Source organism: Cupriavidus sp. GW823-FHT07B10 (assembly GCF_058794355.1).
Window position 1 is genome coordinate 722,208 of sequence record NZ_JBXAGS010000001.1, and the last position, 113,796, is coordinate 836,003.

Here is a 113,796-nt window from a genome sequence, read left to right on the forward strand (position 1 = left end):
TCGAAGAGGCCAGGCCGATCATCAGCAGGATGCTGGCGATGATCTCGCGGCCATGGCGGCGCAGCAGCGGCCATTGCGCGGCGTGCTCGCCGTGGCGCACGGGCGCGGCGGTTTCTTCCAGCCGGCGGCGGATCACCAGGCCGACCGGGATCACCAGGATGCCGATCAGGAAGGCGAGGCGCCAGCCCCAGGCTTCCAGCTCGGCCGGCGCCAGCACGTTGCTCAGCACCAGGCCGGTGATCGCGCCCAGCAGCGCCGCCAGGCCCTGGCTGAACGGCTGCCATGCGGTATAGAAGCCGCGCGTGCGGTCATCGGCGTATTCCAGCAGCAGCGCGGTCGATGCGCCCATCTCGCCGCCGATGGCAAAGCCCTGCACCAGCCGCGCCACCACCACCAGCACCGGCGCGAGGATGCCGATCTGCGCGTACGGCGGCGTCACCACGAAGATCAGCGAGCTCAGCCCCATCAGCCACAAGGTCAGCGCCACCGCCGGCTTGCGCCCGGCGCGGTCGGCATACATGCCGATCAGCAGGCCGCCCAGCGGGCGCATCAGGAAGCCGACGCCAAAGGTGGCGAACGACATCAGCAGTTGCCCGGTAGGGTTGTCGACCGGAAAGTAGAGCCGGCCGATCAGCGTGGCAAAGAAGCTGTAGACGACGAAATCATAGAACTCCAGGCCATTGCCGATGGTAATGGCGGCAATGGCGCGCGTGCGTGACAGTTGCGCCTGGGGCGCAGCGACCGCCACGCCGGCGGTGGTGTCGATGGACATGGGTGTCTCCGTAAAACGATAAGGCGCCGGCCGGGGCGCACGCGGCGGCCCGGCGGCAGAACGGCTCTTGCTGGCCGCGGGATCAGTCGCGCGATGCGTGGTTCAGCATCGGCAGGTCCAGGCCCTGCTCGCGCGCGCAGTCGACGGCGATCTCGTAGCCGGCGTCGGCATGGCGCATCACGCCGGTGGCGGGGTCGTTGTGCAGCACGCGGGCGATGCGGGCGGCGGCTTCATCGGTGCCGTCGCACACGATCACTACGCCGGAATGCTGCGAGAAGCCCATGCCCACGCCGCCGCCATGGTGCAGCGAAACCCAGGTGGCGCCGCTGGCGGTGTTGAGCAGCGCGTTCAGCAGCGGCCAGTCGGACACGGCGTCGGAGCCGTCCTGCATGGCCTCGGTCTCGCGGTTGGGGCTGGCGACCGAGCCCGAATCCAGGTGGTCGCGCCCGATCACGACCGGCGCCGACAGCTCGCCGCTGCGCACCATCTCGTTGAAGGCCAGGCCCAGCTTGGCGCGCAGGCCCAGGCCCACCCAGCAGATCCGCGCCGGCAGGCCCTGGAAGCTGATGCGCTCGCGCGCCATGTCGAGCCAGCGGTGCAGGTGCTCGTCATCGGGGATCAGTTCCTTGACCTTGGCGTCGGTCTTGTAGATGTCCTGCGGGTCGCCCGACAGCGCGGCCCAGCGGAACGGGCCGATGCCGCGGCAGAACAGCGGGCGGATGTACGCGGGCACGAAGCCGGGGAAGTCGAAGGCATTGGCCACGCCTTCTTCCTTGGCCATCTGGCGGATATTGTTGCCGTAGTCGAAGGTCGGCACGCCCATCTGCTGGAACGCCAGCATGGCGCGCACATGCGCGGCCATCGACGCCTTGGCGGCCTTTACCACCGCCGCCGGCTCGCGCTGCGCGCGCTCGCGGTATTCGTCCCAGCTCCAGCCGGCCGGCAGGTAGCCGTTGAGCGGGTCATGCGCGCTGGTCTGGTCGGTGACCATGTCCGGGCGCACGCCGCGGCGCACCAGCTCGGGCAGCGCCTCGGCGGCGTTGGCGCACAGCGCGATCGAGATCGCCTTGCCCTGCGACGTGTAGCGGTCGATGCGGGCCAGTGCGTCGTCAAGGTCGGTGGCCTGCTCGTCGACATAGCGGGTCTTCAGGCGGAAGTCGATGCGGCTCTGCTGGCATTCGATATTGAGCGAACAAGCGCCGGCCAGCGTGGCGGCCAGCGGCTGCGCGCCGCCCATGCCGCCCAGGCCGGCGGTCAGCACCCAGCGGCCCTTCAGGTTGCCGCCGAAATGCTGGCGGCCGGCTTCGACGAAGGTCTCATAGGTGCCCTGCACGATGCCCTGGCTGCCGATATATATCCAGCTGCCGGCGGTCATCTGGCCATACATGGCCAGGCCCTTTGCATCGAGTTCGTTGAAGTGTTCCCAGTTGGCCCAGTGCGGCACCAGGTTGGAGTTGGCGATCAGCACGCGCGGCGCGTCGCGATGGGTGCGGAACACGCCCACGGGCTTGCCCGACTGCACCAGCAGGGTCTGGTCGTCTTCCAGGCGGGTCAGCGCTTCCACGATGCGGTCATAGCATTCCCAGTTGCGGGCGGCGCGGCCGATGCCGCCATAGACCACCAGTTCCTTCGGGTTCTCCGCCACCTCGGGGTCGAGGTTGTTCATCAGCATGCGCAGCGGGGCTTCCGTGAGCCAGCTCCTGGCCGTCAGCGTGGTGCCGCGGGGGGCGCGGATTTCGGTGTCGCGGAAACGCGTGGGGTTGGTGGTGGTCTTGGTCACGGGAACTCCTTCGGTCGTGCAGTCGGGAACGCTTTTTCTGGGCGATGCATAGGCATGTATAGTCCTGTATATACAGGCATGTATGAATCGGTGTAATCCCGTAGGACGAATGAGCCTCAATATGGTGTTTTAGTCACAATGGAAGCGGAGCACCGGGGGGCGGACATCTGGCCTGGTGACTGGCGCCGGATCCATCACGACCCCGGCGGCCTGGGAGGCCTGCGCGTCGCGCTGCCGGCATCCGGCCAGGAACACGTCCAGCGGCACCGGTCGCCCGATCACATACCCCTGCGCATAGTCCACCCCGATCGCGCGCAGCGCATCGAGGGTGCGCTCATCCTCCACCCACTCCGCCACCGTGCGCACCCCCAGCCGGTGCCCGATGTCGTTGATCGAGCTGACGATCTCGCGGTCGACCGCGTTGTCGGCCAGTTGCCGGATGAAGCTGCCGTCGATCTTCAGGAAGTCCACCGGGAACTGCTTCAGGTAGGCAAACGACGACAGGCCCGAGCCGAAGTCGTCCAGCGACACGGTGCAGCCGGCGCGCCGCATCTCCGTCACCAGCCGGTTGGCCGCGGCCATATTGTTGATCAGCGCGGTTTCCGTGATCTCCAGCCGGATGCGGCTGGCGGGCAGCGCACTGGCCTCCAGCTCTGCATGCAGGAAGGGCAGCAGGAAGGGCTCGCCGAGCGAGTTGGCGGACAGGTTGATCGATACCGACAGCCCGGGCACGGCGCCCAGGCGTTCGCCGTAGCCGCGCAGCACGTTGCGGATGACCCAGCGGTCGACGTGGCCCATCAGGTCGTAGCGCTCGGCGGCGGGAATGAAGGCACCGGGCATGATCAGATCGCCGTGCTCGTCGACCATGCGCACCAGGATCTCGATATGGCAGTGTTCGGCGCCGTCTTCGTTCTCCTCCGGCTGCAGTGCGCGGATCTCCTGCGCGAACAGGCGGAAGCGGTTCGCTTCCAGCGCCGAATGGATGCCGGCGGCGACTTCCAGCTCGCGGTGGTGGCGGCGCGCGTCGCTCTCGTCGCGGCGGTAGACCGAGACGCGGCTGCGGCCGGCGGCCTTGGCGGCGTAGCAGGCCACGTCGGCGCGGCTCATCAGTTCGCTGACCGGGGGCACGTCCAGGTCGATCGCGGCGATGCCGATGCTGGCGCCCATGTCGTACACGCGTCCTTCCCACGGGAAGCGGCGGCCGCGGATGGCGTCGATCACGCCCTGGCAGACCTGTTCGGCCTGGTCGACGGTGCAGTCCTTGAGCAGCAGCGCGAACTCGTCGCCGCCCAGGCGCGCCAGCACGTCGTCGGGACGCACGTGGTTGCGGATCATGTAGCCCAGTTCGCGCAGCAGCACGTCGCCGGCGCCGTGGCCGGCGGTGTCGTTGACGATCTTGAAGCGGTCCAGGTCGATGAAGCACAGCGCGGCGCGGTGGCCGTGCAGCCGCGCCGCGTCGCAGGCTTCGCGCAGGCGCTTCTCGAACCAGGTGCGGTTGGGCAGGCCAGTGAGCGCATCGTGCATGGCCGAACGCGCCAGCTCGCGCTGCAGCGCGCGCGCGGTGGTGATGTCCTGGAACACCAGCACCGCGCCCAGCACCTCGCCGCGCGCGGTCAGCACGGGAGCGGCCGAGTCCTGCACGTCGTGGCGCTCGCCGGTCAGGCTCTGCAGCACGGCGCCGTCCTGCAGGTAAGCCGGCGCGAGCGTGCGCAGGCAGGCTTCGACCGGGCTGGGGATGGGGTCGCCGGTGGCTTCGTCGACGATGCGGAAGACCTGCTCCAGCGGCAGGCCGGTGGCGCTGGCCATGGTCCAGCCGGTCAGCTGTTCGGCGATCGGGTTCATGAAGGTCACGTGCATGGCCGCATCGGTGCAGATCACCGCATCGCCGATCGAGCGCAGCGTGATGTGCAGGCGTTCCTTCTCTTCGAACAGCGCCTCGGTCAGGCGCCGCTGCTCGGTGATGTCCCAGTTGGTGCCGACCAGGGCCTGCGCGGTGCCATCGTCGGTGCGCGTGACCATGGCCATCGCGCGCACGTGGCGCACGTCGCCGCCGGGGCGTGCGATGCGGTATTCGGTATCGAACGGCGCCTCGCCACGGATGGCTTGGCGCATCTCGCCGCTGACGCGGCTGACGTCGTCCGGATGCAGCATCGCGATCCATTGCTCCACCACTGGCGTGCCGCCCGCGGGGTCGGTGCCGTGCAGCGCATGCATGCGCGCATCCCAGGTGACGCCGGCGCTGGTGAAGTCCCACTCCCAGATGCCCACGCCGCCGGCTTCAGCCGCCAGCTGGATGCGGCGTGACAGCCGTTCCAGCTCTTGCTGCGCCAGCTTGCGCGCGTGGATGTCTTCCACCTGGGTGATGAAGTGCTGCGGCTCGCCGGTCTGTTCGTCGCGCACCAGCGACACCGCCAGCAGAACCCAGCGGTAATGGCCGTCCTTATGGCGGTAGCGCTTTTCCAGGCGGTAGGACTCGATCTTGCCGGACAGCAGGTTGTCGACCTGGCGCAGGTCGCCGGTCAGGTCGTCGGGGTGGGTCAGCTGCTGGTAGCTCAGCTCGTGCAGCTCGGCCGCGCTGTAGCCCAGCAGCTCGGTCATGGCGCGGTTCACCGTCTGGCAGCGGCCGTCCATGCCGACCAGCGCCATGCCGATGGCTGAATGCTCCATGGCCTGGCGAAAGCGCTTGTCGCTGCTGCGCAGGCTGGCGCGGCCGTGCCGGTTCTGCTCGGTCAGGTAGGCGATGCAGACCGGGAACACCATGATCACCGCCGCCGACAGCGGCACTGCTTCATGGCGGTGCGCGAGCAGCATCAGCGCCTGCAGGCAGAGTGTGGCCACCAGCGTCAGCAGCGCGGTCGCAAACGGATTGCCGGCCAGCGCCACCAGCACCAGCGGCAGCGACATCGCGGCAAACGGGTCATGGCTCTGCCACTGCGCAAAGGCGCCGATGGCCAGGCACAGCGCCAGCGCGCCCGCCTGCGGCGCCAGCACCGGCCGCGCGACGGCGGCGCGCACGCGCACCTCCGTCATCGACAACATCATCGGCAGCAACAGCGCCATGCCGAGCGCGTCGGCCTGCCACCACGTCCACCAGACCGAGGCGAAGCTGGTGCCATGGGTCGCGGCGATGGCCATGGCGCCGGCGGTGGCCCCCAGTGCCGGCGCCAGGATGCCGCCCACCGCCAGCATCACCGCGAAGGCGGCCAGCGGACCGTGGCGCCCCAGGGCGGCATGCCGGTCCAGCAGGCGCAACAGCCCGAGCGCGAACAGCATCTCGGCCAGGTTGGCGCCGGTCAGCATCAGCGCGGTGGCGACGCTGTCGCCGGCCGCATGGTTGGCCAGCACGCTGGCGCCCAGCATGCCGGCCAGCAGCCACGGTCCCTCCGCGCGCGGCCGGTGCAGCAGCAGGCCCAGCCCGAAGGCGTTGGGCAGCCACACCGCCGCCACGGTACCGGGCAGCCGCGCCAGCCACAGCGCAGCCGCCGCCAGCACGAAATAGCCGGCGCCGGCCAGCAGCAAGGGCAGCCAGCGGCGCTGCGGGGCAGGATGGTCGTTGGCGGCCTGGTGGCTCGGCGGGGCCGTGTGGGGCGTCATGGACGAGAACGATGCAAAAAGGCGGTGCGTCTGGGTGGGAGGAGGCGGCTTGCCCGGCGCGCCCGGGCGGCACGGCCCCGGATGCGGGGACGGAATGCCGCCCAGCGTAGGGGCAATGTAGCGAGGATAAGGACGCGGCCATTGGCAGGACAGGGGGCAGGTTGGGGGCTATCTTGGCACTGGTGCTGGGGGCGATTTTTTGGTAGAGACCGTCAGGCCTGCGGGTAAGCCAGTTCATAACCTCACGGGTAATCGCGCCACGGCCCCGCCGCGCCCATCATGCAGCCATGGCCTGACCTGAGGCCGCTATACGGATTCCCAACCAAGACCAGGAGTACGCCATGTCTGCCGCCATCCAAGCCCAAGCCACTGCCGATCCCGCCGCCCTTGCCGACCGCTACCTCGCCGCCTGGAACGAGACCGACGCCGCGCGCCGGCGCGAGCTGATCGCGCTGGCGTGGACGGAATCGGCAAGCTATGTCGATCCGCTGATGCGCGGCGACGGCCATGCCGGCATTGACGCGATGATCGCCGCGGTGCAGACGAAATTCCCCGGGTTCCGCTTTACCCGCGTGAGCCCGGTGGATGCCCACGGCGAACACCTGCGCTTTACGTGGGAACTGGGCCCGGCGGGAGAGCCGGCGCTGGTGGTCGGCACCGACTTCGCCACGATTTCCGCCGATGGCCGGCTGGCGCGCATGACCGGCTTCATCGACCGGGCCCCGGCCGGGCTGGCCTGACCGAGGCGCGCGCCGCCGCTATGTGGCCTGCCCCACCGACAGCCCCCCGCCCACTGGCGGCAAGCTGCTGCATCCAGTGCGGCAGACAGGGGAAGGCAAATGGCGCGATTTCTGCGGGTGGCGGCATGGGGGCTGGCCGGCACGGCTGTCGCCGTGGCCGTGGGGGCCTATGCCGCGGTATGGGTCGGCGAGCGCAAGGCGTCGCGCATTGTCGAGGTCAAGGTTTCACCCATCGCCATCCGTGAAGATGCCGCCGGCATCGCGCTCGGCAAGTACTTGTTTGAATCGCGCGGCTGCATGGAATGCCACGGTGCCGGCGGCGGCGGCAAGCAGGTGATCGACGACCCCGGCGGCCTGCGCGTGCGCGCGCCGGACCTGACGCGCGCCAATCCGGACATTGCCGCCTACCAGCCGGTTGACTGGGTACGGAGCATCCGCCATGGCGTGGCGCCCTCGCACCGGCCGCTGCTGATCATGCCCAGCGAGGACTACAACCGCCTGAGCGACGAGGACCTGGGCGCGCTGGTGGGCTACCTGCGCAGCCTGCCGCCGGCGATGGGGGCGCCTGCGGAAATCCGCATGCCATGGCTGGTGCGGGCGCTGTACGGCGTGGGCATCGTGCAGGACGCGGCCGCCAAGATCGACCACAGCTTGCCGGTGCAGCCTGCAATGGTGCCGGCGCCCACGGCCAGGTACGGCGGCTACGTCGCCAATGCGTGCCTGGGATGTCACGGGCCGGACTTCCGCGGCGGCAAGATCCCGGGCGCGCCGCCCGACTGGCCGCCCGCGGCGGACCTGCGCCCCGTGCCGGGCGGCGCCATGTCGCGCTACGGCCAGGCTTCGGCCTTTATCGCGATGATGCGCAGCGGCAAGCGCCCAGATGGCACCGAAGTAAGCCGCGTGATGCCGTTCGATTCGTTCGGACGCATGAACGATACCGACCTGACCGCGCTCTATCTGTTCCTGGCCGGCATGCCGCAGCGCTGAGCGCGCGCGTCAGCGCCGCGCCAGCCGCCGGCCGGCGGCGATGCCGGGCAGCTCCACCCAGCGGTGCAGCAGTAGCGCCAGCGCCAGCGCCAGGCCGGCATCGATGGCAAAGCGCAGCAGTTGCAGCGCGGTCTGGCCGGGCGCCAGTTCGGGCATCAGGCGCTTGACGCCCTCGATCACGGTGGGGTGCGTCAGGTACAGCGCATACGACAGTTCGCCCAGCCAGACCAGTACGCGCGGCACGCGCAGCACGCCGGCGTGCTCGGCCGCCACGGCGCCGGCCAGCAGCGCCGCCGCGGGCAGCCCGCGTCCGGCCAGGCTGAAGTCGGGCCCGACCAGCGGCAGCGACAGCGCGAACGCCGCGCAACCGGTTGCCAGCATGCCCACCGCGATGGCCGGCGTCAGCAGGTGGCGCCAGCGCCCGTAGGCCCACGCCAGTCCGCAGCCCAGCAGGAATTCCAGCACCAGCGGATTGCTGGCCATGGCCAGCCACGGCGTGGCGAACGGGTAGCCCTGCGCCGGATCTGCCGCCAGCGCGCCGAAGCGCCACCACGGCAGCACCAGCGTGGTCAACGCGAAGCCCCCCAGCACCACCAGCAGCGCGCGCCGCCCGGCCAGCAGCAGGCCGAGCGCGAAGGCGGCATAGAACGCCAGCTCATAGTTGAGCGACCAGCCCACGTACAGCGCCGGGTAGCCATAGTACGGCGCGTGGCCGGTGGCAGTCGGCAGGAAGGCCAGCGACGCCGCGAACACCGCCGGCGTGACCGGATTGAGCAGCAGCGCATGGATGGCCGACATGGTCCAGTACGGCGGCGCCAGCCGGCAGCAGCGCCGGATCATGAAGCTGAGCGGGCGCTCAGGCTGGGGCCGCGCCAGCACCGCGACCCAGGCGATGATGAAGCCGCTGATGACAAAGAAGACGTCCACGCCGGCATGGCCGCGCTTGATCACGTTGTCGGTCAGCCAGTTGAGCGCCGGCGCATCGGCGCCGCCCAGCGCCAGGCCGGAGTGGTAGACCACCACGAACGCGGCAGCCAGCCCGCGCAGGGCCTGGATGCTGTCGAGCCGCGCCACTGACGGGGACTGGGCCGCCGGCACGCGCGTGGCAGCGGTGGCGTGCGGGACCGGTGCCGTGGAGGCGCCGGAATAAGTGTGTTCTGGAACAGTCGATGGCACTGTTGCGGCGGCAGAAATCGGAAAGCGAAGGGATTCATGAGGGACAGCCGCCACATGCCCAAAGTTCGTGCAAAACGGCTTCGGGGGCAGGGTAGTGCGCATGGTGTCCGGCAAGGTGACCGAAATTGCACTATCCTCATTTGTCCTTTGCGCCAGGCTGCGGCGCATGGGCAGTGCCCGCGCGCCGCACGATTGCGCCCGGCGGGGGCACTGGAAAGAACCAGCGGGCAACGTACCCAAGGAGTGTCCCCCCATGACCACCCTCAATATCAACGTCAACGGCAAGACCCGTGAAGTCGACGTGGACCCGTCCACGCCGCTGCTGTGGGCGCTGCGTGACAACCTTGAAATGACCGGCACCAAGTTCGGCTGCGGCATGGCCGCATGCGGTGCCTGCACCGTGCACGTCAACGGCCAGGCTACGCGCAGCTGCGTGACGCCGGTATCCGCGGCTGCCGGAGCGCGCATCACCACCATCGAAGGCATCGGCACTGACAAGGTCGGGCGCGCCGTGATGGACGCCTGGCTCAAGCATGACGTGGCGCAATGCGGCTACTGCCAGAACGGCCAGGTGATGAGCGCCATCGGCCTGCTGCGCACCAAGCCGCGGCCTACCGACGCCGACATCGACCAGGCCATGGCCGGCAACCTGTGCCGCTGCGGCACGTACCAGCGCATCCGCGCGGCGATCAAAGACGCCGCCCGTGCGCTGGCCTGAGCGGGAGGAATGATAATGCGAATCCGAGGCATCGAGGCACTGGCCGGCGGCCAGGGCGGCAATGATGGCGAAGCGCGTCAGCACACCGGTATCGCCACGCTGGACCGCCGCAGTTTCCTGAAGCTGACCGGCCTGGCCGGCGGCGGGCTGGCACTGGGCGTGGCGCCGCTGGCGCAGGCGCAGGACGCGGCCAGGCCCAGGACCACAGCGCCGGCGCCGCAGGCGTTCCTGATCATCGCGCCGGACAACACCGTGACCGTGGCCGTGAACCGGCTCGAGTTCGGCCAGGGCGTGCACACCGCGCTGCCGATGGCGCTGGCCGAAGAGCTGGACGCCGACTGGCGCAACGTGCGCGCCACGCTGGCACCGGCGGGCGACCCGTACAAGGACCCCGCCTTCGGCATGCAGATGACCGGCGGCTCCACCGCGCTGAACCACTCGTTCGAGCAATATCGTGAACTGGGCGCGCGCGCCCGCGCGATGCTGGTGGCGGCGGCCGCGCAGCAGTGGAAGGTCGATCCGGCCAGCTGCAAGGTGGAGCAGGGCGTCATCACGTCCGGCAGCCATCGTGCCACCTTCGGCGAGCTGGCGCCCGCGGCGATGGAGCTGCCCGTGCCGCAGCGGGTCACTCTGAAAGACCCCTCGCAGTTCCGCATCGTCGGCAAGCCCACGCCGCGGCTGGATGCGCGCGGCAAGATGGACGCGACCACGCCGTTCGGCATCGACACGCACCTGAAGGGCATGGTGGTGGCCGTGGTGGCGCGCCCGCCGCGCTTTGGCGGCAAGGTCAAGAGCTTCAGCGCCGACAAGGCGCGCGCGGTGCAGGGCGTGCGCGGCGTGCTGCAGGTGCCGGTCGACCGCGGCGGCAGCGGCGTGGCGGTGATTGCCAGCGGCTACTGGCCGGCCAAGATGGGCCGCGACGCGCTCGACATCCAGTGGGAAGACGCGGGCTCGAAGGTGTCGTCGCAGGCGCTCTTCGATGAGTACGCAAAGCTGGCCGGCCAGCCCGGCACGGTGGCGCGCGCCGGGAGCGGGGATATCGGCTCGGCCATCAACGGTGCCGCGCGCAAGATCGAGGCCGACTTCCGCTTCCCGTACCTGGCACACGCGCCGATGGAGCCGCTGAACTGCACGCTGCAGCCGGAAGTGGCCGGCGGCAAGGTGCAGTCGGTCAAGGTCTGGGTGGGCTCGCAGTTCCAGACCGTCGACCAGGCCGCGGTGGCGCGCACGCTGGGGCTGACGCCGGACAAGGTGGTGCTCAACACCATGATGGCCGGCGGCGGCTTCGGCCGGCGCGCGGTGCCGACCTCGGACTACATCGTCGAGGCGGCCAACGTGCTCAAGGCCTGGGTAGCCGCCGGCCACACCGAGCCGCTCAAGGTGGTGTGGAGCCGCGAGGACGATATCCGCGGCGGCTACTACCGACCGCTGCACCTGCACCGCGCCCGCATCGGGCTGGATGCGCAGGGCAAGGTGGTGGGCTGGCAGCACACCATCGTCGGTCAGTCGATCCTGAAGGGCACGCCGTTCGAGCCCTTCATGGTCAAGAACGGCGTCGACGCCACCATGACCGAAGGCATCGTCGAGAACGACTATGACCTGCCGCTGCAGATGTCGGTGCACCATCCGCAGGTGGACGTGCCGGTGCTGTGGTGGCGCTCGGTGGGCAATACGCATACCGCCTTCGTCAAGGAAACGCTGGCCGATGAAATGGCCGCGGCCGCGAAGCAGGACCCCGTGGCATTCCGCCTGGCCCGGCTCGACGAGAAGAAGCACGCGCGCCACCGCGCCGCGCTGCAGCTGGCGGTGGACAAGTCCGGCTATGGCAAGCGCAAGCTGTCCAAGGGCCATGCCTGGGGCGTGGCCGTGCACGAGTCGTTCAACACCGTGGTGGCCTACGTGGTCGACGTCTCGGTGGTGAAGGGCGAGCCGCGCGTGCACCGCGTCACCGCCGGCGTGCATGCCAACCGCGTGGTCAATCCGATGTCCGCCGAGGCCCAGATCCAGGGTGCCTGCATCTTTGGGCTGGCCATGACCAAGCCGGGGTTTGCCATCGAGATCGAGAACGGCGCCGTGAAGAACAGCAACTTCCCGGACTATCCGCCGCCGCGCATCACCGATGCGCCGGTGGTGGACGTGTTCTTCGTGCCCTCGCAGGAGAACCCCACCGGCCTGGGCGAGCCGGGCGTGCCGCCGATCGCGCCGGCAGTGGCGAACGCGCTGTTCACGCTGACGGGCAAGCGCCAGCGGCAATTGCCGTTTGTGATGGCTTGATGGTCTGACCGCAGCCGGCCGCCGAAGGGGAGGTGCAGCCGCATCGCGCATCCCCCGAATGCGGCTGGCACGCGCTATTTGTTGTAATCGCACCAGTCTTTGCCGGGCCGTGGCTCCACCCTATTGCGTTTGCGCGGCGAGCCGCGTAGAACGGGAAAAACTGCGCGCAAGGAACGGCGCGGAAAAAAATACGCCAGCACCGCCCTGCCGCCGTGTTTCGCGGACCGGGGGCGTGCCCGGAGACCGAGGTGTGATCATGGAGACCCAGGAAAGTACGCTGACCCTTGCGCTGATGACCGAGCCCGCGCGGATCCGGATCTGCCGGGCGCTGCTGGAGGCCGGCGAGGCGGGCCTGCCGGCCACCGACCTGGCGCAGGTCGCACGGCTGAGCCTGGCGCGCGCCGGCCACGTGTTCCTGGAACTGGTGCAGGCCGATGTGCTGGCGCTGTCGATCCAGGAGCGCCGCGTTTGCTACGTGCTCAAGGCGCGCCGCGCCGTGACCGAGGCACTGGGCTATATCGACGCCAGCGGACTGGCCGACTGATCCTTGCGGCGTGGCCGGGCTACTTCCGGACTTCCTTCAGTGCCCGCTCACGCGCGGCCTCCCGGTCCTGCGTGAGCCGGTAGGCCGCGTAGTACTTGTAGATATTGCGCACATAGGTGGTGGTTTCGATGCCGATCTTCTCCGCCACCACGATCTCGACATTGTTGAACCACTTGTCGGGATCCAGCCCGCGCGCCGCAGCCTCCTTGCGCATCTTGGCGATATTGCCGGGCCCGGCGTTGTAACTGGCAAAGGCGAACAGTGGCCGGTTGGATTCCGAGAAATGCGCGTCGGGGAAGTACTTCGTCATCAGCCGGTCCATGTACTTGGCGCCGGCGTGGATGTTGGACTCGACCATCTGGATATTGCCCACGTTCAGTTCCTTGCCGGTGGCGGGCATGATCTGCATGATGCCGACGGCGCCCACGCGGCTGCGCGCCTGCTGGTTGAGCTGTGACTCCTGGAAGCCCTGTGCCGCCAGCATCAGCGGGTCGAAGCCATAGTCCTTGCCATACTTCTCGAAGAAGGCAACGGTCTGCTGGAAGCGCTTGTATTCGGCGTCCTCGGTGTTGTTCTTGATCTGCTTGACCCGGCGCATGGATTGCTTGATCAGGTATTCCGCCATGCCCTGCTTCTTGACGTAATTGACATAGAAATCGTCAATGACCTGCCGCAACTGCGGGCTGTCCTTGCGGAAGGCCCAGCCGACATAGCCGCCTTCACGCACCGCCAGGTCCTGGCGCACCTTGATGTCAGGCAGGATCTGCGCCCACATTGCGGCCTTCCAGTCGTCGACCACGACGATCTCCAGCAGGCCCGCGTTCAGCATCTCGAGCACGTCCTCGTCTTCAAGGGCATCGGGCAGCAGCACCAGCTTCATCGGCGCCTTGCCGGACTGGCGCAGGCGGTTGTTCAGTGCAGTCAGGCTGTCGTAGTAGCTGCTCGCGCGGCGCACGTGGACGGTCTTGCCCGCCAGGTCGTCCAGGCTCTTCAGCGCCGGCGACTTGGGGCCGGTCACGATCAGCTCGCGCACTGGCTTGCGGTCGCGCGGCGCGGCAAAGTCGACCATCTTCAGCCGGGCCTCGGTCTCGGTCAGGTTGCCGGCGGCGATATCGCCCAGGCCCGCCGCCAGGTCGGGCAGCAGCCGGTCGCGCGTGGTGGGGATGATGATGATGGTGAGCGGGCGCTTGCCCAGTCGACTGGCGTAGGTCTTGTTCAGGTAGCGCTCGAATTCCCGCACCAGTTCTGCGGTAATTCCGCGCTCGTGGCCTTTGTCGCTGAAGTAGAGGGTGCGGCTGTAAGGCACCAGCACGCGGATGACGCGACTGGTGACCATCACATCGAAGTCGCCCATGCGCGGCTTGTTGGCCAGGTTGAGGCCGCGCGGCCTGGCGACATCTGCCTTGCCGGTTGCGGCTTTCGCCGCGGGGGCCGCAACGGGCGCGGACGCCGGCGCCGGCTTCTGCTGCGCGGCAAACGTGCTGCACAGGCTGAGTGCGCCCACCAGGCCGGACAGGAGAAGGCCTGCGAACCAGTGGCGTGGGTGGGCAGCGGACATGGCGCAGATGGCAAGCCGGGCAGAAAGGCGCACGACTCGCTCGTATCGAGTCTAGGCGCGATCCTGCCTCTTGCAAGCCGCCAGGGTCCGGATGCTGCCGAAGGGCAAACGGGAGGGGTATGTCTGGCACGAAGAAGGTGGCCGGCTGATCCCGGCCACCCGTCTCGCAAAGGCTGGCGCTATTGCTTTGGTGCGGCCATTTCCTGCTTGGCCGTTGCATCGGCTGCCTTGTTCTCTACTTTGCGCTCCTGCTTGGCAGCGCCGACTTCTTCCTTGTACTCACCCTTGGCCGCCTTCTTCTTGGCCTTGTACTCGGCGGCGGCCTTCTGGCGCGCCTCGCGGCGTTCCACCAGCGGGTCCTTCGGCGGCTCGATCTGGGTCATGCCGGGCGGCACGCCCTGGCCGCCTGCCGGCGTGGCAGAGGTTGCCGGCATCGCCGGGGTCGCGGGCATGCCCTGGGCAGCAGGGGTTGCCGGCGTGGCCGGGGTAGCGGGGGTGGCGGTTGTCTGGGCAATGGCCGCAGCGCAGCTGAGGCCAGCCAGGCCTGCGGCAATCACGCTGGCGATTCGGGTAAGGCGAGCAGGCTGTTTCGTATCCATGGAATACCTCCAGAGTCGCTGTCGGAGGCGCCGGCAACGGAAGCGCTCGGCGCGGCGTACGCCGTACATCCGGCCAAGACGGGCGCGCGGCGACAAGCCCAGTCTAGGTAGCGGCACCACGTTGCGCTGTCAGGCACACGCCCGAATGGGTGCCGGGATTATTCCTACAGGCGGGTCGTTGCCGGCCGGGAGCCCATGCCGCGCAAGGCATCAACCGCTCCTCGGGAAAACCCGCATCACACCCGCGTCTTGAAATGCCCCTACCCCGTCCCTATAATTAGCACTCGTCAGGGGTGAGTGCTAACAGCCTCCTGCGACACCTGAACATTTCTGACGGCCGTCGCCTCGGTAGCCGGCCGATTTGTGATCAAAAACTCACTTTGTATCTAGGAGTCCGTATGAATCTGCGTCCTTTGCACGACCGCGTGATCGTGAAGCGTCTGGACAACGAAACCAAGACCGCGTCCGGTATCGTGATTCCCGACAACGCTGCCGAGAAGCCCGATCAAGGCGAAGTGCTGGCAATCGGTCCTGGCAAGAAGGATGACAAGGGCAACAACATCGCCCTCGACGTCAAGGTCGGTGACCGCGTGCTGTTCGGCAAGTACGCCGGCCAGGCCGTGAAGGTGGAAGGCCAGGAACTGCTGGTCATGCGCGAAGAAGACATCATGGCCGTGGTGAACAAGTAATTCACCAACTGACCGCCACCCCGTACAGATTTCAGGAGATTCAAGAATGGCAGCTAAAGACGTAGTGTTCGGCGACGCCGCACGTGCCAAGATGGTCGAAGGCGTGAACATCCTCGCCAACGCAGTCAAGGTGACCCTGGGCCCGAAGGGCCGCAACGTGGTGCTGGAGCGCAGCTTCGGCGGCCCGACCGTGACCAAGGACGGCGTGTCCGTGGCCAAGGAAATCGAGCTGAAGGACAAGCTGCAGAACATGGGCGCCCAGATGGTCAAGGAAGTGGCTTCCAAGACCAGCGACAACGCCGGTGACGGTACCACCACCGCAACCGTGCTGGCCCAGTCGATCGTGCGCGAAGGCATGAAGTTCGTCGCCGCCGGCATGAACCCGATGGACCTGAAGCGCGGCATCGACAAGGCTGTTGCCGCCGCCGTGGAAGAGCTGAAGAAGGTCAGCAAGCCCACCACTACCAGCAAGGAAATCGCCCAGGTTGGCGCGATCTCGGCCAACAGCGACACCTCCATCGGTGAGCGCATCGCCGAAGCCATGGACAAGGTCGGCAAGGAAGGCGTGATCACGGTTGAAGACGGCAAGTCGCTGGCCGACGAGCTGGAAGTCGTGGAAGGCATGCAGTTCGACCGCGGCTATCTGTCGCCGTACTTCATCAACAACCCGGAAAAGCAGGTTGTCCAGCTGGACAACCCGTTCGTGCTGCTGTTCGACAAGAAGATCAGCAACATCCGCGACCTGCTGCCGGTGCTGGAGCAAGTGGCCAAGGCCGGCCGCCCGCTGCTGATCGTCGCTGAAGACGTCGAGGGCGAAGCCCTGGCGACCCTGGTGGTCAACAACATCCGTGGCATCCTGAAGACCGCCGCCGTCAAGGCCCCGGGCTTCGGCGACCGCCGCAAGGCCATGCTGGAAGACATCGCCATCCTGACCGGCGGCACCGTCATCGCTGAAGAAATCGGCCTGACGCTGGAAAAGGCTGGCCTGAACGACCTGGGCCAGGCCAAGCGCATCGAGATCGGCAAGGAAAACACCATCATCATCGACGGCGCCGGCGACGCAGCTGCGATCGAAGGCCGCGTCAAGCAAATCCGCGCCCAGATCGAAGAAGCGACCTCGGACTACGACCGTGAGAAGCTGCAAGAGCGCGTGGCCAAGCTGGCCGGCGGTGTTGCCGTGATCAAGGTTGGCGCTGCCACCGAAGTCGAAATGAAGGAAAAGAAGGCCCGCGTGGAAGACGCCCTGCACGCCACCCGCGCTGCGGTGGAAGAAGGCATCGTCCCCGGCGGTGGTGTGGCCCTGCTGCGTGCCCGCGCTGCGATCTCGGCACTGACCGGCGAAAACGCCGACCAGAACGCCGGTATCAAGATCGTGCTGCGCGCCATGGAAGAGCCGCTGCGCCAGATCGTGCTGAACGCCGGTGAAGAAGCTTCGGTGGTCGTTGCCAAGGTTATCGAAGGCAAGGGCAACTACGGCTACAACGCCGCTTCGGGCGAGTACGGCGACCTGGTGGAAATGGGCGTGCTGGACCCGACCAAGGTCACCCGCACCGCACTGCAGAACGCCGCTTCGGTGGCTTCGCTGATGCTGACCACCGACTGCGCAGTTGCCGAATCGCCGAAGGAAGAATCGGCTCCGGCAATGCCGGGCGGCATGGGCGGCATGGGCGGCATGGAAGGCATGATGTAATTCATCGCCGACCGACTGCCCTCACGGGCAGGCTGTCTTGGAAAACCCCCGCGGGTGCGAGCCCGCGGGGGTTTTTTCGTTCCGGGCAGCGCGACGCTCGCGCCTTGCCATGCACGAGTGCAGAAAACTCTCACCCTGATCTAAGGCTTGCCCTATTTGTGGAGCGGAAGGCGCCGGCTACATTTCTAATCGCCGCCTATTGAACCCGCGGGCAAATCCCGGATCAACCCACCTCCTAGCATGGCTGCCATAGAAAACGAAATCACTACATCGCCACGACGCTGGCTGGTTCATGCCACCGCGCGCATCAGGCGCGTGCCTTCGGTGCTTGCCTGCGCGGCACTCATGTGCCTGGCATACGCCCAGGCGCATGCTGCCTGCATGGGAACCACCGTGACCTCGCCGTTCCTGCCGGCCACGGTGAGCATCAGCAAGACCACCGGCATCGGCCAGGTGATCTCCAGCGCCACCATTACCGTAACGGTGACGTGCGACGACACCGGACTGCGGCATCCATCTACCAATGGCTGGGCCCTGAACTACACGCCGCAGACGCCACTGGTGGCGACTTCGATCTCGCAGCAGACCTTTGCCACCGCCATGCCGGGACTGGGCTATCGCATGTACATGCCCGACGGCAACCTGATTGCACCGACCAGCTACGGCACCAACGGCGGCGACAACTTCGGCGCCAACTGCATGGGGGCGGCTTCGGGCGGGGTGCCTTGCACGATGCCGCTGGGCACCTCGACCCAGACCTTCCGGTTCCGGCTGGACCTGGTGCGGACCAGCACGGTGCTGACCAGCGGCACGTTCAGTGACAGCCTGATGCGCTTCGGCTACCAGGACAGCTGGACGGGGGGCTCGGGACCGGGGCCGTGGACGGCCCAGTTCGGCGAGCAAATGACTTCGCCAGTGACCTTCCGCTTCATTCCGCCAAGCTGCAACCTCAGCGCCGGCACGGCGAACCAGGTCATTACCTTGCCCAAGATCAGCGCCTCGTCCCTGCCCACCATCGGCTCGACCGCGGGCGCGACGAGATTCGGGCTCACTCTCGAGAATTGCGTCACCCAGTCGATCGTCACGATGAACATCAGCGGCGATGCCACCGCCGTGGGCAGCGTCCTGCGGAACAACGGCTCGGCGCAAGGCGTTGGCCTGCAGATGCTGAATGGCGGCCCGGCGGGCACCCCGCTGCCGCTCAACGCCGATGTCGGCATGGGCAATGTCGGCGCGGCAATGACCATGGCCATTCCGTTGGGGGTGAGGTACTACCGGGTAGGCCCGGTCACGCCAGGCACGGTCGACAGCGTGGCAACGGTCAATTTCAACTACAACTGAAGGGGAAGCCGCTCGCGAGAGCCCTTGCTTTGGTGCCGGACTCACGGAGAGCGTCATCCGCCTGTTGGCCGCATGACGCTCAATTGGTGGCCGAGGTATGAGTCAAATCTGTAACACACCTCTGTGCAGCAGGCAGCCTTTTCCACGCGCTTGTAGAGCCGAGCAGGCATAGCAAGCAGGCTTCTGAGCCCGGTAAGTGACCTTGATCGCACCATTGAGGCGAGGCATGCCGATTTGCATCGGCATTGGGCCGGAAGCCGGACTCGCTGGTCAGGGGCTGCAATATCCTGGCGAGTCGTCCAGCGTGCCCTCTCCAGGCTGTGTCCCTACCTACTGATTCCGCCATTGGGCCGATACCAATTGCCGTTGGCATGACCAAGAATGCATGTACGAAGCCAGGTATCGGGATGTTCCCGGTGTAGTCAGCCGGACGCCTAAGTGTGTCGCTCGCAGCCGTGGACCTCGGCAATGACAGCAGACCTGTGAGGCTATTCCCGTTATCCGCCCAAGCTGGGTGCTCATGTCTCTTATCCAAGGGCGATGCATATGTCCACGTATAGCAAAAAGAAGGCAAAAGGGGTCATTCTTCCGATCGTGGGCCTGACCCTGGCCGTGTTGCTAGGCATGGCCGGTCTGGTCATCGACCTTGGGGGCATGTTTGTCGCGAAGACCGAGCTACAGTCGGCCGTCGATAGCTGCGCGCTGGCCGCGGCGCAGGAACTCGATGGCGCTGCGGACGCCCTGACACGGGCTACGAGCGCTGGGCTGACAGCTGGGAACGCCAACAAAGTCAGGTACCAGAAGGGCTCGGCGGCCCTCGTCGACACTGACGTCACCTTCAGCGATACGCTCAACGGATCCTACAGCTCGACCTTCACGCCTGTTGCCAACGCGCGCTACGTGAAATGCGATCATCTTACGAGCGGGATTTCGGCCTACCTGATCCAGATGGTCGGAGGCCCCTCCAGCAATGCTGTTGCTGCCGTCGGTGTTGCCACCCGCACTCATGCCCAGAGCACCTGTCCCATCCCTGTTGGCTTGCTTCCCAAAGCGGGGGCTATCGCCCCTGACTATGGATTTGCGATTGGTGAATGGGTAACTGTGCTTTACGACGGCACCAGGACGGCCGCTCCCGGGGAAATGGGCTGGTACAACCTCGATGGATCCACTAACGCCAACGAGACAAAACAAGAGATGGCCGTCGGGTACTGCAACTCCAAGGTCGAAGATACGCTCCGGACCCCTGGGGCGAAGGTCGCCGTGGATGACCAGTGGAACAGCCGCTTTGGCATCTACAAGAACAACGGCGACATGTCGCTCATGCGGCCGGACTTTACGGGATATGCCTACACCACCACGAACTGGCCGAATGGCAAGCAGGCATATTCCGGTTCATCAGGTGGTACTGACCCGACTGCGACCAATTTCAAGACCAAGCGGCTGACGTTCGCAAGCTACGCGGATACGGGCACGGATGTCCAGGCCGGCGACACGATCACCAACCTGAACATGAAAGGCGGCTACAAGGATCTGGCTGTGCCAGGCGCCAATGGCGATCATGCAAAGCTGGGGATGAGTCGCCGCCTTGTGATCGTGCCAGTCATATCGACGGCTTCGAAAGTTGTGGACTTCGCCTGCATGCTCATGCTGCAGCCGATCAGCGGACCTACTGAAACGGTTCAGTTCGAATACCTGGGTAATGCGGCGACGGTCAGTAGCCCGTGCACGACCAACGGCCTGGCCGGTGGCAATTTCGGCCCCATGATCCCGGCGCTTGTCCAGTAGGGGAAATCAATGAAGAAGCGACAAAAAGGTGTGGCGCTCGTCGAGCTCGCCATCACAATTTCCTTACTACTGGCGATCTGCTTCGCCGTCACTGAGTTCGGCCGGGCAATCTACACGTACAACACATTGGCCAAATCAGTCCGTGATGCGGCCCGCTACCTGAGTACGCAGGCGGCGGGCAACGCGGCTGCGCACGCTATGGCGAAGCAACTGGTCGTGTATGGTACGCCGGTGGCTACCGACGGTCAGCCGACCCTGGCGCCTGGCCTGAAAACCAGCATGGTAAGCGTCTGCGACGCCGCGGATCCGGCATGCGCTTCCAATATGGGCCAGGGCGCCAGTCCTGCAATCAATACTGTGACGGTCCGGATTTCCGGCTATACGTTCACGCCTATCCTGGACCTGCTCGGATTTACGCGGTTTTATACCGGCGGCAGCGATTCACTTACGTCGATTTCCTTCAGCGATATCTCAGCTACGATGAGGCAGGCTTATGAATAGGCGTCAGCGAGGTGCGACAGCGGTGGAATTCGCCATTGCGGCAGTGCTCTTCTTTGGGTTACTGCTTGGCATATTGGAGTTCGGACGGGTGCTGTATACGTGGAATGCCGTCGCAGAAGCCACCCGGTGGGGAGCGAGGCAAGCGGTTGTCTGTGGCAGAGGATCGCCATCAGTGCTCAACCGAATGCAGGAAATTCTGCCAAGTCTCAAATCTGCCAATGTCTCTGTCAACTGGTACGACGCAAACGGACTGAGCGCCAGTTGCGACAGCGCATCCTGCACGGGAGTCGCTGTCAGCGTGACGGGATTGGCCGTTTCCCCGGTCTCTCCGGCGGCCTGGGTCGGATTCTCCAGCCTGGCTGTACCCGGATTCCTGACTTACCTTCCCAGGGAGATCATGGGACAGGACGCGGGTAGTAGCGCTGTCTGCGACAGCTGAAAATCCTGGTCCAGAAAGCCCCCGCCGGTGTCCGCGGGGGTTCTTTCTTTTGTGGCCCGGCGGCTGGTCGGAATTCGACCGTGGCCTACCACAGCACCTGTGCTGCGGCTCCGTCAGCCAGCCATAAGAGGATGGCACCGCTTCAGACCTCGACCATGCAGCACCAGTCGAAACACTTGTTTTCCAGCTCGCCGGTGCGGCGGCTGACGTAGCCGCGCGGGTTGCAGACCACGCGCGAATCGTCGATGCAGTAGTCGAAGCTGGTGTGGGTATGGCCGTGGATCCACAGGTCCGCCTGCGCCACCAGGTCGGGCCGGCGCGACAGGAAGCCGCCGGAGACCAGGTCGTGCGAGTAGCGCGGGTCCAGGCTGCCGAGGTCAGGACCGTGGTGAGTGACCACCACGGTCCTGCCATCGTAGGGTTGTGCCAGTTGCGCCGCCAGCCAGTCCGATGCTGCCTGGTGGCGTGCCAGTGCGTCCTGTGGCATGAAATGGCGCGGACGGCCGTCGTCGCCGTGGAGTTCGATCAGCCGGTGGTCCAGCATCACCGCCGCACAAGCCTGCATCGCGTCTTCGCGCCGGTCCGTGCCGAACAGCGTGTAATCCGTCCACCAGGTGGTGCCGATGATGCGTACGCGTCCATGTGCGCCGTTGAATTCGGCCACAGCGCCATTGAGCACTTGTATGCCTGGGTGCTCTTCGGTGGCTTCCGCCATCAGGCGATCCACCGTCTCGAAGTTGCTTTCGTAGTATTCGTGGTTTCCCGGCACGTAGACCACCGGCTGGCTGAAGGTGCGCGCAGCCCAGTCGATGCCGTCGCGCCCGTTGGCGATGTCGCCGGCCAGCACCACGATGTCGGCATCGCAGGCGGGCACGGACTGCGGCATGTTGTGCTCGATGTGGAGGTCGCTCAGGATGCGTAGCTTCATCGGGACTCCGGAGGCGCTTGGGGCTCGCTGCATGGGCCGCTACGGCGGCAGGCGGTTGCCTGCATTCTTAATAAGCCAGCCCGTCAGGTCAAGTCCCGCGGATCCCACCGAAAAGCAAAAAAGCCCGGAACCAGGTCCGGGCAAGTGACTGTCTAGCCGGCATTGCACCGGGAGACAGCCGGGGGAAACGATCGCGGTTTCCCGGAAGTATTACCCTCCCTGTCCGGCCATGGTCGGCAGTAGGACGCGATAGATCTGGATAAAGGCTGGCCCGAGCAGCACCAGCAACAGCGACGGGAAGATGGTGAAGATCAGCGGGAACAACAGCTTGAGCGCGATCTTGGCGGCTTGCTCCTCGGCCAGCATGCGGCGTTTGGTGCGCAGCATGTCGGACAGCACGCGCAGGGACTCGCCCAGGCTGGTGCCGAACCGGTCCGCCTGGATCAGCATGGAGGCAAACTTGTCGACGTCTTCTACTCCGGTGCGCAGCGACAGGTTCGACAGTGTCTTTTCCTTGGAGAAACCTGAGCGCAGCTCCAGCAGCATCAGCTGGAGCTCATCGGCCAGCACCGGGCAGCGCAGCGCCAACTCGTCGGCCACGCGCATCAGCGCGGCATCAAGCCCGAGGCCGGCTTCCACGCAGACTGTCAGCAGGTCGATCACGTCCGGGAACTCTTCGAACACCGTGCGCTGGCGTTGCGACAGCTTGCGCGCCAGCACGACATTCGGCAGGTAGTAGCCGATGGCGCCCAGCACCGCGAGCAGCGAGAACATCATGTACTGGTCCTGGAACCCCGGACGCCCGCCTACTGCCACCAGCCCGATCATCGGCAGCGTGATGGCCAGCACCGTCTTGGCGCCAAAGTACAGCGGCGCGGCGCCGGCGTTGCGCCATCCGGCGTTCATGAAGCGCACGCGCAGCTGCGAGTTTTCCCAGCCTTCCTTGGGTAGCGACAGCCGCGATACGGGCTGCGACCATTGCACGAGCTTCTCGACCAGCGCCTGCTGCCTGCCCCGGTCCGCGCCGGGTTGCCCCGCCTGGCCGGCGAGCTGCTCCGCCCGGCCGCGCATGCGGTTCGGCGAGAACACATAGAGCACGCCGAACACCGTGCCGAACGCCGCCACAAAAATCAGCGCCAGCACGACAAACTGGCCTGCCTGAAACCCCTGGATAATGCCTTGCATGATGGACTCCCGTCAGGATAGCTGTCCGGCCCTGCATGTTGAGACCCTGCGTTTCTTCCGTCCCGGCTTTGGGGCCTCATACGTGGATGCGGATGATCTTGCGCATCCACAGCACGCCAAAGGCCATCGACATCAGCGCGCCGCCGACCATCTTCAAGCCAATCGGGTCTTTCCACAGCACCTCCATGAAGCCCGGATTGACCACCATGACCATCCCCGCGGTGCAGAAAGGCAGCAGGCCCAGCACCCACGCGGACATCTTGCCTTCCGCCGACAGCACGCGGATCTTGTCGTACAGCTTCAGGCGCTCGCGTACCATGGTGCCGATGGTGTCGAGGATCTCCGCCAGGTTGCCGCCGCTTTCGCGCTGGATCAGCACCGCGATCACGAAGTAGCGCAGGTCGCCCACCGGCACGCGGATGGCGAGGTTGGTCATGGCCTCGTCCAGCGCCACGCCGTAGTTGATCTCCTCGAAGGTGGTGCGGAACTCCGGCCCGATCGGCGCCTTCATCTCCTGTCCGACCATGCCGAGCGCGCCGCTGAACGAGTGGCCGGCGCGCAGCGCACGGCTGATCATATCGACGGCATCCGGCAGTTGCGCCTCCATCTGCTTGAGCCGCTTGCCGCGCAGGCGCACCACATGCAGCACCGGCAGGAGGGCGGCCAGCGCCGCGCCGCCCAGCATCAGCGGCACAGGCACCGGCACCAGCGGGATCAGCGCGACCGTGCACAGCCCTACCATCGCGCAGTAACCCAGCAGCTGCCCTACCGACCAGCTGCTGCCGGACTGTTCCAGCCAGCGGTCCAGCGCGCCGATGCGGGGCACGCTCATCAACCAGCGCTGCATGCGTGGCGATCCGGACAGCAGCCGCTTCTTCAGGATCGATAGCTGCTCAGCGCTGACCTGTCCACCCGCGGACAGCGCCCGGAGCCGTGCCTCGATGCGCCTTGCCGCCGGGCCGTGCGTGCTGTTCCACCACAGGTAGATGCCCTCGACACAGAGCACCACGGCCACGAACAGCAGGATGCCGAAGGCATAGAAGATCATGCTCATGTGTGTCTCCCCGGTGGTGTTCGTTGTGTTTGTCCGTTGCAGGCTCAGACTTCGTAGCGCTTTGCCGGGTCGTAGGTCTCATCGGGCAGTCCCACGCCAAACACCCGCAGCCGCTCGGCAAACTTCGGGTACACCCCCGTGGCGCGGAAATGGCCGCGGACCGTGCCGTCCTTGTCCACGCCGGTGCGCTGGAACGTGAAGATCTCCTGCATGTTGATGATGTCGCCCTCCATGCCGGTGATCTCCTGGATGCTGACGATCTTGCGGCGCCCATCGTTCATGCGCGCCGCCTGCACGATCACCGTGATGGCCGAGGCGATCTGCTGCCGCATGGCCTTGGCCGGCATGGTCAGGCCGGCCATGCTGACCATGTTCTCCAGGCGCGTCAGCGCATCGCGCGGCGTGTTGGCGTGGATGGTGGTGAGCGAGCCCTCGTGGCCGGTGTTCATCGCGTTGAGCATGTCCAGCGCCTCGCCGCCGCGCACTTCGCCCAGGATGATGCGGTCCGGGCGCATCCGCAGGGCATTTCGCACCAGCGCGCGCTGCGTGATCTCGCCCTTGCCTTCGATATTGGGCGGGCGCGTTTCCAGCCGCAGTACATGGGGCTGGCGCAGCTGCAGTTCGGCCGCGTCCTCGATGGTGACCACGCGTTCGTCCTCGGGGATAAAGCCCGACAGGATGTTCAGCAGCGTGGTCTTGCCGCTGCCGGTGCCGCCCGACACCAGCACGTTGACCTTGGCCTGCGACAGCGCCTGCAGCAGCTGCGCCATCGGCGGCGTCAGACTGCGCAGATCGACCAGGTCGGACACCTGCAGCGGATTCACGGAGAAGCGCCGGATCGACAGCAGCGGCCCGTCGATTGCAGAGGGCGGGATAATGGCATTGACGCGCGAGCCGTCCGGCAGGCGCGCGTCCACCATCGGGCTGGTCTCGTCGATGCGGCGGCCCACGCGCGACACGATCTTCTCGATCACCTTCATCAGGTGCGCGTCGTCGTAGAACAGCACGTCGGTCAGTTCCAGCTTGCCGCGTCGTTCCACATAAGTCTGGCGCGCGGTGTTGACCAGGATGTCCGACACCGTGGGATCCTTCAGCAGCGGCTCCAGAGGGCCGAAGCCAAACATCTCGTCATAGATCTCCACCGTCAGCTGGCGGCGCTCGCTGTCGTTGAGCAGCACCTTCTGCTCGTCGATGATCAGGTTGACCAGCGTGGCGATCTCCTGCCTTACCTGCTCCTGCGGATAGCGCGCCAGCCGCTCAAGCTCTACCCGGTCCAGCACGGTTTCATGCACATCGCGCTTGAGGGTGTGATAGCCCGATGACGTCGGCCTCGCGGATGCTGAAAACTGGATCGCGGCGTGGCCGTTGGCGATGAGTGCGGGGCCGGCACCAGCCAGCTGTTCGCGGATTGACATGTTGGGCTCCTTCAAGTCGGAATCTGTTGACCGGACCAGGCCGGCTGCAATCAGGTACTCTTCGCGCGCAGCATCAGCCGGCGCAGCGGTGATACGGGTTCAGGCCGGCTACGGCGCTCGGGTTCCGGCGTGGCCAACAGCTGCGTGGACAAGGACTGCAGCGCGCGTGCAATGGCGCTACGCCGGCTCAGCTTGGCAACAGGCTCCCCATGGCTCACGGCTTCTTCCACTGCCGAGGGGTCGTCGGGCAGGGAAATCGCCGCCTTCATGCCGAAGATTTCCTCCATCGTTGCGCGCGGTACCTCGTTCTTGCGGCCGGTGCGGTTCAGCACCAGCTGAATCTTGTCCGCCGGGTAGTGCAGCGCGCGCAAGATGTCGACCAGGCGGCGGCCGGGACGCCCGAAGGCGACCGTGGGCTCGGCCACCACGCAGATGCGGTCGCTTTGGTCCAGCACGCTGATCGACAAGGGGTCGATACTCTGGCCGATGTCGAAGACGACGAAGTCGTAGTTGGGCTGCATCACGGAGAGGATCCACTCCAGCTTGTCCTTCTGGATCTGCGTGGCCTTGACGGGATCCGTGGCTCCGGCGAGCAGGTCGAAGCCCTTCTCCACGTGGACCAGGCAGGCATCAAGGAAGGAGGCGTCCATCCGGTCTATCTGACCGCAGATGTCGGGCAGCGTAGAGGGCGGGGTCTTGTCGCTGACGATATGGGTGAGGTCGCCGAAGTGCCGGTTCAGATCCACCACCAGCACTCGCTTACCCTGGTGCCTGACCAGCGCGTCGGCCAGGTTGGCAGCCACGAAGCTGGTGCCTGCGCCACCCTTGCAGGAGATCACGGAAATCACCTGCGCGGTCTCGTGCACGCGCGGCACGTGGGTCGCTTCCACGCGCTTGAGCGCCTCAGCCAGCTGGCCCTTGTCCAGCGGCCACGACAACACGTCGCGGATGCCGGCGCGCATGGCCTTGATCAGCACGTCGGAGCCCGGCGCCTGCGTGATCAGGATGCATGGCAGATCGGGATGCTGCTGGCGCAGGGTTTCGATGGCCTGCATCTGGGTAGGTCCGATGGCGGGCAGCTCCAGGATCAGCAGATCGGCCATGCGCAGACGGTTGGCATGGAACGGGAAGCGAGCCAGGCCCTCCTGCAGCAACATGGCCTGGAAGTTCCCGACCACGACGCTGAGCCGGTTGATCTCTGCCAGGCGGTCGGCGTCTTCGGATGTGATCAGGATCTTCAGCATGGTGTCATCTCCAGTTTTCAGTCATCTCCGAACCTCACTCCATGAGCACTGAGCTCAGCGTGAGCCGCCGCCGCCCATGCCCACGCCGCCATAGCCGCCGGCGCCGAAGTCGATCGTCATGGCGGGCGTGCCGCCTTGCTGGCCCTTTGACAGCGAACGGTCGAAGTTCCTCATCGCCGCCACGGCCGTCTTGCCGTCCGTTCCGGTGACGGTGGGCAGCCCGGCGGGCGCGTCAGGATTGATGATCTGCATCTGCGTGACGGTGGCCAGTGCCACACCGCGCTGGCCGTCCCACACGGGCGTCGAGGTCATGCAGGCCGACAGCCCCAGGCAGGCCAGGCTGCCCAGCGTCAGGACGGCGGCGCCGCGCGAAAGCTTCAGTGTCTTGCTCATGGTCGTTCTCCGATTCTGCTGGTGGCGCGGCGGATCAGTTGCCGCCCGAGGCGGTGCGGCCGGCCGTGGCCGCGGCCCTGGCCTGGGCCAGGCGGGCGGCGGTGGCTTCGATGCGGGCGATGCGCGCTGTGGTGTCCTCGGCCGGCGGCGCGGCCGCCGTGTTGCGGGCGGGCGCCGGGGCTGGCAGGACAGGGCGCGTATTGGTAGCGGCAGCTGGTTCCCGGGCGGCCGGCACGGGCTCATCCAGCGGCTTGCCATTCGGCACGGCCGAGACCGAGGTGCCGGGCGCGCCTTCGCTGCGCGGTGCCGTGGGCGGGGCGACAGGTGCCGCAGCCGGTGCGGCGGGCTGCGACGGTGCCGGCGCGGGTTGTGGCGGACGCTTGCCGCTGCCCTCCATATTGCCCATGAAGTACAGCGACAGCGGGTTGGGTGTGGAGAAGCTGTCGGTCGGCAGCGGGTAGTTGCTGGTCTGCATCGGCTTGACCAGCCGCGGCGTGATGATGAACACCAGTTCGGTCAGGTCCTGCTGGTACTGCGTGCTGCGGAACAGCGTACCCAGCACCGGTACCTCGCCGGCACCCGGCACCGCCTTGAGCGAGCCGCGCGCGCTGTCCGTCAGCAGGCCGCCGATGGCAAAGCTCTCGCCATCGCGCATCTGCACGGTGGTGGAGGCGCGCCGCGTGGTGATCACCGGCAGCACGGTCTGGCCGGTCAGGCTGCTGCCGCGCACGGTGGCGCCGGTGGGCGACAGCTCCGACACTTCGGGCGACACCTTCAGGTGGATGCGGCCGTTGGCCAGCACGGTAGGCGTGAACTTCAGCCCCACGCCAAATTCTTCTTCCTGCAGCGTGATGGTCGCGTTGCCGCCGATCGCATTGCTCTGCGCCACCGGGATGTAGATCTTGCCGCCGGCGAGGAAGCTGGCCTCCTGGCCGCTGATCGTGACCAGGTTGGGCTCGGCCAGGATCTTGACCAGGCTGTCGTTCTTCTGCGCATCGAGGGCGATGTCGAATGGCCGGTTGTTGGCCTTGCTGGCGAAGATCGCAGTCGAGGCACCGGTCAGCAGCGACGTCACCAGCCCGCCGCTCCAGGAGCCAAAGCCGCCCTGCAGGTTCACCGTCGAGCCGAGCTGGTTCAGCAGTGTCTTGGAAACCTCAGCCACCTTGACTTCCAGCATCACTTGCTGCGGGCTGTCGACCGACAGCATATTGAGCACGCCGCCTTTTTTGTTGCCGTTCCCGTTTCCGTTCCCGTTCTTGCTGCCGTCGCCCTGCGCAGCGTTGGCATACGCCTGAGCGATGTCCATGGCCTGCTGCGCGGACTGCGCATTGGTGACGCTTCCGGTCAGCACCAGGTTGTCGGCGGCCGTCATCACGCGGATGCCGGGTTCGTCCGGTAGCAGTTGCCCGAGCGAAGTCTGCAGCCCGCCGGCATCGGCATTGACCACCACGTTGATGATGCTGCAGGAGCCGCTGCGGCCCTGCACGATCATGTTGGTGGTGCCCACGCTGCGACCCAGGACATAGAGCGTCTGCGGCGACACCATGGTGGCCTGAACCACGTTGGGGTTCCCCAGCGTGCGGTTGCGCACCGGCTCCTGCAGCGTGATCAGCTGCGACTTACCGACCGGCACCATCACGCTGGACTCGCTGCGGATCGCACCGGTGCAATTGGGACCGCGCGCCTCCGCGGGCGGCACGGGCGGGGCCGACGTGGCCGGAGCGGCCGCTCCGTGCGTCATGCTGATGGTCATTTGCGCCGGGCCCTGGGGTGCCTTGGCGGCAGCGGGCGCGGTCGCCCTGGTCAGGTTGCCGGCCTCGATGGCGGCCTGTGCCGCAGCAGCCAGCGGCGTGCAGAGGATGGCGGCCAGCACCAGGATGCGGGTGCCGCCTGCAGCTTCGGATCGTTTCTGGTTCATTTTGAATCTCCCCCCGGAGAGGCTGTGTTGCAGCTCAGAATTCGTTGGATGCCGTGTGGAACGTGGTCAGAAGCACTCGATGCCGCCCTGCATGCCTGCCAGCACGCCGATGCAATTGCCGGAGCGGACTGGCGCGGCAACGGTGCGGGTCTTCACCACGGTGCGCGTCGCCGTCTGGGTGACAACCTTGACGGGAGCTTCCGGCGCTTTGCCGAGCAGCGTGCCCTTGGTGGCGCCGCCGGTGTTGATGTCGGCCACGTCCATCTGGTTGCGCAGCACCAGCGACAGGGTGCCCACGCTGCGCGCCACGTCCAGCTTCTCGGCCTGTTCGGGCGTGACTTCCAGCGTCACCGCGTTGACCACCTTGGGCTGGGTGTCGTCACGACTGACCTGTTGCGCCACCGCCAGCACCAGGATCTTCTCGAGCACGATCTTCGAGATGCTGCTGTTCTGCGTGGTCTTCGCTTCTTCGTTGGTATTGACGATCACGTCGACGTGGTTGCCCGGCAGCGCAAAGCCGGCCACACCTACCACATCGTTGACGCGGACGGTGATGGCACGCTTACCGTCATTGATCACCGCCGAGAGGCCGCCCTTGGTGCCGACCGGTGCCAGCTTGGCGTCCAGGACAGGCTCGCCGCGCTGCAGGCTGGTGCGCACCACGCGGCCCTCAAGCACCTTGAGGTCTTCAAACGCACCCGGCGGCACGCTGCCCGCCGGCCAGCTGACCAGCCGCAACTGGCTGCCGTTGAGCGGCTGCCCGAGATTGAGGTCGTTGGCGGCAACCACCACCTGCCTGACCGAACTGGATGACTGCTGGACCAGCCATCGCGACGCCGACACCACCGCCGCCACGCCGGCGATCAGGGCAATCAGCAGCATCAGGATTGCACGTGTGTTTTTCATGATGACTCTCCCCCTACAGTTGTCCGATGATTCGGTGGTGCGGTTCAGCTTGCGGCGCGGTGGTCGTCCGACCATCGATGGGCGGCGCCAGGTGGCGGCATGGCGTCGGCCGAGGTACGCAGTCCGTAGTAGCTCTGCCAGGCAGCCACCAGGCCGGCCTCTGTGACCTGCGCGGCTTGCCCGTGGTAGCGCACGCCCGAATCCACCAGGCGCAGCAGGTCGCGCGGAATGCAGGCCAGCAGCGGCGTATCGCTGGCGTAGTGCAGGCTGTCCACCAGGAAGTCGAACATCGCATCCGTGCTGGCCAGCCCGAAGTTGGCGGCGGTGCGCTGGTAGACCTCGCGGTAGTCGTCCACGGACAGGGGGCCCACATAGAGCTTGCTGCCAAGCCGGCGCAGGAAGGCGTCGTCCTCGAGCGCCGACGGTTCGAGGTTGGTCGAGAACACCGGCCAGACATCAAACGGCACCGAGAAACGCACGCCCGTCTGCAGCGTGAACATGTCGATGCCGCGGTCCAGCGGCACGATCCAACGGTTCAGCAGGTCGGTGACGCCGACCATCTGCCGGCCCAGGTCATCGACGATATAGATGCCGTTGTTGGCCTTCATGTGCGGGGGCGCCTGGTAGAAGCCGGAGGTGCGGTCATAGCGCAGGTCCAGCATGGACAGAGTCAGCTCGCCGCCCGACAGTACCACCGGGCGATGGCACAGGACCCAGCGGCGGTCCAGCGAGCGGCGCGCCAGCGAGGCTTGGCTGTCGTCGAACGGCACGTGGACCAGCGGATCGAACACCTGGATGATCTCGCCGGCCACGGTGATCGCGTGCGGCACCGGTACTGCGCCGGGCAGCAGCGTGCCAAGTCGTTGTGCCAGGTAGGTCTTGCCGCTGCCGGCCGGGCCATAGATCATCAGCGCGCGGCAGGTGTTCAGCGCCATGCCGATCGCGTCGAGCAGGTGGACCGGGATCACCAGGTCATGGAAGGCTGCGGTGACGTCCGCCTTGGTCACCGAAGCATGATTGACCGAGTGGCGCTTGATGGCATCGAGGTACGCATCCAGCGTGACCGGCGCCGTACCGACATAGCTGCAGCGCGCCGATGCTTCCGCCGCGCGGGTATAGCCGGCATCAGTGAGCCGGAAGCGCACATCCAGGTCGCTGGCGCCGCGGTGCGCGATTTCAAGCAGGCGCTCGCGCACGGCCACCGCGGCAACTTCATTGACCACCAGGGCCGGCAGCTTGAGCGTGTCGGTCAGTACCGCCAGCGTGACGGTGCGGTGCTGGTAGGCGGCCTTCATCAGCAGCCCGAGCAACTGCGCGATCTCCAGGCCGGTGTCGGCGATGGTGCGCGGCAGGACGTGCCATGGCGGCAGCGGCAGCGTGCCATGTTCGGCATGGGCACTTCTGCTGGTCGCGACGGGCTCGAGGAGCCGCGGTGCGTGACCTGTGTCGTGATGCTCGTTCATTGCCGTCCCCTGTTTTCTGGTCAGTGTGTTCTCATTCCTGAAGGCGCCTGTGGCTGGCCGGCGCGTTGTGTCGCTCGTGTCATGTGCCGGCAAAGAGCATGGTCAGCGTCCCGGCGGCAATCGCTACGCCGTAGGGTATGGAGCCGGCGGAAGCCCCGGCTTGAGGTTGCACCGGCCGGGAACCAGGCACCAGGGTGGCGATCAGCATGTGGCCCACGCGGGTGAGGGTCGCGCGTCCTTGTCCTGTGGCGAGCAGCAGTACCAGTGCCCAGACCCCACCAATCACGCAGGTTGCCAACGCGATTTTCAGCACCATGCTTACGCCAAGCCAGGCGCCCACGGCTGCCATCAACTTGACGTCGCCGGCCGCCATGCCGCGCATTAGATAGAAGGGCAGAAACAGCACCAGGCCCACCGTCCAGCCACAGAGCCACGCCAGCGACCCGGCAGCGAGGCCGTGAATGGCTGCCAGCACGGGCAGTGCGGTGATCCAGGCGCCGAAGGTGAGCCAGTTGGGAATGCGGCGCCGGTCCAGGTCGATGGCCGCGGCTGTGAGCACGATGCCGATCGTGGCGGGGCCGACGAGGGGGGCGAGGGCAGTGGCGGCTTGCATGGCGATATGGGCTGGTAGCTCGGGTGGTGTTCAGGGAGTTCGTTGGTCGCATGCGTCAAGGCATCCTGGCGGCGATCAACTGGTACGTCGATTTCAAGGTATCGCTGAGCGTGATGGCGGAGCCGATGATGGCCATCGCAATCAACATGCCGAGCAATGCGTATTCGATGGAGGAGACGCCATTGTCTTCGTGCAACAGGTCCCTAATGCGGGTGAGGAACTTCTGCATTTGGCGTCTCCGGTGATACATCGTGGGGTGTTGGGCGCAGTGCCGACTGCATGGCGGCCCGGCAGAGGCCCGCCATGCGCTTGCACCCGCTACTAGTTGGCGGCTGTCAGAGCCGTGCCAATCGCGGTAAACGTAGCGTCCAATTGCGTACCGACGATTTGGACCGACCCGATGATGACAACTGCAATGAGCGCGGCAATGAGGCCATATTCAATGGCGGTCACACCGTCTTCATCACGGATGAATTGCTTGAGCATGGTGGTCAGATTTTGCATGACTAACTCCTTTGGTTTTGGGAACAAGCACTGCAGGACTACGGAACTACGGAATTACGGATCAGGCAACACCGGCACCGGATATCAATGCCGGGAAACGCGGCAGCAGGGCGGTGCGCAGATCGCGCATGCGTGGAACGGCCAGCGGCCGGGTCCGCCGCGCGAACCCTGTGGGCTGCGCGCCTGCAACCGGCGTTCCGCAGAGGCGTGCATGCATCGCGCCGCATGTTGTGCATGCCCCATGCGGGCCATGCGGCGAAACGGTGCGCTGGGGCCAATGCGGGCAGTGCCAGCGTGGCAAGCGTTCCGGTGCGGCAGCGCGGGTTGGCGGACGGCAGGCATGGTGAAGCTCCCCGTATCGTTCTTAGTGCCGGCCAGTTGCGCCGGCATCGCGGCAATTCGATCCTGATGGCGTTGCTGCGTTGCCAGGACATAGGCAATCCACGGGCCAGCCCATGCGAAACCGTTCTGCCATAAGGCTTTCCGGAAAGCGGGGCGTGCCCGGATCCGGTCCTGTCGTCCCTGAAGCGGTGTTTTGGCCGCTCTTCGTTGCCGGCTGGAAACGCGCGCCGCACAAGGCAATGTGGATGGGGCGACCAATGGATGAGGGCGCGTTGCAACGCCGCGCGCACGGTTGGTCAGGACGAGGCTTTCCCTTCAGCCAAAAGCATGATGTGGCGCGAACGGATGCGTGCCGCGCATACCGCAGACGAAGGAGGCGATTGCAGCCTGCGGCGGCTGGTCTCAACATGTGGCCGTCTGATGGACGAGGGCGCTGCCTGTCGGGCCAGCGTTTCTGGAACGAAACGTCGATCGGTTCCCTTGACCCTCCGCCGGAGCCCGGAATGGCGGAGGGATTCGCTGCAATCCTTGTGTATTTGTGGCTCGTCGACCGGTGGAGCCGCGTGATTCAGAGCAGAAACATCGCAAATCGTGCCGATGATTCACGGCGGTCGTGCCTGTGCGGAAGATGCTCGCCGTCTTGCGTTCTGCTGGATGGCGCGATAACACTGAGCGAGGAGAGCATGAGTCCGTGCCGCGCCGCTGTGCCGGGCTTTCCCGCTGATGACAATTTTCGGCGCGTGGATCGAAGCCAGGCTTCTTGCTGTGCGTGCCGGGGAGGAAGCAGAGTATGTCTGACAATGAAGCCAGGCTGCTGTCCCTGGTGGTGCCGTGCTACAACGATGGGGCAGCGATGCCTGCATTCTTTGCGCGCGTGCTGCCGATTCTGGAGTTGCTTCCCGCCATGCAGTGCGAGATCGTTTGCGTCAACGACGGCAGCTCGGACGACACGCTGGCCAAGCTTGTCGATGCGGCGCGCTGCGACGCCAGGATACGGGTGCTGGACCTGACACGCAGCTTTGGCAGAGAAGCGGCGCTGACCGCCGGCATCGATGAGGCAATTGGTGACGCGGTGATTCCGATCGATGTCGGCCTTCAGGATCCGCCTGAGCTTATTCCGACGTTGGTTCGTCGGTGGCGCCAAGGCGCGGAGGTTGTACTTGCCCAATGCGAGGGGGGCGGAAACGGCTCGGTCTTGAAGCGACTGGGCCGGATCGCCCGCTACCGGTTGCAGGATTATGTATCGGCTCAGAAGAGCCCCAGGAGCGTCGGCGAATTTCTATTGCTGGACCGTGCCGTGGTCAATGCGCTGAAGCAGCTTCCGGAGCGGCACCGTTTCATGAAGGGTCTGCTTGCATGGGTCGGCTTCAACACGGTGACCGTGCAGTATGAACAGCCTTTCGGCAACGCGGGCCGGACTGGACGTCCAGACTGGGGGCCAAGGGTTCGAGCGCTCGAGGGTGTTGCCGGGTTCAGCGCAGTGCCGCTGCGCAGCTGGACATACCTGGGTATTTGCAGCGCCGTGCTTGCAGGCTGCTACGGCATATACATCGTTGCCAGCAACCTCATATCTGGCGTGGACATGCCGGGCTATGCGCCGGTGCTCACGCTGATGCTGTTCGTCGGCGGATTGCAGCTAATCGGCCTGGGGATAATGGGTGAATATGTTGCTCGCATCTACGATGAATCGAAGGGGCGCCCGATTTACCTGGTCAAGCGACGCTATCAGGCGCGTCGCCCACAAGAGCGCGCGGGGCGGGAGGCCAGAGTCATCTCCCTGGTCGCGAACAAGCAAGACTAAGTGATGCCATTCGGCCAGGGGTGGTGCGGCTTGCAGGCCCGTTCCAAGGGGCGTCGCCACTGACGCGGCCGTAACCGGCGGTCACATGGACGTGAACGCCGGCCTTACCATCTGTCCGTCTGATCGCGCGCACAGATGGCGCCAGACTGCCGGGCAGTGGCGGCGCGTGGATACGCCTGTCGTGGTGCTGCGTGAGCCCGAGAGTTTGCCGCAAGCTGACATGCCGCTGCTAACCCTGCACGCAGATCAACCCCAGGTCCCCCTTCTTCACCTGCAGCTTGTAATCCCGCATCAACCTGAACAGCGTCACCCGCGAAATCCCCAGCTCTGCCGCCACGTCAATCAGCCGTTCATGATGCCGCTGCAGCGCCTCGACGATCGCGGTCTGCTCGGCCGCTTCGCGGATGGCCGCGAGCGTGAGCGGGCGGTCGTCGGCGGGGGTGGCCAGCTCCAGGTCGTCGGGCTGGATCACGCCGTCTTCGCACATGGCGGCGGCGTGGCGGATGCGGTTGATCAGCTCGCGCACGTTGCCGGGCCAGTTGTGCTGCTGGATCGCGCGCAGCGCCATCGGCGAAAAGCCGCGGATGCGTGCCGGCGACTGCTTGCGCACGTTGTCCAGCACGTGTTCGGCGATCAGCAGGATGTCGCTGCCGCGTTCGCGCAGCGGTGGCTGGCGCACGCGCAGCACGCACAGCCGGTGGTAGAGGTCGCCGCGGAAGCGTTCGGCGGAGATCGCGGCTTCCAGGTCGACATGGGTGGCGGAGATGATGCGCACATCGACCTCCACCGATTCCGTGCCGCCCAGCCGCTCGATGCGGCCGGTTTCCAGGAAGCGCAGCAGGCTGGTCTGGCTTTCGATCGGCATGTCGCCGATTTCATCCAGGAACAGGGTGCCGCCCTGTGCCATCTCGATGCGGCCGGGCTTGCGCTTGGTCGCGCCGGTGAAGGCGCCGCGCTCATAGCCGAACAGCTCTGACATCAGCAGCGTGGGCGGGATCGCCGCGCAGTTGACCGCGACGAAGGGGCGCGAGGCCCGCTCCGAAGCGCGGTGGATGGCATGAGCGGCCAGTTCCTTGCCGGTGCCGGACTCGCCGGAGATCAGCACGGGTGTGTCCCAGCGCGACACCTTCTCGATACCGCGGAAGAGCGATTGCATGGCCGGGCAGCTGCCGATCATGCCGTCCGGGCGTGCGGTGCCGGGGCGGGCATGCTGCGCGCCCGGGCGCAGTTGCGCCATGCCGAGCGCGTGGCCGAGCGATTCCGCCAGGCGAGGGTGCTGGACCGGTGCGGTGTAATAGTCGACGAAGTACAGGCCCAGCAGCCGGCGCGCGGATTCGGTCAGGGACTCCTGGCCGGCGATGATGCCGATCCAGCCGATATGCGGCAGCGAGAGCCAGGGCTCGAACGATTCCAGGTCGGCATCGCTGAAGCCGCCTTGCAGGTCGAGCATCGCCGCAAGCGGCTGGTTGCCCGGGGGTAGCGCGTGGAGGTCTTGCAGGTTGGAGGCGAAGCTGATCTTCCAGCCACGCTGTGCGAGCAACCTGCAGAGCATGGCGTCGTGGTGCTGCGACAGGTACAGCAGCGGGCGGTTGGTGTACGCGCTCATAAATTTCCCCGGATCTTTTGCTTTTACAAAGCCGGTGGCCTGCTGTTGCGGGTCACTGGTTTCGTTGGCTCTAAGGCTTGCGCCTGCCGCAACATGTCAATGCCACGGCCTGGCGCTCTCCCAAAATTGCTGCCCGCGGCGCTGCGTTGCGCGGGCCGGTGGGCCCGTTTTCGCCGCCGCCGCGACCTCACCTCCCTGGCATCGGTCGCGGCGGCTGCCGCTTCGCATCGCCTGCATGGCAGGCTGTTGCTTCACCCCGTTTCTTGTCCGGATGCGCCGGCTCGGCCGATGCGTCCGCTTGTTGTCTGCGTGCCGCCCCGTTCAGCCGTGGCGTGCCGCATAGTCCAGGTACCACGGGCCGCTTTTCGTCCGCTTGCGGCCCGTGTTCCTGAACGACCTCCGCTAATCTTGTCGACGACCCCTGCACCTGGCCAGCCGATGCGGACCAGTTCCTGCCGCGTGGCCCACGCTTACAGCGCCAGTCCGAATCCCGCCCTGGGATGCGGGGTCGTCCTGAAACTGATCTTCGGCGAACGCGTGCCAGTGTGTTGCCGCTTCGGTTTCAGACGTCCCCCTGTTCCGGGCTTCTGTTCGCGCGGACATATGTGCGACGAACGTGCCAGATATGGCTAATCCTTTGATAACAAAAGGAAAAGGAAATTTTCGGCTGACCTTGGGCAATTGCTGGCGATCAATAACGTTCCGCTTCTGATACATCTGGCGGGATTTCTATATTGCAGCGCAGCATTCGGCGAGCGGGTAATTAGGCGCATGGATCACAGTGCGTGGCAAGCGAGTGTCGACAAACCTACTTTTCACCGGCAATGCCCATCCGAAGGAGGGAGAGCAAAATTTCAAACGGACAGGCGTCAGGGCTCGAATGCAGCACGCGAGTGAAGCTGCCAGGTAGTTTCATTTCCGTTACAACGTTTTGAACTCTGTACCTCGGTAGCCACCCCGGCGTGCCGCGGTTGTCTTCAGCCTTTTGGCGCCGCGCACGCGGTTGCGGGCGCGGTTGGGTGGACGGAATCGACGCGTTGACAAGCGTTTGCACGATGCGGCGCCGGGCGGGCCCGGCCGTATCTCATCTCTTTGGATGGGGCGGGTAGATTTTTCACGGACGCTGGCACGGTGTGCGATCTGGTTGCATTGGTGAAACTCGGACCGCTCTGGCAACGCCGCGGCACCGCGTACGGCAGGCCATCGCAGGGCTTGCGGCACCCGCCAAGCCCTTGATTTCACTGGTCTAGACGAAAATGATTCGTATTGCCAACATCTGCGCCTCAAACAATTTCATGCATGAAACCGCTTGGCGGGCGTGCTGCCGTCGGCGCCAGGGTGGACGTGGCCGGCTTCCTGCCGGACCTGTTCCTCCAGCCAGGCATGGAACTGCTGGATGGCCTTCTCGCGCGGATTGCCTTCGCGCCAGGTGACCCAGTAATGGAGGCTGGACGGGATGCGGGTGGGCCCGATCTGCACCAGTTCGCCGCTGGCCAGGTAATCGTGCGCCAGCTGGGCGCGCGCAGTGGCTACGCCGAGCCCGGCGACGGCCGATTGCAGCATCAGGCCGGCATCCTGGAAGATCGGGCCGCGTTCGGGCTCGTCGCCTGGCAGGCCGGCGGCTTCGAGCCAGTCGCGCCACGGGCGCAACGCAAAGCGCAGCATCGGCATGCGCGGCACGTCGGCCAGCGTGAAGCCGGGGTAGCGCGCCAGCAGCGCCGGGCTGGCCACCGCGATCACATGGTCCTCGATCAGGTTGTGGCATTCAAAACCGGGCAGGTCGATGCGCTGGTGCCAGATGCCGACATCGACGCTGTACGGGTCGGGCGGCGTGATCTCCGCATGCAGCCGCAGGTGCAGGTCCAGCGACGGCACCTGGGCGTGCAGGCTGGGCAGGCGCCGGATCAGCCAGGCATTGGCCAGGTCGGCCATCACGCTGACCTGCAGCCGTGTTACCGGCGGCGCGGCGCTGTTGCCGGCCTCGCGCAGCGCGCTTTCGATACTGTCGAGCGCGCCGCGCACCTGTTCCGCCAGCCGCGCGCCCACGCTGGTGGGGGTCATCTGGCTGCCGGTGCGCTGGAACAGCTTGGTGCCCAGGCTGGTCTCGAGCGCGCGGATATGGTGGCTGATGGCGCTGTGCGTCAGGGCCAGTTCCTCGGCCGCGCGCGAGAAGCTGCGGTGGCGCGTGGCGGCTTCGAGCGCACGCAGCGCTTGCAGCGGCGGCAGGTGGACGGGGCGTTGGGCGGGTTTGGCGGGGGATTTGGCCATGGCCGTCAAATTCTACTCACAATTGCCGCGGGTATCTTTCGTTGGCTTTGGTTTGCCGGAAGAACGACAATTCGGGCCATCATGACGACTACGACTTCAAACTTGTCTTCCGCGCCCTCGCAAGCGCGATTTGCCCCTGGTGCTGCTGCCGGCGCCCGCTGGCGCGTGCTGGCGGTATTCTCGCTGGGCTTCCTGGTGTCCTATCTGTTCCGCGGCGTCAACCTGGGCTTTGCGCCGAACCTGACGCGCGAGCTCGGGCTCAATGCCGGCGACCTGGGCCTGCTCACCAGCTTCTACTTCCTCGGCTTCGCCTGCGCCCAGTTGCCCGCGGGAATCCTGCTGGACCGCTACGGCCCGCGCCGCACCGAGGCCGTGATGCTGCTGGTGGCGGTGGCCGGTTCGATGGTGTTCGCGCTGGCGCCCGGCATGGGCGGGCTGGCCGCCGGCCGGCTGCTGATCGGGGTAGGCGTGTCGGTGTGCCTGGGCGCCACCATCCAGGCGCTGTCGATGTGGTTCCCGCTGTCGCGCATGCCCTTGCTCAACGGCGTGGTGATGGCCATCGGCGGCCTGGGCGCGGTGCTGGTCGGCGCGCCGCTGTCGTGGCTGCTGTCATTGACTGACTGGCGCACGGTCAGCATGGGGCTGACCTGCATATCGCTGGCGATGGCGGTGCTGCTGTGGTTCGGCGTGCCGGACAAGCCGCGCGCCGGCAAGGAAAGCCTGCGCGAACAGCTGCGCGGCACGCGCCAGATCCTGGCCAGCGAACGTTTCTGGCGCGTGGTGCCGCTGACACTGCTCAACCAGGGCGTGTTCATGGCGGTGCAGACGCTATGGGTGGGTGCGTTCCTGCGCGACGTGCCCGGCTTCGATCCAGCCAGCAGCGCACAACTGGTCTCGGTGATCGGCTTCGCGATGATGGCCGGCTGCGTCGGCGCGGGCTGGGCCGCGCGCCACCTGGAGCGTATCGGCGTAAGCCTGTATGCCTTTGCCGGCACTGGCATGACCGCCTTTATCGTGGTCCAGCTGCTGCTGATGGCGCAGGTCCCGCTGCCGCCGGTGCTGCTGTGGGTGGCTTATGGCGTGTTCGGCTCCAGCGGCATCCTGACCTATGCGGTGCTGGCGCGTAGTTTCCCGGATGCGCTGATCGGAAGGGCGACCACGGCACTGACGCTGACCGTGTTCCTGTCGACCTTTGCCTGCCAGGTGGGTGTGGGGCTGGTGTTGGATCTGTGGCCCGCCACGGCCGGACACTATCCTAAGGCTGCACACCTGACGGCGTGGGGCGGACTGGTGGCGCTGCAAATATCTGCGGCCGTGTGGTACCTGATGGGTGCGCGCCGCCCTCGCTGACGATGACTGACCCGACCTGAATCCCCTTCGCGTCGTCGCCCGCGGTTGGCGGCCTACCCCAATCCCAAGGAAGGGTTCGGCACGCTCAGTACACGCCTGGCAACGCGCGGAATCGCACTTTCTCGCGATACCGACAGTATTCGGGGTCGTCGGACAGCAGCTTTTCTTCGCGATTTATCCGCACAGCCTGCAGCGCGTACAACCCGGCATAGACAAGCAAGTTTTGCAGCCCAAAGTTTGTGAGCACGAAGCCGACGTCAGCGATGAGGTAGCCAAGGTAGATCGGATGTCGCACGAATCGGTAAGCCCCGCTCGACACGATTCCGCGATTGGCAGGCAGTATCCCGAACGAGAAACGGAGCGAGATCTTTGCATAGATTTGCCAGGTGATCCCTATGACCTGCAGGCCCGCGCCAAGTATTTCCGGTACCAGGCGCTCTCCTGGCGCCAGCTGAATTGCAAGGAAATAGTATGAAGCGCCTAACGAGCAGATGATTGTGACCGGATTCCAGTCTCGTCTCTTCGGAACCCGGACAAATAGAGACAGGCCAAGGGTCAGGCAATTTGCCAACACGAGCATCAGCAAGGTAATTCGCGTTGGGTCAGCGAGCCAGTGCCGAATAGCAGCGTACGCGAATCCTGCAAGCAGTGCGGCGGTGGCACTTCTGAGACTAGCCTCCAAGAGGAATTCTCGAAGGTCTGTTCTGGGCGCAGGGCTCCCCCGATCCTTGTCCGCTGGGCTTTCTGGCATGGCATCCCCTTGTTTCAGCGGAGTCTGGGCGCTCCGCCTCACTGGCTGTAATGCAGTTGTTCACCAAGCGTAGCCTGTGAGCGCCAGACGTCATATCGGGCAAAAGTATGTTTCGCCAATGAAAACAGCTCATTGCCTGCAGTGCTGAGCAAGCTGGTGGGCATGATTCCCCGGGGGGGACGGAGGGCCGAATCACGGGATCGCCGACCGAACCCTGGCAAAGCGGCCGAGCGCGGTCGAACGGCCAGACCCTAGAGAAAGACCGGACGGTCGTCCAGCTCGTTCGGGTTGTGCCCGCCGTCGGAGGGGAAGTGCGTGGCCAGCAGTGCATGGATGCTCGCCACCGTGGCCAGCACCGGCCGTACCGACAGGTCCTGTCTGAGTCCCAGCACCAGTTCGTCGCACAGCTCGCGCCAGGTGGCGGGCCCCACGCTGGCGTCGATGCCGCGGTCGGCGAGCAGCTCGACCGCATGGTCGGCCAGGTTGATATAGAGCAGCACGCCGGTATGGTCCGCGGTGTTCCAGACCTCGAGCGCGCCAAACAGGAAGCGGGCGCGCTCGCGCGGCGTGACGCCGGACCAGGCATCGCCCACCGGCAGGCTGGCTTCGATCACCACGCGGATCTCGCCGCGGTGGCTGGCTTCGCCGGCATGCACGGCTGCATGCAGCTGCTGCTGGGCTTCGGCTGGAAAGTGCTTGCGGGCTGCGCTGGCCGTGGTGGCGATATGGTGCAGGGCACGTCGGAGATTCGGCATTGTCTTCGTTCCTTGTGCTGTCACCAGTTGCCCGAGGCGCCGCCGCCGTCGAAGCCGCCGCCGCCCCCGCCACCAAAACCGCCGCCGCTGTCACCGCCCCCGCCAAATCCACCACCACCACCCCAGCCGCCGCGGCGGCCCCAGTCCTGCCCCATGGTGTAGCCGCCCAGTCCGCCGAGGCCGCCGGCGATCACGTCGCGCCCGCGCCGGGTGGTGACGATCTGCGGCCCGCGCCGGCGCAGGATGGCACTGAGGAAGAAGAACACGATGATCGCCAGCGGCAGCAGTGCCGGCAGCCACTCGGCCAGCGCGGACGATTGCTGCGCCTTGCGCTGCGGTGCCGCCAGGCCTTCCTTGTCGATGGTGGCCTGGATCGCCGAGATCCCCGCCGCCAGCCCGCCGTAGAAGTCGTTCTGGCGGAAGTGCGGGGCCATCACGTCCTGCAGGATGCGCTTGGACATGGCATCGGTCAGAGACCCTTGCACGCCGCGCCCGACCTCCAGCCGCATCTTGCGCAGCCCGGGCGGGTTGTCCTTGGCGATCAGCACGATCACGCCGTCGTCGATGCCCTTGCGCCCGGCGCGCCAGGCGTCGGCCACGCGGATGCTGTAGGCATCGATCGGCTCTGGATCGGTGGTGGGCACCATCAGCACGAAGATCTGGCTGCCGCGCTGCTGCTCGTATTCCGCCAGCACGTTCTCGAGCGCGCCGCGCTGCTGCGGCGTCAGCGTGCCGGTCAGATCAGTCACGCGCTGGGTCAGCGGCGGCACCGCGACGAAGCCGTCTGCCGCCAGCGCCGGGCCGGCCAGCAATGCCGCCAGCCAGAGCAGGGCGGCCGCCAGCCAGGCGTGCCGCCAGGGCGAGCGCGGGGTGTGGCCCATGGAGTGGCCCGCCTCAGAATTTGACTGCGGGCGGCGTGGAGATGGCTTTCTCGTTGTCCACCGTGAACGACGGTTTGACCGGGTACTTGAAGATCATCGCCGTCAGGTTGGTCGGGAAGCTGCGCGCCAGCACGTTGTACTGCTGCACCGCGGCGATATAGCGCTGGCGGGCCACGGTGATACGGTTCTCGGTGCCCTCGAGCTGCGATTGCAGGTCGCGGAACGAGGCGTCGGCCTTCAGTTGCGGGTAGTTCTCGGACACCGCCAGCAGGCGCGACAGCGCGCTGGACAGCTCGCCCTGGGCCTGCTGGAAGCGCTTGAAGGCTTCGGGGTCGTTCAGGGTCTCGGGCGAGACCTGGATGCTGGTGGCGGCGGCGCGCGCCTTGGTCACGGCCTCGAGGGTCTCACGCTCGTGCGTGGCGTAGCCCTTGACCGTGTTGACCAGGTTCGGGATCAGGTCGGCGCGGCGCTGGTACTGGTTGATGACTTCGCCCCAGGCTGCCTTGACCGCCTCGTCCTTGGCCTGGAAGTCGTTGTAGCCGCAGGCGGACAGCAGGCTGGCCATGACCGCCAGCAGCAGCCAGCGCAAGACCGGCATCGGCGAGCTGCCGGGCAAGGAGGGGGACGAAGAAGCGCGCATCGGAGACTCCGCGGGTTGGACGAAAACCCAAGTGTAGCGCACCGCCCTTGTCGCCAGAGGTGCAGGCGGCGCACTGGTGCGCCGCCTGCCTGGCAAGGCCTCAGCCCGCCGCGAACGCCTTGCGCGCGGCCTCGAGCGTGGCCGCCAGGATGGCGTCGTCATGCTGCGCCGAGACAAAGCCGGCCTCGAAGGCCGACGGCGCCAGGTAGACGCCGTGATCCAGCATGGCGTGGAAGAAGCGGTTGAAGCGCGCGGTGTCGCTCCTGGTCACTTCGGCGAAGCTGCCCGGCACGCCCTCGCGGAAGTAGATCCCGAACATGCCGCCGATGGCGTCCGCCGCGAACGGTACGCCCGCAGCCTTGGCGGCCTCGGCCAGGCCGTCGGCCAGCTTGCGGGTCTGGCTGGCCAGGCGGTCATAGAAGCCGGGAGCCTGGATCAGCTTGAGCGTGGCCAGGCCCGCGGCCACCGCCAGCGGGTTGCCCGACAGCGTGCCGGCCTGGTAGACGCCGCCCAGCGGCGCCAGTCTGGCCATGATGTCGCGGCGCCCGCCGAAGGCCGCCGCCGGCATGCCGCCGCCGATCACCTTGCCCAGGCAGGTCAGGTCGGGCCGGATGCCGTAGTGCGCCTGCGCGCCGCCCAGCGCCACGCGGAAGCCGGTCATGACCTCGTCCAGGATCAGCACTGCGCCGTCGCGGGTGCAAAGCTCGCGCATGGCCTTCAGGAAGGCATCGCTGGCGCGCACCAGGTTCATGTTGCCGGCCACCGGCTCGACGATCACCGCGGCGATCTCGCCGGCATGCCTGGCGAAGGCCTGTTCCAGCTGCTCGACGTTGTTGTACTCCAGCACCATGGTGTGGCGCGTCACGTCGGCCGGCACGCCGGCCGACGACGGCGCGTTCTGGGTGGTGTCGGCAAAGGTCAGCAGGCCGGAGCCGGCCTTGACCAGCAGGCTGTCGGCGTGGCCGTGGTAGCAGCCTTCGAACTTGATGATCAGGTCGCGCCCGGTGAAGCCGCGCGCCAGCCGCAGTGCGCTCATGGTGGCTTCGGTGCCGGAGGAGACCAGCCGCACCTGCTCGATCGACGGCACCAGCTTGCAGATTTCCTCGGCCATGGTGATCTCGGCCTCGGTCGGGGCGCCGAACGAGAAGCTGTGCGCAGCGGTTTCCTGTACCGCACGCACCACTTCGGGGTGGGCGTGGCCCACGATCATCGGGCCCCAGGAGCCGATGTAGTCGATATAGCGCTGCCCGTCGGCGTCCCACATATAGGCGCCTTCGGCACGCGTGATGAAGCGCGGCGTGCCGCCCACCGAGCGGAAGGCGCGCACGGGCGAGTTGACGCCCCCGGGAATGGTCTGCTGGGCGCGGTCGAAGAGCTGCTGATTACGGGACATGGCGTTGAGGTGAGGACAAGGACTGCTGGGATCGTGTGCGGCGGCCCGGGACTTATCGTTGACATGCGGCAAAAACAGCGGAAATTCGCTGCAATTGCCGGCCAATCAGGCGCTAACAGGGCGCTAACGTGCGCGAACACGGCGGATCTGGCACGATTCTGGCGGCCGCCGGCTGGCGCCGGCGGCACGGTTTCGGTACCATCTGCGCTGGATTTTAATGGAGAGTGGCCAGAGCCTGTTATGGAATACAAGACTTGGATGTGCCTGATCTGCGGCTGGATCTACGATGAAGCCGCAGGCGCGCCGGAAGACGGCATCGCCCCCGGAACCCGGTGGGAAGACGTGCCGATCAACTGGACCTGCCCGGAATGCGGTGCGCGCAAGGAAGATTTCGAGATGGTCGCCATCTGAGGCGACGTCCCCAGAACAACAATAACCGGGCGCGCGTCGCGCCGATGCGACAAAACGCCGGCTGGCCGCGGCCGGCCCCGATTGACGGCCCCCCGGCGTCTTGTCACACTCTGTTGCAAAATGACTGCCCGTCCCTCTGCCGCTGGTGGGGAGGACGGTAGGCAGGTGCGGGTTCCACGCACCGCCACTGCCGGGCACAGCCCGGCCTTGGAAGGGAAACAAGAATTGTCGGGGGTCCGTCGGGGCGCGCATGGGTCGCGCTGCTCCGCGCGGGTGTTCTCTAGTGCTTGCCGGCGCTCCGCAAGGGGCAGCTGGTCGCGGGAACAACAATGCGGGTCGCTCAAACAGAAGAAAACCAGCGGGTCAATACCGCCGGCGCCCAGGGTCTGGCGCCTGGCGTTTCCATTCCGGACACCACGGCGCAGCCGCGCCGCAAGGTGCTGGTCATCGATGATTCCAGCACCATCCGCCGCACCGCGGAGATCTTCCTGTCGCAGGCGGGATACCAGGTGGTGCTGGCCGAAGACGGCTTCGAGGCGCTCGCCAAGGTGGGCGAGCTGCACCCGGACCTGGTCTTCTGCGACATCCTGATGCCCCGCCTGGACGGGTACCAGACCTGCTCCCTGATCAAGAAAAGTCCGCGCTTTCACGCCATCCCCGTGATCATGCTGTCCTCGCGCGACGGCGTGTTCGACCGCTCGCGCGGCCGCCTGGTCGGCGCGCACGACCATCTTGCCAAGCCTTTTACCCGCGAAGCGCTGCTGCACGCCGTGCAGGCCTGCCTGCCATGCCAGGCCGCGGGCCACGTGCTGCCTGCCTGAAGCGCATGCACGCGACGCCATGTACGAATCGAAGGAAAACCTCATGACTGCCATCAACAAGATCCTGATCGTCGACGACTCCCCCACCGAAGCCCTGTTCATGTCCGACCTGCTCGGCAAGCGCGGCTTCAAGGTCTCGGTTGCCAGCAACAGCGACCAGGCCTTCGCGCGCCTGCAGGCCGAGAGCTTCGACCTGATCCTGATGGACGTGGTGATGCCTGGCCAGAACGGCTACCAGGCCACCCGCGCGATCAAGCGCGACGACCGCTTCAAGGACATCCCCGTGATCATGTGCACCAGCAAGGGCCTGGACACCGACCGCATCTGGGGCATGCGCCAGGGCGCGTCGGACTACATCGTCAAGCCCGTCGACGGCGAAGAGCTGCTGGGCAAGATTGCCGCGCTGGCGCACTGAGCTGCCAGCGCAGGCCGTACGGGAAGCCACTGCCACCTGTTCCGGGGACCGCCAGATGAACGCGCCACGCCAAGACCTCCGCGCCCGCCAGACTCGCCTGCAGGACTACCAGGCCATGCTGGCCCGGCGCCTGCGCGAGGCGCGCAGCCTGCCCGCGGCCGACAGCTACCTGGCGCTGCAGGTGGGCGCGCGCAACTGGCTGCTGCCGCTGGCCGATACCGGCGAAGTGCTCGACATGCGCCCGCCCAGCCCGGTGCCGCTGACGCAGCCGTGGTACAGCGGCCTGGTCAATGCGCGCGGCAGCCTGCTGGGCGTGATTGATTTCAGCCTGTTCTGCGGCGGCGCGCCAACGCCACTGCAGCCCGGCAGCAAGATCGTGGTGCTGTCGCGCCAGGTGGAGCGCGCCTGCGCGATCCTGGCCACGCGCGTGGCGGGTTTGCGCCATGCCGCCGACCTGAGCCTGCCGCACGGCGATGCGGCGCCGCCGCCGGCCGGCACGCCGGCATGGGAAGGGCAACGCTTTGCCGACCGCGACGGGCGTGACTGGCAGGTGCTGGACGTGCGCGCGCTGCTGGACGCGCCGGCCTTCCTGCAGGTGGGACGGGTTACGGCCTGAGGCCTGAGGCCCGCCACCGCGCCGCCAATAACAAGAAACAAGAATGACGCGCAGGCCACTGCCTGCCGCACCCGGCACGAGCCGCCGGGCATGACAACGATTAAATGGAAGAGGGTGCCATGGGTTTCAAGAAATTCAGCCTGGGCCGGCGCACGCCGGCAGCCGAAGCAGCCACCGGCCTGGCGGGCGGGCCCGGCATGGCCTATGCCGGCGGCCCGGAACCCGCACCGGCACCCCCATCCGCCGACGGCCTGGGCGCCACGCCAATGGAGCATGTCACGCGCTGGCTTGGGCGCATGCCGTTCTCGTCGCAGCAGCGGCTGCTGACGGTGGGCGTGGTGGTGTCGCTGGTGGCGCTGCTGGGCTCGGTGTACCTGGACAACCGCATCGCCAACAACGCCGCCGCGCAGATCGAGATCGCCGGCGACATGCTGATGCACTCGCAGCGCCTGGGCAAGGCGGTGCCGGTGGCGCTGCTGGGCAATGCGCAGGCCTTCACGCAGCTGCGCCAGTCGAAAGACGCGCTGGCGGGCGACCTGAAGGCGCTGCAGGAAGGCAGCGACGAGAAGCGCGTGCGCGCCACCACCGGCGCGGCCGAACCGCTGCTCGAGACCGCGATGCAATCGTGGAAGCGCTCCGAGAAAAGCGCCGCCGACGTGCTGGCGCAGCAGCCGGTGCTGAACACCATTGGCCAGACGCTGCAGATCTTCAATGCTTCTAACCCCGAGCTGCTGGAATCCGCCGAACAGGTCGCGGCAATCAAGCTGCAGTCCGGCGCCAACGCGCGCGAGGTGGCGGCGTCGGCGCAGCTGGTGATGCTGACGCAGCGCCTGGGCAAGAACCTGAACGAGTTCCTGGCCGGCGAAGGCGTCAACCCCGAAACCGCGTTCCTGCTGGGCAAGGACACCAACACCTTCCGCGAATCGCTGGACGGCCTGCTCAACGGCAGCGAGGCGCTGCGCCTGTCGGCGGCCGCCGACGAAGAAACGCGCGGCTACCTGAAGCAGCTGTCGCAGCGCTTTGAAGCGGTGCAGAAAACCACGCAGACAATCCTGCAGAACCTGCCCGGCCTGATTGCCGCCAAGCGCGCGCAGCAGCAGATCTTCAACGACAACGAGGCGCTGCGCGGCGAACTCTCGGCGCTGCAGCGCGCCTACGCGCAATCGGCGCGCGTGCGCCCGGTGACGCTGGGCGCGACCGTGGTGTCGGCGGCCATGACGCTGCTGTGCCTGGTAGGCCTGGCGGCGCTGTACCTGCGCGACTCACGCGTGCGCGCGCTGGAAGCCGAGGCGCGCGAGCGCGAGGCCGAGTCCCGCCGGCTGGACGAAAAGCGCAACAACGACAATACCCAGAAGGCGATTCTGCAGCTGATGAACGAACTGCAGGACATCGCCGACGGCGACCTGACGCGCCAGGCCACGGTGACCGAGGACATCACCGGCGCCATTGCCGACTCGGTCAATTACACCGTGGAAGAACTGCGCGAGCTGGTCGGCCGGGTGCAGCAGACCGCCGGCGAGGTGACGCAGGCCTCGGGGCAGGTGCAGTCCACCTCGACCCAGCTGGTGTCGACCACCGAAGAGCAGTCGCGCCAGATCCGCCAGACCGGCGAATCGGTGGTGGAGATGGCCGACCGCATCACGCAGGTGTCGCGCGGCGCGGCCGAGTCCGCCAACGTGGCGCGTGCCTCGCTGTCTGCCGCGGAGCAGGGCCAGCAGGCGGTGCAGAACGCCATCACCGGCATGAACGACATCCGCGAGCAGATCCAGGAAACCTCCAAGCGCATCAAGCGCCTGGGCGAGTCGTCGCAGGAGATCGGTGAAATCGTCGAGCTGATCTCGGACATTACCGAGCAGACCAACGTGCTGGCACTGAACGCCGCCATTCAGGCCGCGTCCGCGGGCGAGGCCGGGCGCGGCTTTTCGGTGGTGGCCGAAGAAGTGCAGCGGCTGGCCGAACGCTCCGGCGAGGCCACCAAGCAGATCGGCGCGCTGATCCGCACCATCCAGACCGATACCCAGGACGCGGTGCACGCCATGGAGCGCAGCACGCAGGGCGTGGTCGAAGGGGCGCGGCTGTCGGACAACGCCGGCGCCGCACTGGTCGAGATCGGGCGCGTGTCGCGCCAGCTGGCCGAGCTGATCGAGCAGATCTCGCAGTCCACCTCGCACGAGGCCGACCTGGCCACCACCGTGGCCCGCCATATCGAACGCATCCTGCAGGTCACCGAGCAGACCACCACCGGCACGCGCCAGACTGCGCAGTCGGTGCGCCAGCTGACGCTGCTGACCGAAGAGCTGCGCAACTCCGTGTCGCGATTCAAGATCGCCTGAGTGGCCGGATGACGCCTGCGACCGCTTCCGCGCACCGCGGCCTTACCAGGCTTAGCGGCCACGCGCTCCATGCCAACTCCGCGCCTGCCGCCTGTTGCGGCAGGTTGCCCGCGGCCGCCCTCCGGGCGCCGCACTGGAAGCCGTCATGTCCCTGAATTTCCCTGTCCCGCGCGATGGCGCCGCAGCCGGCGCACCGGCTGAAGCCAGCGCCGTGCCCGAGCCGGCTCCGGCGCCGCCATCCGCCAGCGCACCTGCTGTTTCCGACCCAGGCGCCCCCGCGCGCGACCTGTCCGGGCTGGCGTGGCTTGCGCCCAGCCTGCGCAGCGCGCTCGAAGACGCCGCCGCCGAGCTTGGCCACTATGTCGACGAGGTCCGCCAGGCGCCCGAAGCGCTGGGCGCGCGCGACACCACCTCGCTGCGGCTGGCCGGCCAGCACCTGCACCAGGCCGCCGGCGCGGTGCATATCGTCGGGCTGCACGGCACCGATCCGTATTGCCAGGCCCTGCGCCGCCTGCTCGAAGCCATCGACGCCGGCACCATTGCCGCCGGCCCCGAGGCGCTGGCGGTATTCCGCGCCGGCGTGCAGGCATTGGCCGAGTATGTCGACGACCTGATGGCCGGTGACGATGAAGCGCCGCTGCGCCTGTTCCAGCCCTACGCGGGCGTGCTGGCGCACCTGGGCGAAGAGCGCGTGCATCCGGCCGACCTGTGGCTCGATGAGCTGCAGATGCTGCCCGGCATGCTGCTGCCGGCGAAGGGCCCGGCGCCGGTCATGCGTGCGCGCCAGCAGTTTGAATCGGCCTTGCTCAAGGCATTGCGCCTGCCTGCGCCGTGCACCGACGCGGCGCTGCTGCGCGAAGCCTGGCTGCCGCTGTGCGCGGCGCTGGACGAGGTGCGCGCCAATGAGCAGGAGGCGCGCCGCGCGGCGGATCATCCGGATCGCGGGGTCTGGCATGTGCTGGGGCTGGTGTTCCGCGCGCTGGGGCTTGGCCTGTTGCCTTCCGACCTGCTGGCCAAGCGCTTTGCCGGCCGCGCCAACCTGCTGCTGCGCCAGTACCTGCAGGGCCATGTGCGCGTGCCGCAGGCGCTGCTCAACGACGCGGTGTTCCTGCTGGTCTGCACCGGCCTGGCCCGCGACGGGGCCGGTGACGACGATGGCGTGGCTGAGCCGCGTGCCGCGTTGCGTGCCGATATTGCGCGCACGCTCGCGGCATTCCGCCTCGACCCCGCGCACGCGCTTGCCAATGCGGACTTCCGCCAGCGCTATTACGGCTGGCTCGACCCGATCGACACGCGCAACCTGCAGCAGGCCGCCGCTGGGCTCGAGCACGCCGCCGCGGGCGAGCCGGCCGGCTGGGAAACCGCGCTGGCCGCGCTGGCCGAAGCCGCGCAGCCGCTCGGGCAGCCGGCGCTGCAGCGCTGCCTGGCGCAGGCGGCCATGCACGGCGGGCAGCACCACCGCGGCGAGGCGCTGGGCGCCGCCGGCATCGCGTTGTTCCTGGCGCGCGCGCTGGCGCTGCCGTGGCGCGTGCACGGGCAATCCGCCCATCCGGCGGCGGCGCGTTTTGCCGCGCAGTGCGAGGCGCTGGCGACATGCCTGGCCGATCCCGCCGCGAGCGCGCCCGCGTGGCTTGCGGGCATGGTCGACGAGGCGCGCGCCCAGGCGCTGCGCAGCGAGGCCGTGACGCAGCTGCGGGCGCAGCTGGACAGCGGTGAATCGTGGCTGGACAGCTTCGACCGCAACGCGGCCCGCGCCGAAGGCGCAGGCCACCTGCGCGATGCCTGCCAGGCCTTCGCCGCGCTTGGCGCCACGCTGGCGCAATTGCAGTCGTCCGCCGCGCTGCCTGCAGCGCTGGTGGACGATGCCGCGCAGGCCGCCGCCGCGGTGCAGTCCGTCAATGCGCGGCTGGCCGTTTCGGGCGAACTCGCTGATGCCAGTGCGCGCGCCGCGCTGCTGGGCGAGGTCGCAGCCGAGCTGGGCGCGGTCCATGCCTTTGCCGATGCGCTGGAATTCGGCCGCGTGCGTCGGGCCGATACGCTTGCCGAGGCCGGCGAGCCCGATGCGCCGCGCGCTGCGCAGCATCCGCTGGCCGCCGCGCGCGCCGCCGCGGCCGAGGCGATCCAGGCTGGCCCCGTTCCCGATGCGCCGCCAGTGCAGCGCCTGCGTGCCGCGCTGCAGGCGCTGGCCGACCAGGCCACCATCGACGACGATGCCGCGCTGCGCCGCCAGGCCGCCGAAGCCACCATGCAATGCAATGCCTGGCTGGCCGGCAGCGATGATGCGGCCGGCAGGCTGGCACTGGCACTGGCCGAGCCGGCACGGGCGGCGGCACCCGCAGCCGCGCCGCCCGCGGCGCAAGGCCTGCCGGCTGACGGCGACAAGTCGGCGCTGGACGCCGAACTGCTCGACATCTTCCTGAACGAAGCCGACGAGGTCCTGGGCGGCATCGCCGGCGACCTCGGCTCGGGCGTTGAGGCGCTGCACGATGCCGATACCCTCAGCCGCGTGCGGCGCGCCTTTCACACGCTCAAGGGCTCCAGCCGCATGGTCGGCCTGCATCGCTATGGCGAAGCGGCGTGGGCGGTCGAGCAGGTCATGAACCTGTGGATTGCCGAAGCGCGCGAGCCGGTGCCCGCGCTGCTGGCGCTGCTGCGCCGCGCCCATGCCGAGTTGTCGGCATGGGCGGCACAGCTGCATCGCGATGCGGCAACCTGGCACGACATCGCGCCGCTGGTGGCAGCCGCCGAAGCGGTGCGCGACCCGGGCGCCGCGCAGGCCGCGGATGAACTGCCAGTACTGCCCGGCGCGGCTGCGGAAGCGCCGCCCGGGCCGGCCGTCGACGCCGCCGGTCACACCGGCGCCGATGCGGTCGGGCACGGCGAAGACAATGTGATCCCGTTCCGCCTGTCCGGCGGCCTGTCGGGCGAGGACGACCACTACAAGGTGATCGGGCCGGTGCGCATCGGCCTGGCGCTCTACAACGTCTACCTGCAGGAGGCCGATGACCTGCTGCGCCAGTTCGCCACCGACATCTCCGAATGGCGGCATGAAGGCCATCCGTGCCCGAGCGAGCTGGGGCTGCGCGTTGCCCACACGCTCCAGGGCAGTGCGTCCACCGTCGGCCTGGAACCCGTGCGTGAGATCGCCGAGGCGCTGGAGGCCCTGCTGCTGCAGCTGGGCTCGCACCCGGTGGCGATGCACCCGGGCGATTTCCGCCTGCTGGAGCAGGCGGTCGAGCGCCTGCGCGGCATGCTGCACCAGTTTGCCGCGGGCGTCTGGCCGGATGCCGATGCCGGCCTGCGCCGCAGCCTGGTTGAGTTTGGCGAGCGCGCGCTGCTGCGTCCGCGCGTGGCGGTGCCCGCGCCGCAGGCGCCGGCCGAGCCGGACGGTTCGGTGGCGCAGCTGCTGGGCCAGTTGCCGCCCGCGCAGGAAGACCAGCCGGAGCCGCCGGCAGTGCCGCATGACGCGGTGGTTATCGCGCTGCCGACCCCGCACCGGGCGCCCGCTGCGCCGGTAGCGGACGAGGGCGCCGCGCCGGATCCCGCGCTGGTCCAGATCTTCCTGGAAGAGGCACAAGGCACGCTGCCCGAGCTGGGCAAGCTGCTGCGCGGCTGGGAAGCCGCCCCGGAAGACTCGCGTCACGGCGGCCTGGTGCTGCGCGCGCTGCATACGCTCAAGGGCAGTGCGCGCATGGCGGGTGCCATGGCGCTGGGCCAGGCCGCGCATGAAATGGAGACGCTGCTCGACGCCAGCCTGCGCGGGCAGGGGCAGCAGGCCGTCGGGCCAAAGCTGTTCGAGCGGCTCTATGCCTGGTACGACCGCATCCTGGCGCATGTCGAGGCGCTGCCGACTGGCCGCCTGCTGCCCGCGGACGATCCGGACGTGGTCAACGGCCTGGCCGAGGTGCCCGAGCAAGCGCAGGCCGATGCGCCGCTGCCGCAGGCGGATACCGTCGTCGAGGCGGTGCCCGCCGCCAGCCTGCCCGCCATGCCGGGGCCGGCAGACGTGATGGTGGCGATGCCGCCGGCCGTGCCCGCCGAGCCGCAACGCGCGCTGGTGCGCGTGCAGGCGCGCGCGCTCGACACGCTGATCAACGAAGCCGGCGAAGTCGGCGCCACGCGCGCGCGCCTGGACAGCGAACTGGAGGCGATGCGCGCCTACCTGGGCGAACTGAACGACAACGTCGCGCGCCTGCGCGGGCAGTTGCGTGAAATCGAGATCCAGGCCGAATCGCAGATGGCGTCGCGCATTGCCGACGCGCAGCACAAGCAGGAATTCGACCCGCTTGAGTTCGACCGCTTCACGCGCTTCCAGGAGCTGACGCGGATGATGGCCGAGTCGGTCAACGACGTGGCCACCGTCGAGCAGAACCTGCAGCGCGGCTTTGACCGCGCCGCCGGCGACCTGGCGGCGCAGGCGCGCCTGACGCGCGGCTTGCAGCGCGGGCTGATGCAGGCGCGCATGGTGCAGTTCGACGCGCTGGCCGAGCGCCTCTACCGCGTGGCACGCCAGGCCGCGGCCGAGACCGGCAAGGAAGTGCGCCTGCTGATCAAGGGCGGCACCGTGGAAATCGACCGCTCGGTGCTGGACCGCATGGCCGGCCCGATCGAGCACCTGATCCGCAACGCGGTGGTGCACGGCATCGAGGCCGCCGCGCCGCGCCGCGCCGCGGGCAAGGCCGCCACTGGTGCGCTGACGCTGGAGGTGCAGCAGGAAGGCAACGAGGTGGTGCTGAATTTCGTCGATGACGGCGGCGGGCTGGACCTGGAGCGCATCCGCGCGCGCGCGGTCGAGCGCCGCCTGCTGGCGCCGGACGACGACGCCAGCGAAGCGCGCCTGACCGAGCTGATCTTTGCGCCGGGCTTCTCCACCGCCGACGCGGTGTCGGAGCTGGCCGGCCGCGGCGTGGGCATGGACGTGGTGCGCGCCGAGACCGTGGCGCTGGGCGGACGCATCACGCTGGAGTCTAAGCCCGGGCAGGGCACCACCTTCACGGTGCACCTGCCGCTGACCACGGCGATCACGCAGGTGCTGGTGATCTCGCTGGGCGCGCGGCGCTATGCCGTTCCCAGCGGCATGATCGACCAGGTCCAGCAGCTGCGCGCCCCGGCACTGCTGGATGCCTACAACCAGGGCCGCCTCACTGTGGCCGGCGCCGAGGTGCCGTTCTTCTACTTCGGCGCGCTGCTGGAGGAAGGCAACGCGGTCGCGGCCGGGCGCAAGTATTCGCCGGTGGTGCTGGTGCGCAGCGGCGCCGAGCGCGTGGCGGTGCATGTTGACGATGTGGTCGGCAACCGCGAAGTGGTGGTCAAGCATATCGGCCCGCACCTGGCACGCCTGGAAGGCATTGCCGGCGCGACCACGCTGGGCGATGGCGAGATCGTGCTGATCTACAACCCGGTGGTGCTGGCGCAGCGCTTGGTGCGCGAACGCGGCCAGCCGGTGCCGCAGGCCTTGCCGCAGACGCCTGCCGTGCAGGCGCGGATGGGCGCGGTTGCGGAACTGGCGAGCGACGGCACCACCGAGCCGGTGCGCGGCCTGGCGGTGCAGCCGACCGTGATGGTGGTGGATGACTCGCTGACCGTGCGCAAGGCCACCCAGCGCCTGCTGAGCCGCGCCGGCTACCAGGTGGTGCTGGCGCGCGACGGTGTGGATGCGCTCAAGCAACTGCAGGATGTCATGCCGGACGCGATGCTGGTCGACATCGAGATGCCGCACATGGACGGCTTCGACCTGACCCGCAACGTGCGCTCCGACGCGCGCACCGCGCATATGCCGCTGGTGATGATCACCTCGCGCACGGCCGACAAGCACCGCCGCTATGCCGAGGAGATCGGCGTCAACGTGTACCTGGGCAAGCCTTACAACGAGGATGAGCTGCTGGGCACGCTGCATCGGTTGCTGGGTGAACGGGCGGCCGGTACGGCGGGGTCGGTGGGGCAGATGCTGGGGGATGGCCAGGCGGACTGACGGTTTGCTCCCCTCTCCCGCTTGCGGGAGAGGGGAGCACCCAATCGGTAAGCGGATGCTGTGCGGAAGCCTGCCAATGACTTCCAAGACAAAAAGGCTCGACATCGCAAGATGCCGAGCCTTTTTTCCTCCTCCACGGGCGCACCGCACGGCGCGCCGTTCCAGCTGACTACCAGCGCATCTGCGCGTTCTTGCCGCCGGTGCTGACCGTGGCAGTCTTGGTCCGGCCCTGGTAAGTCGCCCGCACGTTGTACGTGCCCGACGGCGCCTTCACCAGGCAGCGCGGACCGTCGGCGACAAAGCTGGCGACTTCCTTGCCGCCGCGCATCAGCTTGACGTCCACGTCGGACAGGTACTCGCCGCGCGCGCCCTGCGTGAACAGCAGGCTCATGTTGTACTTGCGCGCCTCCGATTGCAGCGCGACCTGCTCGTCTTCGGCGACACCGCCGCAGATATAGGCGACCGAGCCGGCCGTACGCTGGACCATCGCATCACGCGGCGGCGGCGGGGGCGGCGTGGTCAGCGGCGGGCGTGGCTGCGCGGGCGCTGCCATCGGCGCTGGCGCCGGCGCGGCTGGTGGCGTGCCGGTGGGCGCGGGTGCCGGGGATGCCGTCGGCGGCGGTGCTGCCGTGGCAGGCGCAGCTATGCCCGGCGCGGGTTGTGTGGCAGGGGGCATGGTGTCGGCCGGCGGCGCGGCCGGCATCGTGGCACCCGGGGTCGGCGCCATGGTGCCGGCCGGAGCAGCGGGTGCCGGGGCGGCAGGCGCAGGGTTGGCCTCCACCACCGGCGCCTGCGCATGGCTGGCCGCTGGCACCAGGGCGAGCAGTGCGACCACGCCGGCGCTGAGCGCGATCACCAGGCGCTTGACGCGCGAGCGGCGTGCCAGGCGCGCTTCGACAAGTTCCAGCGAACGGGTAGGGGCAAACGGGGGCAGGTGCAGCATCGTGGCCTCCTTGGGCGAGCTTCGGAATCAGATGCCCCGGAGGACCCCGTGGGATCACTCCGGGTCTCTCTTTTCCATCCTAGGGCCCAAGGGTGGGCGACACTGCCGGGCTTGGTCCTACATCCGCGTCAGCCGACGGCGCATTGTGGCCCGCAGGCGGCGTGTGAGCGACTTCGCAGGTTCCGGAAGAAAAACGGCCCCGCCCGCAAAGGGAAGGGCCGTTGACGGCGTCTGATCCTGGCGGACGGGCTATTTCCGGCTCACCAGCCGCTTGGGCACCGAAAGCGTCAGCGCCGCGCCCACCACCAGGCAGGCGGTCAGCAGGTACATGCCCGAATCGGTGCTGTGGGTCAGGTCCTTGAGCCAGCCCACCGCATAGGGGCTGAGGAAGCCCGCAAGGTTGCCCAGCGAGTTGATCAGCGCGATGCCCGCGGCCGCGCCAGTGCCGGCCAGGAAGGAAGTCGGCAGGCTCCAGAACAGCGGCAGCGTGGTCAGGATGCCGATGGTGGCCAGCGTCAGCGCCACCATTGCCAGCGTGGTGTCGCTATGCCATTGCACCGACAGCAGCAGGCCCAGCGAACCGGCCAGCGCGGGCAGCGCGATATGCCAGCGGCGCTCGCCGCTGCGGTCTGCGCTGTAGGCCACCAGCACCATGCCGACCACTGCGCAGCCATAGGGGATGGCGGTCAGCAGGCCGATATCGAGCGCGCCCCTGACGCCGGTCTGCTTGATGATGGTCGGCAGCCAGAAGCTGACGCCGTACAGGCCCATCACGAAGCAGAAGTAGATCGCGCTCATCAGCCAGACGCGCGGGCTGGACATCACGGTGCGGATCGGCGGGTCTTCCTTGTGCGCATCCTCGCTGGCGATATTGCGCTCCAGCAGCGCCTTCTCTTCCGGCGACAGCCACTTGGCGTGGGCGATGCGGTCGTCCAGGTAGGCCAGCACCCACAGCCCCACCAGGATCGACGGAATGCCCTCGAGCAGGAACATCCACTGCCAGCCGGACCAGCCGTTTTGGCCGTGGAAGGACTGCATGATCCAGCCCGACAGCGGCCCGCCGATCACGCCTGCCAGCGCGACCGCGGTCATGAAGTAGGTGGTGGTGCGCCCGCGCCGGTTGGCCGGGTACCAGTAGGTCAGGTACAGGATGATGCCGGGGAAGAAGCCGGCCTCGGCAATGCCCAGCAGGAAGCGCAGCACGTAGAACATGGTCGGCGTGGTGACGAACATCATCGCCGCCGAGATCGCGCCCCAGGTGATCATGATGCGCGCGATCCAGATGCGCGCGCCCACCTTGTGCAGGATCACGTTGCTGGGCACTTCGAACAGGAAGTAGCCGATAAAGAAGATGCCGGCGCCCAAGCCATAGATGGTCTCGCTGAACTGCAGGTCGTTGAGCATCTGCAGCTTGGCAAAGCCCACGTTGACGCGGTCCAGGTAGGCCACCACGTAGCACAGCAAGAGGAAGGGCACCAGGCGCCAGCTGACCTTGCGGTAGGTGGCGTCTTCAAAGGCGGCGTCGCTGATGCCGGGGTTTACTGCGGTTGTTGTCATGCTGTCTCCTGAGGATATGGCGCTTCTGTATGATGCGTTTACAGCTACGACTAACGGGGAAGGCAGGTGGCCGGCACCGGCTCAGACGCAGCGGCCGCCGTCCACTTCGATGCAGGTGCCGGTGATAAAGGCAGCTTCGTCCGAGGCCAGGTACAGGCAGGCGTTGGCCACGTCCTGCGGGGTCGACATGCGGCCCATCGGGATGGTGGCAAGGAATCTGGCGCGGTTCTCGGGCGTATCGGGCATGCCCATGAATTCTTCGAGCAGGGCGGTGGCGCCGATCACGGGGTTGACGCAGTTGACGCGGATATTGTCCTTGCCGAGTTCCGCGGCCATGGCCTTGCTGGCGGTGATCACCGCGCCCTTGCTGCCGTTGTACCAGACCAGGCCCGGGCGCGGCCGGATGCCGGCGGTGGAGGCAATATTGACGAACACGCCGCCGCCGCGCTGGCGGAAATGCGGGATAAAGGTGCGCGCCGACCAGTAGATGCTCTTGACGTTGACGGCGTAGACGCGGTCGAACTCCTCTTCGGTGACTTCGAGGATGGGCTTGTTGCGATGGGTCGTGCCGGCGTTGTTGACCACGATATGGACGTCGCCGAAGGTGGCCAGCGCGGCTTCGCGCATGGCCTCGGTGCCGGCTTCGCGCGAAACGTCGGCGCGCACCGCGCGGGCCCGGCCGCCGGCGTCGCGGATCGCGGCGGCGACGCGTTCGGCGGCTTCCTCGCGCAGGTCGGCGACCACCACGTTGGCGCCTTCGCGCGCAAAGGTGTGGGCAATGCCTTCGCCGAACCCGGAACCGCCGCCGGTGATGATCGCTACCTTGTTGGCCAGTCTCATGGCTTGTCTCCTGGTGTCGTGGTTATGTTCTGGTGTTCCGTGCTGCGGGGTACTCAATGCCTAGTGCGAGAACGGCCCCCGCCCGCGCAGGGCATTGGCAACCATCATCAGTGCCAGCAGGAAGGGCAGTGCCACATACAGGCACCAGTGCACGCGGTCGCCGACGACGTCGCCCCACTTGCGCTTGAAGACCTGCAGCCGCGGCATGCCGGAAGGATTGGTGGCGCGCTTGTTCCGGACATGCCATGCCATCCAGAAAAAGAAGATGGCAAAGGCGACGGACAGGAAATTGATGTTACCCATGTTGGATGGCGATGGTTTTCAGGGTGGTGAATCCGTACAGGGCCTCGAAGCCCTTCTCGCGGCCGTAGCCAGACTGGCCGGTGCCGCCGAAGGGCAGTTCAACGCCGCCGCCGGCACCGTAGTTGTTGATAAAGACCTGGCCCGCGCGCAGCTTGTGCGCCAGGCGCAGCTGGCGCCCGCCGTCGCGGGTCCAGACGCCGGCCACGAGCCCGTAGGGCGTGCCGTTGGCCAGTGCGATGGCTTCGGCCTCGGTGTCGAACGGCATCGCCGCCAGCAGCGGGCCGAACACTTCTTCCTGCGCCAGCCGGTGCGCCGGCGGCACGTCGCGGAACAGCATCGGCACCTGGTAGTAGCCGGCCTCGGGCGCGTCGGCCACGATCTGGCCTTGCGCCATCACGGCCACGCCGGCGTGCTGCGCATCCGAGACAAAGTCCCACACGCGCTGCTGCTGCTTGCGGCTGATCAGTGGCCCGCATTCCAGGTCCAGCTCGGACGGGCCTACGCGCAGCGACTCGAACACCGACGCCAGCCGGTCGAGCAGCGCGTCATAGACCGGCCGCTCCACCAGCAGGCGGCTGCCGGCCGAGCAGGTCTGGCCGGCATTCTGCACGATGCCGTTGACCACCACCGGCACCAGCGTATCCAGGTCGGCATCGGCAAAGACGATCTGCGGCGACTTGCCGCCCAGCTCCAGCGTGACCGGCACGTGGTTCTCGGCGGCCAGCTGGGCCACCTGCTTGCCGGTCTGGGGCGAGCCGGTGAACGAGATATGGTTGATGCCCGGGTGGCGCGCCAGCGCGGCGCCGGCTTCATGGCCGTAGCCGGTGATGATATTGAGCGCGCCTTCGGGCAGGCCGGCATCGGCGGCGATCTCGGCCACGCGCAGCAGCGACAGGCAGGCGTCCTCGGCCGGCTTGACCACGCAGGCATTGCCGGTGGCCAGCGCCGCGCCCACGCTGCGCCCGAAGATCTGCAGCGGGTAGTTCCACGGGATGATGTGGCCGGTCACGCCGTGCGGCTCGCGCACGGTCAGCACGGTGTAGCCGGGGTTGTAGGGGATGGTCTGGCCGTGCAGCTTGTCCACCGCGCCGGCGTAGAACTCGAAATAGCGGGCCACGGCGCGGGCATCGGCGCGCGCCTGGCGCAGCGGCTTGCCGGTGTCGCGGGCCTCGAGCGCGGCCAGTTCGTCCTCGTGCGCGATCAGCGCCACGGCGACGCGGTTGAGCAGGCGCACCCGCTCCGCTGGCGCCATCTGGCCCCAGGCGCCTTCGGCGGCCTGGCGGGCCGCATGGACGGCGACGTTGATATCGGTGGCGTTGCCGCGTGCGATCTCGGCGAACGGCTCGCCGTTGGACGGATCGAAGACCTTGATGCGCAGGCCGTTGTCGGGCGCGATCAGGCGGTTGGCGACGAAGTGCTGGGCGTGCATGGGTGGCTCCGGGGCAGCGGGTGCAACAGGGGGCAGCACGGCGGCTGCGCTTTTCAGTGACGGCTGAAGAATGCGCCATTATCGCCGACACTGGCCAGCGTGCAATGCGCCGTGCCTGGCCCAGCTGTCAGCCTGCGGTCAGGCATGAGCCGCTATAATGCCCGCCATCCAACAACACCGCGCAGGCATCTGGAGAACCGCATGAGCTTCAACCTCGTAACCCCGGGCAAGGACATCCCCAACGATTTCAACGTCATCATCGAGATCTCGGCCCAGAGCGATCCGGTGAAGTACGAGGCAGACAAGGAAACCGGCCTGCTGTTCGTCGACCGCTTTATCGGCACCGGCATGCGCTATCCGGCCAACTATGGCTACATCCCGCAGACGCTGTCGGGCGACGGCGACCCGGTGGATGTGCTGGTGCTGTCGCCGTTCCCGATCCTGGCCGGCGCCGTGGTGCGCTGCCGTGCACTCGGGATGCTGAAGATGACCGACGAGTCGGGCGTGGACGCCAAGCTGGTCGCCGTGCCGCTGGACAAGCTGTCGCCGGCCACGGCCTACATGAAGGGCCTGTCGGACGTGCCGCAGAACCAGCTGGACCAGATCAAGCACTTCTTTGAGCACTACAAGGCACTGGAAGCCGGCAAGTGGGTCAAGGTCGAAGGCTGGGCTGGCATCGAGGAAGCCCACAAGGAAATCACCGACGGCGTGGCCAACTACAAGAAGTAAGCTGAACCGCCGCTGAAGAAGCCCCGCTCCGGCGGGGTTTTTTGTTGCCGCGCGCTTGATGTACGGCAGCATCCGGGCAAGTGCCTTGCGCTACGCTATGCGGGTGCTGACAAGAGGAGTCCCCTATGAATCCCATCACCGAAATCCAGGCATTGCCGCAGGCCTTGTCGCCGCTGCGCCGCTATGACCGGCTGGCGGTGTGCTTCCACTGGGCGGTGTTCCTGCTGGTGGCGCTGGCCTATTCCGCGATCGAGCTGAAGGGCAGTTTTGCCAAGGGCACGCCGCCGCGCGCGCTGGCGATGACAGTCCATGAATGGGCGGGGGCGCTGGTGCTGGTGCTGGCGGTGCCGCGCCTGGTGTGGCGCCTGGTGCGCGGCGCGCCCGCGCCGGAGCCGGGCGCGCGCTGGATGCAGTTGGCCGGCGAGGCCATGCACTGGGTGCTTTACTTGTATATCCTGGCCCAGCCGCTGCTGGGGCTGCTGGCGACGAACGCTGGCGGCCACCTGCTGGCGTTGCCTTCGCTGGGGCTGGAAGTGCCGGCGATGGTGGCGGCCGACCCGGCGCTGAAGGACACCGTCAAGGAGGTCCACGAGACCCTGGGCACCGCCTTCTACCTGGTGATCGGACTGCACGCGATGGCATCGCTGTTCCACCACTACATGCTGGGCGACAACACGCTGCGGCGGATGTGGCGCTGAGCGCCGGCTTGCGTGTTCAGGCGCGGGCGAACGGGTTGCGTTCGCCCAGTTCGTCCAGGTAGGCGTCAATGCCCTGGCGCTCGCGCGCCAGGAAGCGCTCGACGGCATCGGCAAAGGCGGGATGCGCCAGCCAGTGGGCCGAGCGCGTCGCCACCGGCAGGAAGCCGCGCGCCATCTTGTGCTCGCCCTGGGCGCCGCCTTCGAAGGTGCCTATGCCTTGCTCGATGCAGAATTCCAGCGGCTGGTAGTACGCGGTTTCGAAGTGCAGGCAGGCGTGGTACTCCAGTGCGCCCCAGTAGCGCCCGTAGAGCGTGCTGACTTCCGGCGTGTCGTCATAGACCAGTAGCGAACTGGCGATGGGCTGGCCCTCGCGCTCGGCGATCACCAGCAGCAGGTGCTGCGGCATGGTGGCGCCGATGCGCCGGAAGAAATCCAGGTTCAGGTAGGGCGTGGAATGGTGCTCGCGGTAAGTCTGGCGATAGCACCGGTTGAAGAACTTCCACGCGTCGTCGTCGATCTGCTCGCCACGCAGGCGCCGGAAGCCGATGCCGGCCTGCGCCACCTGGCGGCGCTCGGCGCGGATGTTCTTGCGCTTCTTCTGCGACAGCGTGGCCAGGAAGTCGTCAAAGCTGCCATAGCCGTCATTGGTCCAGTGGAACTGCACGCCGTGCCGCATCAGCATGCCGGCCTGCTGCATCAGCGCGGCCTCGGCCTCGTCGGGGAACAGGATGTGCAGCGACGACATCTGGCTTTCGGCGGCCAGCGCCAGCGCCGTCTGCAGCAGCAGGCGGCGCGCATGGGCGTCTTCGGCCAGCAGCCGCGCGCCGCGCACCGGCGTGAAGGGAATTGCCGCCAGCCACTTGGGGTAGTACTCGAGCCCGTTGCGGGCATAGGCGTCGGCCCAGGCCCAGTCGAAGACATATTCGCCATAGGAATGTGCCTTGGCGTAGAGCGGCATGGCCGCGGCCAGCCGTTCCGGGCGGCCGTCCTTGGCCGGCGCCCACAAAGTCAGGTAGCGCGGGTTCCACCCGGTCTCGGCGCAGGCGCTGCCGCTGGTGTGCAGGGCGTGCAGGAAGGCATGCTTCAGGAACGGCGTGGCGTCGGCGTGGTGCGCCACCAGGGCGTCCCAGGCGGCGGCATCGATCTCGCCCAGGTCGGAGATGATTTCGGTACGGTATTCCTGCGCAGGGTCGCCTGCCGACTTGCGCTTGTGCCGTGCCGGCTGGCGCTGGTCATTGCCCTCGCCGGGCACGCATGATTCAGACTGCATTGCACCAGTTCCCGTCTGTGGATCGATCGAGTCTACCGGAAACGATGCGCCGTTGCTGCGCCGCACGGCAGGGGCGGGCGTCGTAAAATGGAGCATCCTCGTCACCAGTGCTTGCCGAGGCATCCCGGGATGCTTCAGGCGGCGGCATGGTCCGCATGGTTCGATAACCAAGGCCCGATATGAAGAACCCGTTTTTCAACCTGTATTCCCACGGCTTTGCGCGTGTCGCGGTGGGCGTGCCCGTCTGCCGGGTGGCCGACCCGGCCTTCAACGCCGCCGAGACCATTGCCCTGGCGGCGCAGGCGGCCCAGAAGGGCGCCGTGCTGGTTGCGTTCCCGGAGCTGGGCATCTCCGCCTACACCTGCGACGACCTGTTCCACCAGCGCGCGCTGCTGGACGCCTGCGAGGCGGCGCTGGCCACCATCGTCGAGGCCTCGCGCAAGTTGCCGGCGGCGCTGATCGTCGGCATGCCGCTGCGGGTCGAGCACCAGTTGTTCAACTGCGCCGTGGTGGTGGCGCGCGGGCGTATCCAGGGCGTGGTGCCCAAGTCCTACCTGCCGAACTACTGGGAGTTCTACGAGGCGCGCCAGTTCAGCGCCGCCGACAACGCCGCGGTCGAGTCGATCCGGCTGCTGGGCCAGGACGTGCCGTTCGGCGCCGGGCTGCTGTTCGATGTCGAAGACATCCCCGACTTCCGCTTCCACGCAGAAATCTGCGAAGACGTCTGGGTGCCGATCCCGCCGTCGTCGTTCGCGGCGCTGGCCGGGGCCACGGTGCTGGTCAACCTGTCGGCCTCGAATATCGTGGTCGGCAAGGCCGGGTACCGGCACCAGCTGGTCTCGCAGCAGTCGGCACGATGCCTGGCGGCCTACCTGTACACCTCGGCCGGCAAGGGCGAGTCTTCCACCGACCTGGCCTGGGACGGCCAGGCGCTGATCTGCGAGAACGGCGAGCTGCTGGCCGAATCCGAGCGCTTTGCCGATACCTCGCACCTGCTCTGCGCTGATATCGACGTCGAGCGGCTGTCGCGCGAGCGCATGCACCAGGTCACCTTCGGCCACTCGGTGCGCCGGCACAAGGCAGAAGTGGACAAGTTCCGCGTGGTGCGCTTCCCGCTCGACCTGACCCTGGAAAAGTCGCTGCCGCTGGCGCGCAACGTGGCGCGCTTCCCGTACGTGCCGGCCGATCCGCGCCAGCGCGACGAACGCTGCATGGAGGTCTACAACATCCAGGTGCAGGCGCTGGTGCAGCGCCTGTCGGCCAGCAAGATCAGCAAGGTGGTGATCGGCGTGTCGGGCGGGCTGGATTCCACCCACGCGCTGCTGGTCTGCGCCAAGGCGATGGACCGCCTGGGCCTGCCGCGCGCCAATATCCTGGCCTTCACCATGCCGGGCTTCGCCACCAGCGACCGCACGCTGCTGCAGGCGCGCCAGCTGATGCAGGTGGTGGGCTGCACCGCGACCGAGATCGATATCCGGCCGTCGTGCCTGGCCATGCTGAAGGACCTGGGCCACCCATACGCCGCCGGCGAGAAGGTCTACGACGTGACCTTCGAGAACGTGCAGGCCGGCGAGCGTACCAACCACCTGTTCCGGCTGGCCAATTTCCACCACGCCATCGTGATCGGCACCGGCGACCTGAGCGAACTGGCGCTGGGCTGGTGCACCTATGGCGTGGGCGACCACATGTCGCACTACAACGTCAATGCCAGCGTGCCCAAGACGCTGATCTCGCACCTGGTGCGCTGGGTGGCCGAGACCGGGCAGGTGGGCGAGGGCGGTTCCGACGTGCTGCTGGCCGTGCTCGACACCGACATCAGCCCCGAGCTGGTCCCGGGCGACAGCAACCACGGCCCCGAGCAGAAGACCGAGAGCACCATCGGCCCGTATGAGCTGCAGGACTTCAACCTCTACTACACGCTGCGTTTCGGCTTCACGCCGTCCAAGATCGCCTTCCTGGCGCTGCATGCCTGGGGCGACCGCGAGCGCGGCGTCTGGCCCAACGGCCCGCATGTGGTACGCAACCAGTACGGGCTGCCGGAGATCAAGCGCAACCTGGCGATCTTCCTGGACCGTTTCTTCCGCACCAGCCAGTTCAAGCGCTCATGCATCCCGAACGCGCCCAAGGTGGGCTCGGGCGGATCGCTGTCGCCGCGCGGTGACTGGCGCGCGCCGAGCGATTCAGAGTCGGTGGTGTGGTTGGCGGACCTGGAGAAGGTGCCGGACTGAGCGCAGCGCCGGTCGAGCTCCGGCTCTTGGGTGGCGGCTTGTGCACAGTTTCTCCAGTGGCTGTCCACAGGTTTATCCACAGGGCCGGGGCCTGCCCGGATGCGCGCTAGCCAACGCTGCGGCCGCGCTGGCTGTGGGGCAGGCGGAAATGCAAGCGGCCAAGGGCTGGTAAAATGCCACCCGGAGAGCGCCGCGACCGCGGCGATGCGCCGCCAGGCGCGTGAACAAACGATAAACAGGGGCCAGTCATGAAGCAGATTACCGCCATCATCAAACCGTTCAAGCTCGACGAGGTGCGTGAAGCCCTGGCCGACGTCGGCGTGACCGGTCTGACGGTGACCGAAGTGAAGGGATTTGGCCGCCAGAAAGGGCATACCGAGCTCTACCGTGGCGCCGAGTACGTGGTCGACTTCCTGCCCAAGATCAAGATCGAAGTGGTGGTGGCCGAGAACCAGCTGGACACCGTGCTGGACGCCATCGTCAAGGCCGCCCACACCGGCAAGATCGGCGACGGCAAGATCTTCGTCACCGAGATCGAGCGTGTGATCCGCATCCGCACCGGCGAGCAGGACGAAGCCGCGGTCTGAGCCTCGGGCCAGGATAGAGAAACGCCGCCTTGCAGGGCGGCGTTTTCATTGGTGGGTGCGGTTCAGCTGGGCAGCTTCCACCCGTAGCGCACCGACACCAGCCGCATGGCGATGATCGCCACTGCCCCGGTCAGCAGCGCCGCTTCCTGCTGCACCGCCAGCCAGGTCATGCCGACATAGATCCAGCAGCCGACAAAGGAGCAGGTGGCGTAGGGCGAGCGGTCGCGCAGGATCATCGGCACCTCGTTGCACAGCACGTCCCGCACCACGCCGCCGAACACGGCCGAGATGATGCCCATCATCACCGCCACGGTGGGCGTCATCTGCGCCACCAGCGCCAGCGAGGCGCCGGTCACCGAGAACAGCCCCAGCCCGATCGCGTCGGCCACGATCATGGCCCGGTCCGAGGCCACGCGGCTGACCACGCGCAGCACGAACGAGGCGCCGAACGACATCACGAAGATCAGCAGCACGTAGCCTTCGTGGTCGACCCAGTAGAACGGGCGCCGGTCCAGCAGCACGTCGCGCACGGTGCCGCCGCCAAAGGCGGTGGCAAAGGCCACCACGAAGGTGCCGACCACGTCCAGGCGCTGCTTGCGCGCGTCGACCACGCCCGAGACCGCGAAGGCGAGCACGCCGATCACCTCCATGATGTGGAGGATCAGGGGCAGCCGCCCCATCAGCAATTCAAGCGGAACGTGCATCCGTGGCGATGCGTCAGCTGCGCGGCTGGCGCAGCAGCACCATCAGCGCGCCGGCGCCGCCTTCGGCCTCGCGCGCCTGCACGAAGGCGAGCACTTCCTCCTTCTGCACCAGCCAGCTGCGCACCTTGCCCTTGAGCACTGGCAGCTTGTCGGGCGAGCCCAGGCCCTTGCCGTGGATCACGCGCACGCAGCGCACGCCGTTGCGCACCGAGCGGCGCAGGAACTCGGCCAGCGCCTCGCGCGCCTCGTCGCTGCGCAGGCCGTGCAGGTCGACCTTGTCCTGCGCCACCCATTCGCCGCGGCGCAGCTTGCGGATCACGTCCATGCCGATGCCGGGCCGGCGGAACGACAGGGTCTCGTCGGTTTCGAGCAGGCTTTCCACGTCGAAATCATCGGACAGCGAGGCCGCCAGCACGGCTTCGTCGTTGCGGCGCGACTGCACCGGCACCGGGGCGGGCTTGCTGGCGGGCAGGGGGGCGCGGTTGCGGTCGCGCAGCTGGCTGACCTGGCCCACGCTGGTGCGGAAGACGTCGGCCTCTTCACGGGCGCGCCGGGCGGCCTGCTCGGCGGCCACGCGCTCGGCTTCGCGGCGCTCGGTATCGGCCTTGAGGGTGTCGCGCAGCCTGGCAAGGTCGTTCAGGCCGAAACGTTGGGGCGGTCGGTCGGGTTTGCGGGCGCCGTGCGTCATTGAAAAATCTCCGGGGGCTCGGCGCAGATTATATCGACTGGCGGGGCGGCAGGAGATGCCGCAAGGGACGCGCCGGCGGGCCGTGGCGGCCCGGCCGGCGGAGGGGCGGTGCTTACTTCAGGGCTTCAACAAAGCGCTGGGCGTCCAGCGCGGCCATGCAGCCCGTGCCGGCGCTGGTGATGGCCTGGCGGTAGACATGGTCCTGCACGTCGCCGGCGGCAAACACGCCTGGCACGCTGGTGGCGGTGGCGTCGCCCTGCAGGCCCGACTTGGTCACCAGGTAGCCGTTTTCCATGGCCAGCTGGCCTTCGAACAGGTCGGTGTTGGGCTTGTGGCCGATGGCGATGAACACGCCCGCCAGCTTCAGGTCCTCGGCCTGGCCGGTCTTGGTGCCGCGCACGCGGATGCCGGTCACGCCGGATTCATCGCCCAGCACCTCGTCCAGCACGCTGTCGTAGCGGATCACCACGCGGCCTTCCTTTTCACGCTGCAGCAGGCGGTCGACCAGGATAGGCTCGGCGCGGAAGCTGTCGCGGCGGTGGATCACGGTGACCTTGCTGGCGATATGCGACAGGTACAGCGCCTCTTCCACGGCGGTGTTGCCGCCACCGACCACGGCCACTTCCTGGTTCTTGTAGAAGAAGCCGTCGCAGGTGGCGCAGGCCGACACGCCGCGGCCCATGAAGGACTCTTCGGACGGCAGGCCCAGGTACTGCGCCGAGGCGCCGGTGGCGATGATCAGCGCGTCGCACGTATATTCACCGGCGTCGCCGATCAGGCGGAAGGGGCGGGCCGGCTGGCCGTTGTCGTCCACCAGCTTGGCGGTGTGGATGTGATCGAAGATGATTTCGGTCTTGAATTCCTCGGCGTGCGCCAGCAGGCGCTGCATCAGTTCAGGACCCTGGACGCCCTTGGCATCGCCCGGCCAGTTCTCGACGTCCGTGGTGGTCATCAGCTGGCCGCCCTGTGCCAGGCCGGTGATCAGCACCGGTTCCAGGTTGGCGCGGGCCGCGTAGACCGCGGCGGTATAGCCGGCGGGACCAGAACCGAGAATCAGCACTTTTGCGTGTTTTGCCATGATGCGTTCCTGTGGCCGGTGCGGCATGCTGCCCACCGGCATTGCTCGAAAGCGACATTATAAGAGGAGCCGCATTTGCTCACTGTTGCAAATTCCAATGAGTGCGATAGTCTCGGGCCACGTTAAAATGGCCGCCACGATGACCGTCAGTCACCTGGTGAGCAACCACTGACCGCTGCCGGCATCGGCCCGAAACGCATCCGGAATCACCTTACACGCGAGTCTTAACCAGGCATGGCCCGAGCTACCACGACCACCCGCACCGATCCCTCAGCCTTGCCATCCCGCATCGGCAAACTGCTGGGAGAGGTCCGCTGGTTCCTGCTGCTGGCCGTCACGCTGGGTTTCCTGTGCGTGCTGGCCAGCTACAGCAAGACCGATCCCGGCTGGTCGCATGCCAACCAGGTGGCCGATATCCACAACCTGGGCGGGCGCGTCGGCGCCTGGGTGGCCGACGTGCTGTTCTTCATCTTCGGCTTTTCCGCCTACTGGCTGGCGGTGCTGCTGGTGCGCCGCTGCTGGCGCGGCTGGCGCACGCTGACCGCCGAGCTGCCCGAGCGCGCGGACCCCGGCCTGCACCGCCAGGGCGTGACCGTCAGCTGGATCGGCTTTGGTCTGACCCTGTTCTCCAGCATGGGCCTGGAGGCGATCCGCATGTACCCGTTGCGCGCCGCGCTGCCGCGCGCGCCGGGCGGGGTGCTGGGCGACCTGCTGGGCGGCTGGCTGCAGGTGGCGCTGGGTTTCACCGGCGCGACCCTGCTGTTGTTGCTGCTGCTGGCGATCGGGCTGTCGCTGTTCTTCCATTTCTCCTGGCTGACCGTGGCCGAGCACGTCGGCGGCTTTGTCGAGACCCTGTTCCTGGGCTTCAAGGCCCGCCGCGAGAGCAAGCAGGACCGCATCATCGGCGAGGCCGCCAAGACCGAGCGCAAAGAAACCGTCGAGGTGCAGCGCGTGCGCATCGACGAGGCGGCGCCGGTGCAGATCGTGCGCCCGCAGGCAGTGCCCAAGCATGAGCGCGTCGAGCGTGAGAAGCAGCAGCCGCTGTTTGCCGATATCCAGGACTCGGACCTGCCGCCGCTGTCGCTGCTGGACCCGATTCCGCCGCACCAGGAAACCGTCAGCGCCGAGACTCTGGAGTTCACCTCGCGCCTGATCGAAAAAAAGCTCAAGGACTTCGGCGTCGAGGTCAAGGTGGTGGCGGCCTACCCGGGCCCGGTCATCACGCGGTATGAGATCGAGCCGGCCACCGGCGTCAAGGGCAGCCAGGTGGTGAACCTGGCGCGCGACCTGGCGCGCTCGCTGTCGCTGGTGTCGATCCGCGTGGTCGAGACCATCCCGGGCAAGAACTACATGGGGCTGGAGCTGCCCAACCCGAAGCGCCAGACCGTGCGCCTGTCGGAAATCCTCGGCTCGCAGGTCTACAACGAGAGTTCGTCCAGCCTGACCATGGCGCTGGGCAAGGACATCGCTGGCAAGCCGATGGTGGCCGACCTGGCCCGCATGCCGCACTGCATGGTGGCCGGCACCACCGGCTCGGGCAAGTCGGTCGGCATCAACGCGATGATCCTGTCGCTGCTGTACAAGGCCAAGGCGGAAAGCGTACGCCTGATCCTGATCGACCCGAAGATGCTCGAAATGAGCGTCTACGAGGGCATCCCGCACCTGCTGTGCCCGGTGGTGACCGACATGCGCCAGGCCGGCAATGCCCTGAACTGGGCGGTCGGCGAGATGGAGCGCCGCTACAAGCTGATGAGCAAGCTGGGCGTGCGCAACCTGGCCGGCTACAACAAAAAGATCGACGAGGCCGCGGCCCGCGAAGAAAAGATCCCCAACCCGTTCAGCCTGACCCCGGACGCCCCGGAGCCGCTGGACCGGCTGCCCACCATCGTCATCGTCATCGACGAGCTGGCCGACCTGATGATGGTGGTCGGCAAGAAGGTGGAAGAGCTGATCGCCCGCATCGCGCAGAAGGCGCGCGCGGCCGGCCTGCACCTGGTGCTGGCCACGCAGCGTCCGTCGGTGGACGTGATCACCGGCCTGATCAAGGCCAATGTGCCGACCCGGATCGCGTTCCAGGTCAGCAGCAAGATCGACTCGCGCACCATCCTCGACCAGCAGGGCGCCGAAGCGCTGCTGGGCATGGGCGACATGCTCTACCTGGCGCCGGGCACCGGCCTGCCGGTGCGCGTGCACGGCGCCTTTGTCTCGGACGAGGAAGTCCACCGCGTGGTGGAAAAGCTCAAGGAATCCGGCGAAGCCAACTACATCGAGGGCATCCTCGAAGGCGGCCTGACCGATGACGCCGGCGGCGGCGACGGGTTTGGCGGCGGTGCCGGCATTGGCGGCGGCGGCGGCGAGGCCGATCCGCTGTACGACCAGGCCGTCGAGGTGGTGCTGAAGAACCGGCGCGCGTCAATCTCGCTGGTGCAGCGCCACCTGCGCATCGGCTACAACCGTGCCGCGCGGCTGCTGGAGGATATGGAGAAGGCAGGGCTGGTGTCGGCGATGTCGGGCAACGGCAATCGTGACATTCTGGCGCAGGGTGGCGGTGCGGCCGCGCGTGACGATGACTGAGCGCTGCCAGCGCTCCTCCCATGCGGCCTGTGATGTGTGCTAGCGGCGCTTGAGCAGCACGTCGAGCTTCGTGTTGATGGTTTCAAATTGCTTGTCGACGCGCACTTCCAGGCGCTCGATGCGCGCATCGACCGCATCGAGGCGATCCGTGAGGCGGCGGTCCATCTCGGTCATCCGGGTGGCGAGCGGCGCGGTGGCCTTGTCGACCTTGTCTTGCGTGGTCTCATTCAGCCATGTCATCACGGAAAAGACAAAGGCCACGCCCGCCAGGATGCCTGTGCCGACCATGGCGGGACTAAGGAGCTTGGTAGCGGCAGTCTTTCCCCGTCGAGCTTCGAGTTCGATCCTGACCCTGCGCGCCGCGATCCTGTCGATCTCGTCGCGATCGAGGCGCCTGAAACCGTGCCGGAACGGCAGGCGGCCATCGGTACGCTTGTCCTCGGAAGCATTGGATGTTGTCATATTGCTGGCCCGGTCGGAATGGCCGCCTTGCAGCGAAGCAACATGCATAAGGCGATGTGGCGATTGCTCTACGTGCATGCCTTGCATTATGACCGCCCCGGCCGGTAAGTAAGTGTTTCGCCTGGATACGGGATATCGCCACAGGCTGCCCTTTCCCGCGAATTCAGAGTTTTCGCCGCAGAACAGGCGCGGTTCCCGCGGTGTCTGCCGTAATATCCGGTTACCCGCGAGCGCGGGCCGTGTGGAATCCTCCGGCTGCCGCCTGCTCTAAACAGACAAGTTGCCCGTGCAGCGGCCTACAGCGTTGGGCGCCGCACACGCGGCGACGCCCTCCATAACTACCAGGACCCGAACCATGCGCAACCGCATCATCGTGTCGGCCTGCGCCGCGCTGGCGATGTTTGCCATCCAGGCGCCGGCCCATGCCGCAGCCACTGACCAGTTGCAGAGCTTTGTCACCGGCGTGAAGAGCGCGCGCGGCGAATTCACGCAGCGCCAGGTCAAGGGGCAGGGCGCCAACGGCAAGGTGACCGGCACCTCCAGCGGCACCTTTGTGTTCTCGCGCCCGGGCAAGTTCACCTGGCGCTATACCAGGCCCTACGACCAGCTGCTGCAGGCCGACGGCCAGACCCTGTACATCTATGACAAGGACCTGAACCAGGTCACGGAGCGCAAGCTCGACGGCGCACTCGGCTCCAGCCCGGCGGCGATCCTGTTCGGCAGCAACGACCTGGAAAAGAACTTCGTGGTCAAGAACGGCCCGACGCGCGACGGCGTAGAGTGGCTGGAGCTGACGCCCAAGGCCAAGGACACGCAGTTCGAGCGCATCGGCATCGGCTTCAAGGCCGGCAATCTTGAAGCCATGGAACTGCGCGACGCGTTCGGCAACACCACCCTGCTGACCTTCACGGGCATGCAGAAGAACCCGCCGCTGGCGGCCGATGCATTCCGGTTTACGGTGCCCAAGGGCGCCGATGTGATGAAGCAGTGAGGCCCGCCATGAACGATCCGCAGGAAGGTCCCGCAGTCACCATCCGTTCGCGGCGCAGCCAGCACGCCGTGTTGCTGGCCAGTGCCGGCGCGCTGCTGTTGGCGGCATGTGCCAGCAGCGGCGGCGGTGCCAGCAAGTTCGATGTCGATTCCTTCCTGCGCGCACCGGACTCGGGATTGCCCGAAGTGCTGGGCAATCCTGGCTTTCTCAAGGCCACGCGCGTGTCCGCCACCGAGTGCGCGGTGATGCTGCAGTCGGCCAGCACCGGCGTGCTGGAAGACCTGCCGCCCAGCAGCAATGCGCGCGGCCCGGCCTGGCTGTTGCATCCGAAGGGCCAGCCGGACCAGGTATGGCTGGTGGTCAGCGAGTCCGGCGGCGAGCGCACCTGCCATGGGCCGCTGCCGGCCGACGCCATGCAGGCGCTGGCCGCCCGGGCCAAGGGCTGAACCCGAGGCGCCGCCGTCAGTGCGGCTTGATGGCGATCTTCAGCACGCCGTCGCGCTGGTTGGCGAACAGGTCGTAGGCCGCGACGATGTCGTCCAGCCTGTACTGGTGCGTCACCAGCGCTCCCAGGTCGACCCGCCCCGACTCGATCACATTGATCAGCCGCCGCATGCGTTCCTTGCCGCCGGGGCACAGCGCGGTGTTGATCTTGTGGTCGCCCAGCCCCGCGGCGAAAGCCGACAGCGGAATGGTCAGGTCGCTTGAATAGACCCCCAGGCTGGACAGCGTGCCGCCGGGCTTGAGCACGCGCAGCGACTGCTCGAAGGTTGCCTGCGTGCCCAGCGCCTCGATCGAGGCATCCACGCCGCGCCCGCCGGTCAGCTTCATGACCTCGTCCACCACGTCGCAGTTGCGGAAGTTCAGGACCACGTCCGCGCCCATCTTGCGCGCGATCTCCAGCCGGTGGTCGTTGCCGTCGATGGCGATGATGGTGGTGGCGCCGCACAGCCGCGCGCCGGCGGTCGCGCATAGCCCGATCGGGCCCTGCGCGAACACGGCCACGGTGTCGCCGATGCGGATATTGGCGTTTTCCGCGCCCTTGAAGCCGGTGGACATGATGTCGGGGCACATCAGCACCTGCTCGTCGGTGAGGCCATCGGGGATTGGCGTCAGGTTGGCCTGGGCGTCGGGCACCAGCACGTATTCCGCCTGGGTACCGTCGATCATGTTGCCGAAGCGCCAGCCCGCGGTCGCCTTGTAGCCGTGGCAGCCGCACTGGCCGCTGGCCATCAGGTAGCTGCCATCCTGCGAGGCCACGCCGTCCTGCGCCGCGTAGGAGTTGAAGTTGGGGCAGATTGCGCCGGCGATCACGCGCTGGCCTTCGCGGTATCCCGTCACCGCGCTGCCGAGCTTTTCAATGATGCCGACGGGCTCATGGCCCACGGTCAGGCCCTTCGCCACCGGGTACTCACCCTTGAGGATGTGCACGTCGGTGCCGCAGATGGTGGTGGTGGTGATACGCACCAGGGCATCGTTGGGGCCGATATCCGGGATCGGCTTGTCTGCCAGTTCGATCCGGCCAGGCTCGACAAAAACGGCGGCTTTCATCATTGCGGTCATGCGTTGCTCCCAGGGAAGGCGCAGAGGGATGCGCGGTGGGTGGAGTGGTGCGGGACGTTGCCGGCCCGCTTACTCACTGATAGCACGCATGGCTTATAGCTCGGTTTATCCAGATCAAGCCGAAGCCACACTGAAAATGTGCGCAATACAACGTAATCTGGCAAAAGTTTCATATCGGTGTGCAAAGAAGCTGAACGCCGCGGTGTGCCGTGTGTCCCAGCATCCTCATACTCGCCAAATCCATCAGGAGAACGACATGATTGCGACGCGAACCATCCGGCGTTGGCTGCGCCAGTCCGCCATGCTGGCGGCGGGCGGGGCCCTGCTGGCGGCTTGCGCGGCTCCCGCGCCGACCGGCCCGCAAGGCGCGCGTGGCACGCCGGAGGGCTGTGCCGCCGACAAGCTGGCCGACGATGCCTTGGTCGGCAAGCCCGAGGCCGAAGCCATCGGCCTGCTGCAGGGCTGCGCGTGGCGACTGGGCGAGCGCGACGGCCAGCAGTTCCCCGGCACCATGGACTACAACCCGCAACGCCGCACGCTGGGCGTCAAGGCTGGCAAGGTGGTCTGGGTACGCCGCGGCTGAGATTCGGCGCCCGCCTTGCCGGTTCGTCTTCGCACAGGGGGCGATTAGGTTAGTGCGGGCATCTCCCTGGTATTGATCGGTCAACGGGCGTCAACATGACAGAAATGTAATTTGACCGCCTGAACAAGAATCAATATTGTTTCCCGCTGACCGGAATCCAATAACCGGGCGGCCTCGGGGTCCCCGGCGGCTGCCCAAACCATGCTGGGGAGCCATCCGCGTGAAGACCACTATCCGAACCTTGCTGCCGCGCGCTGCGGCGCTGGCCCTGCTGACCCTGCCGCTCGCCGCTGCGGCGCAGGAAAAGGTGCTCAACCTCTACACCGCGCGTCACTACCAGACGGACGAAGCGCTGTACGCCAACTTCACCAAGCAGACCGGCATCAAGATCAACCGCATCGAAGGCCAGGAAGACCCGCTGCTGGAGCGTATCCGCAATGAAGGCGCCAACAGCCCGGCGGACGTGTTCATCACGGTGGATATCGGCCGCCTGTGGCGCGCCCAGCAGGCTGGCGTGTTTGCGCCGGTAAAGTCGAAGGCGCTGGAATCGCGCATCCCGGCCAACTATCGCGACCCCAATGGCGAATGGTTCGGCTTCTCGGCGCGCGGCCGCGTGATTGCCTACAACAAGACCGCGGTCAAGGCCGGCGATATCGCCAGCTATGAAGACCTGGCCGATCCCAAGTGGAAGGGCAAGGTCTGCACGCGTTCCAGCGGCCATGTCTACAACCTGTCGCTGGTCTCCAGCCTGATCGCCCACGATGGCGAGGCACGCACCGAGCAGTGGGCGCGCGGCGTGGCCGCCAACCTGGCGCGCGTGCCCAAGGGCGGCGACACCGACCAGCTCAAGGCGGTTGCCGCCGGCGAGTGCGACGTGGCCATCGCCAACACCTATTACATCGCGCGCCTGCTGAAGTCGACCAAGCCGGAAGACAAGGCCGTGGCCGACAAGCTGGGCGTGCTGTGGCCGAACCAGTCGAGCCAGGGCGTGCACATGAACGTCTCGGGCGGCGGCATGCTCAAGCATGCGCCCAACAAGGAAGCGGCGGTCAAGTTCCTGGAGTACCTGGCCAGCGACGAGGCGCAGCGCTACTTTGCCGACGGCAACAACGAATGGCCGGTGGTGCAGGGCGTGAAGGTCAGCAATCCGGCGCTGGAAGCGCTGGGCACGTTCAAGGCCGACACCATCAACGTGGCCGAGCTGGGCAAGTACCAGCCGCAAGCGCAGAAGCTGGTGGACCGCGCCGGTTTCAAGTAAGCCGCCACGGCCTTTGCAGTAGGTGCGGTTCCTGCTACAGCAGGAACCGCTTGTTCCCAGTCACCTGCGTGGGCTCCAGCTTGCGGAACGTCAGCTTCACGCTGCTGTTGAGCCGCCGCCCCGCCTGTCGCCGCACCAGTGCGCGGTGCAGCAGGCCCTTGTGGCCGACCGTGCCTTCGGCATAAGGCTGGTCCGAGGTCCCGCCCAGCGCCATCGCGGCCAGTGCCTGGTTGCGTTCGGCCGCACTCTTTTCCAGCAGCTTGTCCAGCGCCATGCGGGCGCGCACCTGCGCGGCCAGCGCGATGTCGCCGGGATTGGCGCGGGCGCGCTCGGCGTCCCACGGCAGTTGCACCTTGCCGGCAACGCGGCGCAGCGCGGCGCGCAGTTCGGCGCCATCCATCCGGGTTTCCTGCACGATCCAGACGGCGTCATGGCGCAGCACCGCTTCGGCATCGGCCATGCGGCGCACCAGCGCGGGCTGCAGCTCGGGCGACGAGAACTGCCGCGCGCGGCGGATCGCGTTGAGCGCGATGCGGCGCACCTGCGGGTTGGCGTGATCGAACAGGTCGGCGATGACGCGCGCGGCGGTGTCGGCCGAATCGACCATCTCGGCCAGCTGTCCGGCCAGCGAGACTTCTTCCACGCCGCTCAGCTTGTTGCGGCTCAGCCGGTTCAACTTGAACAGCAGGATGTGATATCGCAGCATAGGTTCTTGCGCGGCAGGCCTGCCGCTGTTCGCTCCCGGGCGAACGCCGGGCCATAAAAGGCTATCGGCGCGTTGTGGCGCGACTTTAGGGCAAGAAGCGTGGGAGGCTCAGCGCTGCGCTTCGCGCCGGATCGTGCGCGACAGCACGATCACCGGCAGCAGGCCCACGGCCACGATCACCAGCGAGGCGGTGGCGGCCTCGGTCAGGCGCTCGTCGGCAGCGAGGTTGTAGGCCTGCACGGCCAGCGTGTCGAAGTTGAACGGGCGCATCACGAAGGTGGCCGGCAACTCCTTCATCACGTCGACAAAGACGATCAGTGCCGCGGTCAGCAGGCTGCCTCGCAGCATCGGGAAATGCACGCGCCGCAGCGTGGCGCCGGGGCCGTGGCCCAGGCTGCGCGCGGCCGCATCCATGCTGGGGGTGATCTTGCCCAGCCCGGCATTGACGGTCTGCAGCGCCACGCCCAGGAAGCGCACCAGCAGCGCATAGACCAGCGCGGCGATGCCGCCGGTCAGCAGCAGCCCCACCGAGAGCCCGAACTGCTGCTGCAGCCAGGCCGACAGCGCGTTGTCGAGCCGCGCCACCGGCACCAGCACGCCCACGGCAATGACCGAGCCCGGCAGCGCATAACCCATGCCGCACAGCCGCGTCAGGCCGCGCATCAGCCAACTGCGCTTGCCGTTGGCCGCGCGCGCGGCGTAGCCCACCGCCAGCGCGACCGTCACCGCGGCCAGCGCGGTGGCGCTGGCCAGCAGGAAGCTGTTGCGCACCAGCCCGACAAAGCGCGCGCCGAACTGCGCATCGCCGTCGGTGAAGGCCATGCGGCACAGCATCAGCGCGGGAATCAGGAAGCCCAGCAGCACCGGCACCATGCATACGGCCAGCGCCAGCCAGCCGCGCGCGCCGCCCAGCGTCCAGGCCACGGCGCGGCGCTGGTTGCCGTAGACCTGCGCGCGGCCGCGGCTGGCGCGCTCCATCAGCAGGATGGCGGCGACGAACAGCAGCATGCATGCCGACAGCTGCGCCGCGGCGTTCTTGTCGCCAAGCGAGAACCAGGCGCGGTAGATGCCAGTGGAGAAAGTCGGGATGGCAAAGTAGGCGACGGTGCCGAAGTCGGCCAGCGTTTCCATCATTGCCAGCGCGGTGCCGGCAACGATGCCGGGGCGCGCCAGCGGCAGCACCACGCGCCAGAGCCGGCTCCAGGTGCCGTGGCCGAGCAGGCGCGCGGCCTCCAGCGTGTTCTGGGTCTGCTGCAGGAAGGCGGCGCGCGCGGTCAGGTAGACGTAGGGATACAGCACCAGCGAGAACAGGGCGATGGCGCCGCCCAGCGAGCGGATATCTGGAAACCAGTACTCGCGCGCCTTCCAGCCGGTCAGCTCGCGCAACCAGCCCTGCACCGGCCCGGCAAACTGCAGCGCGTCGGTGTAGGCATAGGCGATCACGTAGGCGGGCATCGCCATCGGCAAGACCAGCGCCCATTCCATCACGGCGTGGCCCGGGAAACGGTAGGTCGATACCAGCCAGGCGGTGGTCACCCCCAGCAGCAATACCCCCACGGCGACGCCGCACAGCAGCCAGACGGTGTTGAGCACGTATTCCGCCAGCACCGTGTCGATCAGGTGGCGCCAGGTGTCGCCGGCGGGCAGCAGCACGGCCGAGGCGATCACCAGCACCGGCACGGCGATCAGCAGCGCCATCACCAGGGTGGCCAGGGTCAGGGGATGGAAGCGGCGGCGGCTGGACAGGAGCATGCGTCGGAAAGTGGGCGGAAGTGCCGCGCACAGCGTGCGGGCTGCCGCATTCTAGCAATGTGGGGCACGCATTTGCCCCGAAAGGCGCTCACGGCCCCCGGCCGCGTCCCTATAATGCGCACATGCGAACCGATTCCTATTCACGCTTGTCCGGCGCCCAGGCCCGCAGCCGGCCGGCGACTCGCGCAGGTGTTGCTGACGTCACTGGCGCTGGCGCCGCTGTCATCGAGGTCGACCATATCCGTCACGCTTTTGGCCGCCATGTGGTGGTCAAGGGGCTGTCGTTCTCGGTGGCGCGCGGCAATATCGCCTGCCTGCTGGGGCCCAGCGGCTGCGGCAAGACCACGGTGCTGCGTGCCATCGCCGGTTTCGAGCCGCTGCAGGACGGCCGCATCGTGCTGGACGGGCAGGTCGTGTCGTCGTCCGGGGCGATGCTGGCGCCGGAGCAGCGCCGCATCGGCATGGTGTTCCAGGACTATGCACTGTTCCCGCACCTGGACGTGGCGGCCAACGTGGGTTTCGGCCTGGTGCGCGCCAGCCGCGCCGGGCGCGCGGCGCGCGTGGACGAGGTGCTGCAGCTGGTCGGACTGGCCGGCGCGGGCCGCAAATATCCGCATGAGCTTTCCGGCGGCCAGCAGCAGCGCGTGGCGTTGGCGCGCGCGCTGGCACCGCGCCCGGAGCTGCTGCTGCTCGACGAGCCGTTCTCCAACCTCGACGTCGACCTGCGCGAACGCCTGAGCCTGGAGGTGCGCGCGATCCTGAAGGCGCAGGGCACCACCGCGATTCTGGTCACCCACGACCAGCACGAGGCCTTTGCCATGGCCGACGAGATCGGCGTCATGCACGACGGGGTGATCGAGCAGTGGGGCAGCGCGCACGACCTCTACCACCGGCCGACATCGCGCTTTGTCGCGGGCTTTATCGGGCAGGGCGTGCTGATGGCGGGGCGGTTGCGCGAGACCGCGGAGATTGAACTGGAACTGGGCCTGCTGCGCCCCGCGGCGCCGCTGGCGCTGCCCGCTGGCGCCGCCGTAGACGTGCTGGTGCGCCCCGATGACATCATCCACGACGACGCCAGCCCGATGCGCGCCGAGGTGGTCCACAAGGCCTTCCGCGGCGCCGAGATCCTGTACACGCTGCGCCTGGCCAGCGGCGGCCGCGTACTGGCGCTGGTGCCGTCCCACCACAACCATGCCGTGGGCGAGCGCATCGGCATCCGTGTCGAGATCGAGGATGTGGTGGCATTTGCCGCCTAGCGTGCCACGCCGGGGCAGGGCGCCGATGGTCTACACTGTGGCGTTCTGCATTCACAAGGCTTGAATACCGTGGCGGACACGCTGTTTTCCGATACTCCCGACCGTTCCCGGCAACCGCTGGCCGAGCGCCTGCGCCCGCGCACCATCGACGAGGTGATCGGGCAACAGCACCTGCTCGGTGCGGGCAAGCCGCTGCGCGTGGCGTTCGAGTCCGGCGAGCCGCATTCGATGATCCTGTGGGGCCCTCCGGGCGTGGGCAAGACCACGCTGGCGCGGCTGATGGCCAGTGCCTTCGACGCCGAGTTCATCGCGCTGTCGGCGGTGCTGTCGGGGGTCAAGGACATCCGTGAGGCGGTCGAGCGCGCCGAGCAGTTTCGCGCGCACGGCCGGCGCACGCTGGTGTTCGTCGACGAAGTCCACCGTTTCAACAAGAGCCAGCAGGATGCCTTCCTGCCGCATGTGGAAAGCGGGCTCTTCACCTTTATCGGCGCCACCACCGAGAACCCCTCGTTCGAAGTCAACGGTGCCTTGTTGTCGCGCGCTGCGGTCTATGTGCTCAAGAGCCTGGACGATGCCGAGCTGACCCAGCTGGCGCTGCGCGCCAGCGAAGAACTCGGCGCACAGGCGGGCGACCTGAGCTGGCAGGACGAAGCACTGCAGCTGATCGTGGCCTCGGCCGATGGCGACGGGCGCAAGCTGCTGAACAATATCGAGATCGTGGCGCGTGCCGCGCGCACCGCCGGCGCCGCGCAGATCGATACCGCGCTGCTGGGCAGCGCGCTGTCGGAAAACCTGCGCCGCTTCGACAAGGGCGGCGACGCCTTCTACGACCAGATCAGCGCGCTGCACAAGTCCGTGCGCGGCTCGGACCCGGACGCGGCGCTGTACTGGTTCTGCCGCATGATCGACGGCGGCGCCGACCCGCGCTACCTGGCGCGGCGCATCGTGCGCATGGCATGGGAGGATATCGGCCTGGCCGATCCCCGTGCCGCCCGCATCACGCTGGACGCGGCCGAGACCTATGAGCGCCTTGGCTCGCCCGAGGGCGAGCTGGCGCTGGGCCAGGCCCTGATCTACCTGGCCGTGGCGCCCAAGTCCAACGCCGGCTACAACGCCTACAACGCGGCGCGCGCCTTCGTCGCCAAGGACAAGTCGCGCGCGGTGCCGGTGCACCTGCGCAACGCGCCGACCAAGCTGATGAAGGAGCTTGGCCACGGCCACGCCTACCGCTACGCGCACGACGAGCCCGAGGCCTACGCCGCCGGCGAGCACTACTTCCCGGACGACCTCAAGGCCCAGGACTGGTACCAGCCGGTGCCGCGCGGGCTGGAGGGCAAGATCGCCGAGAAGCTGCGCCACCTGCGCGAGCTGGATGCCGCCTGGCATCGCGAGCAGCGCGTGGCCAAGCCAAAGGACGGCGGCAAGGGCGGGGAGTGAGCGGTGGCGTGAGCCGGCAACACGGCGCTGGCCTGGCATCGCCCGGTTCGCGCCGGACGGGGCCGGTGCAGTAAAATGGCGGGTCCGCCGGCATGTCGCTGGCCCTGCACTTCACCAAAGCAACATGCTCGACATCCAGCTGTTCCGCAAAGACATCGACGCCGTGGCGCAACGCCTTGCCACGCGCGGCTACCAACTCGACGTTGCGGCGTTCCAGGCACTTGAAGCCGAACGCAAGCAACTGCAGACCCAGACCGAGGAACTGCAGGCGCGCCGCAACAGCCTGTCCAAGCAGATCGGCATGCTCAAGGGCAAGGGCGAGGACGCCTCGGCCGTGATGGCGGAAGTTGGCGGCATCGGCGACACGCTCAAGGCCTCGGCCGCGCGGCTGGACGAGATCCAGGCGCACCTGGCCGAGCTGATGCTGGCCATCCCCAACCTGCCGCATGAAAGCGTGCCGGTGGGCAACGACGAAACCCAGAACGTTGAAGTGCGCCGCGTGGGCGAGCCGCGCCAGTTTGACTTCGCCGTGCGCGATCACGTCGACGTGGGCGAGAAGCTGGGCCTGGACTTCGACACCGCGGTCAAGGTCACCGGTTCGCGCTTCTCGATGTTGCGCGGCGGCCTGGCGCGCATGAACCGCGCGCTGGTCCAGCTGATGCTCGACACCCATACGCAGGAACACGGCTACACCGAGATGTACGTGCCGTACATGGTCAACGCCGCCTCGATGCGCGGCACCGGCCAGCTGCCCAAGTTCGAGGAAGACCTGTTCAAGGTGCCGCGCAAGGTCGGCAGCGAAGACGGCGAGCGCATCGAGAACTTCTACCTGATCCCGACCGCCGAGGTGCCGCTGACCAATATCGTGCGCGACGCCATCGTCGCCGGCGAGAAGCTGCCGCTGCGCTTTGTCGCGCATACGCCGTGCTTTCGCTCGGAGGCCGGCTCGTATGGCAAGGACACGCGCGGCATGATTCGCCAGCACCAGTTCGACAAGGTCGAGCTGGTGCAGGTGGTGCCGGCCGCGCAGTCGTTCGAGGCGCTGGAACAACTGACCGGCCACGCCGAGGCAATCCTGAAGAAGCTGGAGCTGCCGTTCCGCACCATCGTGCTGTGCACCGGCGACATGGGCTTCGGCAGCACCAAGACCTACGACCTCGAAGTGTGGATCCCCGCGCAGAACACCTACCGCGAGATCAGCTCGTGCTCGAATATGGGCGACTTCCAGGCGCGCCGCATGCAGGCGCGCATGCGCGCGGGGCAGGGCAAGCCGGAGCTGGTGCACACCCTCAACGGCTCCGGGCTGGCCGTGGGCCGCACGCTGGTGGCGATCCTCGAGAACTACCAGAACGCAGACGGCTCTGTCACCGTGCCGGCCGCGCTGCAGCCGTACATGGGCGGCATCACCCGCCTGGAACCGGAGATATAAAGCGAACCGAAAAAATCCGCTGCCAGCCTATTGCATTGGTTGGCCGGACATGGCTATAATTTTGGTTTCGCCACACGGCAACAAGTTACCGGAGAGGTGGCAGAGTGGTCGAATGTACCTGACTCGAAATCAGGCGTACCGGCGACGGTACCGTGGGTTCGAATCCCACCCTCTCCGCCAAAATAAGAAGCTGCCCGGCTCGACCACCGGACAGGCAAAAACAGTGTAGTAAAACTCAGGCCGACGCCCACGAAAGTGCGCGTCGGTTTTGTTTTTCTGGCGCGCCCCCCTCCGAGGGATGGCGCAAGCGCTGGCCGACGTACGCGATGGACTCCCGCATGGGGAGCCGCCGGCTGGCGATACGGGCCTGGTTTCGTGCGGCACGTGCGTCGACTCGCTGGCAACCAGTTCGAACATGACTAGACGCCCAGCGGATAAACGTCCTTATTGCTAAATGCCCGAGCGATCAAGCCGTGCTGAAGATAAGCTGATAACGGGCCCCCTCCTCCTGAGACTTGCCAGCCCTCCTACTTTTGGCGGATGCCTCCCGTGGCAGAACTGTCGCAAGATTTAGCGAAGCCTTACCCGGGGGGGGGAGTCATGAGGCGTTTAAATGTGGCGGTTCCAGCCACCACCTTGTTGCCGGGCGCGTGCGCCACGACTTCCTGCCAACGCAACGACTACAAGTCATATGTTGTCGGGTGGGAGGCAACAACGTCCACCGGCAGCGAGATGTTCTTCGACCAGAATGGGTGCGCCGTCGGGCAGCGATTCTGGACAGGACTGCTTAACTCGCCGGACGGCTGGATGACAGCCCAAACCATGTCGGACGATTGCTCTCGCAATGAGCTCATCTGTTCGGGCGCTTCCGGGACGGCCATTGGGCCAATCCATCGCGAGTTCCGGCAGGGCTATGCTGCGCCAGCCTTTTACCAAAGCGTGAAGTGTGACTTCGCACAGTCCAAGACCGTGCAGGCCCAGAACTACGCCCAGGACATCCTCGCGGCGGACACAAGCAGGTCAAGTACAAGGACCTCCGCGAACGATATGGGGTGGGTGTGGGGTCATAACGCCGAGATTGGAGCAAAGAAAGTGCAGGCAGGTCGGCTCGCCGAAGGTTGGCGAGTGGATGCGCCATGCGTCCTCAAGCATGCCTAGGTTTGCCGTCGTACGGTTCCGGGGGGGGCTGCAAAATGACAATCGATACTAGGGTGTTTACCCGCAGCGACGCTATTCGATGGGCGATTGTGCTCGTGATTCTGGTGCTGGATTTTGTCTGGCTGATGGCCAGCGGGCGTTCGGTGACGCATAGCGGTCTAGTCTCGCGTTGCCTGGCGGTGGCCATGCTGGCGGCCATCTCCCTGGTGCTGAGTTTGATTGCGGGCCTGCCACGCATAACGACGACTTCGCGCGGATTGCACTACCGACGCCTGGCACTGGTAGCGCAGTGTGGCGCGTTGCTGGTCGCATTCACCAGTGTCACGTGCGTCTTGTCCTACTTGCTTGTCACGCTGGCCCCTCCATTGGTGGACGCCAGGCTGGCGGCATTGGATGCGATGCTAGGCTTTGATTGGCTGCGGGCCTATGCCTGGGTGCGGGCGCAGTCGACGCTGAACGTCGTTTTGCAGTTGGCCTACGCCAGCGGTCTGCCTCAACTGGTGCTGGTGCCAATGCTAGTCGGATTGCTTGGGCGGGCTGCTTACTTGCGGGAGTTCCTTTCCAATCTGATGCTCTCATCCGTGCTCCTGCTGCTGATTGCGGCACCGTGGCCGGCCGCGGGGGCCTTCGTTTTCTTCGGCGTGGCGAGTCCTGCAGAAATGGCGACCGTTTCACACTTCAGCGCGCTGCGTGAAGGGTCGATGCGGGTGTTCGACCTCGCACAAATGCAGGGCCTGGTATCGCTTCCCTCCTATCACACGGCCATGGCGCTGTTCTTTGTGCAGGCGATGCGCTGGACGCGGGTGGGCGTGGTGATCATCGGCCTGCTTAACCTGTTGATGATCGTGTCTACACCCACCGAGGGTGGCCACTTTCTTATCGATGTTGTGGCTGGCGTGGGATTGTGGGTGGTGACAGCAGGCGCGCTGCGCTTGCTTGCCGGCAGGGGCGCGCCAGTAAGGGCGGAACCAGCCGCAGCGCCTCAGCCGGTCTGAGCCGGAGCGCGCCGCATGCCCTTTTTGCATTGGCTGGCTGTGCGGCTGAGGAGGTGTGTTTCGGATGTATTCGAACCACGAACGCACGACCGACAAGAATAATCGTCGGCTGGAGGGGGGAACCATGAAATCGAGAAACTTGATCGCAACCGCATTGCCGACGGCAACACGGGTTCAAGACGGCGGCAAAGCCCCGGCGGATGCCACTGCGCCACGTTGGACGCATACCCTCTGCATCTTGTTTTTCTTTTCCGGTTTTCCGGCTCTTATTTACCAGCTGATATGGCAACGCGCTCTGTTTCGGATTCTTGGTGTCAATATCGAGTCGGTGACTATCGTTGTCACCGCCTTCATGCTGGGGCTTGGGCTCGGCAGTCTCGCGGGCGGGTTGCTGTCGAAACGACGCGGCCTTGCCTTGCTTCCGCTGCTGGCTGCCATCGAGCTTCTCACTGGAGCCTTCGGCCTCGTGTCGCTTGATGTTTTCGACCGGGTTGGCACCCTTGCGCTGGGTCTGCCGTTAAGCGCGACAGCGGCAGTGGCGTTGGCGCTGGTGCTGGTGCCGACGCTGCTCATGGGCGCCACGCTGCCGGTCCTGGTCGGTCATCTGGCTCGACGCTCTGGTAACGTCGGCAGCTCCGTCGGCTTGCTCTACTACGTCAATACCTTGGGGGCTGGCGTCGCTTGCCTAGTCTGTACGGCGTTGCTGTTCCCTTTTCTCGGCATGCAGGCTGCGGTGTACGTGGCGGTTGCCATCAATGCAGCGGTGGCGGTCGGGGCGTTGGTCGCGCACTGGCGCGACAGTGGTGGGGGCGATACGGGCGCGGCACAATCGCAGGTTCTACCGACTGCTACACCGGCCCTGCCCTTTGGCGCGGTGCTGGCCCTGGCTTGTGCTGGCGGGGCGATCTCGCTCTCATATGAGATCTTCTTCTTCCGCACGGTGTCTTATGCCTCCGGGAGCGGCGCCTCGGCTTTCGCGGCTACCTTGGGAGCATTTTTGATCGGCATCGCCTCGGGATCGCGCCAGGCGGGGGAGTGGTGCGGCGGGGCGCTCGAGGACGGCATGCGGCAGTTGGCAGGCTCGCTGTTCAAGGCCAATCTGGCGGGCTTGCTGTTTCTGCCACTGCTGGCGCATTTCCCCGTGCCCGGTGGCGCGCAGCTTGGCGTCTCGCTGCTGGCGGTGTTCGTGGTGGCCCGCAACTGGGGAGCGCTGCTACCTTGCCTGGCCCATTGGGGCGTGTCCCCCGATGGCCATGCCGGCATGCGCATTGCGCTACTCTATCTCGCCAACATAGTCGGCTCTGTCACGGGCAGCATCCTTACCGGGTTTGTCCTGATGGAGCATCTCGGACTGGTCAGCATTTCCATGGTGCTGGTGGGGGCTGGTGTCGCATGTTCCTTGTTGCTGCACGTATGGCTGCCTCTGCCACCGGTGGTGAAGCGCTGGCATGTCGGCTGGGCCGCCGCTATCGGCATGTTGACCGTAGCGGCGCTGCCTGCGCTTAGTAACGGCGTACTGGAAACGCTGTTATGGAAAGGTTCACCCGACGCCAAGGGGCCTTTCGCCCACGTGATCGAAACCCGCAGCGGCATCATCACAGTCGATCGGGAGGGTACGGTGTATGGCGGCGGTATGTATGACGGCCGTTTTAACGTCGATCTGCGGCATGACACAAATGGCATCTTTCGTCCCTATGCGCTGAACCTGTTCCACCGCCACCCGCGCGACGTGCTGATGATCGGACTTTCATCCGGTTCGTGGGCGCAGGTGATTGCCAACAATCCGGAAGTGCGATCGCTGACAATCGTGGAGATCAATCCCGGCTACGTTGAGTTGGTGGCGGGTTCGGCGGAAGTTGCATCGATACTGAGCAACCCCAAGGTGACTCTCGTGATTGACGACGGACGCCGCTGGTTGCGCATGAACCGCGAACGGCGCTTTGACGCTATCGTCTCTAATACGACTTGGCATTTCAGGGCCAATGCCACTAATCTGCTGTCCGCCGAATTCCTTCAACTGGCCGATGCCCACTTGACGCCAGGGGGAGTCCTTTACTACAACACCACCGATTCGGAGCGGGTTCAGCGCACGGCTTGTCTGGCATTCCCCCACGGGGCGCGTTTCAGCAACCATATGGTTGTGTCGCGTGCACCGCTGGCCTGGGACTTCGAACACCTCCGCCGCACTCTGGAAGCCTATCGCATCGATGGCCGGCCGATCGTCGACGTGGGTCGCGGCCAAGACCGCATCGTCGCAAATGCCTGGATGACCCAGTGGGAATCCTCGCTGCACGCTGACAGCTCTCATCGCGATGATCCCATGGAAACCTGTCCGCGCATCCTGGCCCGCACCGTTGGGCTGAGGCAGGTCACCGACGACAATATGGGTACCGAATGGCGTCACTTGATGGGTCTCGAGTGAGCGCTGTCGATCCGATAAAGGTGCTGCTGGATTTCCTCGTCGACCGACTGGATATGGTCGTCGCTGCAATCGCAGTTCCTGGCCTCAAGACAGACGCGAGATCGGCCGACGCCCACGAAAGTGCGCGTCGGTTTTGCCTTTCCGAGGCCAGTTCTTTATGCGGCGGGCATGGGCCGCCGCACTGGCCTGCGTACCGGACGCGCTGCCGGGTGCACTATCATGGCGATCCGCAACGCAGGATGCCGCACCATGACACAGCCACCCGCCAGCCAACCCCCAGCACCGGCCTTCCACGGCGATCCGGCCGAACTGCCGGCCGACCCCAACCTGGTCGCCGGCATGCCGTACCGGCACTACAAGGGCGGCGCCTACACGGCAGTCGGCATCGGCCGCTTCGAGGCCGATCTCGCGCCCGTGGTGGTCTACCGCGCGATGCGCGATCCCTCATTGCTGTGGGTGCGCCGCGCCGATGTGTTCAGTGAACCGGTGGCCACGCCGCAGGGCGAGGTGCCGCGCTTTGCGCCCGCCTGGCCCGCGGCGCTGGCGTGCCTGGACTTCCTGCCCCGCCAGGCGGTGCTCGATGTGCTGGCGCTGCACGATACGCCGTACCGGCACTACCACGACAGCCGCCATATCCTGGAGATGTTCGAGACCGCCCACGCGCGCGGCATTGCGCTGGACCGCGCGCAGGCGCTGGCGGTGCTGTGCCACGACGCGGTCTATGTGGCGGGGTGCGGGCACAACGAAGCCGCCTCAGCCGCGCTGATCGAAACGGTGGCGCCCGGCGAGGACCGCGCGGTGTTGGATCGTGCCGCGCAGATCGTGCTCGATACGCGCGGCCATGGCCCGAGCATTGCCGGCGCCGACACCGTGCTCGATCTCGACCTGCTCAGGCTGGCCGCGGCTTCGGAAATGTTCGATGCCCACAGCCTGGATGTGTTCGCCGAGAACCGCGCCATGCTGGCCGCCCGCACCGGTCTCCAGGGGGAGGCGCTGGAGACTGAATTCATGCGCCGCCGCGCGGCGTTCCTGGGCAAGCTGGCGCAGCGCCCGCGACTATTCCTGACCGACGCCTTTGCCGACTGCGAGGCGCCGGCGCGCGCCAATATCGCCCGCATCGTCGGCGCCGCGGGTGGGTCCCGTGATTGACGTGCCGGCAGGCGCGAGCGCCTTCGCCGAGGCCTGGCTCACGCCGGGCACGGCGCTCGGGCTGCTGGCGCTGTTCACGCTGGTGACGGTGCTGCTGCTGAGCCTGGTGCCGCTGCTGGTGGCGCTGTTGCGGCCGGTGGTGCGCTGGCTGGACCGGTGGCGCGTGTGGGGGGCCGGCGCACTGTCCGCGCGCGTGGCCGCACAGCCGCGCCGGCTGAGCACGCTCACGCTGCGCATGCTCGAGCGCGACATGGCCGAGCTGCTGGTGGTCCTGCTGGCCGGCGCCGTGCTGCTGGCCTGCGGCAGCGCCCTGTTCTGGCTGGCCGGCGAGGTCGCAGAAAGCGGGGGCGTGGTGCGCATCGACCAGATCGTGTTTGCATGGCTGCGTGCCTTGCGTACCGACTGGCTCGATATCGCAATGGTGGCAGTGACCGAACTGGGCGGCGCGCGCATTTCCCTGACGGTGGGCGTGGCGGTGTTCGCGTGGCTGTGCTGGCGGCGCGCCTGGACCGTGGCCCTGTACTGGGCCGCCGCGCTGCTGGGGGCGCGCGCCTGCGTGATGGCGCTCAAGCTGGGCATGGCGCGCATGCGCCCGGCCAGCATCTACAGCGGCCTGGAATCGTATTCCTTCCCCAGCGGACACGCCACCAGCAGCATGGTCACCTATGGCTTCCTGGCCTTCCTGATGTGCCTGCGCCAGCCGTGGCGCGTGCGCATCCCGGTGCTGGCACTGACCGTGGTGGCGGTGGCGGCGATCGGGGTATCGCGGCTGTACCTGGGCATGCACTGGCTGTCGGATGTCGCTGCAGGCTATGCGCTGGGGCTGGCATGGATCGCGCTGCTCGGCACGGCTTACCGCACGCTGCACGTGCCGGCGCCGAAGGAATCGGTGGCGCCATGGCGGCTGGGCGCGGTGGCGGCGGCAGCGGTGGTGGTGGCGTTCAGCTATGTGGCGTGGTTCCGGCTGCCGGATACGCTGGAGCGCTACCGGCAGGCCGTCGCGCCTACGCCAGCCGTGGCGGCGCTTCGGCTTCCGGCGCCTGCGGCAGGCGCGACACCAGCAGCTGGTCGATCTTGTGATGGTCGATGTCCAGCACTTCGAAGCGATAGCCCGCCACGGTGATCGACTCGGATTTCTTCGGGATGCGCTTGAGCGAATAGATCACCAGCCCGGCCGCGGTGTCGACATAGTCCTCGCCGGGCAGGGTGTCGAGATCCAGCGCCTTCTTCAGGTCCACCAGCGGGGTGAGGCCGTCGACCAACCAGGAGCTGTCGTCGCGCCGCACGATCTGCTCGTCCTCGCTGGAATACAGGATGTCTCCCATCAGCGCGCCGACGATATCGTCCAGCGTGACAATGCCCACCACCAGCCCGTATTCGTTCATCACCACGGCAAAGTTCTGGTGCATCTCGCGGAAGCGCGTGAGCGCCTCGGACAGGGTCAGCGTGTCGGGGATCACCAGCACGTTCTTGTCGTGGTGGCGGCCGATATTGTTGATCACGGTGGCGCTCTCGTCGGCCAGCAGCAGCTGCAGGATGTCCTTGGAATCGATATAGCCCTGCACGTCGTCGAGGTCGTGCCCGCACACCGGGTATTGCGCGTGCGGCTGGTTGACCAGCTTGCGGCGCACGCTGTCGGCGGGTTCGTCGAGACTCAGGTAGACCACGTCGTCGCGCGGCGTCATGATCGCGGTAATGCTCTTGAACTCGAGCTCGAACACGTTTTCGATCAGGTGGAGTTCATGCTTGTGCAGCACGCCGGCTTCGGCGCCGGCATCGACCATCGCGGCGATGTCCTCGGTGGTGATCTGGTCGACCGGCTTGGTCGGCAGGCGCAGCAGCCGCAGCGTGGCATCGGCGGCGGCGTTGAAGATCCAGACCAGCGGCTTGAGCACGCGCAGCAGCGTCAGCATCGGGTCGATCACCGCCACCGCGCACCGCTCGGGGAAGGTCATGGCGATGCGCTTGGGGATCAGGTCGGCAAACTGGATGAACAGCAGCGTCACGATCAGGAACGAGCCGATATTGGCCACGCGCTGGGCGTGGACCACCTGCATATAGGGCGACAGCGTTTCCAGCAGCAGGTCCGATACATGCTTCTCGCCGAGGATACCGGCCAGGATGGCCACGCTGTTGACGCCGATCTGCACGATCGTGAAGAAATTCCCGGGCTCTTCCTTGAGCCGCAGTACGCGCGTGGCGCGGCCATCGCCGCGCTCCGACAGGACTTGCAGCTTGGTGCGGCGCGCGGCGGTCAGCGCGATCTCGGAGACCGAGAAAAAGGCGCTGACAAGGACAAGGGCGATCAGGGTCAGGACGAACATAGGCGGTTTGGCGCACGCAGGTTGTGCCTGCAGGCGGCTTGATGATGGTGCACGCCGCGCGCGGCTGTCAATCGGACATCAGTCAGACATCAGGCGGACCTCGATCGCGGCTCCGGGGCGTGGCGTCAAAGCTGGCGGCTGGCGCTTCCAGCCGCTGCGGCAGCGTTGCGGCCAGTTCCGCGGCGGCCAGCGCAAACTGCGCGCGCAGGTCGTCGGCCAGGCTGGAGCCGGCGCGATGGCTGGCGCGCAGCATCTGGATCTCGAACGGCAGCACTGGCGCCACGTCGTGCAGCGCGACGCGCTCGGGGCTGGCGCTGAGCGCGGTGTACTGGTCCAGCAGGGTCACGCCCAGCCCCGCATCGACCAGGGCCAGCGCCAGCGAATAGGTCTGCACCTCCAGCGTCGAGCGCGGCTCCAGCGCGTGCCGGGCCAGGGTCTGGCGCACCAGCAGCCCGAGCGAGCTGTTGTCGTCATAGCCGATGAAGGCGCGCTCCATCAGCCGCTGCATCGGCACCACCTGGCGGCGCCCGCCGGCGGGCAGCGGCTGGCCGCGCGGCACCGCCAGCAGCATGCGGCCGCTGGCCACCGGCTCGCTGGCGATGGCCTCGTGGCCCGGCGGCGCAAAGGCAAAGCCCAGGTCGATCTGGTTGGCCAGCAGCGCCCCGACGATCTCGTCGGTATGGTGGGTCAGCACCTGCACCTGCGTGTCCGGGTGGCGCGCGCAGAAGCGCCGCACCGCCGGCACCAGCAGCGGGTTGGCCAGGCTGGGGGTGGCGGCCACGCGCAGCCGCCCGGCGCCCTTGTGGCGCAGGCTTTCCGAGACCCGGCGCACGCGCTCGATCTCGCCATATAGCCTTTCGACATCGCCATAGAGCGCATTGGCCTCGGGCGTGGCCTGCAGCCGGCCGCGCACCCGCTCGAACAGGCGAAAGCCGAGCGAGGCCTCGGCGTGCTGCAGCACGCGCGTGACCACCGGCTGGGACACGTGCAGCAGGCGCGCGGCCTCGCTGACGGTGCCGGTCAGCATCACGGCGCGGAAGACTTCGATCTGGCGCAAGCGCATGGCAATCCGGGAAGCGGGCAGGCATCCATAGCCTGATGACATATTCTGGCACGTATTCGCATTGGGCAATCCGCGCCGCCTGCACTACGCTTTGCCGGATCGGGAAAAAGCAATCAAGGGATGGCAATGCAGGTAGTGATCGTGGGCGCCGGCGTGGTCGGCATGACGACGGCGTGGCGCCTGGCCGAGGACGGCCACCAGGTGATGGTGCTGGAGCGCCACGACGGGCCGGCCGAGGAGACCAGCTTTGCCAATGGCGGGCAGCTCAGCTACAGCTATGTGGCGCCACTGGCCGGGCCGGGCGTGATGGCCAAGGTGCCGGGCTGGCTGCTGCGGCGCGATTCGCCGATGCGCTTCCGGCCCGCGGCCGACCCGGCGCAGTGGCGCTGGCTGGCAGCCTTCATGGGCGCCTGCAATGCCGCCACCAGTGAAGCCACCACGCGCAAGCTGCTGCGGCTGGGGTTCTATTCACGCGACCTGATGCAGGCTTTCGTGGCCCGGCACCAGCATGACGATGTTGGCGCCGGTTTCGATTTTGCGCGGCGCGGCAAACTGGTTGTGCACCGCGATGCGGCGGCGTTCGATGCGGCCTGCCGGCTGCTGGACTACCAGGCCAGCCTGGGTTGCGAGCAGCAGGCGCTGGACCGCGATGCCTGCGTGGCGCTGGAGCCCGCGCTGGCCGGCATCCGCAACGAGATTGCCGGCGCCATCTACACGCCGAGCGAGGAAGTGGGCGACTGCCACCGCTTCTGCCTGTCGCTGGCACGGTTGCTGCAAGACGGGGCGCACGCCGGGGTGTCGATGCGCTTCGGCACCGTCGTGCAAGAGCTGGTGCAGCAGGGTGGGCGCGTGACCGGCGTGCGGACCGCCAGCGGCGTGGTGCCGGCCGACGTAGTGATCGTGGCCGGCGGCATCGGCAGCGTGCCGCTGCTGCGCCCGCTGGGCGTGCGGCCGATGCTGTGGCCGCTCAAGGGCTACAGCATCACGGTGCCGCTGGCCAGCGGCACGCGCGCGCCGCATATCAGCGTGACGGACTTTGCCAACAAGATCGTCTACGCGCGCATCGGCAATACACTGCGGGTGGCGGGCATGGCCGACCTGGTGCGCGGCGGCACCCGCATCGACCCGGAGCGGGTCGGCACGCTGGTGGCACAGACACGCGCGCTGTTCGAGGGCATCGTGCCCGAGCTGCCGCTGGCGCAGCTGCAGCCGTGGGCCGGGCTGCGCCCGGCCACGCCGGACGGCCTGCCGCTGGTGGGGCCGTCGCGGGTGTCCGGGCTATGGCTGAACCTGGGCCATGGCGCGCTCGGTTTTACGCTGGCGATGGGCAGCGCCGGCCTGCTGGCCGACCGGCTGGCAGGGCGCCGTCCGGCCATCGAAGCAGAGGATTTTGATGCTGCGTGCGCCTAACGTCCTGTCCCGCTAGCGCCGCAGGCAAGTGTTGGTTCATGCCGTACCCGTGCGTCCGCAAGCCACGACGCCGTCCACGAAACATGCCTCAATGACCAAGCCCCACTACAAGGAGCGCCACATGCAATCACTGCACCCCCACCGATCCGCCACCCGCCGCGCGCTTGCGGCCGCCACGCTGCTGCTGGCCGCCGGCGCCGCCCATGCCGCCGATGGCGACACGCTGAAGAAGATCAAGGACAGCGGCGTGATCTCGCTTGGCTATCGCGAATCGTCGATCCCGTTCTCATACACCGACGGCAAGGAGGTCATGGGCTATTCGCACGAGATCCTGCTGCAGATTGTCGACAAGGTGAAGAGCGAACTGAAGATGCCCGGCCTGCAGATGCGCCTGACCCCGATCACCTCGCAGAACCGCATCCCGCTGGTGCAGAACGGCACCATCGACATCGAATGCGGCAGCACCACCAACAACCTGGAGCGCCAGAAGCAGGTGGCGTTCTCCAACAGCATGTTCGTCTACGGCATCAAGATGCTGACCAGGAAGGATTCGGGCGTGAAGGAGTTCACCGACCTGAAGGACCGCAATGTGGTCACCACCGCCGGCACCACCGGCGAGCGCCTGCTGGTCAAGATGAACGGCGAGAAGGCCATGAACATGAACCTGATCAGCACCAAGGACCACGGCCAGTCCTTCCTGATCCTGGAGACCGGCCGCGCCGCTGCCTTCGTCATGGACGAGCCGCTGCTGTACGGCGAGCGCACCAAGGCCAAGAGCGCGGCCGACTGGGTGGTGGTCGGCGCGCCGCTGCAGACCGAGAACTACGCCTGCATGTTCCGCAAGGACGATCCCTCGTTCAAGAAGCTGGCCGACGGCGTGATCGCAGACCTGCAGACCAGCGGCCGTGCCGAGAAGCTGTACAACAAGTGGTTCATGTCGCCGATCCCGCCGCGCGGCATCAACATGAACTACCCGCTCTCGGCCGACATGAAGGCGCTGTTCGCGGCGCCCAACGACAAGGCCTACCAGTAAGGGCAGGGCGCCACGGCCGGGCCGTATCAGGTCCGGCGGTTATTTAGCCATAATGAATCAGTATTTAGCGCTCGATAGTGTTTGCGGTAGTGTTGAGCCCGATATAGGCTCATAGCAGCACAACTCGCCGGCGGCCCTCACAAGCGGCCTCCGGCGCTGTCTGTCCCCCACACTGCTTATCCGCATCCACTGGAGAACATATGCGATCGATTCGTACTGGCTGGCTCAAATCCCTGCTGGCTGCCTCGCTGCTTGCCGGCGCCGGGCTGGCGTCCACCGCGGCGCAGGCCGCCGACCTGCTCGATACCGTCAAGCAGGCCGGCGTGCTAAAGATCGGCCTGGAGGGCACGTATCCGCCGTTCGGCTTCCGCGGCGCGAAGAACGAGCTGGAAGGGTTTGACGTGGACGTGGCGCGTGCGGTGGCGGGCAAGCTGGGGGTGAAGCCGGAGTTCGTCACCACCGAGTGGAGCGGCATCATTGCCGGCCTGCAGGCGGGCAAGTTCGACGTGATCGTCAACCAGGTCAACGTCACGCCTCAGCGCCAGCAAGTGCTGGACTTCTCCACGCCCTACGTCTACTCGGATGCGCAGCTGATCCAGCGCAAGGACGACAAGCGCCAGTTCAAGTCGCTGGAAGACCTGAAGGGCCACAAGCTCGGCGTCAGCCTGGGCAGCAATTTCAACGACCTGGCCAAGTCGGTGCCGGGCATCGACGTCAAGACCTATCCCGGCGCGCCTGAGTACCTGCGCGACCTCGCGGCACAGCGCGTCGACGCCGCGCTGAACGACCGGCTGATGGTCGCCTACCTAGTCAAGACCGCCAACCTGCCGCTGCGGCCGGGCGCGATCGTGGCGGGTGCCACCACGCAGGTGGCCATCCCGTTCCGCAAGGACAACCCCAAGTTCGCGCAGGCCATCAACCACGCGCTGGATGACCTGGGCAAGGACGGCACGCTTGGCAAGCTCTCGGTGAAGTGGTTCGGCACCGACGTGACCAGGCCCGCCGGTAAGCCAATCAAGTAAGCCAGTCAGGTAAGCCGGCCAGCAAGCCGGGCGGTATCATGTCGCGGCGCCGCGGTCTGCATGGCTGCCGCGCCGTTTTCTTTTTCATTCTTCTGCCGCCGCCACGCCCATGTCCGCTCTCCAGCTTGTCACCGATTCCCTGCCAGTGCTGCTGCAGGGCACGCTGCTGACCATCAAGTTCGCGTTGTGGTCGATGGTGTTCGGGCTGATGCTGGGCACGGTGGTGGCGCTGATGGGCATCAGCCATAGCCGTGTGCTCAAGGCGGCGGCGCGCACCTACGTCAGCATCATGCGCGGCACGCCGCTGCTGGTGCAGATCTTTGTCGTCTACTACGGGCTGCCGGGCATCGGCATCGCGCTGGAGCCCACGCCCGCGGGCGTGCTGACGCTGAGCCTGAACGTCGGCGCCTACCTGTCCGAGAGCATGCGCGGGGCCATCCTGGGCGTGTCGCGCGGCCAATGGCTGGCAGCCTACAGCCTGGGCCTGACGCCGGCGCAGGCACTGCGCTACGTGATCGGCCCGCAGGCGCTGCGGCTGGCGGTGCCAAGCCTGTCCAACAGCCTGATCAGCCTGATCAAGGACACCTCGCTGGTATCGGTCATCACCGTGACCGAGCTGCTGCGCACGGCGCAGGAGGTGATCGCGGCCACCTACCAGCCGCTGCCTCTGTACCTGGCGGTGGCGGCGATCTACTGGGTGCTGAGCACGGGGCTGTCGGGGGTGCAGCATATGCTGGAGCGGCGCTTGTCGCTGCCCGGACGCCACTGATCGGCGCGCAAAGAAAAAGGCCAGCTCTGCGGAGCTGGCCTTTTTTTATCGCCGGGCCGGTCAGCCCTGCGCGATGCGGCTGGCGATATGCCCCAGCGCCTCTTCCACCTGGTCCACCAGGACCAGGCACAGGTCGCCCGGCTGCAGGTGCGACAGCGCGGTATCGATGGCGAGGAACTCGCCACGGATCTCCTCGACCTGGCCGGCGCGTTGCGCGCCCTGCAGGCCTTCGCGCAGCAGCGCCAGCACCTCGCCGTCGGCGCGGCCGCGCTGGCACTGGTCCTGGTACAGGATGACTTCATCGAACACGCCGCCCAGGATCTGGGTCTGGCGGCGGATGTCGTCGTCGCGGCGGTCGCCCGCGCCGCTGATCACCACCATGCGCCGCTTGGCCGGGATGGTCTCGACAGCGTTGCACAGCGCCAGGATGGCATCCGGGTTGTGGCCGTAGTCGGCGATCAGCGTGGCGCCGCGGTAGTCGAACACGTTGAAGCGTCCCGGGGCGGTCTGCGCGTCGTTGACGAAGGTGGCCAGGCCGCGGCGGATGGTCGGCCAGTCGATGCCCAGCGCCCACGCGGCGGCGATCGACGACATCGCGTTATCGACCTGGAAGCCGATGGTGCCGTTGCGCGTCAGCGGGATCTCGGCTACCGTGATGCGCACTTCAGTATCGCCTTCGGACGCCACGATGTCGGCGCCGTCCACGAACACCACGCGCTTGCCCTGCGCGCGGTGCGTGGCCATGGCCGGCTGGTTGGGATCGTGGGCGAAGAAGGTGACGCTGCCGGGGCAGGCGTCGGCCATGCGCACCACCATCGGGTCGGCTGCGTTCAGGACCGCCATGCCGTGCGGCGCGACGTTCTGCACGATCACGCTCTTGAGCACCGCCAGGTCTTCCACCGAGTTGATGTAGGACAGGCCCAGGTGGTCGCCTTCGCCCACGTTGGTCACCACCGCCACGTCGCAGCGGTCGAAGGCCAGGCCTTCGCGCAGCAGGCCGCCGCGCGCGGTTTCAAACACGGCGGCGTCCACGTCCGGGTGCAGCAGCACGTTGCGCGCGCTGCGCGGGCCGCTGCAGTCGCCGGTGTCGATGCGCTCGCCCTGGATATACACGCCGTCGGTGCCGGTCATGCCCATGCGCAGGCCGCTGGTGGCCATGATATGGGTGATCAGCCGGACCGTGGTGGTCTTGCCGTTGGTGCCGGACACGGCCACCACCGGGATGCGGCCATCGTCGCCATCGGAGAACATGGTCGAGACAATGGCTTCACCGACCGCGCGGCCCTTGCCGTACGACGGCTGCAGGTGCATGCGCAGGCCCGGCGCGGCGTTGACCTCGACGATGCCGCCGGCCTGTTCCTCGAACGGCTTGAGCATGGTCTCGCACACGGCGTCGACGCCGGCGATGTCCAGGCCCACCATCTGCGCCGCCGCCACGGCACGCGCGGCGATGTCCGGGTGGACGTCATCGGTGACGTCGGTGGCGCTGCCGCCGGTGGACAGGTTGGCGTTGTTGCGCAACACCACGCGCGTGCCGTTGGCCGGCACGGAATCGGCGGTCAGGTTCTGCTTGGCCAGCGTGGCCAGCGCGATGTCGTCAAAGCGGATCTTGGTCAACGAGGTCGCATGGCCTTCACCGCGGCGCGGGTCGCGGTTCACTTCCTCGACCAGCTGGCGCACGGTATGCACGCCGTCGCCGATGACCTGCGGCGGGTCGCGGCGCGCGGCCGCCACCAGCTGCTTGCCGACCACCAGCAGGCGGAAGTCATGGCCCGGGATATAGCGCTCGACGATTACGTCCGAGCTGATGTCCGAGGCGACCTCGTAGGCCGTCATCACTTCCTCGCGGGTGCGGATGCGCACCGCCACACCCTTGCCCTGGTTGCCGTCGCGCGGCTTGACCACCACCGGGGCGTCGATTTCCTGCGCTGCGGCCCAGGCCTCTTCGGCGCTGCGCACCGAGCGGCCCAGCGGCACCGGCACGCCGGCGGCGTGCAGCAGGGTCTTGGTCAGGTCCTTGTCCTGCGCGATCGATTCGGCCACGGCGCTGGTGCGGTCGGTCTCTGCGGCCTGGATACGGCGCTGCTTGCTGCCCCAGCCGAACTGCACCATCGAGCCCTGCGTCAGGCGCCGGTAGGGGATGCCGCGCGCCACGGCGGCGTAGACGATGGAGCCGGTGCTGGGCCCCAGGCGCACGTCCTCGTCCAGCTCGCGCAGGCGGTGCAGCGCGTCTGCCAGGTCGAACGGGGTGTCGTTGCGCGCGGCGCGGCACAGGGCCTCGGCCAGCTCGAACGCAAGCCGGCCGACTTCTTCCTCGCTGTATTGCACGACCACCTGGTAGGTGCCGGGTTCGACCGTCTGCGCGGTGCGGCTGAAGGTGACCGGGCAGCCGGCGGCGGCCTGCAGGCGCAGCGCCGTTACTTCCAGCACGTGGGCCAGCGACAGCTCGCCCGATTCCTCGTCCGGGCGCAGCGGCCCGATCTCAGGGAAACGGGCGCGCAGCCGGTCTTCAAAACCGGGCAGGGCCGACAGCATGTTGGTGGCATCCTGGCAGGCCACGATCGCCTCGATGGCGGTGTGGCGGCACCACAGGTTCGGGCCCCGCAGGGCCCGGATACGTGAGACTTCCATAGAACGGTTTCCGTGTCTTCTATGCGCGGTTGAGCTTGGGGCCGCGTCAGGCGCGGCGCGCAGGCTGGCCCATCCAGTGGTGCACCAGGTCGACGGTGGCGCCGGTAGCGGCCTCGTCGCACTGCAGTACCAGCAGGTCGCCCGGCACCAGCTGGCTGAGCGCGGTTTCAATGGCGCTGGCGCGCGTGCCTTCGTCGATGATCTTGGTCACGCGCCGGCCTTCGTACAGGCCCTGCTTGAGCAGCGCGCGCGCCTCGGCATCGGGCAGGGCGCGCTTGACGCTGCGGTCCTCGCACAGGAAGACGCGGTCGAAATGCTGCCCCAGCGCCATGCCCTGGCGCACCAGGTCTTCGTCGCGGCGCTGCATGCCGGCGCCGTAGACCACCATGCGGCGCTCGGCCGGGAAGCGCTCCAGCGCGGTCGCCAGGGCTTCCAGCGCGGGCGCGTTGTGGGCGTCGTCGACCACCACGGTGGCGCCGTTGCGCTCGAACAGCGTGAAGCGGCCCGGTACGTCGACCTGGCCGACATCGAAGGTCACCACGCCGGCGCGGATCAGGTCGTTGGAAATGCCCAGCGCCCAGCCCGCGGCCACGGCCGCCAGCACGTTCTCGACCTGGAACGCGACGCGCCCGGCATAGGTCAGTGGCACCGCGGCCACGTCCACCAGCGCGGTCTCGCTGCTGCCGGTGGCCAGCACGATCTTGCCTTCGCGCAGGTACACCGCGCGCTTGCCGGCGGCGCGGTGCGACACGATAGCGGGCAGTTCCGGCGTCAGGCCGAAGAAGATCACGTCGCCGTCGCACAGCCCGGCCATCTCCACCAGGCGTTCGTCGCGCGCGTTGAGCACGGCCGCGCCGGTCTCCAGCACCACGTCGACCTGCGTGCGCAGCACGTTGTACATGCGGTCCTCGTCCTCGACGTAGTAGTCGCCGAGGTGGTCGGGCTGGTCGAAATTGGTGACCACGCCGACCTGGCAGCGGTCGTAGGCCAGGCCTTCGGAGAGGATGCTGCCGCTGTCGTTCTCGAACACGGCGGCCTCGACCGCGCGGTTCATCAGGATGCGATGGCCCGATTCCCAGTTGGCGCGGTCGCCGCTTTCCACCTGGCGGCGGTCCAGGAACAGCCCGTCGCTGCAGGCCAGGCCGGTATGCTTGCCCGACAGCTGCAGCAGGCGCGCCACCAGGCGCGCGACCACGGTCTTGCCGTTGGTGCCGGTCACGCCCACCACCGGGATGCGGCCCTGGTCGTCATCGGACTCAGGGAACAGGTGGTTGACGATGGCGCGGCCGACCGGGCGCGGCGTGCCTTCGGCCGGCTTGATATGCATCAGCAGGCCGGGGCCGGCGTTGACCTCGACGATGGCGCCGCGCTGCTCGGCCAGCGGGCGCGAGATGTCCTCAGCCACCAGGTCCACGCCGGCGATGTCCAGCCCGACCACGCGCGCGGCGAGCGCCGCATGCGCGGCGACGCTCGGGTGCACACGGTCGGTGACGTCGAAGGCGACATTGCCGTTGCGCTGGATCAGCACGGTGCGGCCTTCGGGCGGTACCGAGCTAGCGTTCATGCCCTGGCGCTTCAGTTCCAGGCGCGCGGCCGAGTCCAGCCGCACACGGTTCAGCGGATGATCCTCGGTGGTGCCGCGGCGCGGATCGGAATTGATCTGCAGCTCGATCAGCTCGTCGATGGTGGACTTGCCGTCGCCGACCACGCTCGCGGTCTCGCCCATGGCGGCGGCCACCAGGCGGCCGCCCACCACCAGCAGGCGGTGCTCGTTGCCGGGGATGAAGCGTTCGACGATGACGCCGTTGCCTTCGTCGATGGCCACGCCGTAGGCGGTCTCGACTTCCTCGCGGGTCATCAGGTTGGTGAACACGCCGCGGCCGTGGTTGCCGTCATAGGGCTTGACCACCACCGGCACGCCGATGTCCTCGGCGGCGTCCCAGGCGTCTGCCGGGGAATCGACCATGCGGCCCTCGGGGACCGGCACGCCGCAGGACTCCAGCAGGCTCTTGGTCAGGTCCTTGTCGCGCGAAATGCTTTCGCCGATGGCGCTGGTGCGGTCGGTCTCGGCGGTCCAGATGCGGCGCTGGCGCGCGCCGTAGCCCAGCTGCACCAGGTTGCCGTCCGACAGGCGGATCGCCGGGATGTCGCGGTCGTCCGCGGCATCGACGATGCAGGCGGTGCTGGGGCCCAGGCAATGCTCGTCCACCAGGCGGCGCAGGTTGTCCACGGCGGCGGGGACGTCGAAGGGACGGTCCTCGATCGCGGCCATGACCAGGTCGCGGGCGGTGAACAGGGCGACGCGGGTGACTTGCTCGTGCCAGGCGCGCACGATCACCTTGTAGACGCCGCGCACCGGGGTCTCGCGCGCCTTGCCGAAGCCGCCGGGCATGCCCGCCAGGTTCTGCAGCTCAAGCGTCACGTGTTCCAGGATATGGCCGGGCCAGGTGCCGTCCTTCACGCGCTGCAGGAAGCCGCCGCGCTCGCCGATACTGCAGCGATGCTCGATCAGCGACGGCAGCCAGGCCGACAGGCGCTCGTGGAACCCCGGAATCGTGTTGGAGGGAAAGTCCTCCAGTTCCCCGATATCGACCCATGCCTCCAGTACGGGCCGATATGTCCACATATTCGGGCCGCGCAGCGACATGACATCGAAAATCTCAATGTCCTTCTTTTTCATTGAATTAGCTTGAGGCAGTGGGCGGAACCGCCCGAGAAATGGAAGCCTAACCTTTCAGTAACGTTACAGCACAGAGCGGGTTGACTTTCTTCGTGTAAAAGTGATTGTGCAGTGCATCAGGAGTACCCGCGCGTTCGTCGTTATGTATACTGCGGGCGAATTCGCGGGCCGCCAGAGCGTGCCCGGCCTAAATTTGTTTCAAGTTATGTCCGTACCCCCTGGACGCACGCCGCGCCATCCATGACCCAGTCCTCCCTGCCTGTCCCTACCGCCCCTGCTGCCGACGAGCCCTGGCGTACCGAATCCGGATCGTGGCTCCGACCCGGCGAGACCGTCCTGGCCGGACTGGCTCTGGACCTCGACGCGAAGCTGCATTTTACCCAAGGGTGGCTGGTTGTGACCGACCAGCGCATCGTTGCCCGGGCTCCCGGTGAAAAAAATGTGCGGGAATGGAACATCGGGACCTCCCTGCGCCTGTCGCACACCGACCACGCGGGCGTGGGCGCGCTGGAACTGAGCGGTCCAGAAGGCCGGCTGGCGAGCTGGCGATACACGCTTGGTTACAATCCGGCCGCGCTGCGGCTGGCCGACCAGTTCGAATTCCAGCGCGATGCCGCCGGCGCGCGCCCGGCGGGCGGGGCGGGCGAAGTGCTGTGCCCGACCTGCAAGGCGCCGCTGCCGCCGGACGAGGAACAGTGCCCCCAATGCAGCCGGGAGCTGGAAACCCCGCCGTCGACCTGGGCGCTGCTGCGCCTGTGGCGCTTTGCCCGGCCGTACCAGTGGCAACTGCTGGCGGGCTTCCTGCTGACGCTGCTGTCCACCGCGGCCACGCTGGTGCCGCCGTACCTGACCATGCCGCTGATGGACAAGGTGCTGATCCCGTTCCAGAACGGGGTGCCGATCGACTACGGGCTGGTGCGTCTGTACCTCGCGGGATTGCTGGGGGCGGCGCTGGTGGCCTGGTCGCTGGGGTGGGCGCGCACTTACCTGCTCGCGCGCGTATCGGAGCGTATCGGCGCCGATCTGCGCACTACCACGTACGAACATCTGCTAAAGCTGTCGCTGGAATACTTCGGCGGCAAGCGCACCGGCGATCTGATGGCGCGCATCGGCTCGGAAAGCGACCGCATCTGCGTCTTCCTGTCGCTGCACCTGCTGGACTTTGCCACCGACGTGCTGATGATCCTCATGACGGCGGTGATCCTGGTGTCGATCAACCCGTGGCTGGCATTGGTCACGCTGGTGCCGCTGCCGTTCATCGCCTGGATGATCCACCTGGTGCGCGACCGCCTGCGCCACGGCTTCGAGAAGATCGACCGGATCTGGTCCGAGATCACCAATGTGCTGGCCGATACCATCCCCGGCATCCGCGTGGTCAAGGCCTTTGCCCAGGAAAAGCGTGAGGTGTCGCGCTTCCGCGAGGCCAACAAGCACAACCTAGCGATCAACGACCGCGTCAACGCGGTATGGTCGCTGTTCACGCCGACGGTCACCCTGCTGACCGAGATCGGCCTGCTGATCGTGTGGGTGTTCGGCATCTGGCAGGTGTCGCACAGCGCCATCACGGTGGGTGTGCTGGTGGCGTTCCTGACCTATATCAGCCGCTTCTATACCCGCCTGGATTCGATGAGCCGGATCGTCTCGGTGACGCAGAAGGCCGCTGCCGGCGCCAAGCGCATCTTCGACATCCTCGACCATGTCTCGAGCGTGCCGGAGCCGGTGCGCCCGGCGAAGCTGGACAAGGTCGAAGGCGCCATCGACATGAGCGACCTGGGCTTCCGCTACGGCAACCGCGCGGTGATCCGCGGGCTGAACCTGTCGATCGAGCCGGGCGAGATGATTGGCCTGGTGGGGCACAGCGGCTCGGGCAAGAGCACGCTGGTCAACCTGATCTGCCGTTTCTACGATGTTTCCGAGGGCGCGATCCGCGTCGACGGCGTCGATATCCGCTCGCTGCCGGTGTCGGAGTACCGCCGCCATATCGGCCTGGTGCTGCAGGAGCCGTTCCTGTTCTTCGGCACGATTGCCGACAATATTGCCTATGGCAAGCCCGACGCCACGCGCGAGGAGATCATCGCCGCCGCGCGCGCCGCGCATGCGCACGAGTTCATCCTGCGCCTGCCGCACGGCTATGACTCGCTGGTCGGTGAGCGTGGCCAGGCGCTGTCAGGCGGCGAGCGCCAGCGCATCTCGATCGCGCGCGCGCTGCTGATCAACCCGCGCATCCTGATCATGGACGAGGCCACCTCGTCGGTCGACACCGCCACCGAGAAGGAAATCCAGAAGGCGCTCGACAACCTGGTGCAGGGCCGCACCACCATCGCCATCGCGCACCGCCTGTCGACACTGCGCAAGGCCGACCGGCTGGTGGTGATGGACCGCGGCCAGATCGTCGAAGTCGGCAGCCATGATGAGCTGCTGTTGCGCGAAGGCGCATACTACAAGCTGTACCAGGCGCAGGCGCGCAATGTCGACACCGAGGACGGCGAAGACGAAGCGATCGAAACGCCGGAGGCCGCCAATGCCCAATGACGTTCCCGCCACCACGCCGACGCCCATGTTTACGCTAGATCGCAATCGTTTTGGCCGCCTGGTCCTGATCGCCGAAGACGGCACCGTCCACGAAGGCGTGGTGCCGGTGCGCGCCTTCCCGATTTCCGCGCCGCAGGGCGGCATCGGCCTGATGAGCACCGACGGGCATGAGGTGGTGTGGATTCCGCGGCTGGAGGATGTGCCGCAGGCAGAGCGCGACATGATCGAAGCGGAACTCGCCTCGCGCGAGTTCATGCCGGAGATCCAGCGTATCGTCAGCGTGTCGACCTACGCCACGCCCAGCGTGTGGACGGTGCAGACCGATCGCGGCAAGACCGAGCTGGTGCTGCGCGGCGAAGAGGCAATCCGGCGCCTGGCCGGCAGCACGCTGCTGATATCGGACACGCACGGCATCCACTACCTGATCCGCGACCTGACGGCGCTGGACAAGCACAGCCGCAAGATCCTCGACCGCTTCCTCTGAGGTGTCGCTGGCGACGCCGAAACCCGGGCCGGCGCGCTGCCGGCCGGGTTCCTGATCCTTGTTCCTAGTGCAGCATCTCGGATGCGTCGTCTTCGTCGTCCCAGTCATCGTGCATGACCGGCACGTCAGGCGCCATGTCGAACACCATCGAGTGGTAGCGCACGCTGAACCACTCGCGGAACATCTGCAGCGACAGTTCCTCGGGCCACATCGAGTCATCGAACCACTCGCCCAGCATGAATTCAAAGAATTCCTGCCAGCGCTTCTCGACCCAGCGCAAGGCGTTGTCGTGCGTATCGGCCAGCTCTTCCGGCAGCAGAAACACGCTCTGGTCTTCGCGCACCTGCTCTAGCGTGAGGCCGGCCACCGGCTGGGGATCGACCGCCTGGATCCAGTCCAGGAACGGCTGTTCCGGGACCAGCGCGACCATGGAACGGTTGATGGTGAAGCGGGGATGGTCAGACATGGCGAAAGCCTTCAAGGACTGCAACCGCCTATTGTAGTCCTTCGCCGTGCGGCTTCCGTGCGCGCTACTGATAATCCATGGTAAAGATCATCGCGCTTGATACCGTCCCCGGGGAGGGCGTGCCGCCAAGGCCGATGTAGCGCGCGCCGAAGCGGTATGTGGCGGGGACGTTGGCCGTGATGTTGCCCATCGCATTGCGCACCTGCAGGGGTACAGGCTCGGTGCCGCTCGCATTGACGATCTGCACGCCTGCGCCGCTGGCCATGCCGCCCGTCCCGGCATTGACGATACCAAGGATGCCATTCGCGGCCGAGGCTACCGGCGTGCCTATGGCCCCGTCCAGTGTCATGCCAACAATCGCCGCGCCACTGCAGGTCAGCTGGATGGCGAAGGGCGTATTGCCGCCCGCGCCCTGGTTTGCGAGCGTCGTGGCACTGATTGCAGGCAGGTTGACCACGGGGGGATAGTTGGTGTTGCAGGCAATTTCCCGCGGTGTCACGTTGCCGCTGAAGCCGATATAGTTGTCGACGCCACCCAGTCCCCCTGCCGTGCTGCCCTTGTAGACGCCGAAGCCGAAGCGGGTCTGGGTGGGATCAAGATTGCCTGAAGTGATCGTCCCGGTCTTCACGAATTCCACCGATACCGACACCGAATAGTTCAGGCTGGCGTCCAGGTAGCCAAGGTTTGCGCTGCGGGTATCGCAGTTCAAGCCGGCTGCGTTGGTCATGGGCTGGCCCGCTGCATTGCGCAGCCGGATGCCGATGCCGGCGACTCCGGTGGAGTAGACGCCGGGCATGACTTCAGTGCCGCTGCCGTAGTAGCAGGAGATGATGGGAGCACCGGCCACCACGTACGGCGGCACGTTGGTACAGGTGCCGCTGAATGAGTAGTAATGCACTGTTCCGGGAATGGTGCTGCCGACGGCGAGGTTGGCGGCGACTGCCATGTTGCTGAGTGCCTGCAGATATGGCATCGCCGGCGTGGAGCTGCAGGCCGCATGAGCCAAATGCGGGACCGCAAAGCATGCAAGTACCACCAGCCAGTGGCGCAGGGTGCTGATTAGCTGTTTTCCGTTCATGGCAGGGCTCGCGGTGATGGCATGTGCGGCGCGCACAAACGGCCAGGTTGTGCGGCCCTCCGGCTTTCCGGCATGCCGGTTAAAGTTGCGCTACTACGATACGTGTGGCGCATTCCCGGCAGCAATAAGGCTTGCCTTAAATCTGGGTCAGAGATTTCATGCCACCGGAACGGAAGAACTGCCCAACAACCCCATGATCCACACCGTGTCGCAAGGCTTTGTGATCCGGACTTCCCGCTTTCGTGCAGCCATTGAGGAAAACGACAAGCGCATTGCCGCCGGTTGCTGGCTATAGTCTGCGAGGGGCTGCAGGCAGGCCATGCGGCCTGATGCGTGCAAGGCATGAATCAATTCTTGCCCGTCATGAATCGGGCGCCTGCCGACAAGGCAAAAGCCCGGCAAGGAGAAGTCATGGATACGTATGTCGACCTGCAGCGGGCCATACTGAACAACATACCGGACCAGGCCTGGTTGAAGGACGCCGGCTCCCGCTACGTCCTGGTCAATGACGCCTTCATGGCCGCATGCGGGCGGTCCGAGGCCGAGATTCTGGGCAGCACGCCGGACAAGGTGTGGTCGGAGGAATGGGGACAGGTCTACCTGGACACCGACAACGCCGTGGTGGCCAGCGGCATCCGCCGGCGTTATGAGGAATGCCGTCACGGCCAGGACGGTAGCCTGCGCTGGTTCGATACCATCAAGATGCCGATTCGGGGCCAGGACGGCGCGGTCGTCGGCACGGTTGGCATCTCGCGCGACATTACCGACCGCAAGCGCTCCGAGCAGGAGCTGCTGGACTCGCGCGCGCAGCTGCGTGAGCTGTCCGCCTACCTGCAGTCCGTGCGCGAGGCGGAGCGCACCCGGATCTCACGCGAGCTGCACGATGAGCTTGGGCAGTCCCTGACGGCATTGCGCCTGGGACTCAGCTTTATCGAAGCGCAGCAGGGCCCCGATGCCGGCGACGCGTGCCGCAAGCATTTGCAGATGCTCAAGCAGATCGCGGATTCGACGGTGGACGCGGTGCAGCGCATCGCGGCAGACCTGCGCCCGCCGCTGCTGGATGAGCTGGGGCTGACCGCGGCGATCGAGTGGCTGGCCGAGTCTTTTTCCGAGCGCGGCGGCATCGCCTGCGAGCTGGCGCTGCAGCCCGTCGGCGAGCTCAGCGCCGAACTCAGCACCGCGGTCTTTCGCATCGCGCAGGAAGCGCTGACCAATGCCTGCCGCCATGGCCGCGCCGATCGCGTGCGGGTGGAGCTGAGCGCGGCCGGCGGGACCTTGCGGCTGGTGGTTGCCGACAACGGCCGCGGCATCGATGCGTCCAGGGCCGGGCATCGCCGCAGCCTGGGTTTGCTGGGGATGCGCGAGCGTGCGCTGATGCTGGGCGGCAAGCTGGCGGTAACCAGCGAGAAGGGCGGCGGCACCCGGGTCGAGGCGCAGATCCCCAATGCCGGCACTGCCGGCAACGGAGGCGCAAGATGATCCGCCTGATGCTTGCCGACGACCACACCATCATCCGCGACGGGCTCAAGAAGATCTTCTCCACCGTGCCCGACATGCAGGTGGTGGCCGAAGCCGCCGACGGCTGCGAAGTGTTGGCGCTGCTGCGCGCGCAGACGCCGGACGTGCTGTTGCTGGACATGTCGATGCCGGGGCGCAGCGGCATCCTGCTGATCCAGCAGATACGGGCCGGCTATCCGGCGCTACCGATCCTGGTGCTGAGCATGTACCGCGAGTCGCAATATGCGGTGCAGGCTATCCGCGCGGGCGCGGCTGGCTACCTGACCAAGAATGTCGAGTCCGACCAGCTGCTCGGTGCCATCCGCAAGGTGGCGCGCGGCGGTACCGCAGTCTCGCCGGCGATTGCCGACAAGCTCCTCAGCCAAGCCCGGCAGCCCGATGCCATGTTGCCGCATGCACGCCTGACGGCGCGTGAACTGCAGGTGTTCCAGATGCTGGCCGAGGGGCTGGGCATCAACGAGGTCGCCGCGGCGCTGTCGCTCAGCGCCAAGACGGTAAGCACCCACAAGGCCAACATTCTCGGCAAGATGGATATCGCTTCGACGGCCGGGCTGGTGCACTACGCCATCCGCCACGGCCTGCTCGCCGAAGCCGGGGACGCGGCCTAGTCTGCTGCGGTGCGTCTAGGAAAATCCTTAGGTCGAATTCAGCCAATCCTGATGTAGTGATGCCGCCCCGGCACCTACGCTTCAGGTAGCGAAGCCCTGACTTCGCCTGCATAACAAGACCTGAGGAGACAAGCCATGCAGCTGGACCTGCTGATCCGGGACGCCTGCGTTCGCGACGACGCGCCCCTGACCGATATCGCCATCCGCGACGGCCGCATCGCCGCCATCGAGCCCGGCATCGACGTGCCGGCGCATGAAGTGATCGAGACCGGCGGCCGCGCGGTCATCCCGGGGCTGGTCGAAGCGCACCTGCACCTGGACAAGGCACTGCTGCACCGCCGCCTGCCGGCGCGCTTCGGCACGCTGGACGAAGCCATCCGCGTCACCGGCATCCTGAAAAGCAAGCAGCAGCGCCAGGATGTGCTGGACCGCTCGCGCCAGGTGCTGGACATGGCGGTCAGGAACGGCACGGTGGCGATCCGCGCGCATCCCGATGTCGACCTGATCCAGGGGCTGATCGGGGTGGAGACGCTGCTTGAACTGAAATCGGAGTACCACGATCTGCTCGACCTGCAGATCGTGGCCTTCCCGCAAGAGGGCATCCTGAAATCGCAGGGCACCCGCGAGCTGCTGACAGAGGCCATGGACATGGGCGCCGATGTGGTCGGCGGCTGCCCGTACAACGAGCTGAGCTGGGCCGACACCATGCGCCATATCGACATGGTCTTCGAACTGGCGCAACGCTATGACGCGCCGGTCGACATGCATGCCGATTTTGCCGACGACACCGGCGACCAGCGCTTTGCCGCAGTGTCATATATCGCGCAGAAGACCATCGAAGCCGGCTACCAGGGGCGCGTGTCGCTGGGCCATGTCACGAGCCTGGGCGCGCTTGACGCGGCGCAGCTGCAGCCGCTGATCGAGCAGATCCGCGAGGCCGGCATCAGCATCGTCACGCTGCCCGCCACCGATCTCTATCTCGGCGGCCGCAAGGACGTCCAGAACCAGCGCCGCGGGCTGGCGCCGGTGAAGGCCCTGCACAGCGGCGGCGTCAACGTGGCGTATTCCTCGAACAATATCCGCAACGCCTTCACGCCGTTCGGCAAGGCCGACATGCTGCAGATCGGCAACATGCTGGCGCACGTGGCCCAGTTCGGCGTGCCCGAGCACCAGCTCGCGGTGCTCGACATGGGCACGCACAACGCCGCGCGCGCGATCGGCCTGCACGACACCTATGGCCTCAAGGTCGGGCGCCAGGCTGACCTGGTCGTGCTCGATACCTTCCAGGTGGCCGATGCGCTGATCGACATCCCGCCGCGGCTGTGGGTGGTCAAGCGCGGCAAGATCACCGTAGTCACGCAGCATCGCTGCGAGATCCATCGGCACCGGTGCTGCCCACACTGACAGCAAAGCCCGTTCCCCGTCCATCAAGGAGTCGATCATGAGAAAGCTGCCCGCCGAAGTCGTGGCTTCACTGCTTGCCATCACCACCGTTCCCATCGCCGCGCATGCCTCGCACCTGCCGCCATGGGCCATCTTCATCAGCTGGGCCGCGACCTTTGCCATGGGCGGTCCCACGCCGGAGAACCTGAAGAAGATCTGGCCGACACTGCCGGTGGGCTCGCTCTTTGCCTTTGTCATCGTGCTTTGCTTCCGCCAGGCGGCCGAGCAGTTCTCCGGGCCAGCGCTGATCGTGGCGGAGATGGTGATCCTGTTCGCGCTCAACGCTTCGATGATGTATCTCGCTCGCGTGTTCGTCACGCTGCGCTTCATCCCCGGCATGTTCTTTGGCTTTGCCTCGTATTTCGCCACGCTGTTCGGCGGCTTCGGCCCGGTGCCGGGCGATCCCGTTGTCGCGCTTGGCGCGGTGATCGCCATGAATGCGCTCGGACCGGCCTATGCCTGGATCAAGCATCACTACGCGGCACCGGAATCCGTTGCCGAACGCCCATGGCAAGGCTGGAAGACCGAGACCTGAGCCGACGCGTCCTGCCGGGTTTGCGTGCCAGGCGCAGCATGACCCGGCGCCATCATCGAATCGTTATCGCGGCTGCCAGCGTGGGCCGGCCGCGCGTATCCGGGGGAAGTGGGTATGGAATTTCTGGGTGAAGTGGATCCTTGCGGCACCGGCACGTCGCGCCGGGCATTCCTGGCCGGCTCGGCCGCGCTGGCGGGCAGCACCATATTGCCTGCCGTCGGCCAGGAACTGGCGCAGGAGCCGGCGCAATCCGGGCGCGCAGGGCTGGCGCATTCGTCCGCGGGCATGGTCACCAGCCCGCATGGACTGGCCAGCCAGGCGGGGCTGGAGGTATTGAAGGCCGGGGGCAACGCCATCGAGGCGGCGATTGCCATCGGCGCGGTGCTGAGCGTGACATACCCGCACTTTACCGGCCTGGGGGGCGACGCCTTCCTGGTGGTCAGCGACCGCGGCGGCAATGTGCGCACGTTCTCCGGCATCGGCCAGGCGGCGTCCGAGACCTCGGGCTATGCCGGCACGATTCCGCTGCGGGGCCCGGCAGCGGCACTCACTGCCGCCGCCACCGTTGCGATCTGGGACCGCGCCTTTGCCTTCAGCCGGGACCAGTGGGGCGGCACGCAGTCGTGGTCGGCGCTGCTGGCGCGGGCCACCGAGTACGCCGCCAACGGATTCCCGGTCACGCCGTCACAGTGCTTCTGGCAGGAGTTCCGCTCGGCGGACCTGTCAGGCTGGGATGGCTTCGGACAGGTCTTCATGCCAGACGGGCGCATGCCCAGGCCCGGCCAAATGTTCCGCCAGCCTGAGCTGGCCCGCACCCTGGACCGGGTGGCGACACAGGGCGGGCGCGAATTCTACGAGGGCGACCTCGCCGGTCGCCTTGCCGCCGGGCTGGCCAAGGCCGGCTCGCCGTTGCGCGAACAGGACCTGGCGCGCTGCCAGGCGCGCGAAGAAGTGCCGCTGCGCGTGGCCTACCGCGACGGCGAACTGCTCGGCCTGCGTCCGCCCACGCAAGGCGTGACCACGCTGGAGATCATGGGCATCCTCGACCGGTTCGATCTGTCCGGTATCCAGGAAGGCAGCGCAGACTATTACCACCTGCTGGTCGAGGCCGTGAAGCTGGCGTTCCTGGACCGCAACCGCTACGTCGCCGATCCCGATTTTGTCGACGTGCCGCTGGAGCGGCTGTTGTCCAGGTCCAATCTCGACGCCCACGCGCGCCGCATCCGCATGGACCGCGCCATGGCGTGGCCGCATGTGTTCAAGCCCGGCGACACCGTCTACATCGGCGCCGCCGACCGCGAGGGCCGCTGCGTGAGCATGCTGCAGACCGTCTATTTCGACTGGGGCAGCGGCCTGGTCGTCGGCGACACGGGGGTGCTCTGGCACAACCGCGGCGCATCGTTCAGCCTCGATCCCGCCAGCCCCAACGTGCTGCGCGGCGGCAAGCGGCCATTCCATACCCTCAATCCCGGCATCTACCTCAAGCAGGGCCGGCCGCACCTGCTGTACGGCACGCAAGGCGCCGACGGCCAGCCGCAGACACTGGCCGCGGTGCTGACACGGATGATCGACTACGGCATGGATCCGCTGACGGCTCTGCGCCGCCCGCGCTTCCTGCTGGGCAAGACCTTCTCGGACAGCCGCGACAGCCTCAAGCTGGAACAGGATGCCGGCCTGCCGGTGTTCAACGAGCTTGCCGCGCGCGGCCATCAACTGAGCCCGATCCCTGCGCAAAGCCAGCTGGCCGGTCATCCGGGCGCGATCCGGATCGATACCGGCGGGCAGCTTAGCGGCGCGCACGACCCGCGCAGCGATGGCCGGGCGCTGGGGGTATAGCGCGCGGCGCCCGGCGCCGGCGGCGCTTCCCGGTGACGCTGCGTTGTACCGGTGCGTCACCCAAAGAAAGAGCCCTCGGCCAGGGAGGACGAGGGCCACAAGTGGTAGCGGGCGAGTCGCAGCACGCCCGCATACCATGATGGTGCCGCTACGCGATCCGGGCATCCCCAATTCTGGGGATGTTGCTTTCCACTGCGCGCTGATAGCACCAACCATCAATGGAGCAAAGGGACGTGCAATTCCCTGAAATCGAACGCGTCCGATTTGTCATTGATGCCATGAATGGTCAGGACGGCATCGTGGGTCATCGCCAGCTGCAGGCCTGCGGCAATCGCGGCATCGCGTGACGGGTAGACCGGTCCCGGGTTGTCGGGGTCGTATTCGAGGGCCCACTGCGCGTCTCGGGTGAGGATGACCTCGATGGACTTGATTGGCATCGCCAACTCCGTTTCTTGTGGACGATGTGCGGTCGCGCCGGCGTGGAGAAAGGGCCTGGCAACGGGGAGCCGGTGCCAGGCGTCCGCCTGTGGAGCACTGTGATGCTGATGCCGTGCATGGCCCGGCCTGCAGCGATTCCAGCGTAGGCCAGGGCTGGGGACATGACTGTAAACAACTGCAAAGGCTGCGGTGCGATTTGGTTACCGTCCTGGAAAACAGATGGCGGGGTATCCGCTGCCAAAGAAAAAACCCGCGAAGCCTTCGGCTATCGCGGGTTTCTAGACCTGCAGGTGCTGCATCGGACTGAATACTGGTGGAGCCGGCGGGAATCGAACCCGCGTCCGTAAGCCCTCCACAGAGAGTTCTACATACTTAGTTCTGTCATTTGATTTAACCGGCGCATCGCGGACGAACACGCTCTACGACGGCGAGTCACTAGGTTTTCGTCCCCGGCTTCGTGACCCTTCCGGAGCTTATCTGACGTAAATGACCTCGCGTGGTCTTGCGACCCTAGCCCGTCAGCGAGCCAGTGCGAGGACGGCCGCAATTAAGCGGCCAGTGCGTAACGTTCGTCGTTAGCAGTTATTGCATTCCCATTGATTAACGAGGTGACGGGTCCTCGGTATGCCCTCCACTGCTTTGTAACCCACGTCGAAACCAGGTCGGCCCCAGTGAGGAAGCTGGATTGTACCCGGTTGGACGCAAGCTGTCGCGGGGAGTTCCGGGAACGGCCAGGATACCCCTGCGACACAATCAGGCGACCACGGCGGGCAACAGCAGCGGGATCAGCTCGGCCGGGTGGCGAATCAGGTGGTCGGCGCCCCAGGTCTCGGGCGGCTCGGCGTCGCCGCAATAGCCATAGGCGGCTGTGACGGTGATCATGCCGGCGGCCTTGCCGGCCTGGATGTCGCGCAGGTCATCGCCCACATAGACGCACTGGCGCGGGTCGACGCCGGCGCTTGCCGCGGCATGCAGCAGCGGGGCGGGGTGCGGCTTGGCGTGGGGCGTGGTGTCGCCGCTGACGACCGCGCTGGCGCGCGGGGCCAGGCCGATCGCGGCGACCAACGGCACGGTGAAGCGGGCGATCTTGTTGGTGACGATGCCCCACGGGATGCCCGCTGCCTCGAGCGCGGCCAGCACTTGCGGCATGCCGTCGAACAGGCGCGTGTGCACCGCGATGTCGGCCTCGTAGTAGTCCAGGAAGACATCGCGCAGCGCCGGGAACTCTGCATCCTCCGGACGCAGGCCGAAGGCTGCACCCAGCAGTCCACGCGCGCCGTGCGAGGCGACGGGACGCAGTTTTTCATAGGCCACCGGCGCCTGGCCGCGCTCGACGACCAGCCGGTTGGCCGCCGCCGCCAGGTCCGGCGCGGTATCTGCCAGCGTGCCGTCCAGGTCGAAGAAGACCCCTGCGATGCCGGCGCTCATGCTGCCACCCGGCGGAACGCCATCATGTAGTTCACATCGGTGTCGCTGCCCAGCGCATACACCTGCGACAGCGGGTTGTAGGTCATGCCGCGCATTTCCACCAGGTCCAGCCTGGCCTGGCGGGCAAAGCGCGCGAGCTCGGACGGCGTGATGAACTTGTCGTAGTCGTGCGTGCCGCGCGGCAGCATGTTGAGCACATATTCCGCGCCGACGATGGCCAGCAGGTAGGCCTTCAGGTTGCGGTTGATGGTCGAGAAGAACACATAGCCGCCGGGCTTGACCAGCGTGGCACAGGCTTGCACGATCGACGCCGGATCCGGCACGTGCTCCAGCATCTCCATGCAGGTCACCACATCGACGCTGGCCGGTTCACGTGCGGCCAGCGCTTCTGCGGCGATCTCTTCATAGGTCACGGCAACCCCGGTCTCCAGGCTGTGCAGGTCCGCTACCTTCAGTGCCTTGGTCGAGAGATCGATACCGCGCACCGTGGCGCCCAGGCGTGCCATGCTTTCGGACAGGATGCCGCCGCCGCAACCCACGTCGAC

General features: G+C 67.0%; 94 protein-coding genes, 1 tRNA gene and 1 other RNA gene (2 of these 96 running past the window's edge). 48 read left to right on the forward strand and 48 right to left on the reverse strand.

What is annotated here, in order from left to right; genetic code table 11:
- The 3 genes from AC1Q6V_RS03460 to AC1Q6V_RS03470 all read right to left on the reverse strand — a co-directional run.
- A protein-coding gene (locus AC1Q6V_RS03460) for an MFS transporter (RefSeq protein ID WP_439668595.1) crosses the window boundary here: on the reverse strand, window positions 1–772 show its 5' portion. It extends 527 nt beyond the left edge of the window; only the first 772 of its 1,299 coding nucleotides appear in the window; the start codon lies at window positions 770–772; its stop codon lies off the left edge, out of view.
- 82 nt (window positions 773–854) lie between these two features.
- Window positions 855–2,552, reverse strand: coding sequence for a urocanate hydratase (gene hutU, locus AC1Q6V_RS03465; protein ID WP_439668596.1), 1,698 nt, complete (start codon window positions 2,550–2,552; stop codon window positions 855–857).
- Window positions 2,553–2,681: 129 nt separating this feature from the next.
- Window positions 2,682–6,146: a diguanylate cyclase gene (locus tag AC1Q6V_RS03470; protein WP_454750194.1), complete on the reverse strand. Its 3,465-nt coding sequence runs from the start codon at window positions 6,144–6,146 to the stop codon at window positions 2,682–2,684.
- Between the two features lie 341 nt (window positions 6,147–6,487).
- On the opposite strand from AC1Q6V_RS03470, the gene AC1Q6V_RS03475 reads away from it, so the two are divergent.
- Entirely contained in the window at window positions 6,488–6,886 is a 399-nt protein-coding gene (locus AC1Q6V_RS03475) for a nuclear transport factor 2 family protein (RefSeq protein WP_454750195.1), read from the forward strand.
- 99 nt (window positions 6,887–6,985) lie between these two features.
- Window positions 6,986–7,873 carry a c-type cytochrome gene (locus AC1Q6V_RS03480; protein ID WP_010813054.1) on the forward strand — a complete coding sequence of 296 codons (888 nt, stop codon included), beginning with the start codon at window positions 6,986–6,988 and terminating at the stop codon, window positions 7,871–7,873.
- Window positions 7,874–7,882: 9 nt separating this feature from the next.
- On the opposite strand, the gene AC1Q6V_RS03485 is transcribed toward AC1Q6V_RS03480, so the two are convergent.
- Window positions 7,883–8,971 carry an acyltransferase family protein gene (locus AC1Q6V_RS03485; protein WP_439671764.1) on the reverse strand — a complete coding sequence of 363 codons (1,089 nt, stop codon included), beginning with the start codon at window positions 8,969–8,971 and terminating at the stop codon, window positions 7,883–7,885.
- A gap of 331 nt (window positions 8,972–9,302) precedes the next feature.
- Here AC1Q6V_RS03485 and AC1Q6V_RS03490 point away from each other — a divergent pair, with 331 nt between their 5' ends.
- The 3 genes from AC1Q6V_RS03490 to AC1Q6V_RS03500 all read left to right on the forward strand — a co-directional run bounded on the left by AC1Q6V_RS03490 (window position 9,303) and on the right by AC1Q6V_RS03500 (window position 12,585).
- A complete protein-coding gene (locus AC1Q6V_RS03490; protein WP_010813052.1) occupies window positions 9,303–9,767 on the forward strand; it encodes a (2Fe-2S)-binding protein in 465 nt (154 codons plus the stop codon).
- Between the two features lie 15 nt (window positions 9,768–9,782).
- A complete protein-coding gene (locus AC1Q6V_RS03495) occupies window positions 9,783–12,041 on the forward strand; it encodes a xanthine dehydrogenase family protein molybdopterin-binding subunit (protein ID WP_454750196.1) in 2,259 nt (752 codons plus the stop codon).
- Between the two features lie 256 nt (window positions 12,042–12,297).
- A complete protein-coding gene (locus tag AC1Q6V_RS03500; RefSeq protein WP_037023964.1) occupies window positions 12,298–12,585 on the forward strand; it encodes a hypothetical protein in 288 nt (95 codons plus the stop codon).
- A 19-nt stretch (window positions 12,586–12,604) separates the two neighbouring features.
- On the opposite strand, the gene AC1Q6V_RS03505 is transcribed toward AC1Q6V_RS03500, so the two are convergent.
- Both AC1Q6V_RS03505 and AC1Q6V_RS03510 read right to left on the reverse strand, forming a co-directional pair.
- Entirely contained in the window at window positions 12,605–14,143 is a 1,539-nt protein-coding gene (locus tag AC1Q6V_RS03505) for an MltF family protein (RefSeq protein WP_454750197.1), read from the reverse strand.
- 179 nt (window positions 14,144–14,322) lie between these two features.
- Window positions 14,323–14,742, reverse strand: a complete 420-nt coding sequence (locus AC1Q6V_RS03510) for a hypothetical protein (protein ID WP_011614662.1) — start codon at window positions 14,740–14,742, stop codon at window positions 14,323–14,325.
- 398 nt (window positions 14,743–15,140) lie between these two features.
- On the opposite strand from AC1Q6V_RS03510, the gene groES reads away from it, so the two are divergent.
- The 6 genes from groES to AC1Q6V_RS03540 all read left to right on the forward strand — a co-directional run bounded on the left by groES (window position 15,141) and on the right by AC1Q6V_RS03540 (window position 21,187).
- Window positions 15,141–15,431 carry a co-chaperone GroES gene (gene groES / locus AC1Q6V_RS03515; RefSeq protein WP_010813047.1) on the forward strand — a complete coding sequence of 97 codons (291 nt, stop codon included), beginning with the start codon at window positions 15,141–15,143 and terminating at the stop codon, window positions 15,429–15,431.
- Window positions 15,432–15,477: 46 nt separating this feature from the next.
- Window positions 15,478–17,121, forward strand: a complete 1,644-nt coding sequence (gene groL, locus AC1Q6V_RS03520) for a chaperonin GroEL (RefSeq protein WP_010813046.1) — start codon at window positions 15,478–15,480, stop codon at window positions 17,119–17,121.
- 381 nt (window positions 17,122–17,502) lie between these two features.
- The gene (locus AC1Q6V_RS03525) at window positions 17,503–18,462 is read left to right on the forward strand and encodes a fimbrial protein (protein ID WP_011614663.1); all 960 of its coding nucleotides are present in this window, start codon (window positions 17,503–17,505) and stop codon (window positions 18,460–18,462) included.
- A gap of 546 nt (window positions 18,463–19,008) precedes the next feature.
- Complete coding sequence (locus AC1Q6V_RS03530; protein ID WP_439668601.1) at window positions 19,009–20,247, forward strand: pilus assembly protein TadG-related protein; 1,239 nt, start codon at window positions 19,009–19,011, stop codon at window positions 20,245–20,247.
- 9 nt (window positions 20,248–20,256) lie between these two features.
- Complete coding sequence (locus tag AC1Q6V_RS03535) at window positions 20,257–20,748, forward strand: TadE/TadG family type IV pilus assembly protein (protein WP_439668602.1); 492 nt, start codon at window positions 20,257–20,259, stop codon at window positions 20,746–20,748.
- On the forward strand, window positions 20,741–21,187 hold the full coding sequence (locus AC1Q6V_RS03540) for a TadE/TadG family type IV pilus assembly protein (RefSeq protein ID WP_439668603.1): 447 nt from the start codon (window positions 20,741–20,743) through the stop codon (window positions 21,185–21,187). The genes AC1Q6V_RS03535 and AC1Q6V_RS03540 overlap by 8 nt, the downstream gene beginning before the upstream one ends.
- A 142-nt stretch (window positions 21,188–21,329) precedes the next feature.
- Here the strand turns inward: AC1Q6V_RS03540 and AC1Q6V_RS03545 are convergent, their stop codons facing one another.
- The 12 genes from AC1Q6V_RS03545 to AC1Q6V_RS03600 all read right to left on the reverse strand — a co-directional run bounded on the left by AC1Q6V_RS03545 (window position 21,330) and on the right by AC1Q6V_RS03600 (window position 32,810).
- The gene (locus AC1Q6V_RS03545; RefSeq protein ID WP_439668604.1) at window positions 21,330–22,115 is read right to left on the reverse strand and encodes a metallophosphoesterase; all 786 of its coding nucleotides are present in this window, start codon (window positions 22,113–22,115) and stop codon (window positions 21,330–21,332) included.
- A 210-nt stretch (window positions 22,116–22,325) separates the two neighbouring features.
- Window positions 22,326–23,300 (reverse strand): type II secretion system F family protein, encoded by a 975-nt coding sequence (locus AC1Q6V_RS03550; protein WP_454750198.1) that lies wholly within the window; start codon window positions 23,298–23,300, stop codon window positions 22,326–22,328.
- A gap of 76 nt (window positions 23,301–23,376) precedes the next feature.
- Window positions 23,377–24,354 (reverse strand): type II secretion system F family protein, encoded by a 978-nt coding sequence (locus AC1Q6V_RS03555; protein ID WP_454750199.1) that lies wholly within the window; start codon window positions 24,352–24,354, stop codon window positions 23,377–23,379.
- Window positions 24,355–24,398: 44 nt separating this feature from the next.
- Entirely contained in the window at window positions 24,399–25,769 is a 1,371-nt protein-coding gene (locus AC1Q6V_RS03560; RefSeq protein ID WP_454750200.1) for a TadA family conjugal transfer-associated ATPase, read from the reverse strand.
- A 50-nt stretch (window positions 25,770–25,819) separates the two neighbouring features.
- Window positions 25,820–27,013 carry a CpaE/TadZ family protein gene (locus AC1Q6V_RS03565; protein WP_454750201.1) on the reverse strand — a complete coding sequence of 398 codons (1,194 nt, stop codon included), beginning with the start codon at window positions 27,011–27,013 and terminating at the stop codon, window positions 25,820–25,822.
- Between the two features lie 54 nt (window positions 27,014–27,067).
- A complete protein-coding gene (locus AC1Q6V_RS03570) occupies window positions 27,068–27,406 on the reverse strand; it encodes a hypothetical protein (protein ID WP_454750202.1) in 339 nt (112 codons plus the stop codon).
- A 34-nt stretch (window positions 27,407–27,440) separates the two neighbouring features.
- Window positions 27,441–29,324: a type II and III secretion system protein family protein gene (locus AC1Q6V_RS03575; protein ID WP_454750203.1), complete on the reverse strand. Its 1,884-nt coding sequence runs from the start codon at window positions 29,322–29,324 to the stop codon at window positions 27,441–27,443.
- 66 nt (window positions 29,325–29,390) lie between these two features.
- Window positions 29,391–30,230, reverse strand: a complete 840-nt coding sequence (gene cpaB, locus AC1Q6V_RS03580) for a Flp pilus assembly protein CpaB (protein ID WP_454750204.1) — start codon at window positions 30,228–30,230, stop codon at window positions 29,391–29,393.
- A 44-nt stretch (window positions 30,231–30,274) separates the two neighbouring features.
- On the reverse strand, window positions 30,275–31,693 hold the full coding sequence (locus tag AC1Q6V_RS03585; protein WP_439668612.1) for a DUF8689 domain-containing protein: 1,419 nt from the start codon (window positions 31,691–31,693) through the stop codon (window positions 30,275–30,277).
- 79 nt (window positions 31,694–31,772) lie between these two features.
- Window positions 31,773–32,306: an A24 family peptidase gene (locus AC1Q6V_RS03590; protein ID WP_454750205.1), complete on the reverse strand. Its 534-nt coding sequence runs from the start codon at window positions 32,304–32,306 to the stop codon at window positions 31,773–31,775.
- Between the two features lie 55 nt (window positions 32,307–32,361).
- On the reverse strand, window positions 32,362–32,535 hold the full coding sequence (locus tag AC1Q6V_RS03595) for a Flp family type IVb pilin (protein WP_454750206.1): 174 nt from the start codon (window positions 32,533–32,535) through the stop codon (window positions 32,362–32,364).
- A gap of 92 nt (window positions 32,536–32,627) precedes the next feature.
- Window positions 32,628–32,810 carry a Flp family type IVb pilin gene (locus AC1Q6V_RS03600; protein WP_454750207.1) on the reverse strand — a complete coding sequence of 61 codons (183 nt, stop codon included), beginning with the start codon at window positions 32,808–32,810 and terminating at the stop codon, window positions 32,628–32,630.
- Window positions 32,811–33,942: 1,132 nt separating this feature from the next.
- Here AC1Q6V_RS03600 and AC1Q6V_RS03605 point away from each other — a divergent pair.
- On the forward strand, window positions 33,943–34,953 hold the full coding sequence (locus AC1Q6V_RS03605) for a glycosyltransferase family 2 protein (RefSeq protein ID WP_439668616.1): 1,011 nt from the start codon (window positions 33,943–33,945) through the stop codon (window positions 34,951–34,953).
- A 229-nt stretch (window positions 34,954–35,182) separates the two neighbouring features.
- Here the strand turns inward: AC1Q6V_RS03605 and AC1Q6V_RS03610 are convergent, their stop codons facing one another.
- Both AC1Q6V_RS03610 and AC1Q6V_RS03615 read right to left on the reverse strand, forming a co-directional pair.
- Entirely contained in the window at window positions 35,183–36,559 is a 1,377-nt protein-coding gene (locus tag AC1Q6V_RS03610) for a sigma-54 dependent transcriptional regulator (RefSeq protein ID WP_454750208.1), read from the reverse strand.
- A 1,293-nt stretch (window positions 36,560–37,852) separates the two neighbouring features.
- Complete coding sequence (locus AC1Q6V_RS03615) at window positions 37,853–38,827, reverse strand: LysR substrate-binding domain-containing protein (protein ID WP_010813023.1); 975 nt, start codon at window positions 38,825–38,827, stop codon at window positions 37,853–37,855.
- A gap of 81 nt (window positions 38,828–38,908) precedes the next feature.
- On the opposite strand from AC1Q6V_RS03615, the gene AC1Q6V_RS03620 reads away from it, so the two are divergent.
- Window positions 38,909–40,177, forward strand: coding sequence for an MFS transporter (locus AC1Q6V_RS03620; protein ID WP_439668618.1), 1,269 nt, complete (start codon window positions 38,909–38,911; stop codon window positions 40,175–40,177).
- Between the two features lie 85 nt (window positions 40,178–40,262).
- Here AC1Q6V_RS03620 and AC1Q6V_RS03625 read toward each other — a convergent pair whose 3' ends face one another.
- The 5 genes from AC1Q6V_RS03625 to hemL form a co-directional block, all read right to left on the reverse strand.
- Window positions 40,263–40,757, reverse strand: a complete 495-nt coding sequence (locus tag AC1Q6V_RS03625) for a methyltransferase family protein (RefSeq protein WP_439669008.1) — start codon at window positions 40,755–40,757, stop codon at window positions 40,263–40,265.
- Window positions 40,758–41,179: 422 nt separating this feature from the next.
- Entirely contained in the window at window positions 41,180–41,683 is a 504-nt protein-coding gene (locus tag AC1Q6V_RS03630) for a TPM domain-containing protein (protein ID WP_010813021.1), read from the reverse strand.
- A 20-nt stretch (window positions 41,684–41,703) separates the two neighbouring features.
- The gene (locus AC1Q6V_RS03635; RefSeq protein WP_454750209.1) at window positions 41,704–42,564 is read right to left on the reverse strand and encodes a TPM domain-containing protein; all 861 of its coding nucleotides are present in this window, start codon (window positions 42,562–42,564) and stop codon (window positions 41,704–41,706) included.
- Window positions 42,565–42,577: 13 nt separating this feature from the next.
- Complete coding sequence (locus AC1Q6V_RS03640; protein ID WP_011614669.1) at window positions 42,578–43,204, reverse strand: LemA family protein; 627 nt, start codon at window positions 43,202–43,204, stop codon at window positions 42,578–42,580.
- Window positions 43,205–43,304: 100 nt separating this feature from the next.
- Entirely contained in the window at window positions 43,305–44,597 is a 1,293-nt protein-coding gene (gene hemL / locus AC1Q6V_RS03645; RefSeq protein WP_010813018.1) for a glutamate-1-semialdehyde 2,1-aminomutase, read from the reverse strand.
- A gap of 240 nt (window positions 44,598–44,837) precedes the next feature.
- Here hemL and AC1Q6V_RS03650 point away from each other — a divergent pair, with 240 nt between their 5' ends.
- The 6 genes from AC1Q6V_RS03650 (at window position 44,838) to AC1Q6V_RS03675 (ending at window position 55,164) form a co-directional block, all read left to right on the forward strand.
- Window positions 44,838–45,008, forward strand: coding sequence for a rubredoxin (locus tag AC1Q6V_RS03650; RefSeq protein ID WP_010813017.1), 171 nt, complete (start codon window positions 44,838–44,840; stop codon window positions 45,006–45,008).
- A gap of 329 nt (window positions 45,009–45,337) precedes the next feature.
- The gene (locus tag AC1Q6V_RS03655; protein WP_010813016.1) at window positions 45,338–45,829 is read left to right on the forward strand and encodes a response regulator; all 492 of its coding nucleotides are present in this window, start codon (window positions 45,338–45,340) and stop codon (window positions 45,827–45,829) included.
- A gap of 43 nt (window positions 45,830–45,872) precedes the next feature.
- A complete protein-coding gene (locus AC1Q6V_RS03660; RefSeq protein WP_010813015.1) occupies window positions 45,873–46,244 on the forward strand; it encodes a response regulator in 372 nt (123 codons plus the stop codon).
- A gap of 55 nt (window positions 46,245–46,299) precedes the next feature.
- The gene (locus AC1Q6V_RS03665; protein WP_011614670.1) at window positions 46,300–46,860 is read left to right on the forward strand and encodes a chemotaxis protein CheW; all 561 of its coding nucleotides are present in this window, start codon (window positions 46,300–46,302) and stop codon (window positions 46,858–46,860) included.
- A 119-nt stretch (window positions 46,861–46,979) separates the two neighbouring features.
- On the forward strand, window positions 46,980–49,193 hold the full coding sequence (locus AC1Q6V_RS03670; RefSeq protein ID WP_011614671.1) for a methyl-accepting chemotaxis protein: 2,214 nt from the start codon (window positions 46,980–46,982) through the stop codon (window positions 49,191–49,193).
- A 145-nt stretch (window positions 49,194–49,338) separates the two neighbouring features.
- Window positions 49,339–55,164 carry a hybrid sensor histidine kinase/response regulator gene (locus tag AC1Q6V_RS03675; RefSeq protein ID WP_454750210.1) on the forward strand — a complete coding sequence of 1,942 codons (5,826 nt, stop codon included), beginning with the start codon at window positions 49,339–49,341 and terminating at the stop codon, window positions 55,162–55,164.
- Window positions 55,165–55,333: 169 nt separating this feature from the next.
- Here the strand turns inward: AC1Q6V_RS03675 and AC1Q6V_RS03680 are convergent, their stop codons facing one another.
- From AC1Q6V_RS03680 to AC1Q6V_RS03700, 5 genes are all read right to left on the reverse strand, one after another.
- Window positions 55,334–55,717 (reverse strand): hypothetical protein, encoded by a 384-nt coding sequence (locus tag AC1Q6V_RS03680; RefSeq protein WP_081225841.1) that lies wholly within the window; start codon window positions 55,715–55,717, stop codon window positions 55,334–55,336.
- A 639-nt stretch (window positions 55,718–56,356) separates the two neighbouring features.
- On the reverse strand, window positions 56,357–57,664 hold the full coding sequence (locus AC1Q6V_RS03685) for an MFS transporter (protein ID WP_010813010.1): 1,308 nt from the start codon (window positions 57,662–57,664) through the stop codon (window positions 56,357–56,359).
- Window positions 57,665–57,745: 81 nt separating this feature from the next.
- Complete coding sequence (locus AC1Q6V_RS03690; RefSeq protein WP_010813009.1) at window positions 57,746–58,504, reverse strand: SDR family oxidoreductase; 759 nt, start codon at window positions 58,502–58,504, stop codon at window positions 57,746–57,748.
- Between the two features lie 60 nt (window positions 58,505–58,564).
- On the reverse strand, window positions 58,565–58,807 hold the full coding sequence (locus AC1Q6V_RS03695) for a hypothetical protein (protein WP_010813008.1): 243 nt from the start codon (window positions 58,805–58,807) through the stop codon (window positions 58,565–58,567).
- A complete protein-coding gene (locus AC1Q6V_RS03700) occupies window positions 58,800–60,236 on the reverse strand; it encodes an aldehyde dehydrogenase family protein (RefSeq protein WP_010813007.1) in 1,437 nt (478 codons plus the stop codon). Before AC1Q6V_RS03700 ends, AC1Q6V_RS03695 begins: the two co-directional genes overlap by 8 nt.
- A 201-nt stretch (window positions 60,237–60,437) precedes the next feature.
- On the opposite strand from AC1Q6V_RS03700, the gene ppa reads away from it, so the two are divergent.
- Both ppa and AC1Q6V_RS03710 read left to right on the forward strand, forming a co-directional pair.
- Entirely contained in the window at window positions 60,438–60,965 is a 528-nt protein-coding gene (gene ppa / locus AC1Q6V_RS03705) for an inorganic diphosphatase (protein ID WP_010813006.1), read from the forward strand.
- A 125-nt stretch (window positions 60,966–61,090) separates the two neighbouring features.
- Window positions 61,091–61,663: a cytochrome b gene (locus AC1Q6V_RS03710; protein WP_454750211.1), complete on the forward strand. Its 573-nt coding sequence runs from the start codon at window positions 61,091–61,093 to the stop codon at window positions 61,661–61,663.
- A gap of 16 nt (window positions 61,664–61,679) precedes the next feature.
- Here the strand turns inward: AC1Q6V_RS03710 and AC1Q6V_RS03715 are convergent, their stop codons facing one another.
- Window positions 61,680–62,933, reverse strand: a complete 1,254-nt coding sequence (locus AC1Q6V_RS03715; RefSeq protein WP_454750212.1) for a GNAT family N-acetyltransferase — start codon at window positions 62,931–62,933, stop codon at window positions 61,680–61,682.
- A 179-nt stretch (window positions 62,934–63,112) separates the two neighbouring features.
- On the opposite strand from AC1Q6V_RS03715, the gene AC1Q6V_RS03720 reads away from it, so the two are divergent.
- The gene (locus AC1Q6V_RS03720; RefSeq protein ID WP_010813003.1) at window positions 63,113–65,161 is read left to right on the forward strand and encodes an NAD(+) synthase; all 2,049 of its coding nucleotides are present in this window, start codon (window positions 63,113–63,115) and stop codon (window positions 65,159–65,161) included.
- Between the two features lie 248 nt (window positions 65,162–65,409).
- Window positions 65,410–65,748, forward strand: coding sequence for a P-II family nitrogen regulator (gene glnK, locus AC1Q6V_RS03725; protein ID WP_006162803.1), 339 nt, complete (start codon window positions 65,410–65,412; stop codon window positions 65,746–65,748).
- A 62-nt stretch (window positions 65,749–65,810) separates the two neighbouring features.
- Here glnK and AC1Q6V_RS03730 read toward each other — a convergent pair whose 3' ends face one another.
- From AC1Q6V_RS03730 to trxB, 3 genes are all read right to left on the reverse strand, one after another.
- Complete coding sequence (locus AC1Q6V_RS03730) at window positions 65,811–66,452, reverse strand: trimeric intracellular cation channel family protein (protein WP_011614676.1); 642 nt, start codon at window positions 66,450–66,452, stop codon at window positions 65,811–65,813.
- 13 nt (window positions 66,453–66,465) lie between these two features.
- A complete protein-coding gene (locus AC1Q6V_RS03735; RefSeq protein ID WP_439668627.1) occupies window positions 66,466–67,140 on the reverse strand; it encodes a Smr/MutS family protein in 675 nt (224 codons plus the stop codon).
- A gap of 112 nt (window positions 67,141–67,252) precedes the next feature.
- Complete coding sequence (trxB, locus tag AC1Q6V_RS03740) at window positions 67,253–68,218, reverse strand: thioredoxin-disulfide reductase (RefSeq protein WP_010813000.1); 966 nt, start codon at window positions 68,216–68,218, stop codon at window positions 67,253–67,255.
- Between the two features lie 234 nt (window positions 68,219–68,452).
- On the opposite strand from trxB, the gene AC1Q6V_RS03745 reads away from it, so the two are divergent.
- Window positions 68,453–70,792 (forward strand): DNA translocase FtsK, encoded by a 2,340-nt coding sequence (locus tag AC1Q6V_RS03745; RefSeq protein WP_454750213.1) that lies wholly within the window; start codon window positions 68,453–68,455, stop codon window positions 70,790–70,792.
- Window positions 70,793–70,831: 39 nt separating this feature from the next.
- Here the strand turns inward: AC1Q6V_RS03745 and AC1Q6V_RS03750 are convergent, their stop codons facing one another.
- Window positions 70,832–71,302, reverse strand: coding sequence for a hypothetical protein (locus AC1Q6V_RS03750; RefSeq protein WP_439668628.1), 471 nt, complete (start codon window positions 71,300–71,302; stop codon window positions 70,832–70,834).
- Between the two features lie 307 nt (window positions 71,303–71,609).
- Here AC1Q6V_RS03750 and lolA point away from each other — a divergent pair, with 307 nt between their 5' ends.
- Together lolA and AC1Q6V_RS03760 are read left to right on the forward strand one after the other, a co-directional pair.
- Window positions 71,610–72,245 carry an outer membrane lipoprotein chaperone LolA gene (lolA, locus tag AC1Q6V_RS03755; RefSeq protein ID WP_439668629.1) on the forward strand — a complete coding sequence of 212 codons (636 nt, stop codon included), beginning with the start codon at window positions 71,610–71,612 and terminating at the stop codon, window positions 72,243–72,245.
- Window positions 72,246–72,253: 8 nt separating this feature from the next.
- Window positions 72,254–72,691 carry a hypothetical protein gene (locus tag AC1Q6V_RS03760; RefSeq protein ID WP_010812996.1) on the forward strand — a complete coding sequence of 146 codons (438 nt, stop codon included), beginning with the start codon at window positions 72,254–72,256 and terminating at the stop codon, window positions 72,689–72,691.
- Between the two features lie 16 nt (window positions 72,692–72,707).
- On the opposite strand, the gene AC1Q6V_RS03765 is transcribed toward AC1Q6V_RS03760, so the two are convergent.
- Window positions 72,708–73,808 carry an NAD(P)-dependent alcohol dehydrogenase gene (locus AC1Q6V_RS03765; RefSeq protein ID WP_010812995.1) on the reverse strand — a complete coding sequence of 367 codons (1,101 nt, stop codon included), beginning with the start codon at window positions 73,806–73,808 and terminating at the stop codon, window positions 72,708–72,710.
- Window positions 73,809–74,064: 256 nt separating this feature from the next.
- Between AC1Q6V_RS03765 and AC1Q6V_RS03770 the strand changes: the two genes are divergently transcribed.
- Window positions 74,065–74,391 (forward strand): hypothetical protein, encoded by a 327-nt coding sequence (locus AC1Q6V_RS03770; protein ID WP_454750215.1) that lies wholly within the window; start codon window positions 74,065–74,067, stop codon window positions 74,389–74,391.
- 220 nt (window positions 74,392–74,611) lie between these two features.
- Window positions 74,612–75,649 (forward strand): Fe(3+) ABC transporter substrate-binding protein, encoded by a 1,038-nt coding sequence (locus AC1Q6V_RS03775; protein WP_011614680.1) that lies wholly within the window; start codon window positions 74,612–74,614, stop codon window positions 75,647–75,649.
- 34 nt (window positions 75,650–75,683) lie between these two features.
- On the opposite strand, the gene AC1Q6V_RS03780 is transcribed toward AC1Q6V_RS03775, so the two are convergent.
- On the reverse strand, window positions 75,684–76,355 hold the full coding sequence (locus tag AC1Q6V_RS03780; protein ID WP_010812992.1) for a hypothetical protein: 672 nt from the start codon (window positions 76,353–76,355) through the stop codon (window positions 75,684–75,686).
- Between the two features lie 108 nt (window positions 76,356–76,463).
- Window positions 76,464–78,107, reverse strand: coding sequence for an ABC transporter permease (locus AC1Q6V_RS03785; RefSeq protein WP_454750216.1), 1,644 nt, complete (start codon window positions 78,105–78,107; stop codon window positions 76,464–76,466).
- A 122-nt stretch (window positions 78,108–78,229) separates the two neighbouring features.
- On the opposite strand from AC1Q6V_RS03785, the gene AC1Q6V_RS03790 reads away from it, so the two are divergent.
- The 8 genes from AC1Q6V_RS03790 to AC1Q6V_RS03825 all read left to right on the forward strand — a co-directional run bounded on the left by AC1Q6V_RS03790 (window position 78,230) and on the right by AC1Q6V_RS03825 (window position 89,076).
- Window positions 78,230–79,363, forward strand: coding sequence for an ABC transporter ATP-binding protein (locus AC1Q6V_RS03790; RefSeq protein ID WP_454750217.1), 1,134 nt, complete (start codon window positions 78,230–78,232; stop codon window positions 79,361–79,363).
- Window positions 79,364–79,432: 69 nt separating this feature from the next.
- The gene (locus AC1Q6V_RS03795; RefSeq protein ID WP_011614682.1) at window positions 79,433–80,800 is read left to right on the forward strand and encodes a replication-associated recombination protein A; all 1,368 of its coding nucleotides are present in this window, start codon (window positions 79,433–79,435) and stop codon (window positions 80,798–80,800) included.
- A 124-nt stretch (window positions 80,801–80,924) separates the two neighbouring features.
- Window positions 80,925–82,229 (forward strand): serine--tRNA ligase, encoded by a 1,305-nt coding sequence (gene serS / locus AC1Q6V_RS03800; RefSeq protein WP_454750218.1) that lies wholly within the window; start codon window positions 80,925–80,927, stop codon window positions 82,227–82,229.
- Between the two features lie 90 nt (window positions 82,230–82,319).
- Window positions 82,320–82,409: transfer RNA gene (locus tag AC1Q6V_RS03805), tRNA-Ser, on the forward strand.
- 1,013 nt (window positions 82,410–83,422) lie between these two features.
- Window positions 83,423–84,382, forward strand: a complete 960-nt coding sequence (locus tag AC1Q6V_RS03810; RefSeq protein ID WP_439668631.1) for a phosphatase PAP2 family protein — start codon at window positions 83,423–83,425, stop codon at window positions 84,380–84,382.
- Window positions 84,383–84,446: 64 nt separating this feature from the next.
- Entirely contained in the window at window positions 84,447–86,804 is a 2,358-nt protein-coding gene (locus tag AC1Q6V_RS03815) for a spermine/spermidine synthase domain-containing protein (protein ID WP_439668632.1), read from the forward strand.
- Between the two features lie 219 nt (window positions 86,805–87,023).
- On the forward strand, window positions 87,024–87,953 hold the full coding sequence (locus AC1Q6V_RS03820) for a DUF1653 domain-containing protein (RefSeq protein WP_439668633.1): 930 nt from the start codon (window positions 87,024–87,026) through the stop codon (window positions 87,951–87,953).
- Complete coding sequence (locus AC1Q6V_RS03825; protein WP_439669010.1) at window positions 87,946–89,076, forward strand: phosphatase PAP2 family protein; 1,131 nt, start codon at window positions 87,946–87,948, stop codon at window positions 89,074–89,076. Before AC1Q6V_RS03820 ends, AC1Q6V_RS03825 begins: the two co-directional genes overlap by 8 nt.
- On the opposite strand, the gene paeA is transcribed toward AC1Q6V_RS03825, so the two are convergent.
- Together paeA and AC1Q6V_RS03835 are read right to left on the reverse strand one after the other, a co-directional pair.
- Complete coding sequence (gene paeA, locus AC1Q6V_RS03830) at window positions 88,958–90,277, reverse strand: polyamine export protein PaeA (RefSeq protein ID WP_010812984.1); 1,320 nt, start codon at window positions 90,275–90,277, stop codon at window positions 88,958–88,960. The two genes, AC1Q6V_RS03825 and paeA, sit on opposite strands and share 119 nt — an antisense overlap.
- An 82-nt stretch (window positions 90,278–90,359) precedes the next feature.
- On the reverse strand, window positions 90,360–91,340 hold the full coding sequence (locus tag AC1Q6V_RS03835; RefSeq protein WP_454750219.1) for a LysR substrate-binding domain-containing protein: 981 nt from the start codon (window positions 91,338–91,340) through the stop codon (window positions 90,360–90,362).
- Between the two features lie 126 nt (window positions 91,341–91,466).
- On the opposite strand from AC1Q6V_RS03835, the gene AC1Q6V_RS03840 reads away from it, so the two are divergent.
- From AC1Q6V_RS03840 to AC1Q6V_RS03855, 4 genes are all read left to right on the forward strand, one after another.
- Window positions 91,467–92,750, forward strand: a complete 1,284-nt coding sequence (locus AC1Q6V_RS03840) for a D-amino acid dehydrogenase (RefSeq protein ID WP_037023958.1) — start codon at window positions 91,467–91,469, stop codon at window positions 92,748–92,750.
- A gap of 121 nt (window positions 92,751–92,871) precedes the next feature.
- Window positions 92,872–93,783 carry a glutamate/aspartate ABC transporter substrate-binding protein gene (locus tag AC1Q6V_RS03845; protein WP_011614688.1) on the forward strand — a complete coding sequence of 304 codons (912 nt, stop codon included), beginning with the start codon at window positions 92,872–92,874 and terminating at the stop codon, window positions 93,781–93,783.
- A 200-nt stretch (window positions 93,784–93,983) separates the two neighbouring features.
- Window positions 93,984–94,805 carry a transporter substrate-binding domain-containing protein gene (locus AC1Q6V_RS03850; RefSeq protein ID WP_011614689.1) on the forward strand — a complete coding sequence of 274 codons (822 nt, stop codon included), beginning with the start codon at window positions 93,984–93,986 and terminating at the stop codon, window positions 94,803–94,805.
- Window positions 94,806–94,914: 109 nt separating this feature from the next.
- Window positions 94,915–95,574, forward strand: a complete 660-nt coding sequence (locus tag AC1Q6V_RS03855) for an amino acid ABC transporter permease (protein WP_010812979.1) — start codon at window positions 94,915–94,917, stop codon at window positions 95,572–95,574.
- 60 nt (window positions 95,575–95,634) lie between these two features.
- Here the strand turns inward: AC1Q6V_RS03855 and cphA (AC1Q6V_RS03860) are convergent, their stop codons facing one another.
- Both cphA (AC1Q6V_RS03860) and cphA (AC1Q6V_RS03865) read right to left on the reverse strand, forming a co-directional pair.
- On the reverse strand, window positions 95,635–98,205 hold the full coding sequence (cphA, locus tag AC1Q6V_RS03860) for a cyanophycin synthetase (protein ID WP_454750220.1): 2,571 nt from the start codon (window positions 98,203–98,205) through the stop codon (window positions 95,635–95,637).
- 46 nt (window positions 98,206–98,251) lie between these two features.
- The gene (cphA, locus tag AC1Q6V_RS03865) at window positions 98,252–100,885 is read right to left on the reverse strand and encodes a cyanophycin synthetase (RefSeq protein ID WP_011614691.1); all 2,634 of its coding nucleotides are present in this window, start codon (window positions 100,883–100,885) and stop codon (window positions 98,252–98,254) included.
- Window positions 100,886–101,125: 240 nt separating this feature from the next.
- Between cphA (AC1Q6V_RS03865) and AC1Q6V_RS03870 the strand changes: the two genes are divergently transcribed.
- Both AC1Q6V_RS03870 and AC1Q6V_RS03875 read left to right on the forward strand, forming a co-directional pair.
- Window positions 101,126–103,417: a cyanophycin metabolism-associated ABC transporter gene (locus AC1Q6V_RS03870; RefSeq protein WP_011614692.1), complete on the forward strand. Its 2,292-nt coding sequence runs from the start codon at window positions 101,126–101,128 to the stop codon at window positions 103,415–103,417.
- Entirely contained in the window at window positions 103,407–103,901 is a 495-nt protein-coding gene (locus tag AC1Q6V_RS03875) for a cyanophycin metabolism-associated DUF1854 family protein (RefSeq protein ID WP_010812975.1), read from the forward strand. Before AC1Q6V_RS03870 ends, AC1Q6V_RS03875 begins: the two co-directional genes overlap by 11 nt.
- A 64-nt stretch (window positions 103,902–103,965) precedes the next feature.
- Here AC1Q6V_RS03875 and AC1Q6V_RS03880 read toward each other — a convergent pair whose 3' ends face one another.
- Window positions 103,966–104,367 (reverse strand): hypothetical protein, encoded by a 402-nt coding sequence (locus AC1Q6V_RS03880; protein WP_010812974.1) that lies wholly within the window; start codon window positions 104,365–104,367, stop codon window positions 103,966–103,968.
- Between the two features lie 64 nt (window positions 104,368–104,431).
- Window positions 104,432–105,445, reverse strand: coding sequence for a fimbrial protein (locus AC1Q6V_RS03885; RefSeq protein WP_143010658.1), 1,014 nt, complete (start codon window positions 105,443–105,445; stop codon window positions 104,432–104,434).
- Between the two features lie 411 nt (window positions 105,446–105,856).
- Here AC1Q6V_RS03885 and AC1Q6V_RS03890 point away from each other — a divergent pair, with 411 nt between their 5' ends.
- The 5 genes from AC1Q6V_RS03890 to AC1Q6V_RS03910 all read left to right on the forward strand — a co-directional run bounded on the left by AC1Q6V_RS03890 (window position 105,857) and on the right by AC1Q6V_RS03910 (window position 111,385).
- The gene (locus tag AC1Q6V_RS03890; protein ID WP_454750221.1) at window positions 105,857–106,924 is read left to right on the forward strand and encodes a sensor histidine kinase; all 1,068 of its coding nucleotides are present in this window, start codon (window positions 105,857–105,859) and stop codon (window positions 106,922–106,924) included.
- A complete protein-coding gene (locus AC1Q6V_RS03895; RefSeq protein ID WP_010812971.1) occupies window positions 106,921–107,571 on the forward strand; it encodes a response regulator in 651 nt (216 codons plus the stop codon). The genes AC1Q6V_RS03890 and AC1Q6V_RS03895 overlap by 4 nt, the downstream gene beginning before the upstream one ends.
- Before the next feature lie 135 nt (window positions 107,572–107,706).
- Window positions 107,707–108,975, forward strand: a complete 1,269-nt coding sequence (locus AC1Q6V_RS03900) for an amidohydrolase family protein (RefSeq protein ID WP_011614695.1) — start codon at window positions 107,707–107,709, stop codon at window positions 108,973–108,975.
- A gap of 37 nt (window positions 108,976–109,012) precedes the next feature.
- Complete coding sequence (locus AC1Q6V_RS03905; RefSeq protein ID WP_010812969.1) at window positions 109,013–109,549, forward strand: DUF1097 domain-containing protein; 537 nt, start codon at window positions 109,013–109,015, stop codon at window positions 109,547–109,549.
- Window positions 109,550–109,663: 114 nt separating this feature from the next.
- Window positions 109,664–111,385 carry a gamma-glutamyltransferase family protein gene (locus tag AC1Q6V_RS03910; RefSeq protein ID WP_010812968.1) on the forward strand — a complete coding sequence of 574 codons (1,722 nt, stop codon included), beginning with the start codon at window positions 109,664–109,666 and terminating at the stop codon, window positions 111,383–111,385.
- A 215-nt stretch (window positions 111,386–111,600) separates the two neighbouring features.
- Here AC1Q6V_RS03910 and AC1Q6V_RS03915 read toward each other — a convergent pair whose 3' ends face one another.
- Entirely contained in the window at window positions 111,601–111,822 is a 222-nt protein-coding gene (locus tag AC1Q6V_RS03915) for a hypothetical protein (protein WP_010812967.1), read from the reverse strand.
- A 162-nt stretch (window positions 111,823–111,984) separates the two neighbouring features.
- Between AC1Q6V_RS03915 and AC1Q6V_RS03920 the strand changes: the two genes are divergently transcribed.
- On the forward strand, window positions 111,985–112,170 hold the full coding sequence (locus tag AC1Q6V_RS03920; RefSeq protein WP_153018154.1) for a hypothetical protein: 186 nt from the start codon (window positions 111,985–111,987) through the stop codon (window positions 112,168–112,170).
- Here AC1Q6V_RS03920 and ssrA read toward each other — a convergent pair.
- The 3 genes from ssrA to ubiG form a co-directional block, all read right to left on the reverse strand.
- Window positions 112,135–112,493: a transfer-messenger RNA gene (gene ssrA, locus AC1Q6V_RS03925) on the reverse strand. The genes AC1Q6V_RS03920 and ssrA overlap by 36 nt on opposite strands.
- 83 nt (window positions 112,494–112,576) lie before the next feature.
- The gene (gene gph, locus AC1Q6V_RS03930) at window positions 112,577–113,251 is read right to left on the reverse strand and encodes a phosphoglycolate phosphatase (protein ID WP_010812966.1); all 675 of its coding nucleotides are present in this window, start codon (window positions 113,249–113,251) and stop codon (window positions 112,577–112,579) included.
- A protein-coding gene (gene ubiG / locus AC1Q6V_RS03935; protein WP_010812965.1) for a bifunctional 2-polyprenyl-6-hydroxyphenol methylase/3-demethylubiquinol 3-O-methyltransferase UbiG crosses the window boundary here: on the reverse strand, window positions 113,248–113,796 show its 3' portion. It continues 210 nt past the right edge of the window; 549 of the gene's 759 nt are visible here — the last part of the coding sequence; its start codon lies off the right edge, out of view — the gene reads right to left on this strand; its stop codon occupies window positions 113,248–113,250. The genes gph and ubiG overlap by 4 nt, the downstream gene beginning before the upstream one ends.

Bases quoted from the DNA above. Each gene is read 5' to 3' on its own strand.
- AC1Q6V_RS03470 (WP_454750194.1), bottom strand. From the start codon at position 6,146: ATGACGCCCCACACGGCCCCGCCGAGCCACCAGGCCGCCAACGACCAT.
- AC1Q6V_RS03475 (WP_454750195.1), top strand. From the start codon at position 6,488: ATGTCTGCCGCCATCCAAGCCCAAGCCACTGCCGATCCCGCCGCCCTT.
- AC1Q6V_RS03480 (WP_010813054.1), top strand. From the start codon at position 6,986: ATGGCGCGATTTCTGCGGGTGGCGGCATGGGGGCTGGCCGGCACGGCT.
- AC1Q6V_RS03490 (WP_010813052.1), top strand. From the start codon at position 9,303: ATGACCACCCTCAATATCAACGTCAACGGCAAGACCCGTGAAGTCGAC.
- AC1Q6V_RS03495 (WP_454750196.1), top strand. From the start codon at position 9,783: ATGCGAATCCGAGGCATCGAGGCACTGGCCGGCGGCCAGGGCGGCAAT.
- AC1Q6V_RS03500 (WP_037023964.1), top strand. From the start codon at position 12,298: ATGGAGACCCAGGAAAGTACGCTGACCCTTGCGCTGATGACCGAGCCC.
- AC1Q6V_RS03505 (WP_454750197.1), bottom strand. From the start codon at position 14,143: ATGTCCGCTGCCCACCCACGCCACTGGTTCGCAGGCCTTCTCCTGTCC.
- AC1Q6V_RS03510 (WP_011614662.1), bottom strand. From the start codon at position 14,742: ATGGATACGAAACAGCCTGCTCGCCTTACCCGAATCGCCAGCGTGATT.
- groES (WP_010813047.1), top strand. From the start codon at position 15,141: ATGAATCTGCGTCCTTTGCACGACCGCGTGATCGTGAAGCGTCTGGAC.
- groL (WP_010813046.1), top strand. From the start codon at position 15,478: ATGGCAGCTAAAGACGTAGTGTTCGGCGACGCCGCACGTGCCAAGATG.
- AC1Q6V_RS03525 (WP_011614663.1), top strand. From the start codon at position 17,503: ATGGGAACCACCGTGACCTCGCCGTTCCTGCCGGCCACGGTGAGCATC.
- AC1Q6V_RS03530 (WP_439668601.1), top strand. From the start codon at position 19,009: ATGTCCACGTATAGCAAAAAGAAGGCAAAAGGGGTCATTCTTCCGATC.
- AC1Q6V_RS03535 (WP_439668602.1), top strand. From the start codon at position 20,257: ATGAAGAAGCGACAAAAAGGTGTGGCGCTCGTCGAGCTCGCCATCACA.
- AC1Q6V_RS03540 (WP_439668603.1), top strand. From the start codon at position 20,741: ATGAATAGGCGTCAGCGAGGTGCGACAGCGGTGGAATTCGCCATTGCG.
- AC1Q6V_RS03545 (WP_439668604.1), bottom strand. From the start codon at position 22,115: ATGAAGCTACGCATCCTGAGCGACCTCCACATCGAGCACAACATGCCG.
- AC1Q6V_RS03550 (WP_454750198.1), bottom strand. From the start codon at position 23,300: ATGCAAGGCATTATCCAGGGGTTTCAGGCAGGCCAGTTTGTCGTGCTG.
- AC1Q6V_RS03555 (WP_454750199.1), bottom strand. From the start codon at position 24,354: ATGAGCATGATCTTCTATGCCTTCGGCATCCTGCTGTTCGTGGCCGTG.
- AC1Q6V_RS03560 (WP_454750200.1), bottom strand. From the start codon at position 25,769: ATGTCAATCCGCGAACAGCTGGCTGGTGCCGGCCCCGCACTCATCGCC.
- AC1Q6V_RS03565 (WP_454750201.1), bottom strand. From the start codon at position 27,013: ATGCTGAAGATCCTGATCACATCCGAAGACGCCGACCGCCTGGCAGAG.
- AC1Q6V_RS03570 (WP_454750202.1), bottom strand. From the start codon at position 27,406: ATGAGCAAGACACTGAAGCTTTCGCGCGGCGCCGCCGTCCTGACGCTG.
- AC1Q6V_RS03575 (WP_454750203.1), bottom strand. From the start codon at position 29,324: ATGAACCAGAAACGATCCGAAGCTGCAGGCGGCACCCGCATCCTGGTG.
- cpaB (WP_454750204.1), bottom strand. From the start codon at position 30,230: ATGAAAAACACACGTGCAATCCTGATGCTGCTGATTGCCCTGATCGCC.
- AC1Q6V_RS03585 (WP_439668612.1), bottom strand. From the start codon at position 31,693: ATGAACGAGCATCACGACACAGGTCACGCACCGCGGCTCCTCGAGCCC.
- AC1Q6V_RS03590 (WP_454750205.1), bottom strand. From the start codon at position 32,306: ATGCAAGCCGCCACTGCCCTCGCCCCCCTCGTCGGCCCCGCCACGATC.
- AC1Q6V_RS03595 (WP_454750206.1), bottom strand. From the start codon at position 32,535: ATGCAGAAGTTCCTCACCCGCATTAGGGACCTGTTGCACGAAGACAAT.
- AC1Q6V_RS03600 (WP_454750207.1), bottom strand. From the start codon at position 32,810: ATGCAAAATCTGACCACCATGCTCAAGCAATTCATCCGTGATGAAGAC.
- AC1Q6V_RS03605 (WP_439668616.1), top strand. From the start codon at position 33,943: ATGTCTGACAATGAAGCCAGGCTGCTGTCCCTGGTGGTGCCGTGCTAC.
- AC1Q6V_RS03610 (WP_454750208.1), bottom strand. From the start codon at position 36,559: ATGAGCGCGTACACCAACCGCCCGCTGCTGTACCTGTCGCAGCACCAC.
- AC1Q6V_RS03615 (WP_010813023.1), bottom strand. From the start codon at position 38,827: ATGGCCAAATCCCCCGCCAAACCCGCCCAACGCCCCGTCCACCTGCCG.
- AC1Q6V_RS03620 (WP_439668618.1), top strand. From the start codon at position 38,909: ATGACGACTACGACTTCAAACTTGTCTTCCGCGCCCTCGCAAGCGCGA.
- AC1Q6V_RS03625 (WP_439669008.1), bottom strand. From the start codon at position 40,757: ATGCTCGTGTTGGCAAATTGCCTGACCCTTGGCCTGTCTCTATTTGTC.
- AC1Q6V_RS03630 (WP_010813021.1), bottom strand. From the start codon at position 41,683: ATGCCGAATCTCCGACGTGCCCTGCACCATATCGCCACCACGGCCAGC.
- AC1Q6V_RS03635 (WP_454750209.1), bottom strand. From the start codon at position 42,564: ATGGGCCACACCCCGCGCTCGCCCTGGCGGCACGCCTGGCTGGCGGCC.
- AC1Q6V_RS03640 (WP_011614669.1), bottom strand. From the start codon at position 43,204: ATGCGCGCTTCTTCGTCCCCCTCCTTGCCCGGCAGCTCGCCGATGCCG.
- hemL (WP_010813018.1), bottom strand. From the start codon at position 44,597: ATGTCCCGTAATCAGCAGCTCTTCGACCGCGCCCAGCAGACCATTCCC.
- AC1Q6V_RS03650 (WP_010813017.1), top strand. From the start codon at position 44,838: ATGGAATACAAGACTTGGATGTGCCTGATCTGCGGCTGGATCTACGAT.
- AC1Q6V_RS03655 (WP_010813016.1), top strand. From the start codon at position 45,338: ATGCGGGTCGCTCAAACAGAAGAAAACCAGCGGGTCAATACCGCCGGC.
- AC1Q6V_RS03660 (WP_010813015.1), top strand. From the start codon at position 45,873: ATGACTGCCATCAACAAGATCCTGATCGTCGACGACTCCCCCACCGAA.
- AC1Q6V_RS03665 (WP_011614670.1), top strand. From the start codon at position 46,300: ATGAACGCGCCACGCCAAGACCTCCGCGCCCGCCAGACTCGCCTGCAG.
- AC1Q6V_RS03670 (WP_011614671.1), top strand. From the start codon at position 46,980: ATGGGTTTCAAGAAATTCAGCCTGGGCCGGCGCACGCCGGCAGCCGAA.
- AC1Q6V_RS03675 (WP_454750210.1), top strand. From the start codon at position 49,339: ATGTCCCTGAATTTCCCTGTCCCGCGCGATGGCGCCGCAGCCGGCGCA.
- AC1Q6V_RS03680 (WP_081225841.1), bottom strand. From the start codon at position 55,717: ATGGCAGCGCCCGCGCAGCCACGCCCGCCGCTGACCACGCCGCCCCCG.
- AC1Q6V_RS03685 (WP_010813010.1), bottom strand. From the start codon at position 57,664: ATGACAACAACCGCAGTAAACCCCGGCATCAGCGACGCCGCCTTTGAA.
- AC1Q6V_RS03690 (WP_010813009.1), bottom strand. From the start codon at position 58,504: ATGAGACTGGCCAACAAGGTAGCGATCATCACCGGCGGCGGTTCCGGG.
- AC1Q6V_RS03695 (WP_010813008.1), bottom strand. From the start codon at position 58,807: ATGGGTAACATCAATTTCCTGTCCGTCGCCTTTGCCATCTTCTTTTTC.
- AC1Q6V_RS03700 (WP_010813007.1), bottom strand. From the start codon at position 60,236: ATGCACGCCCAGCACTTCGTCGCCAACCGCCTGATCGCGCCCGACAAC.
- ppa (WP_010813006.1), top strand. From the start codon at position 60,438: ATGAGCTTCAACCTCGTAACCCCGGGCAAGGACATCCCCAACGATTTC.
- AC1Q6V_RS03710 (WP_454750211.1), top strand. From the start codon at position 61,091: ATGAATCCCATCACCGAAATCCAGGCATTGCCGCAGGCCTTGTCGCCG.
- AC1Q6V_RS03715 (WP_454750212.1), bottom strand. From the start codon at position 62,933: ATGCAGTCTGAATCATGCGTGCCCGGCGAGGGCAATGACCAGCGCCAG.
- AC1Q6V_RS03720 (WP_010813003.1), top strand. From the start codon at position 63,113: ATGAAGAACCCGTTTTTCAACCTGTATTCCCACGGCTTTGCGCGTGTC.
- glnK (WP_006162803.1), top strand. From the start codon at position 65,410: ATGAAGCAGATTACCGCCATCATCAAACCGTTCAAGCTCGACGAGGTG.
- AC1Q6V_RS03730 (WP_011614676.1), bottom strand. From the start codon at position 66,452: ATGCACGTTCCGCTTGAATTGCTGATGGGGCGGCTGCCCCTGATCCTC.
- AC1Q6V_RS03735 (WP_439668627.1), bottom strand. From the start codon at position 67,140: ATGACGCACGGCGCCCGCAAACCCGACCGACCGCCCCAACGTTTCGGC.
- trxB (WP_010813000.1), bottom strand. From the start codon at position 68,218: ATGGCAAAACACGCAAAAGTGCTGATTCTCGGTTCTGGTCCCGCCGGC.
- AC1Q6V_RS03745 (WP_454750213.1), top strand. From the start codon at position 68,453: ATGGCCCGAGCTACCACGACCACCCGCACCGATCCCTCAGCCTTGCCA.
- AC1Q6V_RS03750 (WP_439668628.1), bottom strand. From the start codon at position 71,302: ATGCATGTTGCTTCGCTGCAAGGCGGCCATTCCGACCGGGCCAGCAAT.
- lolA (WP_439668629.1), top strand. From the start codon at position 71,610: ATGCGCAACCGCATCATCGTGTCGGCCTGCGCCGCGCTGGCGATGTTT.
- AC1Q6V_RS03760 (WP_010812996.1), top strand. From the start codon at position 72,254: ATGAACGATCCGCAGGAAGGTCCCGCAGTCACCATCCGTTCGCGGCGC.
- AC1Q6V_RS03765 (WP_010812995.1), bottom strand. From the start codon at position 73,808: ATGACCGCAATGATGAAAGCCGCCGTTTTTGTCGAGCCTGGCCGGATC.
- AC1Q6V_RS03770 (WP_454750215.1), top strand. From the start codon at position 74,065: ATGATTGCGACGCGAACCATCCGGCGTTGGCTGCGCCAGTCCGCCATG.
- AC1Q6V_RS03780 (WP_010812992.1), bottom strand. From the start codon at position 76,355: ATGCTGCGATATCACATCCTGCTGTTCAAGTTGAACCGGCTGAGCCGC.
- AC1Q6V_RS03785 (WP_454750216.1), bottom strand. From the start codon at position 78,107: ATGCTCCTGTCCAGCCGCCGCCGCTTCCATCCCCTGACCCTGGCCACC.
- AC1Q6V_RS03790 (WP_454750217.1), top strand. From the start codon at position 78,230: ATGCGAACCGATTCCTATTCACGCTTGTCCGGCGCCCAGGCCCGCAGC.
- serS (WP_454750218.1), top strand. From the start codon at position 80,925: ATGCTCGACATCCAGCTGTTCCGCAAAGACATCGACGCCGTGGCGCAA.
- AC1Q6V_RS03810 (WP_439668631.1), top strand. From the start codon at position 83,423: ATGACAATCGATACTAGGGTGTTTACCCGCAGCGACGCTATTCGATGG.
- AC1Q6V_RS03815 (WP_439668632.1), top strand. From the start codon at position 84,447: ATGTATTCGAACCACGAACGCACGACCGACAAGAATAATCGTCGGCTG.
- AC1Q6V_RS03820 (WP_439668633.1), top strand. From the start codon at position 87,024: ATGGCGATCCGCAACGCAGGATGCCGCACCATGACACAGCCACCCGCC.
- paeA (WP_010812984.1), bottom strand. From the start codon at position 90,277: ATGTTCGTCCTGACCCTGATCGCCCTTGTCCTTGTCAGCGCCTTTTTC.
- AC1Q6V_RS03835 (WP_454750219.1), bottom strand. From the start codon at position 91,340: ATGCGCTTGCGCCAGATCGAAGTCTTCCGCGCCGTGATGCTGACCGGC.
- AC1Q6V_RS03840 (WP_037023958.1), top strand. From the start codon at position 91,467: ATGCAGGTAGTGATCGTGGGCGCCGGCGTGGTCGGCATGACGACGGCG.
- AC1Q6V_RS03845 (WP_011614688.1), top strand. From the start codon at position 92,872: ATGCAATCACTGCACCCCCACCGATCCGCCACCCGCCGCGCGCTTGCG.
- AC1Q6V_RS03850 (WP_011614689.1), top strand. From the start codon at position 93,984: ATGCGATCGATTCGTACTGGCTGGCTCAAATCCCTGCTGGCTGCCTCG.
- AC1Q6V_RS03855 (WP_010812979.1), top strand. From the start codon at position 94,915: ATGTCCGCTCTCCAGCTTGTCACCGATTCCCTGCCAGTGCTGCTGCAG.
- cphA (WP_454750220.1), bottom strand. From the start codon at position 98,205: ATGGAAGTCTCACGTATCCGGGCCCTGCGGGGCCCGAACCTGTGGTGC.
- cphA (WP_011614691.1), bottom strand. From the start codon at position 100,885: ATGAAAAAGAAGGACATTGAGATTTTCGATGTCATGTCGCTGCGCGGC.
- AC1Q6V_RS03870 (WP_011614692.1), top strand. From the start codon at position 101,126: ATGACCCAGTCCTCCCTGCCTGTCCCTACCGCCCCTGCTGCCGACGAG.
- AC1Q6V_RS03875 (WP_010812975.1), top strand. From the start codon at position 103,407: ATGCCCAATGACGTTCCCGCCACCACGCCGACGCCCATGTTTACGCTA.
- AC1Q6V_RS03880 (WP_010812974.1), bottom strand. From the start codon at position 104,367: ATGTCTGACCATCCCCGCTTCACCATCAACCGTTCCATGGTCGCGCTG.
- AC1Q6V_RS03885 (WP_143010658.1), bottom strand. From the start codon at position 105,445: ATGAACGGAAAACAGCTAATCAGCACCCTGCGCCACTGGCTGGTGGTA.
- AC1Q6V_RS03890 (WP_454750221.1), top strand. From the start codon at position 105,857: ATGGATACGTATGTCGACCTGCAGCGGGCCATACTGAACAACATACCG.
- AC1Q6V_RS03895 (WP_010812971.1), top strand. From the start codon at position 106,921: ATGATCCGCCTGATGCTTGCCGACGACCACACCATCATCCGCGACGGG.
- AC1Q6V_RS03900 (WP_011614695.1), top strand. From the start codon at position 107,707: ATGCAGCTGGACCTGCTGATCCGGGACGCCTGCGTTCGCGACGACGCG.
- AC1Q6V_RS03905 (WP_010812969.1), top strand. From the start codon at position 109,013: ATGAGAAAGCTGCCCGCCGAAGTCGTGGCTTCACTGCTTGCCATCACC.
- AC1Q6V_RS03910 (WP_010812968.1), top strand. From the start codon at position 109,664: ATGGAATTTCTGGGTGAAGTGGATCCTTGCGGCACCGGCACGTCGCGC.
- AC1Q6V_RS03915 (WP_010812967.1), bottom strand. From the start codon at position 111,822: ATGCCAATCAAGTCCATCGAGGTCATCCTCACCCGAGACGCGCAGTGG.
- AC1Q6V_RS03920 (WP_153018154.1), top strand. From the start codon at position 111,985: ATGACTGTAAACAACTGCAAAGGCTGCGGTGCGATTTGGTTACCGTCC.
- gph (WP_010812966.1), bottom strand. From the start codon at position 113,251: ATGAGCGCCGGCATCGCAGGGGTCTTCTTCGACCTGGACGGCACGCTG.